This window comes from Kitasatospora sp. NBC_01266 (assembly GCF_036242395.1).
Taxonomy (GTDB): domain Bacteria; phylum Actinomycetota; class Actinomycetes; order Streptomycetales; family Streptomycetaceae; genus Kitasatospora.
Genome location: NZ_CP108458.1, coordinates 2398227 through 2511938 on the forward strand (window position 1 = coordinate 2398227; position 113712 = coordinate 2511938).

Consider the following 113712-nt stretch of genomic DNA (forward strand, 5'->3'; position numbering starts at 1 on the left):
AGGGTGCCCGTGGGCTCGTGCAGCAGGGCGATGTGGCCGGGCGAGTGGCCGGGGGTGTGGATGACCCGCAGGCCGCCGCCGCCCTCGACCAGTTCGCCGTCCTCGAGCGTCGCGTCGGCCTCGAACGGGGTCCAGTGCGCCACCGGCAGCCGGTCGAAGCAGCGGGCGGTGAAGCCGGAGCGCCCCTCGGCGGGCACCCGTCCGGCGGGCAGCCAGGCGGCGTCGGCCTGGTGGACGAGCACGCGGGCGCCCGTGCGCTCGCGCACCTGCGGCACGCCCTGCACGTGGTCCGGGTGGGCGTGGGTGAGGACGACGGCCGCGAGGTCGGCGGGCCGGTGGCCCAGTTCCGCGATCGCGCTCAGCAGCGCGGGCACGCCCTTGGCCATGCCCGCGTCGACCAGGATCAGGCCCGCATCGCCTTCGATCAGGAAGGTGTTGCTGGTCGTGGAGGTGGCCACCTGGGTCACTCCGGGGGCGATGGACTGCATGGCGGGCTCCTCGGACGGGTTTCATCACATCACAAATCATTCTCACTATAAATGATTCCCGCCGGCCAGGGGCGCCCACCCGCGGCAGGCGCCCCCGCAAACCCCCTGATCAGCCGTCAGCCGTCAGTTGTCCAACTCCCCCACGTGGTGCACCCGCACCAGGTTGGTGGACCCCGCGAGCCCGGGCGGCGAACCGGCCGTGATGATCACGGTGTCGCCGCGCTTGCACCGCCCCAGGCTCAGCAGCTGCGCGTCCACCTGCGCCACCATCTCGTCCGTGGTCGGCACGAACGGGCCCAGGAAGGTCTCCACCCCCCAGGTGAGCGCCAACTGGCTGCGCACCGCGGGCTCGTAGGTGAACGCCAGCACCGGGATCGGCGACCGGTACCGGGTCAGCCGCCGCGCCGTGTCACCGCTCTGGGTGAACGCGATCAGGTACTTGGCGCCCAGGAAGTCACCGATCTCGGCGGCGGCCCGGGCGACCGCGCCGCCCTGGGTGCGGGGCTTGTTGAGGATGGTCAGCGGGGGCAGGCCGGCCTCCAGGACCTCCCCCTCCACGGCCTCGACGATCCGGCCCATGGTCCTGACCGTCTCGATCGGGTACTTGCCGACCGAGGTCTCGCCGGAGAGCATCACCGCGTCCGTCCCGTCGAGCACGGCGTTGGCGACGTCGGAGGCTTCGGCGCGGGTCGGGCGGGAGGCGTGGATCATCGAGTCGAGCATCTGGGTGGCCACGATGACCGGCTTGGCGTTGCGCTTGGCCAGCTTGATGGCGCGCTTCTGGACCAGCGGGACCTGCTCCAGCGGCAGTTCGACGCCCAGGTCGCCGCGGGCGACCATGATGCCGTCGAAGGCGTCGACGATCGACTCCAGGTTCTCGACGGCCTGCGGCTTCTCGATCTTGGCGATGACGGGGAGGAAGCGGCCCTCCTCCCGCATCACGCCGTGGACGTCCTCGATGTCCTTGCCGCTGCGGACGAAGGAGAGGGCGATCAGGTCGGCGCCGATCCGCAGGGCCCAGCGCAGGTCGGCGACGTCCTTGTCGCTGAGCGCAGGCACGGATACGGCGACACCGGGCAGGTTGAGGCCCTTGTGGTCGGAGACCAGGCCGCCTTCGATGACGATGCAGTGCACCCGTGGGCCGTCCACGTGGGTGACTTCGAGGCAGACCCGGCCGTCGTCGATCAGGATCCGCTCCCCGCGCGCGACGTCATTGGCGAGCCCGGGGTAGGTGGTTCCGCAGATCTCGCGGTCACCGGGGACGTCGTCCACCGTGATGGTGAACTCGTCGCCGCGTTCGAGGAGTACAGGGCCTTCGGCGAACTTGCCGAGGCGGATCTTCGGACCTTGAAGGTCGACCAGGATGCCGACACTGCGGCCGGTCTCGTCGGCGGCCTTGCGGACCCGGCGATACCGTTCCTCGTGTTCGGCGTGGGAGCCGTGGCTCAGATTGAAGCGGGCGATGTCCATACCGGCGTCGACCAGGGATTTGATCTGGTCGTAGGCGTCGGCGGCGGGCCCGAGAGTACAGACGATTTTTGCTCGGCGCATGGATCCGAGGGTATGCATTACCCGCGCGTAACAACGACGTTCCGACGAACCGTCAGGTGGCCACCGGGCAAAGCTTCGTTGAACTTTCTGACGGTGCGTGACTTCGCTTGATCCACAACCAGGTTGCGCCAAGGTTGCCGCGTTCGATGCGGATCCGTGAAAGCCTGTTCACCTCCGGTTCATCCCGGCGACAGGCGCCGCTCGGCGCCCGGCGGGACGCTCTGCCCCATCGGGGAGACGTGGACGGGGAGTTGGCACGCCAATGAGGCGACTACTTGGGGTACTGCTGGCTTTGGGGCTGGTCATCGGCGTTGTGCTGGTGGCCCAGCAGCGGCACAACCCGAGACCGGGGCCGCGGCCGTCGCCCACCGCGCACGGCTCGCCCACCGCGCTGACCGCCCTCAGCGGCCTGATCGGCTCCGAGAAGCAGCACTTCTTCGCGGACGGCGCGGTCCAACAGGCGCTGCGGGCCCAGGGGTACGCGGTCACCGTCGGCTCCTCGGGCTCCTTCTCGATGGCGGGCGACGTGCAGAAGGGGCACTACGACTTCGCCATCCCGGCCAGCTCGATCGCCGCCAGCACCATCCCCAGCCCGTTCAACACCAATCCGGTGCGACCGTTCTACTCGCCCATGGTGGTGGTCGCGCACACGGACACCGCCGACTTCCTGGCGCAGAACGGTCTGGCGACGCAGCTCAGCGGCGGCGTCTGGAGCTTCGACATGAACCAGTACCTGGCCGATGTCGAGGCCCAGCGCAAGTGGAGCGACCTGACCGGCGGCACCCGGCCCGGCGACCTGGCCGGGCTGCTCTACATCGAGACCACGGACCCGGCCAGTTCCTCCTCCGGCGCGCTCTACCTGGCGATCATGTCGTACCTCGCCAACAACGAGCAGCTGGTGAAGTCCCAGGCCGACATCGCCCATGTCCAGCCGCTGATGCAGTATCTGATCTCGAATCAGGGCGCGCTGCTGGCCAGCAGCGACCAGCTCTTCTCGGACTTCCGGGCCGGCACCGGCAATCCGCTGATCTGGACCTACGAGTCCGAGGCCGCCGAACAGGCGATGGACGGCACACTGCCGGCCGACACGGTGGTGCTCTACCCGAACGTCGACCTGCAGAGTGACCACACGGTCGTGGAGTTGACGCCCCAGGCGCACGGTTTCGCCGAGGCCCTGGCGAACAACCCGACCCTGATCAAGCTGGAGGCCCGCTTCGGTTTCCGGCCGACCGCCGACCCGGGCGCCATGATCGCGGCCCTCAAGGCGGCGGGCCACGCCCAGGGGTTCGCACCCGATCTGACGGCGCTCCCGTCGACCAGTCAACCGCCGTTCCCGCACACCGATATCCTGCAGAAACTGGTGGCGGCGGCGTCATCCTCCGGGAGCAGCTGATGAGCGATTCGATCTCCCGCCGCGGCCTGGTCGGCGCCCTCGCGCTCGGCCTGGCGGCGGCGGCAACGGGCTGCGACGGCGGCCGGCGGCCGAAGCCCGCGCCCGCCCCGAGCACGCCGAGTGCCGCCGCCTCGGGCGGCTCGCCCGGCGCGCCGCCGACGGGCGGTGCGCCGTACACCCTGCGGGTGCTGGCGGGCAGCGAGGTGCAGGACATGCAACCGGTCCTGGAGGACGTCCAGAAGGCCACCGGGGTCACCGTCCGGTTCAGTTACACCGGCACCCTGGCCGGCGCCGCCACGGTCAGCTCGGGCCAGGCGGACGGGGTGTACGACGCGCTCTGGTTCGGCTCCAACCGCTACCTGCGGCTGGACCCGAACGCGGCCGGCAAGCTGCTCTCGGAGACCTCGGTGATGGTCTCGCCGGTGGCGTTCGGGGTGCGGTCCTCGGTGCTGGACGCGCTGGGCTGGGATCCGGCGAAGACGACCTGGTCGCAGCTGGGCGCGGCGGTGACGGCGGGGCGGCTCACCTTCGGCATGACGGACCCCTCGCAGTCCAACTCGGGCCTGTCCGCGCTGATCGCGCTGGCCTCGGCGTTCTCCGGCGCCCAAGCGGCGCTCACCCAGGACGACGTGACCAGGGCGGCGCCCGCGCTGCAGAGCTTCTTCACCGGGCAGAAGCTGACCTCGGGCTCCTCCGGCTGGCTGGCCGAGGCCTACCAGCGTACGGCGCAGGGCGGTTCGGGCACCTCGGTGGGCGCGCTGGTGAACTACGAGTCGGTGCTGCTCTCGCTGAACCGCACGCTGCCCGGTGACGCCCAACTGACCGTGATCCGGCCGATCGACGGCGTGGTGTCGGCCGACTACCCGCTCACCCTGCTGAGTTCGGCCGGGGCCGCGGCCCGGGACGCGTTCGACCGGCTGACGGCCGAACTGCTGCGTCCCGAGATCCAGCGCGAGATCTCGGACACCACCGAGCGGCGCCCGGTGGTGTCGGGAGTGGCGCCGGGGCCGGGCCTGGGCACCGACCGGCGACCCGAGTTGCCGTTCCCGGGCAGCCTGGCGGTGGCGGACGCGCTGCTGGCGGCGTACCAGAACCAGCTGCGCCGGCCCTCCCGGACGGTCTACGTGCTGGACACCTCGGGCTCGATGAAGGGGGCCCGGCTGGACGGTCTGAAGCAGGCCCTGGGCCAACTGACGGGCGCCACCGGCACCTTGGCCGTGAACGGGTTCCGGGAGCGCGAGGAGGTCACGCTGATCTCGTTCGCCGACGACATCAAGTGGCAGCACACCCACCAGGTTCCGGCCACCGCGCCGCAGTCGGAGCTGGCAGCGATCGAGGCGGATGTGCAGAGCCTGACGGCCGAGGGCGGCACGGCGATCTACAGCACGCTGGAGCAGGCGTACAGGCTCGTCGCGCAGCAGCAGGCGGCGGAGCAGGACGACCGCTTCACCTCGATCGTGCTGATGACCGACGGCGAGAGCAACGAGGGTGCCACGGCGGACCAGTTCGCCGCCTTCTACCGGGCGCTGCCGGCCGGCCAGCAGGCGGTGCCGGTCTTCCCGGTGCTGTTCGGCGAGGGGGAGAAGTCGCAGTTGCAGGGGATCGCGGACACCACCGGCGGCAAGCTGTTCGACGCGACCGCGGGGCCGAGTGCGCTGGGCGGGGTCTTCGAGGAGATCCGTGGCTACCAGTGACCGGCGCTGGGGCCGACTGCCCAACTGGTTCGGCAGCCGGGCGCACTACCTGGGCAGCGGCGGGGCCGCGGTGGGGCTGGGGGTCTCGCTGACCGAGGGGCTCGGGGTGACCGGTGTGGCGGTGGCCGGCGGGCTGTACGCGGCCGGTGCGGTGCTGGGGCTGGCCTTCGGTCCACCGCCGGTGCCCGAACCCGAACCCGAACCTGTGCCCAACCCGGACCCCGAGCCCACGCCCGAGCCCGACCCCGAGCCCACGCCCGAGCCGGACCCCGAGCCCACGCCCGAGCCCGTCCCCGACCCGGTACCCGAGCCCACGCCCACGCCCGACCCCGACCCGCTCCCCGCCCCCGAGCGGTCGGCAGCCCTCGCGCTGCTGGCCGAGCAGCGCGCGCGGGTGGCGCGGGCACGCTGGCCGGAGCAGGGCAGCACGCTGGCCGGCTACCTGCTCGACCAGCTCGCGCGGTGGCTGGACAACGAGAGCGCCGAGGCCGCGCAGCAGCCGAGGGAGCGGGTGGCGCAGGCGGTGACCGCGCTGGACCACTACGAGCGCGACCGGTCCTGGCAGCGCCTGGAGCCGGGCGACCACAGCCCGGAGCAGGCGCTGGCCGACCGGGTGGCGGAGCTGCTGGACCGGCTCGCGCAACCGGCGGCGCCGCAGCACCGGTGAGGGCCGGCCGCGCGCCGGCAACGGACTGCCGGTGCGCGGCCGGCCCTCGCCTGATACCGAAGCCCGTGCCGATCAGCGCTCCGCGTGCCGATCAGTGCTCCGAGTGCCGCTCGGCGCCGCGGTGCCGGTGGCCCTTGAGCTCGGCGTGCCCCGGCAGCGCGCCGGTCAGCGCCCGCTCCTCGGGCACCCGGCGTCCGCCGTGGCTGAACGGTGCCTCACCGGCCAGTGCCGCGTACGTGCCGTAGCCGACCGGGGTGCCGCCGCCGGTACCGGTGTGCAGCACGGGGCCGAAGGCGTGCGGCTTGCCGCCGCCCCCGGTGGTCATACCGCGGCGTTCCAGCAGTTCCTGGGTGCCGCGGCGGAGTTTGACGCTGCTCTTCTTGCCCGCCGGTCGTTTGGTCATCGCTGGCCTCCCATCGACATCTCTCTGTGATGGTATGTCCAGCTCTGTCCGTTTTCACCCGACCGGTCTCCCGACCGATCTCTCCCGATCGTTCTCCTGACCGGCGGCGCAAGCAGCGAGTCCCGCCCCCGTACTCAGAACGGGAAGCGGCTGCGCCCGTGCTGGATGGAGATCCACTTGACCGTGGTGAAGGCCTCCACCGTGGCCTCGCCGTTCAGCCGGCCCACCCCGGAGTTCTTCTCGCCGCCGAACGGCACGATCGCCTCGTCGTGGATGGTGCCGTCGTTGACGTGGATCATGCCCGTCTCGATCCGCTGCGCCACCCGCACACCGCGCTCGATGTCGCCGGTGTGCACGGCCCCGCTGAGCCCGAAGGGGGTGTCGTTGGCGAGCGCGACCGCCTCGTCCTCGCCGTCGAAGGGCACCAGCAGCACGACCGGGCCGAACAGCTCGCGGCGCAGGATCGGGGCCTTGGGGTCGAGGTCGGTGAGCACCACGGGCGCCATCAGGGTCCCGACGGTGGCACCGCGCAGCAGCGCGGTGGCGCCGTCGGCCACCGCCTGGTCGACCTGGGCGACGAGCGCGTCGGCCTGGGTGGTGTTGATCAGCGGGCCGATCTGGGTGCTGGGGTCCTTGGGGTCACCGACGGTGAGCGAGGCGACCTTGGCGACGAACTTCTCGGTGAACTCGGCGAGCACCGAGCGGTCCACCAGGATCCGGTTGGCGGCCATGCAGACCTGGCCCTGGTGCGCGAAGCGGCTGAACACCGCCGCGTCCACCGCGTAGTCGACGTCGGCGTCGTCCAGCACGATCAGCGCGCTGTTGCCGCCCAGCTCCAGCACCGAGCGCTTGAAGTGCGAGGCGGCGACGGTGGCCACGTGCCGGCCGACCCGGTCCGAGCCGGTGAACGAGATCGCCTTGGGCACCGGGTGTTCGAGCAGCGCGTCGCCGATCTCGGCGATGTCGGTGACCACCACGTTGAGCAGGCCCGCCGGCAGGCCGGCCTCTTCGAAGATCTTGGCGATCAGGGTGCCGCCGACGATCGGGGCGTCCTGGTGCGGCTTGAGCACCACGGCGTTGCCGAGCGCGAGCGCGGGGGCGACCGGCTTCATGGAGAGGAAGAGCGGGAAGTTGAAGGGGCTGATCACCCCGACCACGCCGACCGGCAGCCGGTAGAGGCGGTTCTCCTTGCCGTCCACCGGCGAGGGCAGGATCCGGCCCTCGGGGCGGATCGCCAGCTGCATCGCCTCGCGCAGCATGTCCTTGGTCAGCGACAGTTCGAAGGCGGCCTTGAGGTGGGTGCCGCCGAGCTCGGCGATGATGCTCTCGGTGATCTCCTGCTCGTGGTCCTCGATGATCCGCAGAGCGCGTTCGAAGACCTGGCGGCGGGTGTAGGGGTTGGTCTGGGCCCACTCGCGCTGGGCCCGCTCGGCCGCCCGGTACGCCTGGTCGACCTCGGCGACGGTGGCCACCGTGATCGCGGCCAGCTTCTCGCCGTTGTAGGGGTTGATGTCGACGATGTCCCAGGAACCGCTGCCCCTGCGCCATTCACCGTCGATGTACTGCAGGGCGAGTTCCGAAAAGTGCGACACCTGGCTCCCCTTCACAAGCTGACTGGGGATCATCCTACTGATATGTCAGGGTTCTTGGAGAAGAGTCCGAAGAAGCTCGCGACTGCGTTCGGGCGTCAGGCTGTCGGCCCGCAGCCGCTCCAGGGATTCGGCGTACTCGGCCACCTCGCGCGGGCGGTCCAGGTAGAGCGCGGTGGTGAACTGCTCCAGGTAGACCACCTCCGCCAGGTCGGGCTCGCGGAAGGCCAGCAGCGAGAACGCGCCGGTCTCGGCGGACAGTCCGTCGAAGCCCAACGGCAGCACCTGCAGCTCGATCTGCGGCTGCTCGGCCAGCTCCAGCAGCCGGGTCAGCTGACCGCGCATCACCGCGGGCCCGCCGCACGGGCGGCGCAGCGCCGCCTCGTCGATCACGACGACCAGTCGCGGGCCGCCCTCGCGGACCAGCAGCCGCTGGCGGTGCATCCGCACCTCGACCCGGCGCTCGATCTCCTGCTGCGGGGCGCTCTGCGCGCCGAGCCGGATCACCGCGCGGGCGTACTCCTCGGTCTGCAGCAGGCCGGGGACGAACTGCACCTCGTAGGAGGAGATGGTGCCGGCCGCCTCCTCGAAGCCCAGGTAGCTCTGGAACCAGCCGGGCACCACATCGGCGTACGCGTGCCACCAGGGGGTGGCGTTGGCGGCGCGCACCATGGAGAGCAGGTCGCCGCGCTGGTCGGGGTCGTTGACGCCGTAGAGCGAGAGCAGGTCGGCGACGTCACGCTCCTTGAAGCTGACCCGGCCCAGCTCCATCCGGCCGATCTTCGATTCGGAGGCGCGGATCTCGTACCCGGCGGCCTCGCGGGAGACGCCCTGGGCCTCGCGCAACCGGCGCAACTGGGAACCCAGCAGCAGCCGTCGGACCGTCACCCCGCTGCCGGTCTGACCCGTGCCGCTGCTCATCGCGCTCGCTCCTCCGCTGGGCTTACGCGCCGCAGTCTGCCACGTCCTCCTGACACAAGCACGGGATCAAAGCTGTGAGTTCACCCGGAGAACAACCGATCGACCGGCGAACCGTCAGCGCTGCGAGCGGAGTTGATTCAGCGCCGACTCAGCGTGCGCGCACCGGGCGCCGCCGGCGCCGCCAGCGGCCCCCCTCCCGGTCCCACGGCACCCTCGGCGGCCGGGATCAGCCGCTCCAGCACCAGCAGCGCCGGGACGGCGGCGACGGCGAGCGCGGCCAGGAAGACCCACGGCCAGACCGCACCGCGCGCCAGCAGCAGGGTGAGCACCCCGGGGGCCAGCGCCTGCCCGGTGTTCCAGGAGAGCTGGTAGACACCCAGGTAGCGGCCGCGCAGCCGTGGGTCGGCCAGGCTGACGCTCAGCTCCCCGGCGAACGGGGTGGCCATCGTCTCGGCCACGTTGTAGAGGAACATCGCCAGGTACAGCCCCGCCACCACGCTCCAGCCGGGCGCGGCGGCCAGCAGCGCGAAGAGGGCGAAGGCGAGCGCGTTGACCAGCGAGGCCGCCGCGATCACCCGGGTCGGGCGCCGCCGTTCCAGCCGGTGCGCGACCGGGCCCTGGGTGAGCACCACCTGGAGGCCGTTCATCATCAGCAGCGACCCGGCCAGCCAGGCCTGGCGGTGCAGACCGCCGGTGAGGTAGACGGCGAGCAGCAGGCTGCTGATCAGCGAGCCGAAGACGTTGCACAGGTTGACCCCGACCAGCAGCAGGTAGCGCCGGTCGCGCAGCACGTCGCGGTAGCTGCCCGGGTTGCCCGGGGTCCCCACCGGCTCGGTGCGGGCGCGCCCGGCCGGGCGCCAGAGCACCAGCAGCAGCGCGGCGGCCAGGTAGCTGACGGCGTTGAGCGCGACCACCGCGTGCAGTTCCCCCGCGCCGACCAGCAGCGACCCGAGCGCCGCGCCGAGGGCCAGGCCGGCGTTGCGCAGCGTCTGGACCAGCGCGAACCACCGGGGCCGCTCGCCCTCGCCGGCGGCCAGCACCACCAGGCCGGTGCTGCTGGTCCAGTAGCCGACCGCACCGACCTGGGCGAGCCAGGCGACCAGCACCAGCTGCCAGGCCTGGTGGACCGCCAGGAATCCGCCGTAGGCGAGCGCCGAGACCGCGTTTCCGGCGGCGGCGGTGGCACGGGCGCCGAACCGGTCGATCAGCCGGCCGGTGACGATCGCGGTCGGCAGTGCCAGCAGCCGGGCGGCGGTGATCGCCGCCCCGACGGTGGCGACCGAGAGCGTGGTGGTCCGCACGAAGTACACCACCACGAAGCTGAGCACCAGCCCGGTGCCGAGGCTGTCGATCAGGTGAGCTGCGACGAGAGGTCGTTGCCCGGCGGTGCGGGGCAACCCGAGAGAGCGCGTTTTCGCCATGGCACGAGCCTGTCGGGCATGATCGCCGGTGCCCACAGATTTCGTGCTGATCGAATCCTCGAAAGGCGGCGCATGCCCGGCATCCGGTTCTCCGCCCAGGACCTGGCCGCCACCCGGTTCACCTGCTCGCGCCTGCGGGAGGTGGTGGCGGGGGTCCAGGTCCTCAAGGACGCGGGGGCCCGGGCGATCCACCTGCCCTGGGTCCGGCAGGCCCGCGCGGCGCTGGCCGGCGTGCGCTACGAGCTGCTCTCCCAGCTGGTCCCGATGCCCGCCCGGTACCTGCCGGACTTCCTCTCCCCGATGCCGGCCGCCACCGCCCCGTCGCTGGCCGCGGAGCTGGCCGCCCTCACCGCCACCGCCCCCGCCGCGGTGCGCGCCCAGCTGGAACGGCTGCCGAGGCCGCTGCCGGCCCTGGTGGCCGACCTGCGGCGCGACCCGGCCGCCGGACTCGGCCGGCTGGCCGGCGAGATCCAGGCCTTCTGGACCGCCGCGGTCGAACCGCACTGGCCCCGGATCGAGCACCTGATCGACGGGGAGATCCTCTACCGCGCCCGCCGGATGGCCACCGGCGGCCCGGCCGCCCTCTTCGACGGCCTGCACCCCAAGGTGAGCTGGCAGGACGACCGGCTGACCATCGCCCAGCGCCGCCGCACCGCCGACCTCGTGCTGGAGGCCGGCCGCGGCCTGGTCCTGGTCCCCTCCGTCTTCATCTGGCCCGGCGCCGCCTTCGAGGCCGACGACTCCCGCCACCAGCCCGGCCTGGTCTACCCGCCCCGCGGCGTCGCCACCCTCTGGGAGCAGGGCGCCGCCGCTCCCCCGCAGGCCCTGGCCGCCCTGCTCGGCCGCGGCCGCGCCCAGCTGCTGGCCGAACTCGCCGCCCCGGCCTCCACCAGCGAGCTCGCCGCCCGCACCGGCCAGTCCGCCCCGAACGTGGCCCACCACCTCGCCGTCCTGCGCGCGGCGGGCCTGCTCGCCCGGCACCGCACCGGCCGCACCGTGCTGTACGTGCGGACCGCGGTGGCGCAGGCGCTGGTCGAGGGCGGCGGCTGAGCCGGGACGCGTAACGGCGCCTGCCCCCACTTGGTCGGGGAGGGGCAGGCGCCGTTCTGACGCTCCGTTGGGACCGGCGGCTCTGGCGGGCAACGGTTTTGGTGCGGCCCGCCGGAAGGCGGGCGGTGTGCGGGAGGGTTTTCCCGGGATGGTATTCGGGTGTCAGACCGCCAGCGGGCGGTCGGTCGGGCGGATCGGGGCGGGCAGCGCGGTCTTGCCGCCCAGGTAGGCGTCGACCGCGGCGGCGGCGGAGCGGCCCTCGGCGATCGCCCAGACGATCAGCGACTGGCCGCGACCGGCGTCACCACAGACGTAGACGCCGTCCACGTTGGTGGCGAACCTCGAGTCCCGGGCCACATTACCTCGTGCGTCCAGCTCGACGCCAAGCTGCTCGACCAGGCCGTTGCGGACATCGGTGCCGGTGAAGCCCATCGCCAGGGTGACCAGCTGCGCGGGGATGGCGCGCTCGGTGCCGGGCACCGGCTCGAACCGGCCGTCCTTGAACTCGACCTCGACCAGGTGGAGCTCCTGGACGTTGCCTTCCTCGTCGCCGCTGAAGTGCGTGGTGTTCACCGAGTAAACGCGGTCGCCGCCCTCCTCGTGCGCGGAGGTGACCTTGTAGGTCATCGGCATGGTCGGCCACGGCTGGTGGCCGGGGCGGTCGTCGCCGGGGCGCGGCATGATCTCCAGCTGGGTGACCGAGGCGGCTCCCTGGCGCAGCGCGGTGCCCAGGCAGTCGGCGCCGGTGTCGCCGCCGCCGATCACGATGACGTGCTTGCCCTTGGCGCTGATCGGGGCCTCGACGAAGTCGCCCTCCTGGACCTTGTTGGCCAGCGGCAGGTACTCCATCGCCTGGTGGATGCCCTTGAGCTCGCGGCCCGGCACCGGCAGGTCGCGGGCGGTGGTGGCGCCGGCGGCGACCACGACCGCGTCGAAGCGCTCGCGCAGCTGCTGTCCGGTCAGGTCGGAGCCGACCTCGACCCCGGTGCGGAACCGGGTGCCCTCCGCGCGCATCTGCTCGATGCGGCGGTTGATGTGCCGCTTCTCCATCTTGAACTCGGGGATGCCGTACCGCAGCAGGCCGCCGATCCGGTCGGCGCGCTCGTAGACCACGACGGTGTGCCCGGCCCGGGTGAGCTGCTGGGCGACGGCCAGGCCGGCCGGTCCGGAGCCGACCACGGCGACCGTCTTGCCGGACAGCCGCTCCGGGACCTGCGGGCGCACCCCGCCGTTGTCCCAGGCCTTGTCGATGATGGTGACCTCGACGTTCTTGATGGTCACCGCGTCCTGGTTGATCCCCAGCACGCAGGCCGACTCGCACGGCGCGGGGCACAGCCGCCCGGTGAACTCCGGGAAGTTGTTGGTCGCGTGCAGCCGCTCGATCGCGCCGGACCAGTCGTCCCGGAAGGCGAGGTCGTTCCACTCGGGGATCAGGTTCCCCAGCGGGCAGCCGTTGTGGCAGAACGGGATGCCGCAGTCCATGCAGCGCCCGGCCTGCTTGGTGATGATCGGCAGCAGGCTGCGCTCGACGTAGACCTCGTTCCAGTCGCGCAGCCGGACGTCCACGGGACGCCGCTCGGCGAGCTGCTTCTGGGTGGTCAGGAAGCCCTTGGGGTCAGCCACGTGCCGCCTCCATCATCTTGCGAGTGGTCTCGGACTCGGAGAGTCCATCGCGCTCGGCAGCGTCCTTGGCGGCGAGCACAGCCTTGTAGTCGGTCGGCATGATCTTGGAGAAGCGGGAGACCCCGCTGCCCCAGTCGGCCAGCAGCTCGGCGGCAACCGTCGAGCCGGTCTCCTCGTAGTGCTGCTGCACGGTCTCGCGCAGCCATTCGCGGTCCTCGGCGCTGGGGGCCTCGATGCCCACCAGGCCGGAGTTGACGTTGGCCGGACGCAGGTCCAGCACGTACGCGATACCGCCGGACATGCCCGCGGCCAGGTTGCGGCCGGTCTCGCCGAGGATGACGACCCGGCCGCCGGTCATGTACTCCAGGCCGTGGTCGCCCACGCCCTCGACCACCAGGGTGGCGCCGGAGTTGCGCACCGCGAACCGCTCACCGGCCTTGCCGCGCAGGTGGATCCGGCCGCTGGTGGCGCCGTAGCCGATGGTGTTGCCGGCGATCACGTGGGCCTGGGCGTCGGCGCCGATGGCGGCCGCGTCCCGGGCCGGGCGGACCACCAGCACGCCGCCGGACAGGCCCTTGCCGACGTAGTCGTTGGCGTCACCCTCCAGCCGCAGCGTGATGCCGCGCGGCACGAAGGCGCCGAAGGACTGGCCGGCCGAGCCGGTGAAGGTCACGTCGATGGTGCCCTCGGGCAGGCCCTCGCCGCGGTACCGCTTGGTCACCTGGTGGCCGAGCATGGTGCCCACCGTGCGGTTGACGTTGCGGATCGGCAGCTGGATCCGGACCGCCTCGCCGCGCTCCAGCGCGTCCTCGGCCAGCTCGATCAGCTGGTTGTCGAGCGCCTTGTCCAGCGCGTGGTCCTGCGTGGTGGTGCGGTGCAGCGAGGCACCCTCCGGCAGCGCGGGGACGTGGAAGAGCGGGGCCAGGTCGAGCCCGGCGGCCTTCCAGTGGTCGATCGCGGCGTCGGCGTCGATGTGCTCGGCGTGGCCGACGGCCTCCTCGATCGAGCGGAAGCCCAGCTCGGCGAGGAGCTCGCGGACCTCCTCGGCGATGAACTCGAAGAAGTTGACCACGAATTCGGGCTTGCCGGAGAACCGCTCGCGCAGCACCGGGTTCTGCGTGGCGACGCCGACCGGGCAGGTGTCCAGGTGGCAGACCCGCATCATGACGCAGCCGGAGACCACCAGCGGCGCCGTCGCGAAGCCGAACTCCTCGGCGCCGAGCAGGGCGGCGATCACCACGTCGCGGCCGGTCTTGAGCTGGCCGTCGGTCTGCACCACGATCCGGTCGCGCAGCCCGTTGAGCAGCAGGGTCTGCTGCGTCTCGGCCAGGCCCAGCTCCCAGGGGCCGCCCGCGTGCTTGAGCGAGGTGAGCGGGGAGGCGCCGGTGCCGCCGTCGTGGCCGGAGACCAGCACCACGTCCGCGTGCGCCTTGGAGACGCCCGCCGCGACCGTGCCGACGCCCACCTCGGAGACCAGCTTCACGTGGACGCGGGCGTCCGGGTTGGCGTTCTTGAGGTCGTGGATCAGCTGAGCCAGGTCCTCGATGGAGTAGATGTCGTGGTGCGGCGGCGGCGAGATCAGGCCGACGCCCGGGGTCGAGTGCCGGGTCCTGGCCACCCACGGGTAGACCTTGTGGCCCGGCAGCTGGCCGCCCTCGCCGGGCTTGGCGCCCTGGGCCATCTTGATCTGGATGTCGTCGGCGTTGACCAGGTACTCGCTGGTGACGCCGAACCGGCCGGAGGCGACCTGCTTGATCGCCGAGCGGCGGGCCGGGTCGTGGAGGCGCTCCGGGTCCTCGCCGCCCTCACCGGTGTTGGACTTGCCGCCGAGGCGGTTCATCGCGATGGCCAGCGTCTCGTGCGCCTCCATCGAGATGGAGCCGTAGGACATGGCGCCGGTCGAGAAGCGCTTGACGATCTCGGAGACCGGCTCGACCTCGTCGATCGGGATCGGCGTCCGGCCCTTGGCGTCCAGCTGGAAGAGGCCGCGCAGCGTCATCAGCCGCTCGGACTGCTCGTTCACCCGCCCGGTGTACTGCTTGAAGATGTCGTAGCGCCGGGTGCGGGTGGCGTGCTGCAGCCGGAAGACGGTGTCCGGGTCGAACAGGTGCGGCTCGCCCTCGCGGCGCCACTGGTACTCGCCGCCGATCTCCAGCGCGCGGTGCGCGGCGGAGATGCCGGAGGCCGGGTAGGCCTTGGCGTGCCGGGCGGCGGTCTCCCTGGCGATCTCGTCCAGGCCGATGCCGCCGAGCTTGCTGGTGGTGCCGGTGAAGTAGGCGTCCACCGTTTCCTGGGAGAGGCCGATGGCCTCGAAGACCTGCGCGCCGCGGTAGGAGGCGACGGTGGAGATGCCCATCTTGGACATCACCTTGAGCACGCCCTTGCCGAGCGCCTTGATCAGGTTGCGGATCGCCTTCTCGGGCTCGATGCCGGTCAGGAAGGTGCCCTGGGCGACCAGGTCCTCGACCGTCTCCATCGCCAGGTAGGGGTTGACCGCGCCCGCGCCGTAGCCGACCAGCAGGGCCACGTGGTGGACCTCGCGGACGTCGCCGGCCTCGACCAGCAGCGAGATCTGGGTGCGCTGCTTGGTGCGGATCAGGTGGTGGTGCACCGCGGAGGTGAGCAGCAGCGAGGGGATCGGCGCGTGCTCGGCGTCGGAGTGCCGGTCGGAGAGCACGATGATCCGCGCGCCGTCGGCGATCGCCGCGTCGGCCTCGGCCGCGATGGCCTGCAGCCGGGCCGCCAGCTCCGCGCCGCCGCCGGAGACCCGGTAGAGGCCGGAGAGCGTGACGGCCTTCAGGCCCGGCTGGTCGCCGTCGGCGTTGATGTGGATCAGCTTGGCCAGCTCGTCGTTGTCGATCACCGGGAAGGTGATGCCGACCGAGCGGCAGTGCGCGGCGTCGGTGGCCAGCAGGTTGCCCTCGGGGCCCAGGTTGCTCAGCAGCGAGGTGACCAGCTCTTCGCGGATCGCGTCCAGCGGCGGGTTGGTGACCTGGGCGAAGAGCTGCACGAAGTAGTCGAAGAGCAGCCGGGGCTTCTCGGAGAGCGCGGCGATCGGCGAGTCGGTGCCCATCGAGCCGAGCGCCTCGCCGCCGGTCTTGGCCATCGGCGCGAGGATGACCCGCAGCTCCTCCTCGGTGTAGCCGAAGGTCTGCTGACGGCGCGTCACCGAGGCGTGGGTGTGCGCGATGTGCTCGCGCTCGGGCAGCTTGGCCAGCTCGATCTGGCCGGCCGCGACCCACTCGCCGTACGGGTGCTCGGCGGCGAGCTGGGCCTTGAGCTCCTCGTCCTCGACGATCCGGTGCTCGGCGGTGTCGATCAGGAACATCTTGCCGGGCTGCAGCCGGCCCTTCTTGACCACCTTCTCCTGGTCCAGGTCGAGCACGCCGACCTCGGAGGAGAGCACCACCAGGCCGTCCTCGGTGACCCAGTAGCGGGCCGGGCGCAGGCCGTTGCGGTCCAGCACCGCGCCGATCTGGGTGCCGTCGGTGAAGGTGACGCAGGCCGGGCCGTCCCAGGGCTCCATCAGGTTGGAGTGGTACTGGTAGAAGGCGCGCCGGGCCGGCTCCATGGTGGCGTGGTTCTCCCAGGCCTCCGGGATCATCATCAGCACCGCGTGCGGCAGCGAGCGCCCGCCGAGGTGGAGCAGTTCCAGCACCTCGTCGAAGGAGGCCGAGTCGGAGTGGTCCGGGGTGCAGACCGGGAAGATCCGGCTGAGGCCCTGCCCGTTGCTGTTGGCCGGGATCAGGTCGGTGGCCAGCTGCGACTCGCGCGCGGTCATCCAGTTGCGGTTGCCCTTGACGGTGTTGATCTCGCCGTTGTGCGCGACGAACCGGTAGGGGTGGGCGAGCGGCCAGCTCGGGAAGGTGTTGGTGGAGAACCGGGAGTGGATCAGGCCGATCGCCGAGGCGTAGAGCCGGTCCGACAGGTCGGGGAAGAACGGCTCCAGCTGCCCGGTGGTGAGCATGCCCTTGTAGACGATGGTGCGGGCGGAGAGCGAGGGGAAGTAGACCCCGGCCTCGCGCTCGGCGCGCTTGCGCACCACGAAGCCGATCCGGTCCAGCTCGATGCCGGTGCGGACGGCGGCGCCGTCGGCCGGGCTCTGCTCACCGCTCGCCGCCGCGAGGAAGAGCTGGCGGAAGCGCGGCATCACCGAGCGGGCGGTGGCGCCCAGCAGGTCGGGGGCGGTCGGCACCTCGCGCCAGCCCAGGACGGTCAGGCTCTCCTCGGCGGCGATCTGCTCGATCCGGGCGACCGCGGCGGCGTCGGCCGCGTCGTCATCCGGCAGGAAGGCGATGCCGACGGCGTAGTGGCCGGCGGCCGGCAGCTCGAAGGCGACCTGGGCCCGCAGGAACGCGTCCGGGATCTGGGTCAGGATGCCGGCGCCGTCGCCGGAGTCCGGCTCGGCACCGGTGGCGCCCCGGTGCTCCAGGTTGCGCAGGACGCTGAGCGCCTGCTCGACGATGGTGTGGTCGGCGACGCCGGTCAGCGTGGCGACGAAGCCGACGCCGCAGGCGTCGTGCTCGTTTCGCGGGTCGTACAGGCCCTGAGCAGCAGGTCGCGCATCCGGAACGAGCGCATACGGGGAGCGGCTGCTGCCCTGGGGCTCGTTGGCGGAGTGCATGGATGCAGACAGCATCGGCTCTCCCGTCGTCGTCTTGGCAAAAGGTGCAGTTGCAACAGGGACGACGTTGGCCCTCTGCGATTTCGTGCAGGTTACATGCTGCCGTATATCCCGGGTAGTGGAATTTTTCGTCCACATGGCGGACAACACCCCGAGGTCAGGGGCGGTTACCGGCCGGTACTGGCGGGCTGGAGAGGCAGACGCTCATCCGCAAGCTGCCATCAGTGTGCCCGTGCGTTCGCTGGCCGAAACAGCGGTGAAATGTCCGGGACGCGAGGGGTCGGCCGGCCGCCTGCGATTCCATTCCGGCACAACGGCACGAGGCGCTGGACCCATGGTCGACAGCGCCTCGAGACGGTAGTTATGCATGACTATGCGGGAAGGCACGTGATCTTCCACACAGGATCGACCCAGCCGGCCGACACCCCGTCAGCCCACATGGCCACCGATCAGCCAGCCGAGCAGGTAGGTGACGCCGGCCGCGCCGGCCCCCAGCACCAGCTGGCGCAGGCCGCTGAACCACCAGCTGCGGGCCGTCACCCGGGCCACCACGGCGCCGCAGCCGAACAGGCCGAGCACCGCGAGCAGCAGGGCGGGCAGCACCGAGGAGGCGCCCAGCAGGTAGGGCAGCAGCGGCAGCAGGGCGCCGAGCGCGAAGCAGCCGAACGAGGAGACCGCGGCTACCAGCGGGCTGGGCAGGTCGTGCGGGTCCACCCCCAGCTCCTCGCGCGCGTGCACCTCCAGCGCCCGATCGGGGTCGCGGGTCAGCTGGCGGGCCACCTCGTGGGCCAGCGCCGGATCGACGCCGCGGGCCACGTAGAGCTGGGCCAGCTCGACCAGCTCGCCGTCGGGGTTGCGGCGCAGCTCGATCCGCTCGGCCTCGATCTCGGCCTGGACCAGCTCGCGCTGCGAGGCGACCGAGGTGTACTCCCCCGCCGCCATCGAGCAGGCGCCGGCCGCCAGCCCCGCCAGCCCCGTGAGGATCACCGTGCTGTGGCTCGCCGCGCCGCCGACCACGCCGGTCATCAGGGCGAAGTTGGAGACCAGCCCGTCCATCGCGCCGAAGATCGCCGGACGCAGCCAGCCGCCGCTGACATCGCGGTGGTGGCCCTCGGCCGGGACCCGCGGCTGGGTCGGCTCGCCGAGAACGGGTTCGGTGATGGTGACGGACATGGCGGGGCACCCTCCTGTTGCGTACTTCCCCCACTGCGGACCCGTCCGGGCACGGCTGATCGCCGTGAGCGCGGCTGGGCCCCCAGGGCTTTCTCACGTTTCGAACGTAGTCGTCCGGTCTGACCATTTCCAGCAAGCAAGCCCTGGCTTACCTCGCTGACCTGCGCTTTTGCCATTCTGACAGCGAAACGGACCCCGAATATCGTGCACTTCGGGGCCCGTTGTGACAGGTCGTCAAGAGGTCCCGCGCGACTCCTCGGTGGGCGCGGCGGTCCCGTCCGTCCCGGCGGTCTCCCCGGCGGCCTCCCCGTCGGCCTCCTCCTCGAACTCGGCGTACCGCGCGGCCGGGTCGATCGAGTCCGGCGCCTCGCGGCCGGGCCGCTCGCGGCCGACCACCACCAGGTAGACCACCGCGCCCAGGAAGACGACGATCGAGGTCCAGTCGTTGAGCCGCAGGCCCAGGATGTGGTGCGCCTCGTCGATCCGCAGGTACTCGATCCAGGCCCGGCCCACCGTGTAGGCGGCGACGTAGAGCGCGAAGGCCCGGCCGTGGCCGAGGCGGTACCGGCGGTCGGCCCAGAGCACCAGGAAGGCGACACCGACGCACCAGATCGACTCGTAGAGGAAGGTCGGCTGGAAGATCCCGTCGGTGACCGTGCCGTCCGGGTTGACCTTGTGGATGTGCAGGCCCCAGGGCAGCGAGGTCGGCCTGCCGTACAGCTCCTGGTTGAACCAGTTGCCCCAGCGGCCGCAGGCCTGGGCGAGTGCGATGCCCGGCGCGATGGCGTCGGCGTAGGCGGGCAGCGGCACGCCCCGGCGGCGGCAGCCGATCCAGGCACCGACCGCGCCGAGCGCGATGGCGCCCCAGATGCCGAGGCCGCCCTCCCAGATCTTGAGGGCGTTCCACGGGTCCTGCCCCGGGTCGAAGTACAGCTGGTGATCGGTGATCACGTGGTAGAGCCGACCGCCGAGCAGGCCGAACGGCACCGCCCAGACGGCGATGTCGCCGACCGTGTGCTTGGCGCCGCCGCGGGCGACCCAGCGCTTGCTGCCGAGCCAGACGGCGACGGCGACACCGATGATGATGCAGAAGGCGTACGCGCGCAGCGGGATCGGTCCGAGGTACAGGACGCCCCGCGACGGGCTGGGGATGTAGGCGAGTTCCATGGCTTTTCCGACGCTACCGCCTGGTCGTCCGGGGTCCGCACCGGCGCGGTGGCGGTTTCGGAACAGTCCTGCCCCGGCGTGGCACTCGGTGCGAGCGCCCACCGGGGCGGCGGGTGGACCTGACGCCTCCCCGATGTCCGGTCAGGCTCAGCTGGTCGGCGGCTGGTTCGGGTCGGTCTCGCCGGCCGTGCTGGTCGGCGCGGGGCTGGCCGAGGCGTTGCCGGTGGTGCCCAGTGACTTGCCCTGGTTGGCCTCGTTGACCCACTTCACCAGGTTGTCCGGGGTGATGTCCTCGTTGCCGTTCTTGGGGTAGATCGGCTTGCCGTTGAGCAGCACGGTCGGCGTCGAGGTGTAGCCGGACTTGTCGAAGTCCTGCTCGACCGCCGAGACCCAGCTGCCGTACTTGTTGGTGTTGACGCAGCTCTCGAAGGCCGGCGTGTCCAGCCCCGGGACCTGCTTGGCCAGGGCGATCAGCTGGGACTTGTCCTTCCAGGCGTCGACCGTCTCGTCGGGCTGGTTCTTGTAGAGCACGTCGTGGTAGGCGCGGAAGTAGCCCGCGTCCTGGGCGCAGGCGAGCGCGTTGGCGCCGTTCTTGGACCCCTTGCCACCGTCGTGCCGGTCGATGAACGAGACGATGTGGTAGTTGTTGTACAGCTTGCCCTGGTCCTGCAACTGGTCGATGGTGGGCGCGAATTCACGCTCGAAGGCGCCGCAGGCGGGGCACCGCGGGTCCTCGTAGACGGTGAGGGTCGAGGGGGCGTTGGCCGGGCCGTCGGGGATCACCAGGTTCTTCGGGCCGATCGCGCCGGCCGGCGCGGCCTTCGGGGTGTCCGAGCTGGAGCGGCTGCTCTGCACCGCGAACCCGATGCCGGCGGCGCCCGCCAGCACCACCAGCACGGCACCGATCACCAGCAGCTTCTTCTTGCGGGCGTCCTTGGCCTCCTGGACGGCCCGCTCCTCCTTCATCCGCTCGCGGGCCGTGCGCTTGCCGTCTCGGTTCTTCTCGCTCATGTCTCTGCTTCCAGGCTTCCGGGCGTCCATGGGGACATCGCCGCGGGGATCACGGGAGGTGGGGGCTCACAGGGAGAGCCAGGCGTCCACCGACGCCTTGGTGCGCGGCCGGAACACCAGCCAGAGCGCCATCAGCAGGAAGCCGATGTCGCGCAGGATCTCCTGCAGGTACTGGGTCTGCGAGGCGGCCACCGCACCACCGCCGCCGAAGCAGCCGCAGTCGACCGCGATGCCGCGGGCCCAGGTCGAGGCGATGCCGACGATGAAGACCAGCAGCAGGATCGCGGAGATCACCGCGACCGCCCGCACCGCCAGGCCGACCAGCAGCAGCACCGCGAGCGCCAGTTCGAGGAACGGCAGGCCGTAGCCGACCGGCTTGACCAGCGACTCGGGCAGGATCCGGTAGGCCCGCACCGCCTGGGCCGCGACCGCCGGATCGGAGATCTTGGCGAGCCCGGCCCAGCCCCAGACCACCGCGAGGCCCAGCCGGACCGCCGTACTGAGCCACTCGAAGGCCGGGCCCGTGGCCCGGCCCCGCGCTACCGACTCGCTCTCGGCCACCCGCGCCACCCCCTTCTCAGACATCCGCCGCCCGGGCACCGCGCCTGCGGGAGCTACCTGATGAACCGTAGGGGATTACGGCGCTTTACTCCAATTGCTGCATGAATGTCCGAGTCACCCGAAAGGGGGACGATAAGCTATCTGTCCCTTTTGACGATCCGTCCGACCCCGGACCGCCCGGGATCGTGCGCGGCCCGCTCCGCGTCACGCTGATGCGCCGTCAGTTCGGCGCCGCGCTTGGCCAGCGCATGGCCCACCGCGTGCTCCCCGCCGAAGACGCCGGCCAGCACCAACGCCGCGGCGGCGGCCCTGAGCAGGACTCCACGGTGCAGACCGGTCACGGCGGGGGCTCCCTCCGGTGGATCGCGGGCAGGTGTCGCACGGCTGTCGCGCAGTGCACGAACGGCAATGAGCAGAACCGTTCCCAAAGGCGCATCCGGTGCAACGTCTCGGGCATGCCGATGACACGTCAGGCGGTGCGGATTCACCCGTACGAGCCAGGAACGCCAACGGTCCGCCACCTCGGGTGAGGTGGCGGACCGTCAGAACGGCAGGGGTGCCAGGGGCTCAGCGCCGGCGCACGCCCTCGGCGAGGTCGGCGGCCAGCTCGCGCACGGCCGCGAGCGCGGCCCGCTCGTCGCCGTCCGCGTCCAGGATCCGCTGGACGAACGCCGAACCGACGATCACCCCGTCGGCGAAGCCGGCCACCTGCGCGGCCTGCGCCGCCGTGGAGACCCCCAGGCCCACGCAGACGGGCAGCCCGGTGGTGGCCCGGGTGCGGGCGACCAGGTCCTCGGCCAGCTCGCCGACCTGGGCCCGGCTGCCGGTCACGCCCATCACCGCGGCCGCGTAGACGAAGCCGCTGCCGGCCGCGGTGACCTCGGCCAGCCGCTTGTCCTGGCTGCTGGGGGCGACCACGAAGACGGTGTCCAGACCGTTCTCGGCGGCCGCCGCGCGCCAGGGCCCGGACTCCTCCACCGGCAGGTCGGGCAGGATCACGCCCGCTCCCCCGGCGGCGGCCAGGTCAGCGGCGAACCGGGCGACGCCGTAGCGGTCCACCGGGTTCCAGTAGGTCATCACCAGCACGGCGGCCTCGGGATGCGCCCCGGCCACCTCCTGCACGGTGCGCAGCACGTCCTTGATCCGCACCCCGCCGCGCAGCGCGATGTCGTCGGCGGTCTGGATGGTCGGGCCGTCCAGCACCGGGTCGGAGTGCGGCAGGCCGACCTCGACGATGTCGCAGCCGCCCTCCAGCAGCGCGTTGATCGTCCGGATCCCGCCGTCCACGCTCGGGAAGCCGGCCGGCAGGTAGCCGACCAGGGCGGCGCGGTTCGCGGCCTTGGCGGCGGCGAGGACGCCGCTCAGCTTGCTCGACTCGGCGGTCATCGGGTCTCCCCCTGGGCAGCGGCGTCGTCGTAGAGGCCGAAGTACTGGGCGGCGGTGTGCATGTCCTTGTCGCCGCGCCCGGAGAGGCTGACCAGGATGGTGGCGTCCGGGCCGAGTTCGCGGCCCAGGTCGAGCGCGCCGGCCAGCGCGTGGGCGCTCTCGATGGCCGGGATGATGCCCTCGGTGCGCGACAGCAGGCGCAGCGCCTGCATGGCGGCGTCATCGGTGACCGGGCGGTACTCGGCCCGACCGGTGTCCTTGAGCCAGGCGTGCTCGGGGCCGACCCCCGGGTAGTCCAGACCCGCCGAGATGGAGTGGCTCTCGATGGTCTGGCCGTCCTCGTCCTGCAGCACGTAGGTGCGGGCGCCGTGCAGCACGCCCGGGTCGCCCTTGGTCAGGGTGGCCGCGTGGCGCGGGGTCTCGGCGCCCTCGCCGGCCGCCTCGCAGCCGATCAGGCGCACACCCGCGTCCGGGATGAACTCGTGGAAGATGCCCATCGCGTTGGAGCCGCCGCCGACGCAGGCGACCACGGCGTCCGGCAGCCGGCCGGTGCGCTCCAGTACCTGCGCGCGGGCCTCGATGCCGATCACCCGGTGGAAGTCGCGGACCATGGCCGGGAACGGGTGCGGTCCGGCCACCGTGCCGAACAGGTAGTGGGTGCTGTCGACGTTGGCCACCCAGTCGCGGAAGGCCTCGTTGATGGCGTCCTTGAGGGTGCGGCTGCCGGACTTGACGGCCACCACCTCGGCGCCGAGCATCCGCATCCGGGCCACGTTGAGCGCCTGGCGCTCGGTGTCGACCTCGCCCATATAGATGGTGCAGTCGAAGCCGAAGAGCGCGCAGGCGGTGGCGGTGGCCACGCCGTGCTGGCCGGCGCCGGTCTCGGCGATGATCCGGGTCTTGCCCATCCGGCGGGTGAGCAGCGCCTGGCCGAGGACGTTGTTGATCTTGTGCGAGCCGGTGTGGTTGAGGTCCTCGCGCTTGAGCAGCACCCGCGCGCCGCCGGCCTCGGCGGAGAAGCGGTGCACGTCGGTGAGCGGGCTCGGGCGGCCGGTGTAGTCCTTGAGCAGCAGGTCCAGCTCGGCGATGAAGGCCGGGTCGTGCTTGGCCTTCTCGTACTCGTCGGCGACCTGCTCGACGGCGGCGATCAGCGCCTCGGGGATGAAGCGGCCGCCGTAGGCACCGAAGTAACCCCGGGCGTCGGGGACCTGAGGGCCGGTCGGATTTTCGGACATTTCGGGCACGTGGCATCCAGGTGTGATGGTGAACGGACGAGCGGGCGAACGGGGCGGAACTCAGCCCTGCGTCGTCCGTCGCCATCGGCGTCCCGGCACCTGGCCGGGCTCGCAGCCGATCACGTACCGCACCCGGCGTCCCAGCACCCGGCGCGCGGGGGCGCGGCAGCCGCGCGGGCGGCAGCCCGGGGCAAGGCGGGGGGCGAGGGCCATCAGATCGTCCTGCCTCAGCCCTTGTTGTGACGCAGGGCCGGGTGCGCGCCGGCCGCGACCAGGTCGGCGACGGCCGCCTTCGGGTCCCTGCCGGTCACCAGCGACTCGCCGACCAGCACCGCGTCGGCGCCCTGGTTGGCGTAGGCGATCAGGTCGTGCGGCCCGCGCACCCCGGACTCGGCGACCTTGACGATGCTGTCCGGGATCGCGTGCACCACGTTCTCGAAGGTGTCGCGGTGCACCTCGAGGGTCTTCAGGTTGCGGGCGTTGACGCCGATGATCCGCGCGCCGGCGTCCACCGCGCGGCGGATCTCCTCCTCGTCGTGCACCTCGACCAGCGGGGTCAGCCCGATCGACTCGGCCCGCTCGATCAGCGAGACCAGGGCCGGCTGCTCCAGCGCGGCCACGATCAGCAGCGCGAGGTCGGCGCCGTGCGCGCGGGCCTCCCAGAGCTGGTAGGCGGTGACGATGAAGTCCTTGCGCAGCAGCGGGGTGTCCACGGCCGCCCGGACCTCGTCCAGGTCGGCCAGCGAGCCGCCGAACCGGCGCCGCTCGGTGAGCACGCTGATCGCGGCGGCGCCGCCGGCCGCGTAGTCCACGGCCAGCGCGGCCGGGTCGGCGATCGCGGCCAGCGCGCCCTTGGACGGGCTGGAGCGCTTGACCTCGCAGATCACCCGGACGCCCTCGCCGCGCAGCGCGGCCACGCCGTCCTTGGCGTCCGGCGCCTTGGCCGCCAGTTCCTTCAGCTCGTCCAGGGTGACCCGGGCCTGCCGCTCCGCGAGGTCCTCGCGGACCCCGTCGATGATCTCGTCGAGCACGCTCATGAGCGGGTGGCCCCTATCGAATCTGATAGCTGGATGGTGCCGCCGACAGCGCGAACCCGGACGGACGCGCCCCCTGCGACGCTGTCGATGGTATCGGCACCGGGGCGCACGGGGCGCATCCGCCCGGCGCGCGTCTCGCGGAGCGGAACGGCTACCGGGCAGGTCACGGGCCCTGTGCCCGCCGGTCGGGCCGCTCAGACCAGCGGCGGGGCCAGGCCGGCGCCGCCCGGCAGGTTGCGCACCACCGTGAAGGCGAGCAGCACCAGCAGCACCGCGACCAGCCGCCCGCGGGTCATCACCAGCTGCGGCGGGCGCCCGCCGGTCGCCGCCGACCAGAGCCAGCGCACCCAGAGCACCCCGAGCACCGCGAAGAGCGCGACGGCGAGCAGATTGTCATGGCAGGCGGTGGTCAGCTCGCCGCGGCTCAGCGCGTGCACGCAGCGCAGCCCGCCGCACCCCGGGCACCACCAGCCGGTGGCCTGGAGGAAGGGGCAGGTCGGATAGTGGCCCGGGGCGTTCGGGTCCACCGCCGAGACGTACAGGGTGGGCAGCGCGACGGCGGCGAGCGCCGTGAGCGGACGGGCGATGCGGCGCAGGACGGGCGGGGCACCGGCCGGGGTGCTGGGGGCGGTCACGGTGCTGATTGTGCCCCCGTTCGGAGGGCTGACGCGTTACGCCGCGCGGGTGGCGGCGGGCGCCGGGGGCGCGCTGCGGCGCAAGGCCGCGCAAGCACGCGGACCGGGGCGCCCGGCCGCTGGGGTCCGGGCGCCCCGGTCCGGGGCGATCAGCAGGTGCCGCGTCAGTGGGCGGCGACGGGGGCGGCGTCCGCCGTGACGGCGACCTCGGCCTTGGCGGCGGCCTTGGCGCGCGCCTCGGCGATGACGGTGGCCGTCGTGGTGTTCGGGACCCTGCCCATGCCCGCCATCGACATCGCCTTGCCGACCACGCCGCCGGCCAGGATGACGGCGACGCCGACCCAGAAGATCGGCACCGCAGCCATGATCATCGCGGCACCGCTGACGCAGAAACCGACGAAGATGATGGCCGACCCGGTCCAGGCGGCGGGGGTGTGTCCGTGGGCTTGCGACGACATCTGGGTGCTCCTTGGTTCTACGGTCCTACCGGGGGTCGGTGCCGGCCTCGGCGGAGTGTCACCCTCCATTGTTGCGGACGCCTCTCGGCGTCCCAAAGCCGGGTCCGGGTGAGGACGGTCACGGTTGACGGCGCCCGCACCCGGGAAGCGCGGGTTCACACGACGGTCGGGTCCTCGCCGCGGTCCAGTGCCTTCCACAGCTCGGCCGGGCTGTTCGCGACGCCGGCCGGCTTGGCCTTGGCGGCCGACTTGGCCTCCGGGGCGTCGTAGCGGCTGCCCATGCTCGGCCAGGCCCGCCCGCGCAGCACGGTGAGCACCCCGGCCGCGGCCAGCAGCAGGCCGCCGACCAGCGCCACCCACGGCCAGGCGGTGTGGCTGACGTGCTCCGCGGTGGTGCCGAGCAGCCCGAGCTTCTTGGCCGCCTCGCTGTCCAGCGCGGCACTGTCCGAGGTGCCCAGTGCGGCCGCGATCGCCGCGCCCAGCCCCGCCAGCGTCACCAGCGCGCCGACCAGGTACCGCCCGACCCCGCGCACCGCGAAGATCGCCACCGCCGAGGCCAGCCCGACCAGCGCCATCGCCTGCGGCAGCCCGGAGACCTCGCTGCCGGGCGCGGTCACCGGCAGCCCCTTGATCTGCCCCTCGGACCAGGTCCGCCCCACCGCCCAGAGCACCAGCGTCGCCCCACCCACGGTGAGCAGCAGCATCAGGACGAGGCTGCGCCGATCGGCGGCGGAACGGTCGGCGGCGGGCGGCGGTGTGGCAGTCATCCGTCCACTATCCCCCGCGATGCTGCCGAGCCCCGCACCGGGTCACCCTCAGTCGCGGGGGAAGCCGTCGGTCTTGACGACGATCGTGCGGCCGTCGAGAGCCAGCACCAGGTCCTCGCCGAAGGGGACGGGCTCGCTCGCCTCGTACCGGCCGCCCTGCGGTGAGCTGTGCAGGGTGCAGATGGCGGTGGACGGATCGATGACCACGTAGACCGGGATGCCGCATTCGGCGTAGAGCGCGAGCTTCTTGACGAAGTCGTTGTCCTGGTTGGACTTCGAGACGACCTCGAGGACCGCCTCCAGGTCGTGCCACTCGTAGCGGCCCCGGCCGTTGAGCTCCGCGCCGGGGGCGACGACCGCGAGGTCGGGGGCGTAGCCGTACAGGCTGGACGGGAAGTCCACCATGACGTCGGAGATGTAGTCACCCCGCTCGGCCAGCTGGTCCTCGATCTGCCGGGCCGCCTTGAAGATGACCTTCATCTGGGTCAGACCCTGAGGCGTCATGATGATCTTCCCGTCCGTGATCTCGACGTGGTAGCCACGCGGAAAGTCGACGGCCTCGTGCACATCCCAGGCGCTCTCGGTCGACATCGCGGTCATCCCCGCCACCTCCCTGTGAGACACGACGATCCGGCGTCCCTCACGATACCGGCGCCCGCAGCGTGTTGGCCGTGGCGACGGCGCGCAGCACGGCGGCGGCCTTGTTGCGGCACTCGGTGTCCTCGCTCGCCGGGTCGGAGTCGGCGACCACGCCCGCGCCGGCCTGGACGTAGGCGGTGCCGTCCCGCAGCACGGCGGTGCGGATGGCGATGGCGGTGTCGGAGTCGCCGGCGAAGTCCAGGTAGCCCACGCAGCCGCCGTAGAGGCCGCGGCGGGTGGGCTCGAGCTCCTCGATGATCCGCATCGCGCGGGGCTTGGGCGCGCCGGAGAGGGTGCCGGCCGGGAAGCAGGCGGTGAGCACGTCGAAGGCGGTGCGGCCGTCGGCGACCTGGCCGGTGACGGTGGAGACGATGTGCATCACGTGGCTGTAGCGCTCGACCGACATGAAGTCGACCACCTCGACGCTGCCCGGGGTGCAGACCCGGCCCAGGTCGTTGCGGCCCAGGTCGACCAGCATCAGGTGCTCGGCCCGCTCCTTGGGGTCGGCGAGCAGCTCGGCGGCCAGCTCGGCGTCCTCCTGCGGGGTGGCGCCGCGGTGCCGGGTGCCGGCGATCGGGTGGACCATCGCCTGCCGCCCGGTCACCTTGACCAGCGCCTCCGGGCTGGAGCCGACCACGTCGAAGCCGCCCTCGGCCTCGCCGTCCGGGCCCGGGAAGCGGAACAGGTACATGTACGGGCTGGGGTTGGTGGTGCGCAGCACCCGGTAGACGTCGAGCGCGGAGGCGGGGCAGGGCGCCTCGAAGCGCTGCGAGGGGACCACCTGGAAGGCCTCGCCGGCCCGGATCCGCTCCTTGACCTGCTCGACGGCGGCCCGGTACGGCGCCCCGCCGAAGGGTGACACGGCGTCAGCGGCGGTGGGGGTGAAGGTGGCCAGGCCCGGCTCGACCGGCTTGGCCAGCTCCGCCTCCATCGCGTCCAGCCGGGCCACCGCGTCGGCGTAGGCCTCGTCGACGCCGCTGGCCAGGTCGTTGTGGTTGACCGCGTTGGCGATCAGCAGCACGCTGCCGTCCACGTGGTCGAGCACCGCGAGGTCGGTGGCGAGCATCATGGTGAGCTCGGGCAGCCGCAGGTCGTCCGGGGTGAGGTCGGGCAGCTTCTCCAGGCGGCGGACGATGTCGTAGCCGAGGTAGCCGACCAGGCCGCCGGTGAGCGGGGGCAGCCCGTCGTCGCTGTGCCGGGGGGTGTGCAGGGCGGCCAGGGTGGCGCGCAGCACCTCCAGCGGGTCGCCCTCGCGCGGGATGCCGACCGGCGGGGTGCCCAGCCAGCGGGCCGCGCCGTCCGGGCCGACGGTCAGGGTGGCCGCGCCGTGCACGCCGACGAAGGAGTAGCGCGACCAACTGCGGCCCTGCTCGGCCGACTCCAGCAGGAAGGTGCCCGGCCGCTCGCCCGCCAGGCTGCGGTACAGGCCGATCGGCGTGAGGCCGTCCGCCAGGAGCCGGCGGGTGACCGGGATGACCCGGGTGTCGGCGGCGAGCTTGCGGAAGGCTTCGAGATCCATCTGGCGGGCACCGATCTGTCTAGGCGGGAAGGAGCGTCGAGGAGGGATCAGCGGGACGTCGGCCGGGCGACGGGTCGTCAGCCGGGCAGCAGGACGTCCTCGTCGAAGCAGGTCCGGGCGCCGGTGTGGCAGGCGGCGCCGACCTGGTCGACCCGGACCAGCAGGGTGTCGCCGTCGCAGTCCAGCGCCACCGACTTCACGTGCTGGTAGTGGCCCGAGGTGTCGCCCTTCACCCAGTACTCGCTGCGGCTGCGGCTCCAGTAGGTGCAGCGCCCGGTGGTCAGGGTGCGGTGCAGGGCCTCGTCGTCCATCCAGCCGAGCATCAGCACCTCGCCGGTGTCGTACTGCTGGGCGATGGCGGGCAGCAGGCCGTCCTCGGTGCGCTTGAGGCGGGCCGCGACGGCCGGGTCGAGGGCGGTGCTGCCGGGGGCGGCGGGGACGGACGGCGGTACGGAAGACATGCCGACATTGTCGCAGGAACCGGGCGCCGGACGGGAACCCCCGCGATCTCTGGGACCAGTTGTGGCAACTGGGCCACGGGGCGGGCCCGCCTGCGGGATTCTGGTGCGCATGACCCAGCCCGCCCGCCGCACCGGCCCGTTGCTCGCACTCGCCGTCGTGCTGCTGCTCACCGCCGGCGCGGTGACGGCGGCACTGCTCTGGCCGGCCGCCAAGCACCCGGCCGCCGCGCCGCCGCCCAGGCCCGCCGCGCCCCCCTCGCCGAGCCCCTCGCCGTCGCCCTCCCCCAGCCCGAGCAAGCAGTTGCCCTACCCCTGGTACCCGGTGGGGAGCTGCCTGGACGACCCGCAGCTGAGCCCCGCGATCACCGCGCCGCAGGCCGCCGCGTGCGACCAGCCGCACGACGCGCAGTCGATCGGCAACCCGACGCTGCCCGACGGGCTCACCAAGGAGAGCCAGTTGGGCCTGGCCCTGGTGAAGGCCTGCCAGCCGGTGGCCGCCGCCTGGCAGGCGCAGCAGGGCGGCGGGACCTGGTACGCGCTGCAGTTGGAGCCGTCCCTGGCGTACTACCAGCAGGGCTACCGGGACGCGACCTGCCTGCTGGCCGCCTCCCGGAGCAAGGGCGGGCCGAAGCTGACCGCGCCGCTGAAGAACTGAGCCCGACCGGTCCGAGCCGGCGCCCTCAGCGCACCGGGTGCCCCGCCTCGCGCAGCGCCGTCTTCACGTCGCCGATCCGCAGGTCGCCGAAGTGGAAGACGGAGGCGGCCAGCACCGCGTCGGCGCCCGCCGCCACCGCCGGGGCGAAGTCGGCGAGCTTGCCGGCGCCGCCGGAGGCGATCACCGGGACGGCGACCCGCTCGCGCACCGCGCGGATCATCGCCAGGTCGTAGCCGTCCTTGGTGCCGTCCGCGTCCATCGAGTTGAGCAGGATCTCGCCCGCGCCCAACTCGGCGGCGCGCTCGGCCCATTCGACGGCGTCAAGGCCGGTGCCGCGGCGCCCGCCGTGGGTGGTCACCTCGAAGCCCGAAGGGGTCTCGGTGCCCGGCTGGACCCGCCGGGCGTCCACCGAGAGCACCAGTACCTGGCGGCCGAACCGCTCGGCGATCTCGCGGATCAGCTCGGGCCGGGCGATCGCGGCGGTGTTGACGCCGACCTTGTCGGCGCCGGCCCGCAGCAGCTTGTCGACGTCCTCGACGGCCCGGATGCCGCCGCCCACGGTGAGCGGGATGAAGACCTGCTCGGCGGTGCGGCGCACCACGTCGTAGGTGGTCTCCCGGTCGCCGGACGAGGCGGTGATGTCCAGGAAGGTCAACTCGTCGGCGCCCTGGGCGTCGTAGGCACGCGCCAGCTCCACCGGGTCACCGGCGTCGCGCAGGTTCTGGAAGTTGACGCCCTTGACCACCCGGCCCGCGTCCACGTCCAGGCAGGGGATCACACGTACCGCGAGCGTCACTGCTTTCCTTCCAGGGTCTGCGCCAGTCCGGCGCGGTAGGCGTCGAGTTCGACCTCGACCATCATCCGGGAGTCGATCAGCCCGTCGACCACCACCATGGTGGCCACCGGGCGGACCGCGTCGAAGAGCTGCTTGTGCGCCCGGCCGACCTCGTCGGCGTCGCGCAGATGGCTGATGTACATCCGGGTGCGGACCACGTCGTCCGCCGTCAGGCCGTATGCGGCGAGGGCTTCGAGGCCGACCCCGAAGGCGCTCAGGGCCTGGCTGAAGGGGTCGCCCTCGCCCTCGATCCGGCCGTTGACCCAGGCGGTGCAGCCGCCCACGTACACCTGGTCGCCGACCAGGACGGCCCGCGCGAAGCCGAACTCCTCCTCCCAGGGGGAGAAGCCGGAGACCCTGCCGCGTACGATCTGACGGTCCGTCACTAGGACACAGCCTCCAGGGCCTCTTCGAGGGTGAACTTCTGCTCGTAGAGGGCCTTGCCCACAATCGAGCCCTCGACACCTTCGGGCACCAGGGTGGCGATCGCGCGCAGGTCGTCCAGTGAGGAGACCCCGCCGGAGGCGACCACCGGGCGGTCGGTGCGGGCGCAGACGTCGTGCAGCAGCTGCAGGTTGGGGCCGGTCAGGGTGCCGTCCCGGTTGACGTCGGTGACCACGTAGCGGGCGCAGCCCTCGGCGTCCAGGCGGGCCATCACCTCGTAGAGGTCGCCGCCGTCCTTGGTCCAGCCGCGACCGCGCAGCGTGGTGCCGACCACGTCCAGGCCGACCGCGATCTTGTCGCCGTGCTCGGCGATCACCTTGGCCACCCACTCGGGGCTCTCCAGCGCGGCGGTGCCCAGGTTGACCCGGGTGCAGCCGGTGGCCAGCGCGGCGGCCAGCGAGGCGTCGTCGCGGATGCCGCCGGAGAGCTCGACCTTGATGTCGAGGCGCCCGGTGACCTCGCGCAGCAGCTCGCGGTTGTCGCCGGTGCCGAAGGCGGCGTCCAGGTCGACCAGGTGCAGCCACTCGGCGCCGGCGTTCTGCCAGGCCAGCGCGGCGGCCAGCGGCTCGCCGAAGGAGGTCTCGGTGCCGGAGGCGCCCTTGACCAGCCGCACGGCCTGGCCGTCGCGGACGTCGACGGCGGGGAGCAGTTCGAGGCGACTCATGAGGTACAACTTTCGTGAAACCAGCGGGACTTGACTGGCGGGATTTAGAGGGTGTCGACCCAGTTGGTCAGCAGCGCGGCGCCGGCGTCGCCGGACTTCTCGGGGTGGAACTGGGTGGCCCAGAGCGGGCCGTTCTCGACCGCCGCGACGAACGGCTCGCCATGGGTGGTCCAACTGACCAGCGGGGCGTGGATCTTGTCGTTGGTGATCTCCAGCTCCCAGCGCCGCACCCCGTAGGAGTGCACGAAGTAGAACCGGGTCTCGGGGTCGAGGCCGGCGAAGAGCCGGCTGCGCTCGGGCCAGGAGACCGTGTTCCAGCCCATGTGCGGGATGACCGGCGCGTCCAGCGGCTCGACCGTGCCGGGCCACTCGTCGCAGCCCGCCGTCTCCACCCCGTGCTCGACCCCGCGCTCGAAGAGGATCTGCATCCCCACGCAGATGCCCAGCACCGGACGGCCGCCGGCCAGCCGGCGGCCGATGATCCGATCGCCGCGCACTGCCTTCAGCCCGCGCATGCAGGCCTCGTAGGCACCGACTCCCGGCACCAGCAGGCCGTCCGCGTCCAGCGCCTGCTGGAAGTCGGAAGTCACCGTGACGCTGGCGCCGGTGCGCTCGACGGCCCGCTGCGCGGAGCGCAGGTTTCCTGATCCGTAGTCGAGGACCACGACGTTCTTGCCCATGATCGGGACAACTCCAGTGTCTAGGCGTGCTCAGAGGCGCATGACGCCGGCGGCCAGGCAGAACGCCGAGCTGAGGGCGAGCAGGACGATGACGCCCTTGGGCAGCTTCTGCTTCCAGAACGAGTACACGCCGCCGGCCAGGAAGAGGCCCACGACGATCATCACGGTGGCCGTGTTCACAGCGCGCCCTTCGTCGAGGGGAGGACGCCGGCCGCCTTCGCCCGCGGGTCGAACTCCGCGGCGTAGCGCAGCGCCCGGGCCAGCGCCTTGAACTGGCACTCCACGATGTGGTGCGCGTTGCGCCCGTAGGGGACGTGCACGTGCAGGGCTATCTGCGCCTGGGCGACGAAGGACTCCAGGATGTGCCGGGTCATCGTCACGTCGTAGCTGCCGATCATCGGCGCCATGTTCTCGGGCTCGCTGTGCACCAGGTACGGGCGGCCGGAGAGGTCGACGGTCACCTGGGCCAGCGACTCGTCCAGCGGGACGGTGCAGTTGCCGAACCGGTAGATGCCGGTCTTGTCGCCGAGCGCCTGCTTGAACGCGGCACCCAGCGCGAGGGCGGTGTCCTCGATCGTGTGGTGGGTGTCGATGTGCAGGTCACCCTCGGTCTTCACGGTGAGGTCGAAGAGACCGTGGCGGCCCAGCTGGTCGAGCATGTGGTCGTAGAACCCGACGCCCGTGGAGATGTCGGTCTGGCCGGTGCCGTCGAGATTGATCTCGACCAGGACCGTGGTCTCCTTCGTGGTGCGCTCAACGCGCCCGATGCGGGACATCAGTTCTTACAGCTCCTTGGTGACATTTCCTTGGTGACAGTGCGGACCGCGTCCAGGAAGGCGTCGTTCTCGGCGGGAGTGCCGGCCGTGACGCGCAGGTACCCGGGGACGCCGTTGTCGCGGATCAGCACGCCCTGGTCGAGGATCGCCTGCCAGACGGCACGCTGGTCCTCGAAGGTCCCGAACTGGATGAAGTTCGAGTCCGAGTCGGTGACGGTCAGGCCCATCGCCCGCAGCGCCTCGACCACCCGGTCGCGCTCGGCCTTGAGCCGCTGCACGTAGCCGAGCAGCGTGTCGGTGTGCTCCAGGCAGGCCAGCGCGGTCGCCTGGGTGACGGCCGAGAGGTGGTACGGCAGCCGGACCAGCTGCACGGCGTCCACCACGGCGCGGTCGGCGGCCAGGTAGCCCAGCCGCAGGCCGGCCGCGCCGAAGGCCTTGGACATGGTGCGGGTGACCACCAGCAGCGGGCGGCCCTCGATCAGCGGCAGCAGCGAGGCGCGGTGCGAGAACTCGACGTACGCCTCGTCCACGATCACCACGGTCGGCTTGACCGCCTGCGCGGCCTCGTAGAGCGCGAGCACGGTGTCGCGCTCCACGGCGGTGCCGGTCGGGTTGTTCGGCGAGCAGATGAAGAGCACGTCGGGGCGGTGCTCGGCGAGGGCCGCGATCGCCGCTTCGACGTCGATGGTGAAGTCGGCGTTGCGCGGCCCGGCGATCCAGCGGGTGCCGGTGCCCCGTGAGATCAGCTCGTGCATCTGGTAGGACGGCTCGAAGCCGAGCGCGCTGCGGCCCGGGCCGCCGAAGGTCTGCAGCAGCTGCTGGATGACCTCGTTGGAGCCGTTGGCCGCCCAGACCTGGCCGAGCTCCAGCGGGTGCCCGGTGGTGCCGGTCAGGTAGCGGGCCAGCTCGGTGCGGAGCTCGACGGCGTCGCGGTCCGGGTAGCGGTTGAGGCCGCGGGCGGCGTCGGCGACCCGCTCGGCGATCCGGGCCACCAGCGGCTCGGGCAGCTGGTAGGGGTTCTCGTTGGTGTTCAGCTGGACCGGGACGTCCAGCTGCGGGGCGCCGTAGGGCGACTGGCCGCGCAGCTCGTCCCGGACCGGCAGGTCGTCGATCTTCACGCGTTGGGGACCGTCCAGTCGCTGTGCTGCTCTAGTTCGCCTTCGGCAAAACGTGCGCGGATCGCATCGCCGTGACCCGGCAGGTCCTCGGCGTTGGCGAGGTTCACCACGTGCGCGGCGACGTCCGCCAGCGCCTCGCGGCTGTAGTCGATCACGTGGATGCCGCGCAGGAAGGACTGCACGGACAGGCCCGAGGAGTGGCAGGCGCAGCCGCCGGTGGGCAGCACGTGGTTGGAGCCGGCCGCATAGTCGCCCAGCGAGACCGGGGCGAACCGGCCCACGAAGATCGCGCCCGCGTTGCGCACCCGGGCGGCGACGGCGGCCGCGTCCCGGGTCTGGATCTCCAGGTGCTCGGCGGCGTAGGCGTTGGCCACGAGCAGGCCCTGCGCCAGGTCGTCCACCAGCACGGTGCCGGACTGCCGGCCGGTCAGCGCCGTGCTGACCCGCTCGCGGTGCTTGGTCTCGGCCACCTGCTTCACCAGTTCGGCGTCGACCGCGTCGGCCAGCGCGACCGAGTCGGTGACCAGCACGGAGGCGGCCATCGGGTCGTGCTCGGCCTGGCTGATCAGGTCGGCGGCCACCTCGGCGGGCACCGCGCTGTCGTCCGCCAGCACCATGATCTCGGTCGGCCCGGCCTCGGCGTCGATCCCGATCCGGCCCTTGAGCAGGCGCTTGGCGGAGGCCACGTAGATGTTGCCGGGCCCGGTGACCAGGTTGACCGGCGCGCACTCCTCGGTGCCGTAGGCGAACATCGCGACCGCCTGGGCACCGCCGACCGAGTACACCTCGGTGACGCCCAGCAGCGCGCAGGCCGCCAGGATCGCCGGGTGCACCTTGCCGCCGAAGTCCTTCTGCGGCGGCGAGGTGACCGCGATGCCCTGGACGCCGGCCTCCTGGGCGGGCACCACATTCATCACAACGGAGGACGGGTAGACGGCCAGGCCGCCCGGCACGTAGAGGCCGACCCGGTCCATCGGCACCCAGCGCTCGCTGACCGTGCCGCCCGGCACCACCTGGGTGGTGTGGTCGGTGCGGCGCTGCTCGCGGTGGACCAGCCGGGCCCGGCGGATCGACTCCTCCAGGGCGGCCCGGACCTTCGGGTCCAGGGTCTCCAGGGCGGCGGCGATCTCCGCCTCGGGCACCCGGGTGCTCGCCAGCGTGACGCCGTCGAAGCGCTCGGTGATCTCGATCAGCGCCGCGACCCCGCGATGGCGCACGTCCTCGCAGATCGGCCGCACCTTCTCCAGGGCGGCCTCCACGTCGAACTCGGCACGGGGCAGCAGATCGCGCGGGTCGCCGGTGGCGCCGCGCAGGTCGATTCGAGAGATCACACGGCCCAGTGTAAGGAGTGTCCGGAATGGGTGGCCCCGCATTTCAGTCCGTGATACGAACGCTGAGACGTCCGGCTGGTGGCGTCCAGGGGCCGGGGGACGCCGGGACGAACCGGGACGAACGGTGTTCCGGGGCGGCCGGCGCACCGGGATGAACGGGGGGACTGCCGCAATGACGGGGCTGCCGGGAATGGCGGGGGCGCAGGGGATGGCGGGGGCGCCGGAGGCGCCGGCGGACTGGAGCCCGGTCGAGCGGCGGCTGTGGGACGCCTTCCGGTGCGGCGCGGTCTGCGACCTGTCGGTCGGCGACCGGCACGCCGACGATCCGGCCGCCCCGGGCAGCTGGGGCCCGGAGCGGACCGTACGGGCCGGGGTGCTCGCACTGCTGCTGCTCGCCGGCCCCGCCGCCGTGCCGGGCACGGTGCGCGGCCTCAAGCTCACCGGCGCGCTGGTCACCGGGCGGTTCGACCTCGCGGGCGGCCGGATCACCGACTTCGTCGAGCTGCGCGCCTGCCGCTTCGACACCGGCGTGCTGCTCTCCGAGGCCCAGGCAGGTACCGTGCGCTTCGACGGCTGCTGGCTGCCCCGGCTGGACGGCTCCCGGCTGACCACCTCCGGCGACCTGGTGCTGGCCCGCTGCGTGGTGCCCTTCGGGGTGCGGCTGACCGACGCCCAGATCGGCACCGACCTGATCGTCAACTACCTGACGGCGGGCTGCGACCAGTACAAGCACGCGTTCTCGGCCGACGGCCTGACGGTCCACCAGGACTTCGAGGCCGACCGGCTGACCACCTACGGCGACCTGAGCCTGCGCACCGCCAAGGTCGGCGGCCGGCTCTCGCTGCGCGGCGCCGAGCTGCACGCCCGCCCCGGCCAGAGCAACTGCCTCAACGCGGCCCGGATCAACGTCGGCAGCACCTGCTACCTGACCGGCTGGCTGCCGCTCGGGCCGGTCCGGCCGCACCCCGGCACGCATCCGCTCGCGGTGCAGGGCGTCGTCTACAGCCTGCGCAACGGCGACCCGGGGCCGTTCTACCGCGCGCCGCAGAGCTCGGACCCGCGCGCCGAGGAGCCGCAGGCTCCGGATGCCCAGGACGCACCGCCGGTACCGGCGCCGCGCCCGGCCGCCGAGACCGGCGAGCCGATGGCGCAGGGCAGCGAGTTCGGCGACATGTACGCCCAGGGCTTCGGCGAGCCGGCCGCGCTCGGCAGCCGCACCCTGCCGTTCCGCGCCTTCGGCGGGGTCCGCCTGGAGGACGCCCGCTTCGAGTCCGCCTGCCTGATCACCAACGCCGAGTTCCACCTGGGCGAGGACCAGGAACTGTCGCTGCGCCGGATCCAGACCCCCGAACTGCGCTTCACCTGCCCGACCCCGCCCACCGGCACGGTCGCCCTCTCCCGGGCCCGGATCGGCAACCTGGTCGACTCCCCCGGCGCCTGGCCCACCAACCACCGGGTCCGGCTGACCGGCTTCGCCTACGAGAACCTGCGCCCGCCGGAGGGCACCGCCTTCACCATCGCCCAGCGGATCAGCTGGCTGGACCACGCGCTGGACGCCTACCACCCCGAGCCCTACGAGCAGTTGGCCGCCGCCCTGCGCCGCGACGGCCTCGACGAGGACGCCCGCGAGGTGCAGTACGCCAAGCAGCACCGCCGCAGTCAGAACCTGCCGCTGCTGAGCCGGTTCTGGTGCCGCTTCCAGGACATCACGGTGGGCTACGGCTACCGCCCGGGCCGGGCGGCGGCCTGGCTGGTCGCCGCCTGGCTGCTGGGCACCCTCTGGTTCGCCGGCCACCAGCCGCCACCGGTCAAGGTGGACGAACACCCGCACTGGAACGCCGCGCTGTACTCCGCCAGCCTGGTGCTGCCGATCGTCAACCTGGGCCAGGACGGCTGGGCACCGGCCGGCTTCAGCCAGTGGCTGAGCGCGGGGCTGGTGATGACCGGCTGGCTGCTGGCGACGACGGCGGTGACCGGCGCGACCCGCGTGCTGCAGCGGGGCTGAGGCGTGGCACAGCACGTGCACAACGAGTTCCACGGCCGCGCCGAGTTCGTGGTGCAGGCGGGCAGCATCACCGGGCCGATCAGCTACGTCGCCCCGCCGCTCAGCGAGGAGGAGCAGGCCGCCCGCCGGTTCGCGCGGATGGTCCACCTCCAGTGGTCCCGTGAGGCCGGACTGCGCGGACTGCTCGACCCGGTGCCGCTCTCCACCCGCTGGGTGGACGCCCAGGCCGAGTACGGCGACCACGTGCGGCTGGCCGGGCAGCTCGAGCAGGCGCGGGCGGGCGATCTGGCCGCGTTCGCGGCGGCCTTCCTGGCACTGCCGAAGCAGCGGCTGGTGCTGCTCGGCGAGGCCGGGTCGGGCAAGTCGAGCGTGGCGGTGCTGCTGACGCTGCGCCTGCTGACGGACCGGATGGCCGACGACCCGGTGCCGGTGCTGCTCTCGCTGGGCTCCTGGGATCCGCTGCGGGAACACTTCCAGGCCTGGCTGGCGGCCCGGCTGGCCGAGGACTACCCGACGGCGCCACGGCAGCTGCTGCTCGACGCCCAGCTGGTCATGCCGGTGCTGGACGGGCTCGACGAGATGTCACCGCAGCGCCGGGCCGCCGCACTCGACCGGCTGAACGAGGGCGCGGCGGGCACCACCCCGCTGATCCTGACCTGCCGGACCGCCGACTACACCGGCGGCGTGCTGCGGTCCGCCGCCGTGGTGCGGGCGCAGCCGGTGACGCCGCAGGACGCACTCGCCTACCTGGAGGCGGTGGTGCCGCCGCAGCGGCACGCGCCGTGGCAGCCGGTCTTCGCGGTCCTGGCCGGCGAGCTGCCGGGGCCGCTGCTGACCGTCTCGACCAGCCCCCTGATGCTCGGCCTGATCCGCGCGGTCCACGGCACCGACCATGCGGACCCGGCACGGCTGCTGGCCTTCACCGAGGTCCGCGAGCTGGAGAACCACCTGCTCGACGGCCTGCTGCCGAGCGTGTTCACCGATGCACCGGGAGCACCGGGAGCGCGGCGACGCTGTTGGGGAGTCGACCGCGCCGAGCGCTGGCTCGGCTTCCTGGCCGCCGATCTGACACTCCGCCAGGCGGATGACCTCCCGTGGTGGCAGCTGTACCAGCGGGTCGCCTGGTGGCGACGGGCGCTGCTGACCGGGACGGCCGCCTTGCTGCTCACAATCCTGCTGCTGGCGGCGGACCTCCTCGCGATCGGCCAGCCGTACCAGGACCTACCGTGGGGTGTTCTGCTGCTCGGCGGCAGCCTCGCCGGCTTCTCGATCGGGGGAAGCGCCGGGGCCGCCGGGGCTCGCGGAAGGGCCATCAGGCCGGCGGTGCTCCGTACCACCGAACGACCGGCCCCCGCCGTGCTCGGCGCACTGCTGCGCCGCCCCTGGGGAGCGGTTCTGCTCTGCTGCTGGCTGCTCTGGGCAGCAGCCAACGGCATCGCGTTCGTCCGCTGGTCCGCGCACCGGTCAGAGCCGATGCCGAACCTCTTCCCGCTGGCGTCCTTCGGAGCGCTCGCCGGTAGCGTCGCCATCCAGTGGCTGTTCAACCTGCTGACCGCGCCGATCAAGCGGGACGAACTGGCCGATCCGGCAAAGGCGTTGGCACGCGGCCGACGGAGCGCGCTGAGGCCCGCCCTCGGGGTCGGTCTGCTGTCGACAGTCGGCAGCGCGCTCTTCTTCTCCATCCTGGGTGCGGGCATGTCGCTGGCCTGGTCGGACGCCTGGGTCGGCATGACCGTGGTCGCCATCGAGGCCGGCATGCTGGGCGCGGCGCTCGGGCTGGTCCGCACCTCATGGTTCGCCTACCGCCACGCCCACCTCCACCACGCCCTCAGCGGCCGCCTCCCCTGGCACCTGTCGGACTTCCTGGCCGACGCCCACCGCCTCGGCGTGCTGCGCCAGGTCGGCCCGGCCTACCAGTTCCGCCATGCCCGCCTCCGCGAACGCCTCGCGGAACGCCGGACAGGCTGAGGCTGCGGCGTCAGGCGGAGAAGTCTCCGTGGCTGTCGAATTCCCCGTTCTGCGCACCGAGCAGGAATCGCGCCCACTTCTTCGGGGTGGTTCGAACGATAATTTCAGCAGAATCGGACTCGCGAACCTCGACCATTCCGTCGACCGTGCGAACCTCGATGCATTCATTAGAATTTCCGCTGAACGACGACTTCTGCCAAGGGGTCATGGATCTCAGCCTTTCAAGTCTTGCATGAGCTTATGGATAAAATCGCGGGAAGCATCCGGTGAGAGCGCCGTACCGTCAACCTCCGCAGCCATGCTGCGATAGGTCCGCAACTCCGCTTCGGCATGGATGAACTGCGGGCCCTGGGTCAAGTCGATCTGCACCGTGTCAAGCTCCGGGACCGCACCTGCGGCCAGGGCGAGGTTCTCTCCAGCTCCCGGGAAGGTATCCACATCGAACGGGATCGCGCGGACGGTGACGTTGGGGCGTTCCGAGTCCTCCAGGAGGCTCTTCAGCTGGCCACGCAGCACAGCTGGACCGCCGAACTGCATCCGCAGGGCTGCCTCGTGGATATATGCCACGTATGGCTTGCCGTCGAGCACGACCCGCTGGCGCTGCACGCGGAACGCGGTGCGGGCGTCGACCTCATGCCTGGGGAGCGGAGGCCTGATGCGCGCGAAGACGGCACCGGCATAAGACCCCGTCTGCGTCAGCCCGGGAATATAGGTCGTTGCCCAGCTGATCAGACCTCTCTCGGCATCGGAGTGGTACTCCATCTCCGCGATGTCAAGAAAACCGGCGGGGAGGCGGCCTCGATACTCATCGAACCACCGCTTTCCGCGATCCTGCGTCATGGCCACAAGCGCACCGATCAACCCGTCATCAGTGCATTTACTGGCGATAGCCCAGGACCGAAGCCGCTCAGGACTGATCCCGGCCTTGCCTGACTCCATCTGGCTGATCTTCGGGGCATCGGTACCGAGTGCCGCCGCCATGGCCTGCGGGGTCATTCCCGCGTACTCACGCATCCTGCGCAGCTCGATGCCCAGGCGCTGCTGACGGACAGTCGGTGACAGTCGGGGTGGCATGCGATCCGGCGTTCCTTCCTCGACGGGTGCTGACAGTCTGCCGCCCAACGACTGAGCAGGTCCAACCCGGGCGGCTGGCGGGGCCGCCGGCAGACTCACCCGAACGAGCGACTACCGAATCGGTAGCAATATTGGCCCCCAGTGCCCTAGCGTGTTCCATGCCGGACAGCGCGTCGACGGACCGTCAACTGTCTTACCTACGACGCTGCCCTCCGCACAAAGCCATCCGCACACTCAGCAGGCCCGGCCACCCGGGACCGCCAAGGAGACAGCACCATGGCCGCACGATCCACCACCCCCATCGACCCCTCCGAGCAGCGCGCCATCACCTCCGCCGCCGCCCTGACCGCCATCCTCACCGAGGCCGACATCACCATCCCCTCCCTCGGCGTGGACTGGCCCACCATCACCGGCCACTACCTCGTCACCCTCGGGCGAGTCCGCCCCGATGTGGCCGACGAGTTGACCGCCCTGCTCCGCGACGGCCTGAACGCCCGTGCCCAGCAGCAGCGTTGACCCCACCGGAGACCGCGACCCGCGCGAGCTGCGGGAAGCCGCCGAACGCGCCGTCGCCGCCCTGGTGGACGCCCTCGCGCTGGCCGGACTTCCGCCGCTGGTGGCCCTGGAGGGCGGTGCCCGGATCACCGTCACGCGCGCCGGGGCGCACATCGAGATCGGTGGTTGCGGCGTCCGTACGCTCACCGCGATCACCGATCACATCGCCGCTCACGCGCACTGCACGGGCCGGGTCGTCCGGGGTTCCGTCGTGCCCACTGGGCTGGCCGAACTGCCCTCTCTGCGAGCGGAATTGAACCACCCATGAAGAAGAGCACGAAAAAGAGCGTCATGACTCTGCACGTCTACCGGATCACCGCCGCCGGCCGACGCGTCAACCTCTCCTCCCGCCGGATCTGGTCCGACGAGCCTGACACCCGCCCGCTCCCCGACGTCTGGCCGCGCTGCCGCTGCCCTCGTTGCGGCCACCCGGATCCCGCGCCCCCGCGCACCTGACGGAACCCGGACGACCTCACCGGCCCGGCCCAAAGTCCCTGCCTCGGAGCCGGTTTGGGGTCGGTCCGGCCAGCCCGGCGAGATATCACCGTCCGCCGCAGCGGGGACGTGCGCCTCACCTCCGCCCCGTGTGACACCCCGTACTACCGCGCCGCCTGACGGTAGCGCGGCAGGTCCTGCCCAGGTGCCCCGGTTCCCGGGGCGCCCGGGTGTCCATCACACAGGGGAGTGACGTGAGCCAGGGCACACTTGTGGTGCACGAGTTGGGTTTTGTCCGCGAGGACGCGAAGTCGGCCGAGCCCACCGCGCCGGTCCGCTTCCAGCAGCTGGGCCGAGCGGCCTTCTCGCCCTCGACCTCGACCCCTACTACACCGACTACCTCCCGTTACCGTCGCGGTCCCGCTACGGCGTACAGCAAGGTGCCGGTCGCAAACAGGGCCCACGCGGTCGCGGTGGACGCCGTCGTGGCGGGGAGGAGGATCATCCAACCGGCCACCTCTCCCGCGATGCCGGGCAGCGCCGGGCCGAGGAGGGTGAACCCGAGCCAGGCGGTCGGCAGGGCCCAGGCGAACGGTGCCCCGCACAGCACCGCCCCGAGCGCGGCCAGGCCCACCAGGCCCGCGCTGTCCCGGACGACGAGCGCGGCAGGGGCGAGGTTCGGCCCCGCCGCCTGGACCGCCAGCAGCGCCGCCCCGGCGACCGCGCCGATCAGCAGCAGGTGCGCCGCCCGCCGGGGCATCCACCGGATCGCGGCCGTCCGGTCCAGCGCGGCGTCCTGCCCACCGAGCCCGATGGAAGCGGCCGCCACGCTCGCGGTGAGAAACAGGAGCGCGATCCACACCTGCGCCGGGCCCTTGCCGCTGTCCTGGTCGAGGGCCCACACCGCCAGCCCGACGAGCGTGACCGCGGCGGCCGAGGTGGGCACCTGCCGTGAATACGCGTACAGCAACAGCCACCTCATGCGGATGCCTCCCCCGTCAGCACCGCGAGGTCGTCCTCGCAGGAGAGCGCGGCGGCATGCACCTGGGCGATCCGCGAGCGCTGCTCGGCCGGCGGCAGGGCCATCAGCTTCTCCCAGGCGGCGTCGGCACTCGCCCAGGTGCGCTGCGAGTACTGGTCGGTGTCCGGCTTCCGCAGCGGTTCGAGCTGGTGATCGCCGAGGGCCCAGCTCGCGGCGATGCTCTGCGCGGGGAGGTCGACCTGCCCGTTGCCCTCCCAGACGGTGCTCGGTCCGCAGTTCGGTGCCAGGCCCTGGGCGACCAGTGCGCGGGTCAGATCCTCGCCTGTCGCATGGGCGATCAGCGGGTCCTCGAAGTTGATCAGCACCGCGTCACTGGAGAGTTCGCGGTTGTCGCCGAGTGCGCGCAGCGCGGTCTCCTCCCGCACCGAGGTCGGCGCCTGGTCGCCCAGGGCGTCACGCAGCACGCGCAGCGCCTCCTTGCCGCGCGGCGCGAGGTCGGGCAGGTGTGAGCGGTTCGCCCGGGTCACGCACACCGGACCGTCGCAGACCAGGCCAGCGGCGGTCTTGTCGACGACGTAGCTGTCGCGCGGAGCGGCCGGGAGGATCAGCAGAGCCAGGGCCGCACCGGCCAGCACCGGAGCGACCGCGAGCAGCCGGGCCCGGCGGGTCGCGGCCGACAGCAGTGCGAAACCGGTGGCGAGCAGGCCGAGCAGCCAGAGCGTCTGGCCGAGGTGCACGGAGCCGGACAGGGTCAGCAGCATGTCCCGCGGCTCCACGACCGCCGGGGACAGCAGGGCGAGCCGGTTCGGCGCGATGCCTGAGGGCAGTGTCCCGTCCATGTTCTGGCGCAGGAGCACGGCCGTCATGAGGAGGAACACCACCAGGGCCGGCGGGGTGAGCACGGAGGGCACGGCCCGCGCGACGCCCATGCCGAACACGGCCGCCGCCACCAGGGCCAGCGCCGCCACCAGCGAGATCGGCAGCCAGCCGAAGGGCAGGTAGGTGGTGGGGCCCAGGGCCACGCGGACCGCGCCCACGAGGACGACGAGGGCGAAGCCCGACGCCACCGCGAGCGCCATCGCACCGGCCGGCAGCGCCGCACGGCGCCAGGCCGGCCGCGGCGTGGTCGTCAGCAGTTCGGTCATCCGCGAACGGGAGTCGCGCAGCCCGTACACCGCCCCCAGGCCCGCCGCCAGTGGCCACCAGTAGGCGAGCCAGTACCGGGTCCACATGGCCATGGTGGTCCACTGGGCAGTCCACCCAGCGGTGCCCTGCCACCAGATTCCGTTGACCAGGAAGAGGATCGCCAGGCTGCCTCCGAGCACGACGAGGCCGGGCCACGGGGCGACCGATCGCTTGAGCTCGATGCCCAGGACACGCCCGTTCACCAGGTACCCCCCTGCTGCTCGGAGTTGTGGAGCAGCGCCGAGTAGCCGCGCTCCAGCGGGCTGTCGCCCGGGTGCTCGGAGCCGCCCGCCGCCGCCAGGACCTCCGGGGGGCCCTGGAAGACGAGGCGTCCGTCGGCGAAGAGCACCACGTCGGAGCAGGCGGCCGCGACGTCCTCGACCAGGTGGGTGGAGACGACCACGCAGGCCTCGCGGCCCAACTCCTGCAGCAGCTCGCGGAAGCGCAGCCGCTGCGCCGGGTCCAGGCCGGCGGTCGGCTCGTCCAACAGCAGCAGGGCGGGGTCGTTGACGATGGCCTGGGCGATGCCGGCCCGCCGCACCATGCCGCCGGACAGCGTCTTCATCCGCTGGTCGGCCCGGTCCGCCAGGCCCACTCGTTCCACCGCCCGCTGGACGGCCGCGGGGATGTCCGCCTTCGGAACCTCCTTCAACCAGGCCATGTACTCGACGAACTCTCGCACCGTGAAGCGCTTGTAGTAGCCGAACTCCTGCGGCAGGTAGCCGATCCGGCGGCGCAGCGACCGCTGGTCGCCCACCCCGCCCACCGGGCTGCCGAGCAGCTCCAGTTCGCCCTCGGCGGGGCGCAGCACGGTGGCCAGGGCCCGGATCAGGGTGGTCTTCCCCGCACCGTTGGGTCCCAGCAGGCCGTGGGTGCCGATGCCCAGGGACAGATCGAGCCCGTCGACGGCCATCTTCTTCCGCCCGGCCCGCACTTTCAGGCCGGTGGCCTGGATCTCCCAGGCGTAGGTCTTCGGCGCGGTGTCGGCCGCGCTCGTCGTGAGTGTCATCCGATGGTGCCTTTCGAGGGTCGGCGATGGTTTCACAGCGCTGAGTAGGCGTTTCTGCGGGCGATCACCGCGCCGGTGCCGAGCGCGAGAAGCAGTGCCCACAGCGGAAGTTGGTGCGGCTGCAGGGCAACGGGAACGCGGCCGGCGGGCCATGCGGGTGCCGCGATGACGGCGACCCAGGTGGCCACCAGCGCGGCGGCGGCGCGGGTCACGCCGATGATGCTGCCCAGTGCCAGGGCGGCGGAGGTGAAGGCCAAGGAGGGCAGCAGCCACTGCGCGGCCGTGGTGGCTCCGGTCAGCCATCCCTCCACCAGGAGGACGGGCACGACCACGGCCAGGACCGCTGTGGTGCGCCGAAGGAGCAGGGGCAGACCGGCGCGGGCGGTCGAGGCCGTCAGTTCGTGCGCCGGGTCCAGGGCGCGCGACCACGATGCGGCGACAGCGCAGAGCGGCAGCACGGGCGCGATCACTGCCATGGGCGAGGCCCCACCTAGGAGCATCGGCGACCCGCCGGCGTCCAGCAGCAGCGCCAGCAGGGTGACCGCGACGGTCATGGCCAGCCACGGGGCCATGACCGGTGTCAGCCAGGCCGACACCCACCGCGGGCGGTACCGCCGTGCGGGCGCCCGGACGGCCGCGTCCAGCTGCGGCTCCAGACCGGCCCGGACGGTGTCGAGGAGCGCGGCGATGTCAGGCGCCTCGGTGGCCACCGAGGCCGACAGGCGGCCCCGACACAGCGCGCACGTCTCCAGATGGGCCTCCAGCGCCCACACCGTGTCCGCGGCCAGCTCCGTGTCACCACGTGCGTAGTCGTCGATCAACCGCACCGACGCATGTTCCGCGCTCATGCCAGCGCCTCCCGCATCGCGATCCTGGCCCGGCGGGCACGGGTCTTGACCGTGCCTTCGGGCAGTCTGAGCAGGACGGCGGTCTCCCGGACGGTGAGCCCGTCGAGCACCATCGCCTGCAGTACCTGTCGGAGTTCCGGCGCCAGTTGCCGTAGCGCGTCGCCGACGTCGCCGCCGACGCTCCCGGCGAGTGCCTCGTCCTCCGCTGCCGGCGCCACCGACCGCTCGGCGGCGGCGACCGGCGGTTCGGCGTGGTGGGCACGGCGCCGGAACGCGTCGACGAGGCGGCGCGCCGCGATCGTCCACAGCCAGCCGACAGCCGTCCCACCGACCGCACTCCCGGCGAACGCGCCGGCCGCGCGCCACACCGCCAGATAGGTCTCCTGCATGACCTCGGCGACGATCTGCTCGTCCGCGCAGCGGCGGCGCAGCCGCACCGCCAGCCACGGCGACGTGCGCCGGTACAACTCGTCGAACGCCCTGCGGTCGCCTCTGGCCACCAGCCGGAGGAGGCCTTCCTCGTCCAGCTCGTCCGGTGCTTTCCTGCGTGATCTCACACCAGCCAGACGGCCGCAGCGGCGCGCAGGTTCTGCATCTGACGTGAGCTGCGTCACAACGCCACGGGAAGAGGTCTGCGATCCCGCCGACACCCGAACCCCACTCCCCCGCGCGAGTGAAGGTGACCCTTCCTGCGATGGACGTCCGAGGCCCTCCACTCCTGCGATCGTGAGGCGACACGACAACCACCCCGAGCACCAACGGAGTTGATGATGCGCAAGCTTCTGCTGACCATCGCCCTCGCAACCACCGCAGCCGCCGTCACCGCCCCGGCCGCCTCAGCCGCACCCGAGCCCGAACCCGCCATGCTGAGCCTGCGCGGCTGGAGCCTGCTCAGCCCGTCCGCCACCGTCCCCAGCGGGTTCGGGCACCTCACCCTGGCCATCGACGCCCGCACCCCTGCCACCCCCGGACGCGCCAGCGGTCAGCCCTTCGGCCACGCCACCATCCAGCACGTCTTCCTTGACCCGAAGGGCAGTTGGCAGGGCACGGTACGGATCGAGGTCAACGTCGACTGCCTCACCACCACCGGCCCCACCAGCCCCACCGCCGCCACGGCCACCGTCACCGGAACCGTGGCCTCCCTCACCTTCCTCGTCCCGCCGGGCACCGCCCAGCCGACCCCGGCGGCCAACTCCTGGCACCCCGAGACCAGCTTCAGCGTCCCTCTCGACAAGTCCAGCCCCGCCAAGGTCGGTTGGTCAGGCATTCCGGACTACCAGAACCCGGCGGCCCCGCCGGTCGCCACCACGTGCGCACCCCCGGCCACCGCCACCTTCTTCCGCATCCACGGCGGCTACTCGCTGACCTGACCCCGCTGACCTGACCCCGCCGTCCTGACTCGGCGCAGCGCGATGAGTCCCGCATCCGCGAACTACGGCAGGGCGAGGTCGTGCGGCTGGTCATTCCCGAACGCCGGTCCTCGCCCGGGGCGCGGTGTCGCCGAGAGCGATGAGCACCGCGCGCAGGGCCTCACTCGCATCGCCGGTCCCGCCACCCGGACCGGCTCCCCGGCGCAGCAGCGCGGTCTGGGCACCGACCACCTCGCGGACGACCTCCAGCGCGAGGTCTGCTCCGGCGTCCGTCAGGCAGGCCGGCGACGAGCGGGCGTCGGCGGGGTCCACGGCACGGCTCACCAGGCCGCGCGCGGCGAGGCGGCGGAGTGCGTTGCTCGTGCCGCCCGAGGTCATCAGGATGCGGTCGGCGAGTTCGGACGGCCGCAGCCGATAGGGGGTGCCGACCGACCGCAGCGTGCTGAGGATGTCGTACTCGGCCTTGCTGAGACTGTAGGGGCGCAGCCGCTCCAGCAGCACCTCCTCGAGCAGGACGTGCAGCCGGGCGACCCGCTTGACCAGCTTGAACTCGTCCCAGCAGTCTGCTGCTGCCGCCGCTCCCGACTGCACGACATCGGGACCCTGCGCCTGCCAGGACGCGGTCAGCGCGTCCACCCGGTCCCGCTCGCTCATCAGGCCTCCTTCGCCGGCGCCGCCTCCTTGCACTGGCATCCTAATTGCTTTCGAGTTACCTTTCACGAAAGGTAATCAGCGCGCGTGAGCGCGGACCTGAGGGGGCGTCATGAGCGACACCGAACGGATCACCCAGCTCATCCTGCACGAGCGTCAAGGCCGTGACCGGGGCTGGTGGGAGCAGTTGGAGGCGGCCTACTGGCCGGACTCCCGGGTGCACCTCAGCTGGTACAACGGCAGCGGCCCGGGCTTCATCGCCGGCTCGCGGAACATGATCGGGCGAGGCGACACGAGCGTGCACCGGATGTCCCCGCCGGTCGTCCACGTCGTCGGCGACCGGGGGTACGTCGAGGCCCCGACAGGCGTCGAGTTCCGGGTCACCATCGACGGCGTCCTCGTCGACCTCGTCTCCCGGACCCGGCTCAACTACCGCGTGGAGCGCCGTGACGGCGTCTGGAAGATCCTCTCGCTCGACGCGATCTACGAGCGCGACACCATCACCCCGGCGGTGCCCGGTACGGCGATCACGATCCCGCAGGAGCGACTGGCCGGGTTCCGTCCCGCCTTGGCGCTCATCTCGTACTACCTCCAGTCACGCGGCTACCCGGTCGGCGACAACCTGCTCGGGGACGACCAGCCCCGGGCCCGCGACGCCTTCTACGCCGAGGTGCTGGCCTGGCTGCACGCCGGGCCTCAGCGCTGACCCTCCGCCAGCAGCTCGGCGAACGCGGCCGCGAAGGCGTGCACGTCGCCGGGCCAGCGGGCGGATACGTAACGGCCGTCGCGCACCACGAAGGCCGGGCGGTCGTCCGCCACGCTGTCCCGGTGGCGCCCGTCGCTCTTCCGAGCGGCGTGCGGGGCCCCGGCCGGGACATCGAGGAAGTCGGCCGGGCCGGCCAGCGCCCTGGTCACCTCCTGCTGGACGGACAGGTAGCCGGCCGGCTGGCCGGGTGCCTCGCGGTAGGTGCGGTAGTAGTCCGGGTCCCAGAACCGGGTGCGGCGCGCCACCGACCAGGCGCGGCCCTCCAGGCTCCAGGTCAGCGCGGTGGTCCGCCGGCCGTGGAGCACCGAGCGCCCGGTGGCGGGGTCGACGCTGCGGGCGGCGAGCAGCACACCGTGGCAGATCGCGCCGACCGGCAGGTCGCGCTGGAAGGCACCGACCACCAGCCGCTGGAGGAGCTCGCTCTCCAGGTAGGCGCGCATCCCGCGAGCCCGGTGGCCGCCCGGCAGCAGCAGCCCGTCCACCCCGTCCGCCCCGTCGAACCCGTCCTGCCCGGCCTGCTCCCAGCTCAGCGGCGCGCGGAAAGCCGCGTCCCGCTCCATGGCCCGATACGCCGTCAGCGCGTCGCGGTTGGCCCGCAGCACCCGCCCCACCAGAACGATCCGCGACAGCCCCGGCACCCGCCCCCAGGGGTCGAGCCCGCGCCCGGTCAGCATCAACTCGTCCGCGCTCGCCGGGCCACCGTCCGGGGTGGCGAACAGCACCCGGTGCCCGAGACCGGTCAGGGTCTGCCAGGGGACGGCCACCTCGGAGGGGTCGAAGTCCTGGCGCGGGAGCGGGATGAGCACGGTGGCCATGGCGGGAACGCCTCTCAGGGGGACGACAGGGCGACAGGACGGCGGGGCGGCAGCTGTCTCGCTACCGCACGAACTGCACGTCAGGGTAGGCGGCGGAGGGGTGGTCGAGCAGGTGGTCGTCCTGGCCGCGCAGCCAGCGGTCGAAGAACGAGGTGAGGTAGGCCCGCTCGGCGGCCACGGCGCGCTCGGGCGGGATCGTGCCGAGGGCGTCGGTGACGGTGGCCGGCGGGAGGTTCAACTGCCGGGCGATCTGCGGCAGCATCGACTCCTTGTCGGTGTACGTCGTCTCGGTGGAGCCGCTCAGCGTCAGGTCGCGGTGCCAGCCGGTGCTGTGCTGCCACAGGGCGCCCCAGGAGGGGTTGGTGTGATGGTCGTCGCCCTGACTGCCCATCAGCAGCATCGGGCGGTCCAGCCCGTCGGTGGCGGCCGTGCCCGGGTTGGCGGGGTCGGAGTCGTCCCCGACGTAGCCGAGGAGGCCGTCCAGGTCGGCGGCGGCCTTGATCCGCGGGTCGTCGTGCATCGCCTGGGCCGCGGTGAAGCCGCCGCCGGACTGCCCGAACATGCCGATCCGGTTCGGGTCGAGGGCGCCAAGGAGCCCGCGCGGCAGCTGCCGCTGCTCGGCGTCCGGATTGTGCCCGGCGGCCAGCGCGTCCAGCTGGTCGAGCACGAAGCGGGTGTCGGCCACCCGGACCGCGACCAGCTTGCGCAGCAGCGCGGTCAGCTTGACCGGGTCGCTTCCGACGGCGGCGGCCTGCTGGCGCATCACGCTGGTGACGACCCGACCACCGGGGAACTCCACCGCCGGGGCCTCGTAGGTGTGGTCGATGCTCACCACCAGGTAGCCCTGCGAGGCGAGGTCGTCGGCCATCGTGCTGTTCAGCGCGGCGGGATCGCCGGCCCCCGGCGAATAGAGCACCACCGGGAGCGGGCCGCCGCTGCGATCCACCGGCGCGCCCTGGTGGTCATGGGTGAGGGTGGCCGCCCAGTCGACCTTGTCCAGTGGCACACCGTCCGCGTTCAGGTACTGCGCGGGGAAGGCGGCGGCCACCCCGGCCGGCAGCTGCGGGGCGAGCGGGTAGCGCGCCGCGTCCCGGGCCGGGTAGCGGATGGTGACCATCAGCTCGCGGAAGGGCTGCGAGGCGACCCAGGGGTCCGCCCGGGAGGTGTCGACCAGATGGAGCGAGACGGTGCCGACCTGGTGCGGCCCGGTGGGCGCGGGCAGCACCACCCGGGCCCCCTGGCCCGCGCCGGCCACCGAAACGCCGGCGAGCGGCCCGGCACCGACCGGCCGCGCCGAGGCGACCCCGGCCGACGCGACCATGGTCACCCCGGCCAGCAACGCCGAGGCGAGCAGCAGCCCCCGCCGCCGCGCCACGCGGCCGGAGCGGCCGGAGCGGGCGGAGCGGGCGGTGCGGGCGGTCAGACCAGCGGGAACGGACTCGTTGCTGCTGTGCATGGCACAACTCCCCTTGCTGGTAAGCGGTGGTGGGCACCCGAGCGGTCCCGCCGGTGGCACCAGACTCTCGCGGCGAGCGCACCGGGAAACAGCGTGGCACCACCCGAACCCCAGGTGGTGCCAGCACGAATCACAACCATCGCCGACGTCCCGCGCCGCCTCCCGGTGTCCGGTCCCGGCGTCAGGCTGACGGTGCGGGCGGCTACGCTGTGCGCCGTGACAGAACGGCTGCCGATCTTCCCGCTCAACGGCGTGCTCTACCCCGGGCTGGTGCTCCCCCTGCACGTGTTCGAGGAGCGCTACTGCCGCCTGGTGGCCGATCTGCTGGCCGGTCCGGAGGACCAGCCGCGGCGGTTCGGAGTGCTGGCGATCAAGGACGGGCGCGATGTGGCGCCGGTGACCGAGAGCGACAAACCGGCCGGTCCGCTGAGCGGGCTCGGCACCGAGAGCGGCGACCCGCTGGAGGCGCTGCACCACATCGGCTGCGTGGCCGACGTCGCCTCGGTGACCCCGCAGGCGGACGGGCAGTACGAACTGCTGGTCACCGGGACCACCCGGTTCCGGCTGCGCGCGGTGGACACCGGCGGGCCGTACCTGGTCGGGCAGTGCGAGCTGATCGAGGAGCAGCTGGGCACCGGGGCCGGCGCCATGGCCAGCGGGGTGGAACGGGCCTTCCGGGCGTACCAGAAGCGGCTGGCCGGGGCCCGGCAGGCGACCCTGACGGGCGAGCAGGAGCTGCCGGACGACCCCCAGGTGCTCTCCTACCTGGTGGCGGCGGCCTCCGTGCTGGAGGTCCCGGTCAAGCAGCGGCTGCTGGCCTGCCCGGACACCGCGACCCGGCTGAGCACCGAACTGGAGCTGCTGCGCCGCGAGAGCGCGCTGCTGACCTGGCTGCCCTCGGTACCGGCGGTGGAGCTGACCCGGCAGGCGTTCAGCCCGAACTGACGCCCCAGCTGAGGCGAGTCCCGGAGGGATGACACGGATGGCGAAGAAGAACAGCGGCACCGGCGGCAAGGGCACCCCCGCCACCGTCGCACTGGAGTCCGCGGGGGTGCCGTTCACCGTGCACGCCTACCAGCACGACCCGGCCGCCGCCTCCTACGGCGGCGAGGCGGCCCAGGCGCTCGGCGTCGACCCGACGCGGGTGTTCAAGACGCTGGTCGCCGAGGTGGACGGCGCGCTCACGGTGGGCGTGGTGCCGGTGGCCGGGCAGCTGGACCTCAAGGCGCTGGCGGCGGCGGTGGGCGGCAAGCGGGCCGCGATGGCCGACCCGGCGGCGGCCGAGCGCAGCAGCGGCTACGTGCGTGGCGGGATCTCGCCGCTGGGGCAGCGCAAGGCGCTGCCCACGGTGCTGGACGAGGGTGCGCTGGCCCACCCGACGATCTACGTCTCGGCGGGCCGGCGCGGCCTGGAGGTGGAGCTGGCGCCCGCTGACCTACTGCGTCTGACGGGCGCTGTCAGCGCCCTGATCAGCCGAGGCTGAGCTGCCCCCGGAGGACGGCGGCGGCACCACCGGGTTCGCCGGCACCACCGGCTTCACCGGGGCCGCCTGGTTCGCCGGGGCCGCCGGAGCGTCCGGCCCGGCGGCAGCGGCCGACTCCGCCTGGTCCGACGGCGCAGCCGCGGCACCCGACCCCGCACCGGCGCCCGCCCCCGCGTCGGCGCCGGCAACCGGCGGCGCCAGCTCGTCCACCGGCCCGCCGGCCGACGGCACCACCGGCCCCGCCCAGTACGGCGGCGGGTCCTGCTCGCGCTTGCCGAAGGCGGCCGTCAGCGCGAGCAGCGCCACCAGGGCGGCCATCGGCCAGGCCAGCAGCGCGCCCTTCGCACCGAGCTGCAGCGCCTCACTGAAGTTGTGCCCGTCGCCGACCTGCTTGGCGTGGGCGATGATGTCGCTGGTCGGGCCGAGCGCGATGCCGAGGAACATGGCGATCAGCGACCCGACCAGGCCGCCGGCGGTGAGCCCGCCCGCCACCACGATGCCGCCGCCGCGCCGCTGGGTGTACAGGAACGCGGCCAGCGCGGTGACCAGCCCGAAGCCGAGGCCGAGCAGCACGAAGGTGCCGTCCGCACCGGCCCGCTGCTCGCCCTCCGGGTCCACGTACAGCACGCTCTGACCGTGCACCACCAGCGGCACCTCGGGCGCCAGCCAGTACCACATCGCCCCCATCAGCACGCCGAGCACCAGGCAGGCGCCGAAGATCGGGGCACCGACCCGGAGTTCGGGCAGCAGCCGGGCGCGGAGGGCGGACGGCGACGGGGAGGGGTCCGGGAGCGCCTCGTCATCCGCCGCAGGGGTCCACGGCGACGGAGTGTCCGGAGAACTGTTCGGTACGGTCACGGCACCCATCGTTTCACGCCAACCCCGCGAATCCCGCTAGCGGGTCGTGGCGCGGCGGTAGGACCAGGTGGCGAGTGTCAGCGAGAGCACCCCGACACCCGCGCAGACGGCCAGGTCGACCAGGACCAGCGGCCAGTCGGGGTGGCGCGCGAAGGTGGCGGCGAAGGCGTCCACCCCGTAGGTGGAGGGCAGCAGGTCGCGCAGCGCCCGCACGGCGGCCGGCAGGTGCGAGGCGGGCAGCACGCCGAGCAGCAGCGCGGCCGACATGCCCAGCTGGCCCGCCATGGTGGCCAGTTCCTGCTTGGGCGCCAGCAGGCCGAGCGCGGCGCCGAGGCCGGAGAGCGCGGCGCCGGCCAGCGGGACCACGGCGAGCAGCACCCAGACGTGCGCCAGCGAGAGCCCGAAGAGCACCGAGCCGAAGGCCGCGGTGACCAGCGCGCCGGGCAGCGTGAAGGAGGCGTAGGCACCGGCCGCGCCGAGCACCACCGAGGCGGCCGGGACCGGCAGCGTCGCGTAGTGGTCCAGGCCGCCGGTGGCGCGCAGCTTGCCGAAGTACTGGGCGAGCAGGTTCAGCGCCACGAAGGCGACCACCAGCACGCTGGAGCCCGCCACCACGGCACGCGCCGACGGGTTGTCGCCGCCGTCCACCACGCCGCGCATCATCACCAGGATGCCGACCGACTGGAAGGTGGCGACGAACATCAGCGGGATCCGGGCCACCTTGGCGCGGGCCAGCTGGGCCCGGTAGACGGCCGCCAGGGCCGGCAGCAGCCGGGCGGCGGGGGCCAGCGGGGCGGCGAGCGGGGCGGCCTTGACGGGTGTGGGGGTGAGTACGGTCACTTCGCCAGTCCTTGGTGGCGGCCGCCGAGCCGGAGGTAGACGTCCTCCAGGCTCGGGGTGGCCAGGGTGAAGTCGTCCAGTGCCGCGAAGGCCGGTCCGGTGGTGACGGCGGCGACCAGCTCCCTGGCCTCCTCCGGGGTCGTGCGCAGGGTCCAGCGCCGTCCGGTGCGCTCCGCGCGCTCGGCCAGCCGGGCGACGGCGGGCACCTCCAGCGGCGGCTCGCCGCGCCAGACCAGGTCGAGCCGGACGTCGCCGTCGACCAGCGCCTTCAGGCCGCCGGGCGTGTCGCAGGCGATCACCCGGCCCTCGTCCAGCACGGCGACCCGGTCGAGCACCGTCTCGGCCTCGATCACGTTGTGGGTGACCAGCAGCACGGTGGTGCCGCGCTCGGCCCGGCGGCGGTCCACGGCCGACCAGACGGCGCGCCGGGCCACCGGGTCCATGCCGGTGGTCGGCTCGTCCAGCACCAGCAGCGGGCGTTCGCCGACCAGGGTGGCGGCGAAGCAGGCCAGCCGGCGCTGGCCGCCGGAGAGCTTGGCCAGCGGGCGGGCGGCCAGTTGCTCCAGCCCCAGCTCGGCGAGCACCTCGGCGCTCTGGGCGCGGGCGGCGGCCCGGCTCAGGCCACGCAGCCGACCGGTCGTCTCGGCGGCCAGCGCCACCGTCAGTTCGTCGAGCGCGGTGGACTCCTGGCCCAGGTAGCCGAGCAGCCGGGCGGCCCGGTCCGGGTGGCGGACCACGTCGTGGCCGAGGATCTCGACGCTGCCCGCGTCCGGGCGCAGCAGACCGGTGAGCTGGCGGACCAGCGTGGACTTGCCGGCGCCGTTGGGGCCGAGCAGCCCGAAGATCTCGCCCTGGCGGATCTCCAGGTCGACCCCGTCGTTGGCCCGGATCTCGCCGTGGCTCTTGGTGAGGCCCCGGACGGAGCAGCAGGGCAGGGGGGCTTCACTCACGAGCGAAGACTCTACGCGTCGACCATGAGGAATCCTGACCAGGGGGCGAGCCAGGGGCGAGCAGCCGCTGGTCAGTCGTCCACCACGACCAGCTCGCCGCCCGGCACCCGGGCCGCCAGCTCCTTCCAGAAGCCGGCCCGGATCGCGTAGCGGTCGTGCTCGTCGATCTGGTCGTCCTTGTGGGCGAGCAGGCCGAACCGGGCCGCGTAGCGCAGCAGCTCGCCGTCGACCCGGTGCGGGATGCGCGGATAGTCGGACCACATCATGGTCAGCCGCTCGCGGTCGCCCAGACGCTCGGTCCAGCGGCGGGCGAAGACCTGGCCGACCTCGTGCGGGTCGCCGCCGATCGCGGTGATGTCCTCCTCGCGGTCGGCCCAGCGCTGTTCGGCGGTGGTGAGCTGGGCCAGCGTGGGCAGCGCGTCGCCGGCCGTGGGGGCCTCGGCGGGGCGGTCCACCCAGCCCCGGTCGGAGGACCAGCGCAGCACCGGGCCGTTGCCGGCGGCGGCGCCCGGCTGGTGCTGGTGCTGCGGCTGGGCGGCGGTGCGGCCGGCCAGGTCCTTGGGGGTGGGGACGACCTTCAGCGCGGTGGGCGGCAGGGCGGCGGGCTCGGCCGGCTGGTCCGGCGCCTCGGCGGCGGCCGGCGGCGCGGCGGAGGGCGCGGCCGGCGGCGCGGCGAGGATCTTGGCGATCTCCGGACGCGGCCCGGCCGGCGGGAAGGCGAGGGCCGGGTCGCGCAGCCGCACCGATCGGGTGATCCACTCCCGGTCCAGCACCCGGCGCTCGTCGGCCTCGCCGACCAGGTCCTCGGACTGGTTGAAGTCGCCGTCAGCGGCCTGCAGCGCCCACAGGTGGACGGCCACGCCGTGCTCCTTGGCGGACATCATGCCGGGCAGCAGATCGCCGTCGCCGGTGACCAGCACCACGTCCGCGCAGGCCCGGTTGCGGGCCAGTTCGGAGAGCTCGGCGTGCATCGCGGCGTCCACGCCCTTCTGCACCCAGCGGCCCTCGGCCCGGGTGAGCGCGCCGAGCCGCACGGTGACCCGGGGCAGCACCCGCAGCCTGCGGTGCTCGGGCATCGGACGGCGCTCGGGGGCCGCGTCGAACCAGTAGATCCGCAGCAGCGGCAGGCCGGTCTCCTCCTCGGCCCGCTCGCGCAGCGAGGCGATCAGCGCGGTGTGGTCCACCGTCACCCGGGACCGGGCGGGCTCGCCGGCGAGCAGGCTGGCAGCGGCGCCCAGCAGGTATCCCGCGTCCACCAGGACGACGCAGCGGTCCATGAGGTACCCCTCTTCCTGTGCTCTGCCGCTGAGCACGGGCAGTCCGTGCAGTCTGCCCGAGCGAGCCTCACCTGGGCACCCTGCCGGACCGTTGCGGTCTCCTTTACCCCCCGAAGGCGTGGTGAATCACCCGGCTGCGTCGCCCGTCACCCGGCTGCGCGGGCCTGGTCGTAGGCCACCTGGGCGGCGCGGATGGTGCCGCGGCGCCGCTCGGCCCAGGCGGTCAGGTTCGTCAGGTACTCGTTCAACTCCGCCCCCACCGCGGTCAGCGAGTACTCCACCTTGGGCGGGGCGGTCGGATAGACGGTGCGCAGCAGCAGCCCGTCGCGCTCCAGATTGCGCAGCGTCAGGGTGAGCATCCGGCGGCTGATGCCCTCGATCCGGCGCTCCAGCTCGGTGAAGCGGATCGGGCCGCCGAGGCCGCCGAAGCCCCGGCCCTGGTCCACTGAGCCGCCGCAGAAAGACCGCGGAGACACCGCAGGGCCACCACGGGGACACCGGTAGAGACACCGCAGGGCGCCTGACCAGCCGTCAGGCGCCCTGCGGTCCTTGACCGGCCTCAGCCGCGCCGGGCCGCCACCAGCTCGGCGATCTGCACCGCGTTCAGCGCCGCGCCCTTGCGCAGGTTGTCGTTGGAGAGGAAGAGCGAGATGCCGTGCTCCGCCGTCTCGTCCCGGCGGATCCGGCCCACATAGGTCGGGTCCTGGCCGGCCGCCTGCAGCGGGGTCGGGATCTCGGTCAGCTGCACGCCGGGCGCGTCCGCCAGCAGCTCGGCCACCCGCTCGGGGCTGATCGGCCGCGCGAAGCGGGCGTTGACCTGCAGCGAGTGGCCGGTGAAGACCGGCACCCGGACGCAGGTGCCGGAGACCTTGAGCTCCGGGATGCCGAGGATCTTGCGGCTCTCGTGGCGCAGCTTCTGCTCCTCGTCGGTCTCGTTCAGACCGTCGTCGACGATCGAACCGGCCAGCGGGAGCACGTTGAAGGCGATCGGGCGGCGGTAGACCTGCGGCTCGGGGAACTCGACGTTGGAGCCGCCGTGGGTCAGCGCGGCGGCGCCGTCCACCACCTTGCTGGCCTGCTGCTGCAGTTCGGCGACGCCGGCCAGGCCGCTGCCGGAGACCGCCTGGTAGGTGGCCACGACGAGCCCGGTCAGCTCGGCCTCCTGGTGCAGCGGGCGGAGCACCGGCATCGCGGCCATCGTGGTGCAGTTCGGGTTGGCGATGATGCCCTTGGGCAGGTGGGCGATCGCCTCCGGGTTGACCTCGCTGACCACCAGCGGGACCTCGGGGTCACGGCGCCAGGCGGAGGAGTTGTCGATCACCACGGCACCGGCCGCGGCCACCTTGGGGGCCAGCTCCTTGGAGGTCGAACCGCCGGCCGAGAAGATCACGATGTCCAGGCCGGTGTAGTCGGCGGTGGCCGCGTCCTCCACCGTGACCTCGGTGCCCTGCCACGGCAGCGTCTTGCCGGCCGACCGGGCCGAGGCGAACAGCCGCAGCTCGGTCACCGGGAACGACCGCTCCGCCAGGATCTCCCGGACCACGCCGCCGACCTGGCCGGTGGCACCCACGATGCCGATCTTCATCCGTACTTCCTCCTCCGGTCTACTGCTCTGCTTCATCTTGCCCGCTGCCTGGCCTTTTGCCGCACCGTATTCACCTGGTGGACAGCTGCGGCGCGAGCAGCGGTTCCAGTGCCGCCAGCGCCCGGTCCACGCCCGCCGGGCTCGCGGGCAGCAGCGGCAGCCGCACCGCCGGGCTCGGGATCCGACCCAGGGCGTGCAGCGCGCCCTTGATCACCGCAGGGTTCGGCTCGGCGAACAGGGCCGCCGAGAGCGCGGCCAGCCGGTGCCCCAACTCCCGGGCCCGTGCCACGTCTCCGGACCGCCAGGCGTCGGCCAGCGCGACGAACCGCCCGGTGGCCAGGTGCGCGGAGGCCAGGATCGCGCCCGGCGCGCCGAGCGCGAGCAGCGGCGAGACCACCGCGTCGTCGCCGCCCAGCACCGCGAAGTCGGGCGGCGCGGCGGCCAGCAGGGCGACCGCCTGCGGGTCGAGGGCGCCAGTGGCGTACTTCACACCCGCGATGCCCGGCAGTCGGGCGAGCGCGCACAGGGTCTCGGCGGTCAGCCACTGCCCGGTGCGCTGCGGGACGTGATAGACGATCACCGGCACCGGGCTGCGCGCCGCCAGCTGCTCGAACCAGGCCAGCACCCCGGCGTCCCCGGGGCGGACGAAGGCCGGCACCGGGGCGAGCGCGGCGACCACCTCGGGGTGCTCCGCCAGCCCGGCCAGCGTCCGCAGGCTCTCCCGCATCCCGCCGCCCGCGCCGACCACCAGCGGCGCCCCGCGCTCGCGGCAGACCCGGGCGCAGACCTCGACCACCGCGGCCCGCTCGGCCGGGTCCAGCGCGCTGGGCTCGCCGGTGGTGCCGAGCGCGACCAGCCCGGCCGCCCCCTCGTCCAGCACGTCGCGGGCGAGCTGCTCCAGCGCGTCCAGGGCCAGGGTGTCGGCGGCGGTGAACGGAGTGATCAGCGGGACGAGGATCCCGCGCGGCGATTGGCTCATGCCCCGATCCTCACCGGGCGCCGCTGTGCGGGTCCAGTTCGCGTTTCCACCGCAAACCGTAAGCTGTGCCGATGCTCGATGTCCGCCGCCTGCGGCTCCTGCGGGAGCTGGCCCACCGGGGCACCATCGCCGCCGTCGCCGAGGCGCTGGCGTTCAGCCCCTCCGCCGTCTCCCAGCAGCTCTCCGCGCTGGAACGCGAGGCGGGGGTCGCACTGCTGGAGCGCACCGGGCGGCGGGTGGCGCTCACCCCGGCCGCGCACAACCTGGTGCGGCACGCCGAGGCCGTGCTGGCCCACCTGGAGCAGGCCGCGGCCGAGCTGGCCGAGTCCCGGCGCGGCCCGGCCGGACCGCTGCGGATCGGCACCTTCCCGTCCGCCGCCCGGGTGGTGATCCCGCCGGCCCTGGTGCTGCTGGCCGAGCGCTGCCCCGAGCTGGAGCCGATGGTCGCCGAGGTGGACCCGGCGGGCGTGGCCGACCTGCTGCGCGCGGGCGAGCTGGACGTCGCCCTGGTGCACGACTACGACTTCGTCCCCGCCCCCGCCGAATCCGGCATCGACAGCGAGCCGCTGTTCGCCGAGGCGATGTACCTCGCCACCACCGCGCCCGGCCCCGGCACCCTCGCGGCCCACAGCGACGCCCCGTGGATCCTGGCCACCCACGGCACCCTCTGCCACGCGATGGCCGTGCGCGCCTGCCAGGCGGCCGGCTTCACCCCGCGGATCCGGCACCGGGTCGACGACTTCGCCACCGTGCTCGCCCTGGTCGCGGCGGGCCAGGGCGCCGCCCTGGTCCCCGAACTCGGCCTGCTGGACCCGCCGCCCACCGTCCGGCTGCACCGCCTGCCGATGTCCCGGCGCACCGCCGTCACCTTCCGCCACGGTGCGGGCGGCCACCCCGCGATCACCGCCTTCGGCTCGGCGGTCCGCGACGCGCTGCCGACCGCACTGCGGAGTTGACGCGTGTTCAGGTCAAGGAGCGTTCAAAGGGCTGGTCTACGACCGGTCAAGCTGCCGTTCGCGTAACAGTTATGATCAAACTCTTTTCGCCGCCCGTCTCGCGCGTATAGAACAACTGAGGGTAAGTCCCCACGAGACAAGCGAGCGGCTTCATGAGCAACGACCAGCCCCCGGGCTACGGCTACCCGTCCGACCCGCAGAACCCCTACGGCCAGCAGCCGCCGCAGAACCCCTACGGCCAGCAGCCTCCCGGCTTCGGCCAGCAGCCTCCCGGTTACGCTCAGCAGCCGCCTGGCTACGGCCAGCAGCCCCCCGGTTGGATGGCGCCCCCGAACCCCTACGGCCCGCCCGCCCCCGGCACCCGACAGCTCGCCTCCATACTCGACCGCTTCCTGGCCCGGCTGATCGACCTCGCCGTGCTGCTCATCCCGATCTTCCTGATCGAGGTCGTCGCCGCCGCCGCAGTGGGCCAGATCGTGGCGAGCATCCTCGGCGCGGCCCTGGTCTTCCTCTACGAGATCGCGATGCTGCTCACCCAGAACCAGCAGACGGTCGGCAAGAAGGCGATGAAGCTCCGCGTGGTCTCGCTGGCCACCGGCGGGCGCCCCACCGACAACGAGCTGTGGACCCGCGCGGCGGTCTACGGGCTGCCCCAGGCGGTCTACTGCCTGGGCTCGCTGTTCAGCCTGCTCGACTCGCTCTGGCTGCTCTGGGACAAGCCGAACCAGCAGTGCCTGCACGACAAGGCAGCCAAGACTGTAGTGGTCAAGGAAGCCTGAATCAAGGCGAGTTGAATGCGACGGCCGGGCCCGGTAGGGTCCGGCCGTCGCCGTCTGCGGCAGCTGTGAGCGCGGTCACCCCGGGGTGGCCGAGCGCCCCCGGTGGCCCGAGTGGCGGCAGACGACCAGAGTGGCCGGCGCGCTAGGGTGGATAGCCTCCCAGCCGCTGACCTACTCCGAGGAGCCGTCCCCCGTGGCCGACAGCTTCGTGCACCTCCATGTCCACACCGAGTACTCGATGCTGGACGGAGCGGCCAAGAACGGCAAGCTGATGGCCGAGGCGCAGCGGCAGGGCATGCCGGCCATCGCGATGAGTGACCACGGCAACATGTTCGGCGCCTACGAGTTCTTCCAGCAGGCGAAGAAGCTCGACGGCGCGGTGAAGCCGATCATCGGCATCGAGGCGTACGTCGCCCCGGGCTCCCGCTTCGAGAAGAAGCCGGTCTTCTGGTCGCCCGGCGGCCAGCGCCCGACCAACTCCGACGGCGAGGGCGGCAAGGACGTCTCCGGTGGCGGCCGGTACACCCACATGACCATGTGGGCGGAGAACGCCACCGGCCTGCGCAACCTCTTCAAGCTCTCCTCGCTCGCGTCGATGGAGGGCTACTACATGAAGCCCCGGATGGACCGCGAGCTGATCGCCGCGAACGCCACCGGGATCATCGCCACCACCGGCTGCCCCTCCGGCGAGGTGCAGACCCGGCTGCGGCTCGGGCAGTACGACGAGGCCCTCAAGGCCGCCTCCGCCTACCAGGACATCTTCGGCAAGGAGAACTACTTCCTGGAGCTGATGGACCACGACCTGTCCATCGAGCGGGACGTCCGGGCCGACCTGCTGCGGCTGGCCAAGGAGCTGCACATCCCGCTGCTGGCCACCAACGACTCGCACTACGTCACCGCCGACCAGGCGGACGCGCACGACAGCCTGCTCTGCGTCGGCGTGGGCAAGAACAAGGACGACCCGAACCGCTTCAAGTTCAACGGCAGCGGCTACTACATCAAGACGCCGGAGGAGATGCGGGCGCTCTTCAGCGAGCTGCCCGAGGCCTGCAGCAACACGCTGGCGATCGGCGAGCGGATCCAGCCGTACGACGAGGTCTTCGACTACGTCGACCGGATGCCGCAGTTCGACGTGCCCGAGGGCGAGACCCAGGCCTCCTTCCTGCGCCAGAAGATCAAGGCCGGCCTGCAGCACCGCTACGGCGACAGCCCGAGCCAGGAGGTGCTGGACCGGATCGAGCTGGAGATGGGCGTCATCACCCCGATGGGGTTCGACGCCTACTTCCTCGTGGTCGCCGACATCTGCCAGTACGGCCGGGACAACGGCATCCCGGTCGGCCCCGGCCGTGGTTCGGCGGCAGGCTCGATGGTCGCCTACCTGACCGGCATCACCCAGCTGGACCCGCTGGAGCACGACCTCCTCTTCGAGCGCTTCCTGAACCCCGAGCGCATCAACCCCCCGGACGTCGACATCGACTTCGACGACCGCCAGCGCGACCAGATGGTGCGCTACGTCACCGAGAAGTACGGCGAGGCGTACACCGCCCAGGTGAACACCTTCGGCACCATCAAGGCCAAGGCCGCCGTCAAGGACGCCAACCGGATCCTCGGCTACCCCTTCGCGATGGGCGACCGGATCACCAAGGCGATGCCGCCGGACGTGATGGGCAAGGGCGTCCCGCTCACCGATCTCTTCAACGAGAAGCACCCTCGCTACAACGAGGGCACCGAGATCCGCACGATGTACGCCAACGAGCCGGACGTCAAGAAGATCATTGACACCGGTATCGGCATCGAGGGCCTGATCCGCGGCACCGGCGTGCACGCCGCGGCCGTCATCCTCTCCTCGACCCCGCTGCTCGAACTGATCCCGCTGCACAAGCGGGACAAGGACGGCGTGATCATCACCGGCTTCGACTACCCGTCGTGCGAAGCCATGGGCCTGATCAAGATGGACTTCCTGGGTCTGCGGAACCTGGGCATCATCGACCACTGCATCAAGATCGTGAAGGCCAACCGCGGTGTCGACGTCGACATCGAGAAGATCCCGATCGACGACCCGACCACCTACGAACTGCTCGCCCGCGGTGACACCCTGGGCGTCTTCCAGCTCGATGGCGGCCCCATGCGCGCGCTGCTGAAGCTGATGAAGCCCACCGAGTTCGCCGACATCTCCGCCGTCTCGGCGCTGTACCGGCCCGGCCCGATGGGCATGAACTCGCACACCAACTACGCGCTGCGCAAGAACGCCCAGCAGGAGATCATCCCGATCCACCCGGAGCTGGAGGAGCCGCTCAAGGAGGTCCTCGGCCCCACCTACGGCCTGATCGTCTACCAGGAGCAGGTGCAGCGAGCCGCGCAGGTGCTGGCCGGCTACAGCCTCGGACAGGCAGACCTGCTCCGCCGCGCGATGGGCAAGAAGAAGAAGGAGGTCCTGGAGAAGGAGTTCGTCCCGTTCCACGCGGGCTGCAAGGAGCGCGGCTACTCGGACGAGGCCATCCAGGCGGTGTGGGACGTGCTGGTCCCGTTCGCCGGCTACGCGTTCAACAAATCGCACTCCGCCGCGTACGGGCTGGTCTCCTACCAGACCGCCTACCTCAAGGCGAACTACCCCGCCGAGTACATGGCCGCGCTGCTCACCTCGGTCGCCGACGACAAGGACAAGATGGCCGTCTACCTGGCCGAGTGCCGGTCGATGGGCATCAAGATCCTCTCCCCCGACGTCAACGAGTCGGTGGTCGACTTCACCGCCGTCGGCAGCGACGTCCGGTTCGGCCTCAAGGCGGTGCGCAACGTCGGCGTCCCGGTGATCGAGTCGCTGATCAAGACCCGCAAGGAGAAGGGCAAGTACTCCTCCTTCGCGGACTTCCTGGACAAGGTCGAGCTGGTCGCCTGCAACAAGCGCACCGTCGACTCGCTGATCAAGGCCGGCGCCTTCGACTCGCTGGACCACACCCGCCAGTCGCTCTGCGCGGTGCACGAGCAGGCCATCGACGCGGTGACCGGGGTGAAGAAGCAGCAGGCGATCGGGCAGGACGACCTGTTCGGCGCGCTGGACACCGGCTCCGACACCCCCACCATCGGCCTGGACTTCGAGCTGACCGACCGCGAGTGGCCGCGCCGCCAACTGCTCAGCCTGGAGCGCGAGATGCTCGGCCTCTACGTCTCCAGCCACCCGCTGGACGGCGCCGAGCACATCCTGGCCCGCAACCGGGACGTCTCGATCGCCGAACTGATGGGCTCCGGCCGAACCGAGGGCGAGGTGCGGCTCTCCGGCCTGATCACCGGCGTGGACCGGCGGATCAACAAGGCGGGCAACGCCTGGGCGATCATCACGCTGGCCGACCGCGACGGCTCGGTCGAGGTGCTCTTCTTCCCGGCCACCTACAACCTGATGGCCGATCAGATGGTCGAGGACAACGTGATCTCGGTCCGCGGCCGGCTCAACGAGCGGGACGGCGCGCTGAGCATCTTCGGCCAGGAGATCACCAGCCTGGACATCTCCTCGGCCGAGCACGGCGGCAAGCCCCCGGTGCAGCTCACCGTGCCCTACCCCAAGGTGACCGCGACCATGGTGCGCGAGCTCAAGCTCACGCTCCAGGCCCACCCCGGGGACGTGCCGGTGCGGCTGATGACGACCAGCCGGCAGAAGGACGTGCTCTACGAGCTGGGCTTCCTGGTCAACCCGGACACCGCGTTCGCCAGCGAGGTGAAGACCCTGCTCGGCCCCTCGGCCTGGAGCGCCTGACCCAGCGGTACCTGACGGGCAGCCAGGGCAGCCAGGGCAGTGGGCACCGTGCCCTGCCCCGGCTGCCCGTCGGCACGCTAGTCTCAGCGCGCGCGAAACTCCGCGGTACGGCTGCGGCGCGCACACCTTGAGGGGGACACGATGAGCTACGCGCCACCCGTCGGAGGCCTTCCGATCCCGCAGCGGGCGCCGGTAGGACCGCGCGCCGCGGCGCTGCCCGGGCTGGCGGTGCTGCTGATCCTGGTGCTGGTACTGGACCTGGCGATCCTCGGCTTCGACCTCGAGCGGCTGGGCGCGAGCTACCTGCCGACTGCCATCGGGTTCAACTACGACCACTACGTCTCGGGCGTGCCGGTCGCCTACACCGGCGGCAACGCCGCCTTCGACCTCGGGCTGATCGCCATGATCATCGGTGCCTTCAGCCGCGGCGGCTGGATCCGCCCGGCCGGCACCGCCCTGCTGCTGGTCTCCGCCTACGGCAACGTGATGACCGTGATCCAGCAGCTGACCGGGACCGGCGAGGCCCGGCACCAGTTCGGCTCGCCCGCGGTGCCGAACCTGCTGCTCAACCTGGACGTGATCGCGCAGACCGTGCTCGGGCTGGTCTTCGCGGTGATCGTGGCCGCCACCGTCAAGGGCGCGAGCGCGGGCGCCCGGCCGGCCCCCGTCGGCTTCCAGCCGCAGTTCGCCCCGCAGTCGCAGCATCAGCCACAGCCGTATGCGGGCGGGGCCGCCGCACCCGGCGGCTTCGGCGCCCCGATCCCGCCGCAGCCCGCACCGGGCTACCCGGCGGCCGCGCCCGCGATGCAGCCCCCGGCGCAGGCGCAGCCGCCAGCGATGCCGCCCGTCCCGCCGGCCACGCCCCCGGCCTACGGCTACCCGCCGCGCCCGCAGGACGCCCCGCCCGCACCCTGACGTACGGCCCCGACGAACGCCCCTGAGAGCCGCTCAGTCGTCCAGCGAGGCGTCCAGCTCGCTCAGGAAGGCCAGCGACGCCGCCCACGCCGCGTCGCTCGCCTCGGCGTCGTAGTCCGCCAGCCCGGGGTCGGTGAACAGGTGTCCGGCGCCCCGGTAGCGGTGCACCTCGACCTCGGCGCCCGCCTTGCGCATCCGCAGGTACCAGGCGTTCAGCCAGTCCTCGGTCTCGAACGGGTCGGGCTCGGCCACGTGCAGCTGCACCGGGATCTCCACCACCGCGTCGTCCCGCACGTCCGAGGTGCCGTGCAGGAGCAGCAGCCCCAGCGCGTGCTCGTCGGCCAGCGCCAGGTTCTGGGCGAGCGCGCCACCGAGCGAGAGGCCCGCGTAGACCAGCCGGGTGCCGGGGGTGAGCAGCGGGGCCGCCGCGCCGACCGCCCGGCGCAGCAGTTCGTCGGTGCCGATCCGCTCGCGGTACTCCAGGCCCGCCTCGACGTCCTCGAAGACCTTGCCGTCGTAGAGGTCGGGCAGGTGGACGGTGTGCCCGGCCGCGCGCAGCCGCTCGGCGGCTTCGGTCACGGCGGGGCGCAGTCCGTAGGCGGAGTGCAGGAGCAGGATCTGGGCCACGGGGACTCCAAGGTCAAGAATTCACAGGACCGTCCCATGATCCCTCAGCTGATCCCTCAGCGGCGGCCCGTCCCCGGTAGCCGCCTCGGGCGGCGGCTCAGGAGACGATGTCCTTGCGGGCGAAGCCCCGGAACGCCAGCGCCAGCAGGATCACCGCGTAGGAGAGCGAGAGCGACACTCCCTGCACCATCCCGCCCCACTCCAGCTGCGGTTGCAGCGCGTCCGCCCAGGCGTACTGCCAGTGCGCCGGCATCCACTCGCGCAGGCCGCCGAGCGCGGTGATGGCGTCCAGCACCCCGGTGACGATGGCCAGGAAGACGGCGCCGCCGACCGCCCCCAGCGGGGCGTCGGTGGCGGTGGAGAGGTAGAAGGCCAGCGCGCCGATCACCACCTCACTGAGGATCACGAAGCCGACCGCGATGGCCAGCCGCGGCAGCACCTCGGCGGCGGGCAGGCTGCCGCCGGTGGGCAGCCTCAGGTCGCCCCAGCCGTAGGCGGCGGTGCCCACCCCGAGGCCGACCAGCGGCAGCAGCACGATCGCGGCGGCCGAGAAGAGCAGCCCGATGGTGAGCTTGCGGGCCAGCAGCCGGCCCCGGGGCACCGGAGCCGCCAGCAGGTAGCGCAGCGAGGACCAGCCGGCCTCGGCGGCCACCGTGTCGCCGCAGAACAGCGCGACCGGGATCACCAGGATGAAGCCGGTTCCCATGAAGAGCAGGGTGGCCGCGAAGTTGGGCCCGGAGGCGGTGGCCAGCGTCACGAAGGTGGTCTGGTCGGGCCGGGTCGGCGTGCCGCCGATCTGGAAGGCGGCCAGCACGATGAACGGCAGCGCGAAGAGCACCGCCGCGATCACCATGGTGCGGCGGCGCCGCAGCTGGCGCAGCGCCTCCACCCGCAGCGGCAGGGTGTGCTGCGGGCGGTAGCCGACCGCCCGGTCGCTGGGGGCCGTCTGCGAGTTGCTCACGCTGAGCCTCCGATCATCGAGAGGAACGCGTCCTCCAGGCGGCGGTGCGGGCCGGCCCGCTCCACCGGGACGTCGAGCCGGACCAGCTCGGCGACCAGCTGGTGGGCCGTCAGGCCGTCCAGCCGGACCAGCAGCCCGTGCCCGGTGACCTCCGCCGAGCCGACGCCGGGCAGGGCCGCCGCCTTCTCGGCGGCCGCCACCAGCTCCTCGGGCGGGTACGAGGCGGGGATGCCGACCAGCAGCAGCTCGCCGCCGCCGACGATCTCGCCGACCTCGCCCGCGCTGATCAGCCGGCCGCGGTCCATCACCACCAGGTGGGTGCAGCTCTGCTCGACCTCGGAGAGCAGGTGGCTGGAGACGATCACGGTCCGCCCGGTGGCCGCGTAGCGGATCATCACCTCGCGCATCTCCCGGATCTGCGGCGGGTCGAGCCCGTTGGTCGGCTCGTCCAGGATCAGCAGGTCCGGCAGGCCGAGCATGGCCTGGGCGATCGCCAGGCGCTGGCGCATGCCCTGCGAGTAGGTGCGCACCGCGCGTTCCAGCGCCTCGCCGAGGTCGGCGATCTCCAGCGCCTCGGCCAGGTGCGCGTCCTCGGCGGGGCGCCCGGTGGCCTGCCAGTAGAGCTCCAGGTTGGCGCGGCCGCTCAGGTGCGGCAGGAAGCCGGCACCCTCCACGAAGGCGCCGACCCGGGACAGCACCGGGGCGCCGGGGCGCACCGCGTGGCCGAAGATCCGGATCTCGCCCTCGTCGGGGCGGATCAGCCCCATCAGCATCCGCAGCGTGGTGGTCTTGCCCGCGCCGTTGGGGCCGAGCAGGCCGAGCACCTGGCCCGGCCGGACGGTGAAGCCCAGCTCACGCACGGCGTAGCGGTCGGTGGCGCCCTTGTAGCGCTTGCTCAGGCCGGTGATCCGCAGCGGCACCTCGGCCAGCGCCGGGTCCGGCGGCGGCAGCGCCCGGCGCCGGCGGGCCGTCAGCAGCAGCACGGCGGCCGCGGCCAGCGCCAGCAGCGGCAGGACCCAGGTGCGGGCGGGCAGCGTGGTGGCCTCGGTGGTCAGCGCGCTGTCGGTCGGGACGGTCAGCGGGCTCGCCAGGCCCACCGTGTAGGTGGCGGGCGGGTTCGGCGAGGCGTAGGCCAGGTCGGTGCTGGCGAACACCAGGCGCAGCCGGTGCCCGGCCGGGAAGTCGTAGTCGACGGCGGGCAGCCGGACGGTGACGGTCCGGCCGTCCGGTGCGTCGGCGCCGGTGATCCGCAGCGGGGCGGCGAGTTGCTCGGGCAGCGTCTGCTTGCCGTCCGGGCCGACGTCGTAGAGCTTGCCGAAGAGCACGGCGTCGGGTGCGTCGGAGTGCACGGTCAGGCTCACCGTCGGGCTACCGGTCAGCTGGAGCGCGGAGCTCAGCGGTGCCGAGTCGAAGGCGGCGTTCTGGCCGGGGAAGTCGATGGAGATGCCGACGCCCAGTTGGCTGGCCTGGGCGAGCGCGCCGAGCCCCGGCACGGTGGAGATCGCCGGCGGCGCGCCGCCGGGCGGGTTGGCGATGGTCTGCGGTCGGCTGTTCAGCTGGACGGTGGTGTCGGCGGTGCCGTTCAGGCCCGGGTAGCTGGTGCCGTCGGCGCCGCGCAGCACGGCCTGGAAGCCGGTGGTGTCCAGTCCGCCGGTCCGGGTGATCCGGAAGGCCGGGCCGGTGGAGTTGGACTGGTGCTTCAGGTAGTGGTCGAACCAGGCGATCACCCGGTCGGTCACCCGGTCGCTGGTCTCGGTGCCGCCGTCGTGGCCGCCGTCGAACCAGTCCACCGAGACGGGCGCGCCGTTCGCGGCGATCGCCTTGGCCATCTCGTCGCCCTGGTCGAGCGGGAAGAGCGAGTCCTGCTGGCCCTGGACCACCAGGGTGGGGACCTTGATCTGCGAGGCGTAGGTCGACGGGCTCGACTTGGCCAGCAGCGCGACCGCCGCGGCGTCGGGCCGGCCGGCGGTGGCCACCCGGTTGTACATCGCGCACAGCTCGGGGGTGAAGCGCCCGCAGCCCACCGGCCCGGTGGTGTTCTCCGAGGGGGCCGGCTTGCCGGTGGTGGAGGCGGTCAGGTCGCCGGCCGAGCCGTCGGTGAAGAAGATCCCGGCCCAGAGCTTCTTGAACACCCCGTCCGCCGGGGTGCTGCCCTCGACGTTCTGCGGGAAGAGCGCCTGGGGCAGGTCCCACCAGGTGATCATCGGCACGATGGCCTTGATCCGCGGGTCCGCTGCGGCGGCCAGCAGCGAGATCGCGCCGCCGTAGGAGGCGCCGGTGATGCCGACCACCGGGTCACCGGGCTTGTCCTTGAGCACCTCGGGCCGGGCGGTCAGCCAGTCGACCAGGTGCTTGACGTCCTGCACCTCGCCGTCCGGCGAGTCCAGGCCGATCTGCCCGGTGGAGTGGCCGAAGCCGCGCGAGGACCAGGTGAGCACGGCGAAGCCGGCTCGGGCCAGCGTGCGGGCCTCGTCCGCCTCGTCGGCCTTGCTGCCGCCGAAGCCGTGGGCGAGCAGCACCGCCGGACGCGGGCTGCTGCCGGTGGTGAAGAAGGAGGTGTCGATCGAGACCTGCTGGGCGCTGCCCGGCGCCTCGGGCATCGACAGGAACTGGTCCTGCTGGCGAACCGTCACCGGAGTGCTCGCCACCGCACCCACCGCGCCGAGGCCGACCAGGAGCAGCAGGGCCAGCGCCCCGGCCAGCAGCCGCCGAGCGGTCAGCGTGCTCCGTATGCGCGAACGCCGCCAGCGGCCGGAGAGGTTCATGGATAGTGATCGTATCCGCGGCTCCTGAGAACCGGCCACGAGGGCGGCCACTGCCCTGCCACTGCCCGGACGGCGCCCGGACGGCGCCCGGACGGTCAGAGGTTGGTCAGCTTCTCGCCCTTGAAGTCCTGCAGGATGTGGTCCACACAGACCGCCAGGATGATCATCAGATAGGCATCCTGCTGGCTCATCACGTCCACCGCATAGGCGTCCCTGATGGTGAACCAGCGCCGCGAGACATGGGCCAGCGTGGTGCCCTCGGAGCGGATGTCGAACTCGCGGTCCCAGAGGTTGCCGACGATCTTCAGCCGCCGGCCGTCCCGCAGCTTGACCGTGAAGCGGTCGCCGAAGAGCTTGAAGAGCTTCTTGCTGATCTTGGCGATCACCTCGCCGTCGTGCTTGATCAGGATGGTGTGGTGGACGGTGAGGAACTTCTTGACGATCGAGCCCACCACCGTGCCCTCGGTGTCCACGAAGGCGAAGGTGCTGCGGAACCGGAGCAGCTTCTTGTTGACCCGCCAGACCTTCTCGCGGTGCTCGGTCTCGATCCAGGCCTCCTCACGGAAGGCGAACATCCGGTCGCGCACCAGGTAACGCATCAAGATCCCCCGTTCGGGTCAGTGCTGAGCCGCCCCAGAGTAATGGGGCGGCCCGCGAGCCCGGCAGGGGGATGCGCTCGGAGGACTTTCAGAAGACCTTGACCATGGTGCGGTGCGGGATCCCGGCGTCGTCGTAGACCGGCCCCTCGGCGGTGTAGCCGAGGCGCTCGTAGAAGCCCATCGCCTGGACCTGGGCGTGCAGCTCGCACTCGGTGGCCCCGAGCTCGCGCCCGGCCCGCTCGACCGCGCCGACCAGCGCCGCGCCCAGCCCGGTGCCCCGGGCGGGCCGCAGCACGGCGAGCCGGCCGAGCAGCACCCGGCCCTTGACGCCGGTCAGCGCCAGCGCTTCCTCGCCGCTGATCAGCCGGGCGGCGCCGACCGGGCGGCCGTCCCGGTCGAGCGCGACCAGGTGGGTCGAGGTGGCGTCCAGCTCGTCGTACTCCAGCGCGGCCGGGATCTGCTGCTCGACCACGAAGACCTCGTGCCGAACCTGCTTGGCCAGCGCGACCTCGTCCTCGGTGCGGGCGATCCGGATCTCCATCGGCGGCCGATCCTCAGCTCTCGGCGGCGATGACGTCGAGGGACTTGCGCAGGTCCTCGGGGTACTCGCTGTCGAACTGCACCCACTGGCCGTCGCCCGGGTGCTCGAAGCCCAGCGAGACCGCGTGCAGCCACTGCCGGGTCAGCCCGAGCCGCTTGGCGAGGGTCGGGTCGGCGCCGTAGGTGAGGTCGCCGACGCACGGGTGGCGCAGCGCCGACATGTGCACCCGGATCTGGTGGGTGCGACCGGTCTCCAGCTTGACCGTCAGCAGCGAGGCGGCCCGGTAGGCCTCGATCAGGTCGTAGTGGGTGATCGAGGGCTTGCCCTCCCGGGTCACCGCCCACTTCCAGTCCGAGCTGGGGTGCCGCCCGATCGGGGCGTCCACCGTGCCGCTCATCGGGTCGGGGTGGCCCTGGACCAGGGTGTGGTAGGTCTTCGAGGTGATCCGGTCGTGGAACTGGCGCTTGAGGTCGGTGTAGGCCCGCTCGGACTTGGCGACCACCATCAGCCCCGAGGTGCCGACGTCGAGACGGTGCACGATGCCCTGGCGCTCGGCGGCACCCGAGGTGGAGATCCGGTAGCCGGCGGCGGCCAGGTGGCCGATCACGGTCGGTCCGGTCCAGCCGGGGCTGGGGTGCGCGGCGACGCCCACCGGCTTGTCGACCAGCACGATGTCCTGGTCGTCATGGACGATCCGCATGCCCTCGACGAACTCGGCGACGATCTGCACGGGTGCGGCGGGGGCCGGGATCTCGACCTCCAGCCAGGATCCGGCGATCACCCGGTCCGACTTGCCGGCCGTCGCACCGTCGATCCGGACCTTGCCCTCGGCGGCCAGCTCGGCGGCCTTGGTACGCGAGAGCCCGAACATGCGGGCGAGGGCGGCGTCGAGACGCTCGCCCTCCAGGCCGTCGGGGACGGGAAGCGTACGGATCTGCGCTGCGGTACTCACCCGTACGAGTATGCCGCACCGGGCGGGGGCGCCTACTCGCCCGCCGCCTCGGCCACCCGCTGCCTCAGTCGCCCTTCGGGGCCGGCTTGTGGGTGGAGCCGTCCGGGTTGCTGCCCCGGAACGAGAGCAGCACCACCAGGATCCCGCCGCAGACGATGGCCGAGTCGGCCAGGTTGAAGACCGCGAAGTGCTGCACCGAGATGAAGTCGACCACGTGCCCGCGCAGCACCCCGGGCGCCCGGAAGAGCCGGTCGGTCAGGTTGCCGATCGCCCCGCCGAGCAGCAGCCCGAGCGCGATCGCCCAGGGCAGGCTGTAGAGCCGGCGCGAGATCCGCCAGATCACCACGATCACGGCGGCGGCGATCAGGCTGAAGACCACGGTCATGGTCTGGCCCATGCCGAACGCCGCGCCCGGGTTGCGGATCACCTGGAAGGTCATGAAGTCGCCGATCACCCGGATCGGCGCCCGGCCTTCCAGCTTGGCCACCACCAGGAGCTTGCTGCTCAGGTCGATCAGGTAGGCGAGCAGTGCCACCGAGAAGAGCACCCCGAGCCGGCGGCGGCGCACCGCGGCCGCCTCGCCGACCGCACTCGCACCGGCCGGCTCGGCCGGCGACGGCGCCGCGGTCCCGGCGGGCCCGGTGGGCTCGTCCTGAGTCTGGGGAGAACCTGGCGTAGTGATGATCCGCTCCGCTGCCGAGAAGAAGGGCCGACGTTACGGGGTCGAGCGTACGGCACGCGGTGCGCGCGGCCGCTCGACCCCGGTGCACGGCTGCCCCTCGTCAACTGCCGTGCGCGAGCGCGGTCAGCGGCGCTCCTGCTTCGACTTGCAGGAGACGCAGAGGGTGGCCCGCGGGAAGGCCTGCAGCCGGGCCTTGCCGACCGCCTGCCCGCAGGACTCGCAGAGGCCGAAGCCCACGCCCTCCAGCCGGGCCAGCGCGCGCTCGGTCTGGTCGAGCATGTCGCGGGCGTTGTTGGCCAGCGCCAGCTCGCTCTCCCGGTTGATGTTCTTGGTCCCGGCGTCGACCTGGTCGTCACCGGCCCCGTCGTTGGAGTCGCGCATCAGGCCGGTGATCGCCGCCTCGGCGGCGTCGATCTCGTCGCGCAGCCGGACCAGCTCGGCGTTGAGTTCGGCGTGCACCTCGGCGACCTCGACGGCCGTCCAGGGCTCCTCCCCCGGGCGGACCGGCAGCTCGGCCGGGTCGGCGGCCTCGGCGCCGGCCGGGACCACCGCCCGGGCGCCGGTGGCAGCGGGGGTGTGGTTACGGCTGGTCACCGCGCCGCGTCCGGTGGTGGTGCTGGTCTTCCGCCGTGTCGTGGTCACGGAACCCTCCCCTTGGTCGCCTGCCACGGCCTTCCGGGTCCGCCTGGTGGCGGTGCCCGCGCCCGTTGCCTTCTCAGCCATGGCTCGACCCCATCTACGAATGACTCCGGCCGACGGTTCCCGTCGGCCTCCGGTGCCGGAACGATAATCCTGAACGAATCCGGTCACAACGGGACATACCGATACCCATCGGCGATCCCACCCGGGCAGCCGGGGCGTCACGGTCGAGGAAGCTCCGCGCCAGGGCATTGACAAAGTTGTGCCCAGATCGTCACTTCCTAACCGCCCTGGCGCGCGGCGGCGTGCGGCGGCAATGGCGTAAATGGCCTTGCCCCGCGCTATAGACTGGGCCGGCAAGGCGCAGATGGGACGAGTACCGACGTACGCAGCCATGAGCGACCCGGGGACGGTGCGAGCCCGGGGGTGTGCGCGGCGGGAAGATCACCCCGGAGCCGCCGGAAGAACGGCCGGAAGAACGGCCTACTAGACCCGGCAGCAAGCCCAAGGAGTGGGCCGTCGGCAGGTCGCGGCGGTCAAGGAGGGTGGTACCGCGGGACGGCTGGCCGTCTCGTCCCTCCGTCGGAATGCCCGTCCACGCATCCGCCGGAGGCGCAGTGAGCACGTACAACCCCGTCCCCGCCCAGGTCGACCTGCCCGTCCTCGAGCACGGCATCCTGAGCTTCTGGCGTGACCAGAAGATCTTCCAGCGCAGCCTGCAGCAGTCCGAGGGCCGGCCCGAGTGGGTCTTCTACGAGGGCCCGCCGACCGCCAACGGCATGCCGGGCGCCCACCACATCGAGGCCCGGGTCTTCAAGGACGTCTTCCCGCGCTACCGGACCATGAAGGGCTACCACGTGGCCCGCAAGGCCGGCTGGGACTGCCACGGGCTGCCGGTCGAGCTGGCCGTGGAGAAGGAGCTGGGCTTCTCCGGCAAGCCGGAGATCGAGGCGTTCGGGATCGCCGAGTTCAACGCCAAGTGCCGTGAGTCGGTCACCCGGCACACCGACGAGTTCACCAAGCTCACCGAGCGGATGGGCTACTGGGTCGACCTCGACGAGGCGTACCGGACCATGGACCCGTCCTACATCCAGTCGGTCTGGTGGTCGCTCAAGCAGATCTTCGACAAGGGCCTGCTGGTCCAGGACCACCGGGTGGCCCCCTGGTGCCCGCGCTGCGGCACCGGCCTGTCCGACCACGAGCTGGCCCAGGGCTACGAGACCGTGGTCGACCCCTCGGTCTTCGTCCGCTTCCCGCTGACCAGCGGCCCGCTGGCCGGCCAGGCCGCGCTGCTGGTCTGGACGACCACCCCGTGGACCCTGGTCTCCAACACCGCCGCCGCCGTGCACCCCGAGGTGACCTACGTGGTCGCCACCGACGGCAACGAGCGCCTGGTGGTCGCCGAGCCGCTGGTCGCCAAGGCGCTCGGCGAGAGCTGGGAGGTCACCGGGCAGTCGTTCACCGGTGCCGAGATGGAGCGCTGGGCCTACCGCCGCCCCTTCGACCTGGTGGAGATCGAGGACGCGCACTACGTCCTGAACGCCGACTACGTCACCACCGAGGACGGCACCGGCATCGTCCACCAGGCCCCCGCGTTCGGCGCGGACGACCTGGCGACCTGCCGCAAGTACGGCCTGCCGGTGGTCAACCCGGTCGAGGCGGACGGCACCTTCGCCACCGACGTGCCGCTGGTCGGCGGCGTCTTCTTCAAGAAGGCGGACGAGGCGCTGGTCGCCGACCTCAAGGAGCGCGGCCTGCTCTTCCGCCACCTGCCGTACGAGCACAGCTACCCGCACTGCTGGCGCTGCCACACCGCGCTGCTCTACTACGCGCAGCCGTCCTGGTACATCCGGACCACCGCCGTCAAGGACGCGATGATCCGCGAGAACGAGGCGACCAACTGGTTCCCGGAGACGGTCAAGCACGGCCGGTTCGGCGACTGGCTGAACAACAACATCGACTGGGCGCTCTCCCGCAACCGCTACTGGGGCACCCCGCTGCCGATCTGGCGCTGCGAGGAGGGCCACCTGACCTGCGTGGGCTCGCTGGCCGAGCTGAGCGAGCTGACCGGCAGCGACCAGAGCGAGCTGGACCCGCACCGGCCGTTCATCGACGACGTCACCTTCGGCTGCCGCGAGTGCTCCGGCACGGCGGTCCGGGTGCCCGAGGTGATCGACGCCTGGTACGACTCGGGCTCGATGCCGTTCGCGCAGTACGGCTACCCGTACCAGAACAAGGAGCTGTTCGAGAGCCGCTACCCGGCCCAGTTCATCTCCGAGGCGATCGACCAGACCCGCGGCTGGTTCTACACGCTGATGGCGGTCGGCACCCTGGTGTTCGACAAGTCGGCCTACGAGAACGTCGTCTGCCTGGGCCACATCCTGGCCGAGGACGGCCGCAAGATGTCCAAGCACCTGGGCAACATCCTGCAGCCGATCCCGCTGATGGACCAGCACGGCGCCGACGCGGTGCGCTGGTTCATGGCGGCCGGCGGCTCGCCGTGGTCGGCCCGCCGGGTCGGGCACGGCACGATCCAGGAGGTGGTGCGCAAGACGCTGCTCACCTACTGGAACACCGTCGCCTTCCAGGCGCTGTACGCGCGGACGGCCGGCTGGGCGCCGAGCCCGAGCGACCCGGCCCCGGCCGACCGGCCCCAGCTGGACCGCTGGGTGCTCTCCGAGCTGAACACCCTGGTCCGTGAGACCGACGCCGCGCTGGAGTCCTACGACACCCAGCGGGCCGGCAAGCTGCTCTCCGGTTTCGTGGACGACCTGTCCAACTGGTACGTGCGGCGCGGCCGCCGCCGGTTCTGGCAGGGCGACGCCGCCGCGCTCGCCACCCTGCACGAGGCGCTGGAGACGGTGACCCGGCTGATGGCGCCGCTGACCCCGTTCATCACCGAGCGGGTCTGGCAGGACCTGGTGGTGCCGGTCGACCCCGAGGCCCCGGCCTCGGTGCACCTTGCCTCCTGGCCAGTGGCCGACGAGTCGCTGATCGACAGCGAGCTGTCCCGGCACATGGCGCTGGTCCGCCGACTGGTCGAACTGGGCCGCGCCACCCGCGCCGAGTCCGGGGTGAAGACCCGTCAGCCGCTCTCCCGCGCGCTGATCGCGGCCCAGGGCTGGGAGGAGCTGCCCGCCGACCTGCGCGCGCAGATCGCCGAGGAGCTGAACGTGGCCGCCTTGGAGTCGCTCGCCACCGTGGGCGGCTCGCTGGTCGACACGACGGCCAAGGCGAACTTCCGCGCACTGGGCAAGCGCTTCGGCAAGGGCGTGCAGGACGCCGCCAAGGCGGTCGCCGCCGCGGACGCCGCCGTGCTCGCCGCCGAGCTGCGGGCCACCGGCACCACCTCGGTGGTGATGGGCGAGGAGACGATCAGCCTCTCGCCGGACGAGGTGATCATCACCGAAACCCCGCGCGAGGGCTGGGCGGTGGCCAACGAGTCCGGCGCCACGGTCGCCCTCGACCTGGCGATCACCCCGGAGCTCAAGCGCCTGGGCGTCGCACGTGACGCGATCCGGCAGATCCAGGAGGCCCGGAAGAACTCCGGCCTGGACGTCTCGGACCGGATCGTGCTGCGCTGGCAGTCCGCGGAGCAGGAGACGGTGGACGCGCTCATCGAGCACGCCGCCCTGGTCGCCGACGAGGTGCTGGCCGTGGACTTCGCGAACGGCGCTGCCGACTGGGCCTCGGAGGACTTCACCGACGAGGGCGCGGGCCTGACCTTCCAGTTGCGCAAGGCGTAGCGAATCGGACAGAGGTGCGGTTGCCACTCGACGGAGTGGCAACCGCACCTCTGTCTTGGCACGGCTTCACCCGCGGTGTCAGGTGAACCGCGAGGCAGCTGAGCACACACGTGAGGGCGCCCCCACCGCATCGCGGTAGGGGCGCCCTCACAGGGTCCTGCTTAGTTGTCGCCGTCCTCGTCGATCAGGAAGCCGCGCATCGGAGCCGGGGCCTGCTGCATCGGCTGCATGGGCTGCGGCGGCTGCGGACGGACCGCGGCCATCGGCTGGGTCATCCCGGCCGGGGCCATCTGCGGCGCGCCGTTGCCCGAGGGCTGCCCGCCGAAGGACGGGGCACCGCTGCCACCGCCGAACGACTGGTTGCCACCGAAGGACTGGTTCCCGCCGAAGGACGGCTGACCGCCGCCGAAGGACGGGGCGCCGGTGGAGGCCATCGACGACGCGGCCGGCGGCAGCGAGGCGGTGGCCGGGATCCGCGGCGGGGCGAGCGAGTCATCGGCCTGCGACTCCAGCTGGCGCAGCTGGGTCTCCAGGTAGGACTTCAGGCGGGTGCGGTACTCGCGCTCGAAGGCACGCAGGTCCTCGACCTTGCGCTCCAGCGTGGCGCGGGCCGACTCCAGCGAGCCCATCGCGACGCGGTGCTTCTCCTGCGCGTCCCGCTCCAGCGCGTCGGCCTTGGCACGGGCGTCGCGCTCCAGGCCCTCGGCGCGGCTGCGAGCCTCGCCGACGATCTTGTTGGCCTCGGAACGGGCCTCGGAGATCGCCTGGTCAGCGGTCTGCTGGGCGAGCGCGAGCACGCGGGCCGCGCTGTCGCCGCCGGGGCCCTGCTGCTGCTGCATCGGGGCGCCGAGCGGGCCACCGAGCTGCTGGCCGAGCGGGCCGCCCATCGGGGCGAGCTGCTGCTGGCCGCCCATGGTGCCCATCTGCTGCTGCGGCATGCCCTGCTGGCCGAGCTGCGGCTGACCCATCTGCTGCTGCATCTGGCCACCCATCGGCTGCAGCATCTGACCACCCATCGGCTGCACCAGCTGCTGCTGGCCGCCCATGGTGCCCATCTGCTGCTGCATGCCCTGCTGCTGCATCTGCTGCATGGGCTGCATCTGCTGCTGGCCCGGGACCTGGCCCTGCATCGGCGCGCCCTGGCCGGGCGGCAGCTGCGGAGCACCGGACGGCAGGCCCAGCGGCTGGCCGCCCATCTGCTGCTGCTGCGGAGGCTGCTGCTGGCCCGGACCCTGCTGGCCGGGGACCGGCGGGCCGGATATGGCAGCGGGCACGGGGCCACCGGGACGCGGCGCGTCCTGCGGCTGCTCCTTGCGCATGTTCGCCTGGTTCTGCGCGGCAGCCCGGGTCGCCGCGGCCAGCTTGGCCCGCAGGTCCTCGTTCTCGCGGAGCAGCCGGGTGAGTTCGGCTTCGACCTCGTCGAGGAAGGCGTCGACCTCGTCCTCGTCATAGCCTTCGCGCAGGCGGACGGTCGTGAACTGCTTGTTCCGAACGTCCTCGGGGGTCAACGGCATCTCTTCACCTCAACGTGATCGTCGGCACACTGGCATCCCGCCGCATCGCTCATCACGGCAGCTGCTGCACGAGCCAGATCAGGAAATACACAATGATCAGCAGTACGAAGAAGGACAGGTCGAGCGCCACGCCCCCGAGACGCAACGGCGGAATGAACCGCCGAAGAAGCTTGAGTGGCGGATCCGTGACAGTGTACGTGGCCTCCAGGACCACCACCATGGCCTTGCCGGGACGCCACGAGCGGGCGAACTGGAAGACCCAGTCCATGACCAGACGGAACAGCAGAATCACCAGGAAGACGGTCAGTGCGTAGTAGAGCACTGCCCCCACGATCCCCATCGGGTATCCCTCTCCCAGTTTCTTCCGGTTCTGCCTGCTCTAACTGCTTGCTCTTACTGCTCTGCGACTGCTAGGTCACTCACTGTCCATCGGGTCCACACATGACGTCGTGGCCGGGTCAGCTCTGGTTGAAGAACCCACCCTCGGCGATTCGAGCCTTGTCCTCCGCCGTGACATCGACGTTAGCAGGAGACAGCAGGAACACCTTCTGCGTCACGCGCTCGATACTGCCGTGCAGACCGAAGACGAGTCCAGCCGCGAAGTCTACGAGCCGCTTCGCGTCGGTGTCGTCCATCTCGGTCAGATTCATGATCACCGGGGTCCCGCCACGGAACTGTTCCCCGATGGTACGGGCCTCGTTGTAGGTCCGCGGGTGCAGCGTGGTGATGCGGTACGGCTCCCGCTCGTTCACGACCTTGGGCATGATCACCGGGGCACTCTTCTCCAGGTTCTGACGGCGTTCGGGTGTGATGGACGACACGGGGGCCATCCGCGGCGGGTCCTGTCGGATCGGCACCGCGGCCGGCACCGGCTGGGGTGCGATCGAGGCGACCTGTGCGGTCGGTGCGGCTGCGGCGGGCCGGGGAATGTCCTCGGTCCGCCCGGTCCGGATCGGCTCGGGGTCCGTGTCGTAGTCGTCGTCCGGGTCGTAACCCTGGCCGTCGTACGTCTCGTCCTCCACGAGGCCGAGGTAGACCGCCATCTTGCGCATTGCGCCGGCCATGCTCCTGTCCTCCGCTCTGTGGTGGATCGGCTTCGTCACCGGCCGGGCCCACGAAACCCGCGGCCGTCGAGTACGGTGGGTTTCCGGACCCGCGGTCCGCTCACCACCCGTCAGATCTCGGCTACTCTGTGCCGACGATCCATCAGGTAGTGTGCGTGGCCGCGGACATACGATCCACGATTTGGGTTGCCAAGCATTTCAGTTTGGCGGCCGCAGGACGAATCGGTGCATTGTCCTGATTTGTCCTGCAGTCTGATCTACTACCCGGTGACGTTACCCGAGCCGCGACCGCGCACCGAGCACCGCCGTACCGACGCGTACATGTGTCGCTCCGGCCGCGATCGCCTGCTCCAGGTCGCCGCTCATTCCTGCCGAGACCATCGTGGCAGCAGGATGGGCCGCGCGTACGCCGGTTGCGATTTCCGCCAGTCGCTCGAAGGCCGCCGCCGGGTCGCCGGCCAGCGGGCCGGAGAGCGGAGCGACCGTCATCACCCCGTCCAGGCGCAGGCCCGGCGTCTCGGCGATCTTGTCGGCCAGCGCGAGCACGTCCGCCGGCGCGACCCCGGCCCGGCCCGGCGCGCCGTCGCCCCGCAGCTCGGCGTCGAGCGCCACCTGCACCAGGCAGCCGAGCGGCGGCCGTTCGGCCTTCGACACCGCGTCAGCCAGCGCCGTGACCAGCCGGCCCCGGTCGACCGAGTGAACGTGGTGTGCGTAGCGCACCACCGAGCGCACCTTGTTGGTCTGCAACTGTCCGACGAAGTGCCAGGTCAGCGGCAGGTCAGCGGTTTCGGCAGCCTTGGCTGCGGCGTCCTGGTCACGGTTCTCGGCGACCTCGCGGACCCCGAGCGAGGCCAGCAGCCGGGTGTCCGAAGCCGGGTAGGTCTTGGTCACCACGATCAGGGTCACCGCCGAGCGCGGCCGACCGGCGGCCGTGCAGGCGGCCTCGATCCGGCGCTCCACCGCCGCCAGGCCGGCCCGGAGTTCGGCGAGTCGGTCGGCCGCCGGGAACTCGGTGAGCTGCTCGTTCGTCATATTCACTGCCTATCACACACGACGATGCCCACCCCAGCCTCGGCGGCCGGGGTGGGCATCGAGCCCCGCAGAATTTTCTGGAAATTCCTACAAATTACTTAAGGAAGTCCGGGACGTCCAACTCCTCGGCCGCACTCTCCACATACGGCAGCCGGGTCGGCTGCACCTGCGGCGGCACCGGCGAAGCCAGCGCGGTGTCGGGCTTGGAGCCGGCCGACGAACCGCTGCCGCCGTCCTCCGAACGACCCGTCACCGAGCCCATCTGACCGTAGGGCCGGGTGGCCGGACGCTCGGCGGGGGTCGACGGGGTCGCCTTCACCACCGGGTCGCGCACGATGGCGGGCGGCTGGCCCCCGTCGAAGCCGGCCGCGATCACGGTGACCCGGACCTCGTCGCCGAGCGCGTCGTCGATCACGGCACCGAAGATGATGTTCGCCTCGGGGTGCGCCGCCTCGCTGACCAGCTGGGCCGACTCGTTGATCTCGAAGAGACCGAGGTCGGAGCCGCCGGAGATGGAGAGCAGCACGCCGCGCGCGCCGTCGATCGAGGCCTCCAGCAGCGGGGAGGAGATGGCCATCACGGCCGCCGCCTTGGCCCGGTCCTCGCCGCGGGCCGAGCCGATCCCCATCAGCGCCGAACCGGCGTCCGACATGACCGACTTCACGTCGGCGAAGTCGAGGTTGATCAGGCCCGGCGTGGTGATCAGGTCGGTGATGCCCTGGACACCGGAGAGCAGCACCTGGTCGGCCGAGCGGAACGCGTCCAGCACGCTGACCTGGCGGTCGGAGATGGAGAGCAGCCGGTCGTTCGGGATCACGATGAGGGTGTCGACCTCCTCGCGCAGCCCGGCGATGCCGTCCTCGGCCTGGTTGGCCCGGCGGCGGCCCTCGAAGGTGAACGGGCGGGTGACCACACCGATGGTCAGCGCACCCAGCGAGCGGGCGATGTTGGCCACCACCGGCGCGCCGCCGGTGCCGGTGCCGCCGCCCTCGCCGGCGGTGACGAAGACCATGTCGGCCCCCTTGAGGACCTCCTCGATCTCCTCGCGGTGGTCCTCGGCGGCCTTGCGGCCGACCTCGGGGTTGGCGCCGGCGCCGAGGCCCCGGGTCAGTTCGCGGCCCACGTCGAGCTTGACGTCGGCGTCGCTCATCAGGAGTGCCTGGGCATCGGTGTTGATCGCGATGAACTCGACGCCCTTGAGACCGACCTCGATCATCCGGTTGATGGCGTTGACACCGCCGCCGCCGATACCGACGACCTTGATGACTGCGAGGTAGTTCTGCGGTGCTGCCACGTCGAAGGCCTCTCGCCTCGGATGTCCGGGTCGGATTCTGGGTCATGAGCGGTCCATGAACCACCATGCCGACAGATGTCGATGGGTTGGGAGCCCGGTTCCTGACTGATTGTCCGAAATTGAGACCGCCGACCCGAACCCTAAACTTGACGTTGAGGGTTCATGCTGTGCCTGTGTCGGATCGTGAAGATGCCTCAGATCACTGTGGAGCACAGCCTGGTGACACAGGACACTAAGTGCCGAGCGGGTCCGTGTTCAACGAACACGCCGAGCTTCCCTTTTTTCTTTTGAGCCTATGTGATCACCGTCTGGCGGTGGGCACTGGGGGCGCACCTCCCGGCCGAAGGCTGGAGGAGGGTGGAGCACCCAGGGTCGGGGAATCACCGACGGATCGTCAACAGTGGCGAATCACGCGGTAAAGCCCCCGGGAGTACAGAACCTACCGGATCCGGACTCAGCCGGAGATCGCCGGGGCGTCCGGTGCGCTGACGTCGTAGTTCGCCGCCTTCTGCTTCAGCAGCGCGAGTAGCACCCTCGCCTTGCGGTCGGTCTGCTCCGGGCTCCCCCACCGCACGGTGGCTCCGCCGGCCAGTCGCAACTCGATGTCATCATACGAACGAACCAGCAACGAAGGGGCCTGCTTGGCCACTTCGGTCGGCAGCCCGGCCGCCACCGTGACGGCGCCCTGGACCAGCGCGCTCTGCGGGATGACCGAAATCGCATCCTGAGCGGGCCGACTCAGCTGGAGTTGGACCACCGGAACGCCCGGTGGCGGCGTCGGTTCGGTGGCGAAACTCACCCCAGTTACATCCATCTGGGTGAACTTTCCGTCAGTCCCCTTGACAGCTGCCACTGGCTGACGCTCGATCACCTTCACCCGGAGCGTGTGCGGCCAACCGCGCCAGACCTCGGCCTTCGCCACCCGGGGAACGGCCTGGACGCGGTGCTGCACCGCGTCCAGATCGACCCGGGCCAGTGGTCCGTGCTGCACCGGGCCTATCGCGGCACGCACCTGATCCACCGTCTGCTGGTCGTCCTGCAGACCCTGGATGGCGACCGTCTGGACGTCCAGGGCCGAGGAGAAGAAGACCACCCAGCCCAGCAGGCCCAGCACGGCCGCGCCGAGCCCGCCGAGCACCAGGATCCCGCGCCGCGACAGGCGCAGCGCGGGCCGCTCCTCCTCGTCGTCCTCCGCCGCCTCCTCGACCCGCGCGGCGTCGAGCCGTTCAGCCACGACGGCGGCCGCCCCGGGCTGCCTCGATCGCCTCGTAGACCATGCCGACCAGCAGGTCGTCGGCGTCCCGGCGGCCGAACTCGCCGGCTGCCCGGCTCATGTCCCACAGGCGCTGCGGGTCGGTGAGCACCGGCAGCACGTTGCCCAGCACCCAGTCCGGGGTCAGCTCGGCGTCGTCCACCAGCAGGCCGCCGCCCGCCTTGACCATCGGCTGGGCGTTCAGTCGCTGCTCGCCGTTGCCGATCGGCAGCGGCACGAAGCAGCCCGGCAGCCCGACCGCGGCCAGCTCGGCCACCGTCATCGCGCCGGCCCGGCAGAGCATCAGGTCGGCGGCGGCGTAGGCCAGGTCCATCCGGTCCAGGTAGGGCACCGCGCGGTAGGGCGGCATCCCGGGGATGTCGTCGATCCGCGGCAGCTCGTTCTTCGGGCCGACCGCGTGCAGCACCTGCACGCCGTACTGCTGCAGGCGCGGGGCGATCGCCTGGATGGTCTCGTTCAGCCGGCGCGCGCCCTGCGAGCCGCCGGAGACCAGCAGGGTGGGCAGCCGCTGGTCCAGACCGAAGTAGTGCCGGGCCTCGGGGCGCACCGCGTTGCGGTCCAGGGTCGCGATGGTGCGGCGCAGCGGGATGCCGATGTAGCGCGAGTCGCGCAGCTTGCTGTCCGGGGTGGAGACGGCGACGAAGTCGCTGTACCGGGCGCCGATCTTGTTGGCCAGACCCGGGCGGGCGTTGGCCTCGTGCACCACGATCGGCACCCCGGCCCGCTTGGCGGCCAGGTAGGCGGGCATCGCGACGTAGCCGCCGAAGCCGACCACGGCGTCCGCCTTGACCCGCTCGATGATCTCCTGGGCGGCCCGGACGGTGCCGCGCAGCCGGCCCGGCACGGTGATCAGCTCGGGGGTCGGCTTGCGCGGCAGCGGCACGGCCGGGATCAGCTCCAGCTGGTAGCCGCGCTCGGGCACCAGCCGGGTCTCCAGGCCGCGCTCGGTGCCGAGCGCCGTGATGCCGATGCTCGGGTCGTGCCGACGCAGTGCGTCCGCGAGCGCCATGGCCGGCTCGATGTGTCCTGCGGTACCCCCGCCGGCGAGTACGACATGCACCGAAAATCACCGCTCCCTGCGCGGCGGCCGGGCGGCCGGGCGCGCTGTGGTTCGTCGTCGTGGCAGCACCCGGCGCAGACCTGTCCTGAACCGGGACTTCGAGCTCCGGGCGGCGAGTGCCGCCTTCGCGCCCGGGACGCTGCGTGCGAAGCAGAGCAGCATCCCAAGGGCGCACATGGCCGACAGCATGGCGGACCCGCCGTAGGAGAACAGCGGGAGGGGTACGCCCGCGATGGGCAGCAGTCCCAGCGCCGACCCCAGGTTGATCATGGCCTGGGCCATGATCCACGTGGTGGCGGCTCCCGCGGCATACCTGACGAAGGGGTCCTTCGTGCCGATGGCCACTCGGATACCCGCATACCCTAGTGCCGCGAAGAGACCGATCACCGACAGCGTCCCCACCAGACCGAGTTCCTCGCCGGTCGCGGCGAAGATGAAGTCGGTGTGCGCCTCGGGCAGCTGGCCCCATTTCTCGTAGCCGGCGCCCAGTCCGGTGCCGAACGGCCCGCCCAGGCCGAAGGCGTAGAGGCCGTGCAGGGCCTGGAAGCAGTCGTGGTTCGGGACCGGCTTGGTGGTGCCGATGCAGGCCAGCCGGTCCAGCCGGTGCGGCACGGTGATGATCAGCGCGGTGCAGGCGACGACCGCGATGCCCAGGGTGGCGACGAACAGCCGCAGCGGGGCGCCGACCATCCAGAGCAGCGCGAAGACCATGGCGACCAGGATCATCGAGGTCCCCATGTCGCCGCCGAGCATGATCAGCAGCAGCAGCACCAGGGCACCGGGGACCAGCGGCACCAGCAGGTGCTTCCACTGGGTGAGGGTGCCGGCCTTCTGCTTGCGGGCCAGCAGGTCGGCCGCCCAGAGCAGCAGCGCGAGCTTGGCGAACTCCGAGGGCTGGACCTGGAAGAAGCCGAAGTTCAGCCAGTTCCGGTTGCCGTTGACGGTCATCCCGACGCCGGGGATGGCGACCAGCACCATGGCCCCGATCGAGCCGAGCAGCACCGGGTAGGCCAGCACCCGGTGCACGGGCACCGGCACCCGGGCGGCCGCCACCAGCAGCACCGAGCCGAGCAGCACCGCGACCAGTTGCTTGCGGAAGTAGAAGAGGCCGGGCAGGCCCTGGTGGATCGCGGTGATGTTGGAGGAGGAGAAGACCATGATCAGGCCGAGCACCAACAGCAGGGAGCTCGAACCGAGGATCAGGTAATAGGGCGTCAGCGGGCGGTTCAGGAACCAGCGCAGCCGCTCCCGCAGCGCGCGCAGCCGCCCGGTCAGGCCCTCGGTCTTGAAGACCGTGCTGGTCGCCGAGATCAGGGCCGGGGAGGGGCCGCGCTCCGGCGGGGCGGCCGCGTCCGTCTTGCCCTGACCCGCCACGCGCGCCTGCCCCTCTCCCGATTGCCCCTGGTCTACTGCGTCAGCCCGCGCACCGCCTCGGCGAAGAGATCGCCCCGCTCGCCGTAGCTGGTGAACATGTCCATCGAGGCACAGGCCGGGGCCAGCAGCACGGTATCGCCCGCTCGGGCGAGCCCGGCGGCGACCCGGACCACCTCCGCCATCGCCATCGCGCCAGTCTCACCCTCGGCCGGCTCGATCACTGGTACATCCGGGGCGTGTCGCGCCAGCGCCTCACGGATCAGCGCGCGGTCCTCGCCGATCAGCACCGCGGCCCGCAGCCGGCCCGCGGCGCCCCGCACCAGCTCGTCGAAGGTGGCTCCCTTGGCCAGCCCGCCGGCGATCCACACGATCGGCTGATAGGCCGCCAACGAGGCCGCCGCCGCATGGGTGTTGGTCGCCTTGGAGTCGTTGATCCAGCTGACCGAGTCGACCTCGGCGACGAAGGCGATCCGGTGCGCGTCGGGGCGGAAGGCCCGCAGGCCGTCGCGCACCGCCTTGGCGTCCACCCCGTAGGCGCGGGCCAGCGCGGCGGCGGCCAGGGCGTTGGCGACGTTGTGCGGGGCCGGCGGGTGGACGTCGGCCACCGAGCCCAGCTCGGCCGCGTTCTTGGCCCGGTCGGGAAGGAAGGCGCGGTCCACCAGCAGGCCGTCCACCACACCGAGCTGGGAGAGCCCGGGGGTGCCGAGACCGAAGCCGATCGCCCGGCAACCCTCCTCGACATCGGCCTCGCGGACCAGCTCCTCGGTGGCGGGGTCGGCCAGGTTGTAGACGCAGGCCACCTGGTTGCCGTTGTAGATCCGGCCCTTGTCGGCGGCGTAGGCCGCCATCGAGCCGTGCCAGTCCAGGTGGTCGGGGGCCAGGTTGAGCACGGCCGCCGAGTGCGGGCGCGGTGAGGGCGCCCAGTGCAGCTGGTAGCTGGAGAGCTCGACCGCGAGCACGTCGTACGGCTGCTGGTCGTCCTCGAAGCCGGTCAGCACCGCGTCCAGCACCGAGACGCCGATGTTGCCCACGGCGGCGGTGTGCTTGCCGGCCGCGGTGAGGATCGAGGCCAGCATCTGGACCGTGGTGGTCTTGCCGTTGGTGCCGGTGACGGCCAGCCAGGGGGCCGGCTCACCGGTGCCGGGCAGCGGCTTGCGCAGCTGCCAGGCGAGTTCGACGTCGCCCCAGATCGGCACTCCGGCCGCTTCGGCGGCGGCGAACAGCGGGCTGCTCGGCCGCCAGCCAGGCGAGGTGACGACCAGTCGGGTGCCCTCGGGGAGCGTGTCGCCGTCGCCGAGGCGGACCTGGAAGCCTGCTCCGTAATAGGCCGTCAGCTCGGCCGCGCGGTCGCGCAGCACCGGGCTGTCGCCGCCGTCCACCACGGTGACCTCGGCGCCCAGTTTGCGCAGCACCCGGGCCGCGCTGATGCCGGAGACGCCCAGGCCGGCCACCACGACCGGCAGGCCGGGCCAGGAGAGGGGTGCACTGCTCAACTGTTCACCCAGCCCGCGTAGAAGATGCCCAGGCCGACGGCCACGCAGAGGCCCTGGACGATCCAGAACCGCACCACGATCAGCACTTCGCTCCAGCCCTTGAGCTCGAAGTGGTGCTGCAGGGGTGCCATCTTGAAGACCCGCTTGCCGGTCAGCCGGAACGACCCGACCTGGATGATCACCGACAGAGTGATGATCACGAAGAGACCGCCGAGCAGCGGCAGCAGCAGCTCGGTGCGCGAGCAGATCGCCAGACCCGCGAGCGCGCCGCCGAGGGCCAGCGAACCGGTGTCGCCCATGAAGATCTTGGCCGGCGAGGTGTTCCACCACAGGAAGCCGAAGCAGGAGCCCATCAGCGCCGAGGCCACCACCGCCAGGTCCAGCGGGTCGCGCACCTCGAAGCAGTTGGCGGTCGCCGTGACCATGCGCGAGCAGGTCTGCCCGTACTGCCAGACGCCGATGAAGACGTAGGCGCCGAAGACCATCACCGAGGCACCGGTGGCCAGCCCGTCCAGACCGTCCGTCAGGTTCACGCCGTTGGACATGCCGGCGATCATGAAGTACGCCCACATGACGAACAGCACCGGGCCGATCGACCAGCTGAAGTCCTGGATGAAGGAGAGGCTGGTGGAGGCCGGGGTGAGCCCGCGCGGGTCGTGGAACTGCAGCGACAGGATCGCGAAGGCCAGACCGACGAACGACTGCCCGAGCAGCTTCGCCTTGGCCCGCAGACCCAGCGAGCGCTGCTTGACCACCTTGATGTAGTCGTCCAGGAAGCCGACCAGGCCCAGACCCGCCATCAGGAAGAGCACCAGCAGGCCCGAGGCGCGCGGCTGGTCACCGGTGATCACCTTGGTCAGCGCATAGGCGATCAGGGTGGCCAGGATGAACGCGATACCGCCCATCGTCGGCGTACCGCGCTTGCTGTGGTGCGCCTTGGGGCCGTCGTCGCGGATCATCTGGCCGTAGCCGTGCCGCGCCAGCACTCGGATCAGCGCCGGGGTGCCGAACAGCGACAGCACCAGGCCGATCAGTCCGGAGTAGAGAATCTGCTTCACCGCGCGGCACCGTCCGCCAACAGGGCCTCGGCCACCTTCTCCAGGCCCACCGAACGACTGGCCTTCACCAGCACCACGTCCCCTGGCCGCAGCTGACCGCGCAGCAGTTCGACCGCCGCGTCCGCGTCGGACACCAGCACCGACTCCTCACCCCACGAACCTTCGTTCCTCGCGCCCAGTTCCATGCAGGCCGCCTCGCGTCCACCCACCGCCACCAGCTTGGTGACGTCGAGTCGGACCGCGAGCCGCCCGATGGCGTCATGCTCGTCGAAGCTCTCCTCGCCGAGCTCCCGCATCTCGCCGAGCACCGCCCAGGTACGGCGGCGCTCCGGGCCTCGGCCGCCCATCGTGGCGAGCGCGCGCAGCGCGGCCCGCATCGACTCCGGGTTCGCGTTGTACGCGTCGTTCACGACGGTGACCCCGTCGGCCCGGTCGACGACCTCCATGCGCCAGCGGGACAGCGCGCCCGCCTCGCCCAGGGCGGCGGCGGTGTCGTCAACGGACAGTCCGAGCTCCATCGCCACCGCTGCGGCGGCGAGGGCGTTCGAGACGTGGTGCTCACCGTACAGGCGCAGTTGTACGGGTGCGGAACCGGCCAGGGTGGTCAACGTGAACGATGGACGGCCCGTGGAGTCGAGGCGAACATCCTGTGCCCGGACATCGGCACCCGAACCCTCACCGAAGGTCACCACCCTGGCCCGGGTGCGCCCGGCCATCGCCCGCACCAGCGGGTCGTCGGCGTTCAGGATCGCGGTGCCGTCCTCGGTCAGCGACTCGACCAGTTCGCCCTTGGCCTCGGCGATGCCCTCCTTGGAGCCGAACTCGCCGAGGTGCGCGCTGCCGACGTTGAGCACCAGGCCGATCGAGGGCCGGGCCAGCGAGCAGAGGTAGGCGATGTCGCCCTTGTGCCGGGCGCCCATCTCCAGCACCAGGTGGCGGGTGTCCGGCTCGACCCTGGTCGCGGTCATCGGGAAGCCCAGCTCGTTGTTGAGCGAGCCCTCGGTGTAGACGGTGGGCCCCAGCCGGGTCAGCAACTGCGCGATCAGGTCCTTGGTGCTGGTCTTGCCGGCCGAGCCGGTCAGCGCCACCACCCTGGCCTCGGTGGCCCGGTCGGCCACCGCCTGGGCGAGCCGGCCCATCGCCACCTGGACGTCGGCGACCAGCACCGCGGGCACGCCCACCGGGCGCTCGGCGAGCACCGCGACCGCGCCGGCCAGCACGGCCCGCTCGGCGTAGTCGTGCCCGTCCACGTGCTCGCCGCGGAAGGCGGCGAACAGACCGCCGGGCGCCGCCTTGCGGGAGTCGATCGCCAGCGGGCCGGTCACCAGCACCTGCGGGTCCGCGCCGTCCGCGAGCTCACCACCGGTCGCGGCGGCCACCTCGGCCAGGGTCAGTGCGATCACGGTTGCTCCACTCCTCGGGCGGGCAGGACACGCGCGATGGCCTCGCGCAGCACCTCCCGGTCGTCGAACGGGCGGACCTCGCCCTTCACGTACTGGCCCAGCTCGTGGCCCTTGCCGGCCACCAGCACGGCGTCCCCGGCGTGCGCCCGGGCCACCGCCGCGGCGATCGCCTCGGCCCGGTCCGGCACCACCAGCACATCGCCGCGCTCGGCCTCGGGGACCTCGACCGCGCCGCCCAGCATGCTGGCCAGGATCGCCAGGCCGTCCTCGGAGCGCGGGTTGTCACTGGTCAGCACGGCAGTGTCGGCCAGCCGGGCGGCACTGGCGCCCATCGGGCCGCGCTTGAACGGGTCGCGGTCCCCGCCGCAGCCGACCACCACGTGCAGTCGGCCCTTGGTGACCTCGCGCAGCGACTCCAGGACGGCCTTCAGCGCGTCCGGCTTGTGGGCGTAGTCGACCACCGCGACGAAGTCCTGTCCGGCGTCCACCCGCTCCAGCCGCCCGGGCACGCCCGGCACCACGGCCACCCCCGCCACCGCCTCGGCCAGCGGCAGCCCGGCGGTCACCAGGGCGACGATCGCGGCCAGCGCGTTGGCGACGTTGAACGGACCCGGCAGCGGCACCGAGGCGTCCGCCTGCCGGCCCTCGGGGCCCAGCACCCGGAAGGTGGAGCCGATCGGACCCAACTGCACGTCCACCGCCCGCCAGTCGGCCTCGGCGGCGCCCTTGGCGGAGAAGGTGGTCACCGGGATCGCGGCCTCGGCGGCCAGCCGGCGCCCGTAGGCGTCGTCCAGGTTGACCACCCCGGCCCGGCTGCGGCCCGCCTCGAAGAGCCGCGCCTTGGCCTGGAAGTACTCCTCCATGTCCGGGTGGAAGTCGAGGTGCTCCGGGGTCAGGTTGTTGAAGACGGCGACGTCGTACTCGACGCCGTCGGCCCGGCCGAAGACCAGCGCGTGGCTGGAGACCTCCATCACCACCGCGTCGGCGCCGCGCTCGCGCATCACCGCGAGGATCGCGTGCAGCTCGGTGGCCTCGGGGGTGGTGCGCTCGCTCTTGATCCGCTCGGCGCCGACCCGCATCTCGACCGTACCGATCACCCCGGGCGTCCGGGACGCGCCCAGCAGACCGCCCTCGACCAGGTAGGAGGTGGTGGTCTTGCCGTTGGTGCCGGTGATCCCGATGGTCAGCAGCGCCCGCGACGGGTCGCCGTAGATCCGGGCCGCCAGCACGCCCATGAAGGCGCGCGGGCTCGGCACCACCAGCACCGGCACCGCGAGGGCGCCCGCCTGCTCCGCGCCCGCCGGGTCGGTGAGCACGGCGGCGGCCCCCGCCGCCGCAGCCTGGCCGGCGAACGCGGCGCCGTGGTGGTTGGCCCCGGCGAAGGCCACGTAGAGGTCGCCCGGACGGACCGCACGCGAGTCGTGGGTGATCCCCGTGGCCGCGCCGTCCGCGGCGCGCTCGGGGGCCGGGATGCCCAGGATCCGGGCGATCTCGGCGAGCGGGACGGGCGGCACCGCGCAGGGGCGCGGCGGGCTCACACGGGTTTGGTCTGATTTCGGCACGGCGGGCAGGCTATCGGCCTCGGGGCGGTCGAGGCCAAGCGAGCCCTCCGCCGCCGCCTGGGGCGAGCGGGCCCCGGCACTCGTGGGTGTGACGCGGTTCACAGCTGTGGCCATGGTTCAGGGCTTCCAGTCGACGGGCAGGTTGGGTGCCGCGCTGCCGCTCGGCGGCACCTGGAGGGTCTTCAGGGCGAACTCCATCACCTGCTTGAAGACCGGTCCGCACAGTGGGCCGCCGAAGTGGCCGTTGATCGGGTTCTGGATCGTGCAGGAGACCGTGATCCGGGGCGCGTCGGCCGGCGCGAAGCCGATGAAGGAGGCGGTGTAGCCGTTGTACTTGCCGGTCTTCGGGTCCACCCGGTTGGCCGTGCCGGTCTTTCCGGCCACCCGGTAGCCGGGGATCTGGGCCGTGTTGCCGGTGCCCTGGTCGTCGGTGACCACCGACTCCAGCATCTGCTCCAGGGTCTTGGCGGTCGCCGGCTTGACCACCTGGGTCTGCGCGCCGGGCGCGGCGGGCACGAAGCGGCCGTCCGGCCCGGTGATGCCCGCCACCAGGCTGGGCGCCACCCGGACCCCGCCGTTGGCGATGGTCGAGTAGACCGAGGTGGCCTGCAGCGCGTTGACCGACAGGCCCTGGCCGAACGGGATGGTGTACTGCTGGGTGCCCTGCCAGGTCGCCGGATTGGCCAGGATCCCGCGGGACTCGCCGGGGAAGTCCAGACCGCTGGGCTGGCCGATGCCGAACTTCTGCAGGTAGCCGCCGAGGATCTGGTTCGACTGCTGCTGGTCCTTGCCCAGGTGCTCGGCCGCCTCGATGGTGCCGATGTTGGAGGACTTGGCGAGCACGCCGTTCAGGGTCAGGTACCAGGTGTCGTGGTCGACGTCGTCGTGGAAGACCTGGCCGGCCCGGGTCAGCGTGCCGGGCACCGTCACGTGGGTGTCCCACTGAGCGCTGCCGGTGTCCAGCACGGCGGCCATGGTCATCAGCTTGGCGGTGCTGCCCGGCTCGTAGACGTCCTGCACCGCCGGGTTGCCGAGCTCGTCGGCGGTGGCGGTGCTCAGGTCGTTGGGGTTGAAGCCGGGCGAGGTGGCCATCGCCAGGATCTGACCGGTCCTCACGTCCTGGACGATCACGTACCCCTGCTCCGCGCCGGCCGCGGTCACCTGGTCGGTGATGGCCCGTTGGGCGGCCCACTGGATGTCCGGATTGATCGTCAGCCGCACGTCGCTACCGGGCACCGGGTCCTTCTCGGTGGTGCCGCCGCCGGTGGGGATCGGCTGGCCGCCGGAGACCGCGGAGGTGCGGTGGCCGTCCTGGCCCGCCAGCAGCTTCTGGTACTGCTGCTCCAGGCCGCCGGACCCCACGCCCTCGGCGTTCACGAAGCCGACCAGGTTGGCCGCGAGGCCGCCCGCCGGGTAGACCCGGTTGGTGGTCTCCTGCGAGAAGATGCCCTCCAGCGGGTTGGCGCAGCTCTCGTCGATGGTGGCCCGGCCGCCCTGGTCGAGGGGCTTGGCGGTGAGCGCCTTCTGGGCCCGGCAGGTCTTGGTGTCGACCTTCTTGGCCAGCGCGGTGCGCAGGTCCATGATCTGGTTGCGGGCCTGCGGGGTCTGCCGGGGGGCCAGGGTGATGCCCCTGGTCTTCGGGGTGCGCAGCTTGGCGGCCACCTTGTCCTTGGGCAGGTTCAGGATCGGGGCCAGCAGGTCGGCGGCCTGCTCGGGGCCGTCGGCGATGTGCAGCGCGTCCTGGGTGAACATGGTCGGGTCGGCGGTGATGTCGTAGGCGTCCACCGTGGTGGCCAGGGCCACGCCGTTGGCGGACGTTATCGAGCCGCGGGTGGCGGGCAGCACCACGTCGACGTAGCGGTAGGTGCTGGCGTCGGCGGAGAGCGTGCCGGCGTCCAGCAGCTGGATCTGCACCAGCCGGGCGGCGAAGAGCGAGAAGACCACGGCCAGCGAGATCAGCACCACGCGCAGCCGGCGCTTGGGATCGGCCAGCTTCAGGCGGCGCGGCTGCGGGCGGCGGGCGGGTCCCGGGCGCTTGGCGGCGGGGCGCGGGCCCTTCGGCCGGTCGGCGGCCGGGCGCCCGGTGGCGCCCGCCGGGCGGCGGGGCTGCGGCCGGGGGGCCGGCTTGCGGGTGCCCTCACCGGACCCGCGCGGCTGCGGAGCGGCGGGTCGCGCGCGGCGCTCGCCAGGGTTCTGGGGGCGGCGTGGGGTGCTCATCGTGCGCTCCCGCTCGGGCTGCTGCTCTGGTTGGGACTCGGGCTGGTGCGCTGGCCGGCGCTCGGCGACGGACCGACCGGGTCGACCCGCAGCGCCCCCTCGGCGGTGGCCGGGTCGGCGGGCGGCTGGGTGGCGTTCGGGCTCGGGGCGGCCGAGGGCGACGGGGCGGCGGTGGCGCTCGGCGGGCCGGCGTTCGGCCACAGGTCGGCGCCCGAGCGCTTGACCGGCGGGCTGTCCTTGGCGGCGGCCGGGCTGCCCAGCACCTTGCCGTCGGGCAGCAGGAAGGCCGGGTCACCGCCCGCCACCATGCCGAGCTGGCGGGCCTGCTGCTCCAGCACGTCGGGCGCCGCGTCGTGGTCGATCTGCTGCTGCAGGCTCTGCTGCTGGTCGGTCAGCGTGGTGGTCTGCTTCTGCAGCTTCGTCAGCTCGAAGGAGCCCTCGTTCAGCGCGGTGTTCAGCATCAGCAGCCCGAGCAGGCCGAGTGCCAGCAGCAGCACCATCAGCACCACGAACGGCGTCCGGCCGCGCCCGCCGCGTGGCGGGCGCCCGGGGCGCACGGTGATCCGGGCCCGCCCCAGTTGCCCCGGCAGCAGCCTGCCCTGCTGGATGCCCTTGCCGGCCGCCTGCACCATGCCTCCCGGTCCACCCTCGCGCTCTCGCCGTCAGATCCCCCCGTACGGCCGCTAGCCCCGGGTTCCCGTACTGCGGATCCTCTCCGCCACCCGCAGCCGGACGGGAGCGGCGCGCCGGTTCTCCTCGATCTCCGCCTCGGTGGCGAGTTCGGCACCGCGGGTGATCAGCTTGAGCCAGGGCTGGTGCTCCTCGGGGATGATCGGCAGTCCGGGCGGCGCGGTGTTGCTGGCGCCGGCCGCGAAGTACTGCTTCACCAGGCGGTCCTCGAGCGACTGGTAGGACATCACCGCGATCCGTCCACCCATCGCGAGCACCTCCAGCGCGTTCGGGATGGCCCGGTCGAGCACCTCGAGCTCGCCGTTGACCTCGATCCGCAGCGCCTGGAAGGTCCGCTTGGCCGGGTTGCCGCCGGTGCGCCGGGTCGCGGCCGGGATCGCGTTGCGTACCAACTCCACCAGACGCGCGCTGGTGCTGAACGGTTCCTTCTCGCGCTCCCGGACGATGACCGAGGCGATCTTGCCGGCGAACCGCTCCTCGCCGTAGACCTTGAGGATCCGGGCCAGCTGGCCGTGGGTGTAGGTGTTGAGCACCTCGGCTGCGCTCAGCCCGCGGGTCTGGTCCATCCGCATGTCCAGCGGGGCGTCCTGGGCGTAGGCGAAGCCGCGCTCGGCCTCGTCCAGCTGCATCGAGGAGACCCCGAGGTCGAAGAGCAGCCCCTGCACCTGCTCGATGCCGAGGTCGGCCAGCACCTCGGGGATCTCGTCGTACACCGCGTGCACCAGGGTGGCCCGCTCGCCGAAGGGCGCCAGCCGCTCGCCGGAGAGCCGCAGCGCTTCCGGATCCCGGTCCACCGCGACCAGCCTGACCTCGGGGAACTGGGTGAGCAGTGCCTCGCTGTGACCGCCGAGACCGAGCGTGGCATCCACCACCACGGCGCCGGGAGCGCTGATCGCCGGGGCCAGGGCGTCCATACAGCGTTGCAGCATGACCGGGACGTGCTTGGGTTCCGGGGTGCCAGTGGCCATGCGCGCGGGCGCCTTTCGATAGCGGGGAAGCCGCCCGCCGGGCCTTCTCAGGGCGCCGGGGAGCTGCGGTTTCGACCCATTCTGGCCCACGGCACCGGCGGGCCCGGACGCCGCCCGGGGTCCCCACCCGCTCACGGGGGGAAGGGGTGCCGCCCGGCGCCGGGGAAGGTGCGTCAGGTGGCACGGGAGCGGGGGGAGGCCGCAGGCTGCGTACGGAGCGTCAGACTACCGGCCCGCGCCGCGCCGTCGGCGCGCGCCACGCGCGCCCTATGCACTCCATCACACCGGCCTGGGTTATTCGTCACATGCGAGCCAGACTCGACTGATTCCTACTAACGTCGTACCTATGACAGTGACCCCCGACAGGTCGTCCCCCAGCGACCCCACCGCCTCGGCCACTGAGACGATCATCGATCGCTTCGTCGGCTCCAACCGTGTCTATGCCGAGACCTTCAAGGACGGCGGCATGGACGCCCGCCCGGTCCAGAAGGTCACCGTGGTGGCCTGTATGGACGCGCGGCTGGACCTCTTCGCCGCGCTCGGCCTCGAGTTGGGTGACGCGCACGTGATCCGCAACGCCGGCGGCGTGGTCACCGACGACACCATCCGCTCGCTGACCATCAGCCAGCGCGCGCTCGGCACTCGGTCGATCGCGCTGATCCACCACACCGGCTGCGGCCTGCTCGGCCTCACCGAGGACTTCCGCCACGAGCTGGAACTGGAGGTCGGCCAGCGCCCGCAGTGGGCGGTGGAGTCCTTCCACGACCTGGACGGCGACGTGCGCCAGTCGATGCAGCGGGTGCGCACCTCACCGTTCCTGCTGCACACGGATGACGTGCGCGGCTTCGTCTTCGACGTGCACACCGGCCTGCTCCGCGAGATTCACTGACTCCGCCACTCGCCCCGCAACCGGACACCCGACCCGCGCGTCGCTCCTTCGGGTGACTTCTGGTCATCCCACAAGGAAGAATGCGGCTGCGGCCGGTCCCGGACAGGTGGACCGGCACAAGCGGGGCGAGGAGCGAACGGGTGACGACCTACAACGAGCGGACCGGCCTGGACCGGCACGGGGCCGACCCGCACCCGGCACGGCCCGTCGCGGTGCCCCCGGTGGGTCTGCCCGAGCTGAGCGCGGTCATCGAGCGGGTCCGCGCCTCGGTGGAGAGCGTGATCGAGGGCAAGCCGGAAGCGGTCCGGCTGGCACTGACCGTGATGCTGGCCGAGGGCCACCTGCTGCTGGAGGACGTCCCCGGGGTCGGCAAGACCATGCTCGCCAAGGCGCTGGCCCGGTCGGTGGACTGCACGGTGCGCCGCATCCAGTTCACCCCTGACCTGCTGCCCTCCGACGTGACCGGCACCAACGTCTTCGACCAGCAGCGGATGGACTTCGAGTTCCGGCCCGGCGCGATCTTCGCGCAGATCGTGGTCGGCGACGAGATCAACCGCGCCTCGCCCAAGACCCAGTCGGCCCTGCTGGAGTCGATGGCGGAGCGTCAGGTCACCATCGACGGCACCACCTACGAGCTGCCCTCCCCGTTCATGGTGATCGCCACCCAGAACCCGGTGGAGATGGAGGGCACCTACCCGCTGCCCGAGGCCCAGCGCGACCGCTTCATGGCCCGCGTCTCGATCGGCTACCCGAGCCCGGAGGCCGAGTTCGCGATGCTGGACGTGCACGGCGGCGCCTCGCCGCTGGACGACCTGCGGCCGGTCGCGCACGCGCACGACATCCTCAAGCTGATCGACGTGGTCCGCCGCGTGCACGTGGCCGACAGCGTCCGCCGCTACGCGGTCGACCTGGTCGGCGCCACCCGCGCCTCCACCGAGCTGCGCCTGGGCGCCTCCCCCCGGGCCACCCTGCACCTGGTCCGCGCCGCGCGCGCCGCCGCCGCGCTGGCCGGACGCGAGTACGTGCTGCCCGACGACCTCCAGGCGCTGGCCGTGCCGGTGCTGGCGCACCGGCTGCTGCCCACCGCGGAGGCCCAGCTGAGCCGCCGCAGCGCCGAGCAGATCGTCGCCGAGCTGGTCCGCCGGGTGCCGATCCCCAGCCCGCAGGGCCCGCACCACGCGGGCTCCGTGCGGAGGGGCTGAGGTGGCGGCACCGGACGACCCGTCCGGCTTCCGGGCCGGGATGCGCGGTCTGACCACCCGCGGACGGGCCTTCCTCGCCGGTGGCCTCACCGCGCTGGTCTGCTCGTACCTGCTGGGCCAGAGCGCCCTGCTGCGGGTCGGTGTGCTGCTGGTCGCGCTGCCGCTGGCGGCCGCGCTGCTGCTGGTGCGCACCCGCTACCGGGTGGCCAGCGGACGCCGGCTCAGCCCGCACCGGGCCTCGGCCGGCCAGGAGGCCCGGGTCCACCTGCGGGTGGACAACGTCTCCCGGGTGCCCACCGGCCTGCTGATGCTCGAGGACAAGGTGCCCTACGTGCTCGGCCCGCGCCCGCGGTTCGTGCTGGACCGGGTCGAGCCGCGCGGTTTCCGCGAGGTCTCCTACCGGGTCCGCTCTGACCTGCGCGGCCGCTACCCGCTGGGCCCGCTGCAGCTGCGGCTGACCGACCCGTTCGGGATGTGCGAGCTGAGCCGCTCGTTCAACGCCTCGGACACCCTCACCGTGGTCCCGCAGGTGCAGGCGCTGCCGGCCGTGCGGATCTCCGGCGAGTGGGCCGGTTACGGCGAGAGCCTGTCCCGCGCGGTGGCACTGGCCGGTGACGACGACACCGTGCCGCGCGAGTACCGGCACGGCGACGACCTGCGCCGGGTGCACTGGAAGTCCACCGCCAAGTACGGCGAGCTGATGGTCCGTCGCGAGGAGCAGCCGCTGCGCGCCCGGGCCACCGTGCTGCTCGACACCCGCGAGATCGGGCACCGGGGCAGCGGGCCGGCCTCCTCCTTCGAGTGGGCGGTGGGCTGCGCGGCCTCGGTCACCAGCCACCTGCTGGAGCGCGGCTACCAGACCCGGCTGCTGACCGACGACGGCCTGCAGGTCCCGGAGACCAGCGTGTCCGGGACCGGCTCGGTCAGCGAGTCGATCGGCCTGCTGCTGGACTCCCTCGCGGTGGTCGACCACTCCACCGGCAGCGGGCTGGCCCGCGCCGAGGAGGTGCTGCGGATGAGCGGCGAGGGTCTGCTGGTGGCGATCCTCGGCGAGCTGGACGACGAGCAGGTGGCGGGCCTGAGCCGGTTGCGCCGCCGGGCCGCGGTGGCCATCGCCTTCGTGCTGGACACCGGGACCTGGGCCGGGCTGCGCCAGGTCTTCCCCGACTCCGGGGCCGAGGAGCTGGATCGGCCGATCCGACTGCTGCGTGAGGCCGGCTGGACGGTGCTGTCGGCCCGGGCCGGTGACACGGTGCCCGAGCTGTGGCGGCTGGTGGACCGGCCGACCGACGCCGCCGCCCGGGCCCGGAAGGGGGCGAGCGCATGACCACCCGCGCGAGACTGACCGTGTACAGCGCGCTGGCCACCGCGCTGGCCATGCTGGGCCTGACCCCGCTGCTGCGGCCGGCCGGCTGGATCATCCCGGCCGGCGGGCTGATCCTGGTGGCCGCACTGGTCGGCGCCGGGCTGCGCCGGCTGACGGTGGCCCGGCCGCTGATCGTGCTGGCCCAGCTGTTCGCCGTGCTCTACCTGGCCCTGTTCGGCGCGATCCACCAGAGCTTCGTGGTCGGGGTACTGCCCGGCTCGGGCAGCGTGCAGGCGTTCACCAGCCTGCTCCAGTCGGCCGGCAATGACATCGGCCAGTACGCGATCCCGGCCCCGGCCACCCCGGGCCTGCGGTTCCTGCTGATCCTGGCGGTGGCCGTGGTGGCGGTCGCGGTGGACGCGCTGGCGGTGAGCTACCGCCAGGCGGCGCCGGCCGGGCTGCCGCTGCTGGCGCTGTACTCGGTGGGCACCGGCCTGGCCGGCTCCGACGACGGCGCGACCTGGCTCTGGTTCCTGGCGACCGGCGCCGGCTACCTGATGCTGCTCTTCGCCGAGGGGCGCGACCGGCTCTCCCGCTGGGGCCGGGTCTTCCGCGGCGCCGGCGCCGCGGAGAGCAGCGGCGGGCTGCCCACCGGGGGCCATCAGATCGGCGTGGTGGCACTGGTCTGCGCGCTGCTGCTGCCGGTGCTGGCGCCGAACTGGGACCTCAGTTTGGTCAACGGCGGCTTCGGTGACAGCGGCTCGGGCTCGGGCGGCAATATCAGCGCGCTCAGCCCGGTGGTCTCGCTGGCCGACGCGCTGCGCCGCCCGAGCAACCAGCAGCTGATCCGCTACCACGGCACCGACCCCGCGCTGGCCACCGCCTACCTGCGGATCACCGCGCTGGACGAGTTCAACGGCCAGGAGTGGAAGCCGGGCACCCAGAAGGACGAGGCGGTGCCCAACCCGCTGCCGCGCCCCGAGGGGCTGGCCGGGGACGTGGCCAGCCGGACCTTCGACACCCAGATCTCCGTCTCGCCGGACCTGAGCACCAGCTGGCTGCCCGCCCCGTACCCGATCAACCAGGTTCGGCCGCCGGGTGACTGGCGCTACGAGCCGGCGGTCGGCTCGCTGATCGGCGACCACGGCCAGCAGGCCACCGGGCTGAACTACACGGTGAGCTCGCTGAGCATCGACCCGACCGCCGACCAGCTGCGAGCGGCCCCGCCCGCGCCCAAGTCGATCACCGACAGCTACCTGGGACTGCCGGCCAACCTGCCCAGCCAGGTGAAGGACATCGCGCTGCAGGTGACCAGCGGCAAGGACACCGCCTACGACAAGGCGGTGGCGCTGCAGGACTGGTTCAGCACCACCGGCGGCTTCACCTACAGCACCTCGGTGCCCTCGGACACCGGACCGGCCGCGATCCTCAAGTTCCTGCAGGACAAGAAGGGGTTCTGCGTGCACTTCGCCTCCAGCATGGCGGCGATGGCCCGCACGCTGGGGATCCCGGCCCGGGTGGCGGTCGGCTTCGCCCCCGGCCAGGACCTGGGCAACGGTGACTACGTGGTGACCAGCAACGACTACCACGCCTGGCCCGAGCTGTACTTCTCGGGCGCCGGCTGGCTGCGCTTCGAGCCGACGCCCAGCCGGGGCGTGGCGCCCGACTACACCGGGGCGCAGGCCGCACCGAGCTCGAGTGCCGGCCCCGACCAGCCCTCGGCCACCGCCGGCGACCCCGGCGCCACGCCCTCCGCGGACGCCTGCCCGGCGGCGGCGCGCAAGCAGGGTGCCTGCGAGCAGCCCGACCAGGGCCAGCACTCGGCGGCACCCGCACCGCTGGCGGCGACGCCGACCGGCAGTGGGCTCCCGCCGCAGTTGCTCGGGCTGATCGCGGCGGGCGCGGTGGTGCTGCTCCTGCTGCTGTGGCCGATGGTCTGGCGGGCCCGGCTGCGTCGGGCCCGGCTGGGCGGCGGTCGCCGGCGGCCGGGTGGGCCCGGTGGCGGCCTGACCGAGGCGCAGGTGCTGGCGGCCTGGCAGGAGCTGGTCGACTCCGCCTGGGACCTCGGCATCCCGCCGGACGAGGCGTACAGCCCCCGGCACACCGGGGAGCGGATCAGCGAGGCGGGCGGCCTGGACGACTCCGCCCGGGCCGCGGTGGGCCGGGTGGCGCTGGCCACCGAGCGGGTGCTGTACGCCCGCGAGGCCGAGCCGCCGGCTCCGCTCGGGCCGGACGTGCGGGAGGTGCGGGCGGGCCTGCTGGCCTCGGCCGCCCGCCGGCGGCGGCTGCGGGCGCTGCTGCTGCCGCCCTCGACGGCGCGGGTCGGCTGGCAGCTGGCGGACCGGCTGCTGGCGCTGCGCCTGCGCGGCCGGGCAGCCGCGACCCGGGCCGCTGCGCGACTGGGGCGGCGGGGCTAGCCGGGAGTCGGGGGTCGGGGGTCGGGGGTCGGGGCGGCCGGATTCGCCGCCCCGGCCCCGGCACCGGGCCGGTACCGACGAAGTGGGCGGGTGATCCTCTCGGATCACCCGCCCACTTCGTCGGTACCGCGTCTTTCGGGTCACTGCGTTCGTGCGGTTGACTCACCTTTGACAGCGCTGCGGATCGGCCCGTTACAAGCCGTCGTGCTCGTCCCGACGGCGCTGCCAGCGCTGTTCCATCCGATCCATCACGCTCGCCTTGCGACGGGCCGGCGGAGCCGTCCGCAGGCCCGTCCCCGGGCCGGCCACCGGGTGCTTGCGCCAGCCGGCGACGGCCACCAGCGCGCACCCGAGCATCACCAGGAACCCGATCACGCTCAGCCAGATCAGCTGCGGCGAGACGATCAGGCCTCCCATCAGCAGAGCCACGCCCACCACGAATCCCGCCGCAGCCAGGTACACCCGCCGACGGGTGTGGGTGCGCAGCCCGGTTCCCTCAAGCGCCGTCGCGAACTTGGGATCTTCGGCGTACAGCGCTCGCTCCATCTGATCGAGCAGTCGCTGCTCGTGCTCCGAGAGCGGCACGGAGTCCTCCTACTCGTCGGTCGCAGGGCGACCGGTCCGCCACCTGGCTTTGTTGTGGTCCATATGCCCCATGCGTCTGGCCGTCATGCGTTCTGGCTTTACCCAGATCATACGGTCCATCGACGGGTTCCGGGGCGGGCGATGACCGGTCGTGTCCGCCACATTCGCCGCACCCCGCACGGGTGCAACGAGTGCGGCGACCGCCGAGTGCCCGACCTGGTCAGCCGAGTGTGGCGAGCAGGTGCAGCTGGGTGGCGACGGCGTGGAAGGCGGGCTGCTGGGCGGCGGCCTCCTCCAGCTTGAGCAGCGCCTCCATGGCACCGGGCTCGGTGTCCACCAGGACCCCGGGCACCAGGTCGGCGAAGACCCGCACGCCGTGCACCGACTCGACCAGCAGCCCGGCGTCGGCGGCCAGCCGGTGCAGCTCGTCGGCGGTGAAGCGGCGCGGCATCGGGTCGCCGGTGCCCCAGCGACCGTCCGGGGCGTCCAGCACGGTGCGGGCCTCGTCGAAGTGGCCGGCCAGCGCGCGGGCCAGCACGGCGCCGTTGCGGTTGGCGGCCAGCAGGCTGACCAGGCCGCCCTTGTGCAGGGTGGCGGTCAGGTGGCCGAACGCCTCGGTGGGGTCGTCCACCACCTCCAGGACGCCGTGGCAGAGCACCGCGTCCACCGAGGCGGGGGCGATCAGCTCGGGCAGCGTCTGGGTGTCGCCCTGCACCGCGCGGACCAGGTCGGTCACCCCGGCCTCGGCCGCCCGCCGCTCCAGGGCGAAGAGCGCGTCGGGGCTGGGGTCGACCACGGTGACCCGGTGCCCGAGCCGGGCCACCGGCACGGCGAAGTTGCCCGTGCCGCCACCGGTGTCCAGCACGTCCAGCACGGGCTGGTCCAGCTCGGTGGCCCGGCGCTCCAGCGCCGTGCGGACCACCTCCCAGACCACAGCGGTACGCAGGGCGCTGCGAGGGCGGGTCGGGTACAAGGGTCGTCTCCTCAGGAGGCAGGCGGGCCGGACTTCTCCACCCTATTGCCTCCCAACTGCAGCACCCGCTCGACCAGGCGAACGAAGAGCGCGGTGTTGCGAACCAGGTCGTCGGCGTCCCGGGCCGAGGCGGAGCCGGGCACGCCGGCCTCGGCCGCCGCGCGCTTGGCCGCGCCGGCCGCGAAGTAGACCGCCCACTCGGCGAGTTCCGGGGCCACCTCGGGCAGCACCTCCCAGGCGCTGCGGATCGCCTTGCGGCGGCGCGGGTTCTTCTCCGGGCGGCCGCGCACCGCGAGCACGGCGGCGGTGGTGCGCAGCGCGGCCAGGTGCGCGGTGGCGTACCGCTCCAGCGGGTCGTCGGTGGCGGCGGCGGCGAGCAGCGTGCGGTGCGCCTGGGCCAGCAGATCCCGGGCGGCGGGCGGGGCGCCGGCCTTGAGCAGCACCGGGTGGACGTCGACGGAGCGCAGCGGGATCTCTGCCTCGGCCGGCGGCCGGGAGCTGTCCCCATGGCGGTTCGGGAGGTCGGTGACGGTCATGGTCTTTACTCCCCCGGTCCGGAGCGGGTGCGCGGACCGGTCGGCCCGTGCACCGCCATGCTCGCGCCCGGCACTGACAATCCCGGCCGCGCTCAGCCCGCCAGGCCCGCCAGGGTGCTCTCCAGCCAGGCGAGTTCGGCCCGGGAGTTCCTGGCCGGCGGCTGGCGCGAGGTGCGCGAGCTGGTGGGCCCGCACTGGTGGTCCACCATGCGGCTGGCGGGCCGCACCGCGCTGTACCGCAGCGCCGTCGAGCTGGCGCGGGGCACCACGCCGACCATGCGCGAGCTGCTGCTGGGCCTGGAGATCCCGCGCGCCTACCTCTGCCCGGCCGCCGACGGCACCGACGGCCTGCCGGGCCCCGGCGTGGAGCTGGTGGCGATCCCGGACGCCGGGCACAACCTGATGCTGGACAACCCGCAGGCTTCGCCCAGGCACCGGCACGCACACTCGACCCGGGGGCGCTGACCACGGCGGATTAGGATCACGGCCTATGGCACGGATCGTCATCATCGGAGCGGGCATCAGCGGACTGGCGGCCGCCGCGCGGCTGGCCACCATCGGACACCGGGTGACGGTCTGCGAGGCCGCCCCGACCTACGGCGGGATGCTCGGGCAGCGCCGACGCGACGGGTTCGCCTTCGACACCGGGCCGACCCTGCTGACGCTGCCCGCGGTCTACCGCGACCTCGCGCTGAAGACCGGCCGGGAGCCGCTGGAGCAGTTGGTGCCGCTGGCCCCGGTGGACCCGGAGAGCCGGCACCTGTTCGCCGACGGCACCACGCTGGCCCTGCCCAACGCCTCCCGCGGCGGTGTCGCCCAGGCGCTGGACGCCGCGCTCGGGGCCGGGGCGGGCGAGCGCTGGGGCACCGTACTGAACCGCGGCCGGGCCGTCTGGGAGGCCACCCGGCGCCCGCTGCTCGAGGAGCCGCTGCCCGCCGACCCCGCCGCGCTGGCCGTCGACCCCTACCCCGCGCCGCCGCGCCGCGGCCTGGCCCGGCTGCTGCCGGGCGGCGGCGCGCCGAGCCTGGACCAGGTCGCCGCCCGCGAGCTGGGCGGCCATCCGGCGCTCACCGCGCTGCTCACCGAGTACGCGCTGCGCTTCGGCTTCGACCCGCGCACCGCGCCCGCCGGGGCCACGGTGATCCCGTACATGGAGCAGACCTTCGGCGTCTGGTACGTCCAGGGCGGCCTGCGGGCGCTCGCCGACGCCTGCTACCGCCGGTGCGAGCAGCGCGGGGTGGAGTTCAGGTTCGGCGAGCGGGTCGAGCAGGACCCGCCGGTCGAGGCCGACCTGGTGCTCCGCCCGGCACCGGGCGAGGCGAGCGCCCCGGGCCGGTTCACCGTGCTGCTCGCGCTGCGCGGCGCCCGCCCGCCCGGCACCCCGCACCGCACCGTGCTGCACGCCGCCGACCGGGGGGACGAACTGGAGGCCCTGTTCGGTGCCACGCCTCGACTCTGTGACCGACCGACCGTGCAGGTACTGCGCCCTGACGACCCCGCACTGCGCCCCGACGAGCAGCACGAGGCGGTCAGCCTGACCGTCACGGTGCCCTCCCAGGCCCGGCTGGACTGGACCGAGCCCGGCCGCGCCGAGCGCTTCGCCGACCAGCTGCTCGCAGGGCTCGGGGCGGCCGGGTTCGACCTGGCCGACCGGGTGCTCTGGCGGGAGCTGCGCACCCCGGCGGACACCGAGCGGGAGACCTCGGCCCCGGGCGGCGCCGTGCCGCGCCCGTCCCTCGCGGGGGCCGGCGGCGCCTTCCTGCAGCCGGCCAACACCGTTGCCGGGCAAGGCGGTCAGTACCTGGTCGGCGGCGCCGCGCACCCCGGCGGCGGGCTCGCCAGGGCCGGGATGTCGGCCTGCGTGGTGGCGGGGCTGATCGGGCCCGCGTGAGGGCCGCGGCAGCCGGCTACTGCCAGCCCTCGTGCTGCGGCTGCTGCTGGTAGTACTCGTACGTCGGCGGCTGTTGCTGCTGCGGAATGCCGTACTCGGGCTGGTACTGGGCCGGGTCGTAGGCCGGCTGCTGCCACTGCTGCTGCTCGTAGCCGGCGTACTCCTGCTGCTGCGGCTGCTGCGGCTGGTAGTACCCGTAGTCCACCGGCACCTGCTGCTGGTAGCCGTAGTTCGGGTCGAACTGCTGCTGCTCGACGTACTGGTACGCCATCGCCTGCTGCTGCTGTGGCTGCTGCTGCTGCTCGTAGACCGAGTCGTAGACCCCGTACTCCCCCGCCGCCAGCACCTGCGCGGCATCCTCCTCGACCGGCTCGGGCAGCACCTGCTGCTCCGGCTCCTCGATCGGGCCGACCTCGCCGACCTTCTCCTCGGCGGCCGTGACCGCCACCGCCGCCACACCACCGGTGACCGCGCCGAGCAGCGGGACCTTGGCGAGCGGCCCCGGCAGCGAGCCGTCGGCGCCGCGCAGCGACCAGCCGGCCGAGTAGCCGCGCTTGACCGAGAGGGTGACCATGGCCTGCCCGAGCGCGAAGGCCAGCGCCCCGGCGGCGATCACCGGTACCGAGTGGACCGCCATCCCGGCCGCCACCAGCAGGAATCCGCCGAGCGCGACCCCGCGCCAGTGCAGCGGGGCCCGGTTCTGCAGCAGCAGCTCGGCCAGCAGCCAGAGCGCGACCACGGCGAGCGCCGCGTACAAGGCCAGCATCCCGATGCCCATCTGCGTCCTCCACCACAGCCCGGCGCGCGGCGCGCGTGTCCGGCGACTGTACCTGTTCGACCGTCGGTGCCCCACATCTCGTACGGGTCCGTTACCGACGCGGGTTCAGCCCCGGTGCAGGCCGAGGTTCTGGTAGATCTGCAGCGTGGCGGTGGAACCGTTGAGCGTGATGAAGTGCAGACCCGGCGCGCCCTCCGCGAGCAGCCGCTCGGACATCGTGGTGGCGTGCTCCATGCCCACCTCGCGCAGCGCCTTCGGGTCGTCCACCACCGCGCGCAGCCGGGCCTCCAGCTCGGGCGGGAACGGCGCGCCGCTCAGCTGCGGGAAGCGCTCCAGCTGCTTGGCGTTGGTCACCGGCATGATCTCCGGGATGATCGGCACCACGCAGCCGGCCGCCTCCACCCGGTCGCGCAGCCGCAGGTAGTCCTCCACCTCGAAGAACATCTGGGTGATCGCGTAGTCGGCGCCGGACCGGATCTTGTGGACGAAGTGCCGGATGTCGTCGTCCCAGTTGGTCGACCTCGGGTGCATGTTCGGGGAGGCCGCGACGCCCACGCAGAAGTCGCCGATCGACTTGATCAGCTCGACCAGCTGATGGGCGTAGGTGACGCCCTGCGGGTGGCGCACCCACTCGCCGCTCGGGTCGCCGGGCGGGTCGCCGCGCACCGCCAGCACGTTGCGCACCCCCTGGTCGGCGTACTGCCCGATGATGTTGCGCAGCTCCGCCACCGAGTGGTCGACCGCGGTCAGGTGGGCGACCGGGGTCAGGGTGGTCTCGGCGGCGATCCGGCCGACCAGGTTGACGGTGCGGCCACGGGTGGAGCCGCCGGCGCCGTAGGTCATGCAGACGAAGTTGGGGTTGAGCGGCTCCAGCCGGCGGATCGCGGCCCAGAGCTTGTGCTCGGCCGCCTCGCTGCGCGGGGGCATGAACTCGAAGGAGTACGAACGCTTCCCGGCCGCCAGGAGTTCGCGGACCGTGAGCGCGCGGTCGGTTCTGGTGGAGGGAACGCCGAGTGCCATGGTCGCAGCGTATCGGGCAAGCCTGTGGCACGGACAAACTTCGCCCAACCACTGAGACGATCCGTCCGCCTGCTGGGGCGGAGGTGACGCAGCGCCGTCCGGCAGGCGACCCAGCGCCTCTCGAGGCGGGTCCACCGTCGCACTGCCGTGCGGCCACCCGGTTACTCTGACCCTGATCCCGATCACCCCGGAGTGCGCCGTGACCCCGTCCAGCCCCACCCCCGTGCAAGCGCTCGACCAGGCGGCCGCCCGCACCCGGGTCGACGCCGCGCTCGCCGCCTTCATGACCGAGCAGCACGCGCTGCTGAGCTCGATCTCCCCGGACCTGGTGGCGGCGGCCGACGCGCTGCGCGACTTCCTGCTCGACGGCGGCAAGCGGCTGCGCCCGGCCTTCTGCTACTGGGGCTGGCGCGGCGCGGGCGGCGCGGACGACAGCCCCGGGATCTTCCGGGCGGCAGCCGCCCTCGAGCTGCTGCAGGCCAGCGCCCTGGTGCACGACGACCTGATGGACCGCAGCGACACCCGGCGCGGTCTGCCCTCGATGCACCGCCGCTTCGAGGCGCTGCACCGCGAGAGCGGCTGGCGCGGAGACCGCGAGCAGTACGGAGCGGCGGCCGCGCTGCTGCTCGGCGACCTGCTGCTGATCTGGTGCGACGAGCTGTTCGTGCGCTGCGGCCTGGACGCGGCGGCGGTGCTGGCCGCCAAGTCGGCCTTCGACCTGATGCGTACCGAGGTGATGGCCGGGCAGTACCTGGACGTGCTGGAGCCGGTGGCCGGCGACTCGACCGACGAGCTGGCGCTGACCCGGGCGCAGACGGTGCTGCACTACAAGTCGGCGAAGTACACCATCGAGCGCCCGCTGCAGGTCGGCGCGCGGCTGGCCGGCGCGAGCGAGGAACTGGTTGCGGCCTACGGCGAGTTCGGGCTGCCGCTCGGCGAGGCCTTCCAGCTGCGCGACGACCTGCTCGGGGTCTTCGGCGACCCGGCCGTCACCGGCAAGCCGGCCGGCGACGACCTGCGCGAGGGCAAGCGGACCCTGCTGGTCGCCCTCGCGCTGCGCGCGCTGCCGCGGGAGCGGGCGGCGCGGCTGGACGCGCGGCTCGGCGCCGCGGACCTGGCGCCCGCGGAGATCGCCGAGCTGAGCGCCCTGGTGGCCGAGAGCGGTGCGCCCGAGCAGGTGGAGCAGCGGATCGAGCAGCTGATGGCCCGCTCGCTGGCCGCCCTGGCGGCGGCACCGCTGAAGGACGAAGCGGCCCGGGAGACGCTGCTCGCGCTCGCCCGGGCCGCCACCGTGCGTCGCTACTGACGCCTCGTCACCGGCGGACGGTCAGCCCGCGGCCCGCACCCGGCGGGCCAGCTCGGCCGCCGCGGCGCCCGGGTCCTCGGCGGCCGTGATCGCCCGGACCACCACCACCCGGCGCGCACCGGCCGCCAGCACCTGGTCCAGGTTGCCGAGGTCGATCCCGCCGATCGCGAACCACGGCCGGTCGGTGGCCTGCTTCGCCGCGTACTCCACCAGGCCCAGGCCCGGTGCCGGCCGGCCCGGCTTGGTCGGGGTCGGCCAGACCGGCCCGGTGCAGAAGTAGTCCACCCCCGGCTCGGCGATCGCGCCCGCCACCTCGGACTCGGCGTGGCAGGAGCGCCCGATCAGCACGTCGGCACCGAGGATCGCCCGAGCGGCCGGCACCGGCAGGTCGTCCTGGCCCAGGTGCAGCACCTGCGGGCGGGCGGCGTGCGCCACGTCCGCCCGGTCGTTCACCGCGAAGAGCTTGCCGTGCCGCTCGGCCGCCGCGGCGAACAGCTCCAGGTACTCCAGCTCCTGCTTGGCCTCCAGGCCCTTGTCGCGCAGCTGGACGATGTCCACGCCGCCGGCCAGCACCGCGTCCAGGAACTGCTCCAGGTCGCCCTGCTCGCGCCGGGCGTCGGTGCACAGGTAGAGCCGGGCGTCGGCGAGCTTCGCCCGCGCCCCGGTGCCCGCCGTCACAGCGACATCGCCTGGGCGCGCCGCTTCACCTCGGTGCCCCGGTTCTCGCACAGCGCCTGGATCGGGCTGCCCGGCAGCGAGGGGTCCTCGGTGAAGAGCCACTCCAGGATCTCCGCGTCCGTGAACCTCCCGTCCCGCAGCACGGTCAGCGTCCCGGCCAGGTGCTTGACCAGGCCGTGGTCGTCGATGAAGGCCGCCGGGACCTGCAACGAGCGGTTGGGGCCGCGGCGCACCGCGATCAGCTTGTGGTCCTTGACCATCTGGCGGACCTCGGTGACCAGCACCCCCCAGCGCTCCGAGATGTCGGGCAGGTACACCCAGTCCTGGACCAGGGATTCGATCTTGGCTTCGGTCTCACTCACGTCACTCACGGCACCAGCCTGCCACCTCGCGCGGCCACCGCGCACCAACCGCCCGTCCGGCGGGCGTCAGCGCAGGGCCGACTTGAGCGGCACGGCCGGGTCGGCGGCCAGCGCGGGATCCAGTGCCCGGCCCTGGTCGATCAGCCGCCGGGCCTGTGCCAGGTCGCGCGGCCGGTCCACGGCCAGCACCGCCACCGGGAGGTCCTCGCGCAGCCAGAGCACGCTCCACTGCGGGTCGCCGGGCGAGCCCCGCCGGAGCAGCCGGTCGCCCGCGCCGTGCCGGCCCGCGTACTGCACCATCCGCCCGAACTGCTCGGACCAGAAGTACGGCACCGGGTCGTACGGGGCCTCGGCCCCCAGCAGCGCGGCGGCCACCGCCCGGCCCGAGTTCAGCGCGTGGTCCCAGTGCTGCACGGTGACCTGCCCGCCGTAGCGGGCGGACGGGTAGCCGGCGCAGTCGCCGGCCGCCCAGACCCCGGGCAGCGAGGTCCGCAACCGCGCGTCGGTGCGGATCGCCCCGGTGGCGTCCAGCTCGATGCCGCTGCCGGCCAGCCAGCCGGTGTCCGGGCGGGCGCCGATCCCGACCACCACCTCGTCGGCCGGCACCGACTCGCCGCCGACCAGGTGCACCGCGCCCGGCTCGATCCGGTCCACCCGGGCGCCGAGCCGCAGCTCGACCCCGGCCTCGGCGTACCAGGCGCGCATCGGCTCGGTCAGCTCGGCGGGCAGCGCGCCCGGCAGCGGCGCGTCGGCCGCCTCCAGCACGGTGACCCGGCAGCCGAGCAGCCGGGCGGCGGTGGCGGTCTCGGCGCCGATCCAGCCGGCGCCGACCAGGACCAGGTGGGCGTCCGGGCGCAGGACCGCACGCAGTGCGAGGGAGTCGTCGATGGTCCGCAGCACCCGGGCCGCGTCGTCCCCGGGCAGCCGGACCGGGGCGGCGCCGGTGGCGATCACCAGGCGGTCGTACGGCAGCTCGCCGGCCTCGGTGTGCAGGGTGCCCGGGGTCAGCCCGGTGGCCCGGCGACCGGTCAGCAGCCGAACGTCGAGCTCGTCCCAGTCCAGCTCGAAGGCGGTCCGGTCGGCCTTGCCGAGCAGCACGTTCTTGGAGAGCGGCGGCCGGTCGTAGGGCCGGTGCGGCTCCTCGCCGACCAGGCTCAGCGGCCCCCGCCAGCCCCCCTCCCGCAGGGCCACCGCACACTGCGCGCCGGCCAGGCCCGCGCCGACCACGACCACCCGATCCGTGCTCTTCAGCTCTGCCACCCGGACACCATAGACCGACCGGGTCAGTGCCCACCGGGCGGTCGGCGCCTTCAGTCCCCCCGTCACCCGGCGTTATGGTGGGGGCATCCTCACGGGAGCCCGGTGCACCGGGCTGAGAGGCGGGCTGCGGCGGCCCGCGACCGTCCGAACCTGATCCGGGTCATTCCGGCGAAGGGAGAACCGGTCCTCTTGTCACGCGTCAATGACGTGCCACGCGGCACGGACGGCACCTCGTTCGAGGTGCTGGTGATCGGCGGCGGCATCATCGGTCTGGCGGTCGCCTGGCGCACCGCGCAGCGCGGGCTGCGGGTGGCGCTGGTCGACCCGGTGCCCGGCGGCGGCGCGGTGCAGGTGGCGGCGGGCATGCTGGCCCCGGTCACCGAGCTGCAGTACGGCGAGGAGCCGCTGCTGCGACTGGGCATGGCTTCCAACGAGCGGTACGCGGCGTTCGCCGCCGAGCTGTCGGAGCTGACCGGGCTGGCCACCGGCTACCGCGCCACCGGCACCCTCGCGGTCGCGCTGGACGCCGACGACAAGGCCGAACTGAGCGAGCTGCACACCTTCCACCAGCGCCTCGGCCTGGAGTCCAGCTGGCTGACCGGCCGCGAGGCGCGCCGCCTGGAGCCGATGCTGGCCCCGGGGGTGCGCGGCGGCCTGCTGGTCAGCGGTGACCACCAGGTGGACGGGCGGCGGCTGGCCGCCGCCCTGGTGCGCGCCGGCGAGCTGGGCGGGGTGCTGACCCACCGGGCCGAGGCCGTGGAGCTGCTGGTCGAGGGCGACCGCGCCCGCGGCGTGCGGCTGAGCACCGGCGAGCGGCTGTTCGCCGACCAGGTCGTGCTGGCCGCCGGTCCGCACAGCCACCGGCTGCCCGGCCTGCCGCCCGGCGTGCTGCCCGCGATCCGCCCGGTCAAGGGCCAGATCCTGCGGCTGCGGATCCCGTCGGCCTACGCCCCGTTCCTCTCCCGCAACGTGCGGGCGGTGGTCCGCGGCGGGCACCTCTACCTGGTGCCCCGCGCGGACGGCGAACTGGTGGTCGGCGCGACCACCGAGGAGCAGGGCTACGACACCACGGTCACCGCCGGCGGCGTCTACGAACTGCTGCGCGACGCCCACGAGCTGATCCCCGGGATCACCGAACTGCCGCTGGTGGAGACCAGTGCCGGCCTGCGCCCCGGCTCCCCCGACAACGCCCCGCTGCTGGGCCCCACCGCGCTGCCCGGCCTGGTGGCCGCCACCGGCCACTACCGCAACGGCGTGCTGCTCACGCCGGTCACCGGCGACCTGCTCGCCGAGTACCTCGGCACCGGCGAGCTTCCCGCACTCGCCACCCCGTTCTCCCCCGACCGCTTCGCCGCCAGGAGCCAGCCATGAGCCCGATCCTCCCGACCGTTCCCACCGTCCCGCTGACCGTCAACGGCCAACCGCGCGAGGTCGCGGGCGACACCACCCTCGCCGACCTGGTCGCCGAGCTCTCCAAGGCGCCCTCGGGCGTGGCGGCGGCGGTCAACGAGACGGTGGTGCCGCGCGGCGCGTGGACCGGTACCCGGCTCGCGCCCGGTGACCGGGTGGAGATCCTCACCGCTGTGCAGGGAGGCTGACGCCGCGATGGCTGACGACCTGCTGACGATCGCCGACACCACCTTCACCTCCCGGCTGATCATGGGCACCGGCGGCGCCCCGAGCCTGGAGATCCTGGAGCAGGCGCTGCGGATCTCGGGCACCGAGCTGACCACGGTGGCGATGCGCCGGGTCAAGGCGGACACCCAGGGCTCGGTGCTCGACGTGCTGGTCCGCAACGGCATCCGGATCCTGCCCAACACGGCCGGCTGCTTCACCGCCGGCGAGGCCGTGCTGACCGCCCGGCTGGCCCGCGAGGCGCTCGGCACCAGCTGGGTGAAGCTGGAGGTGATCGCCGACGAGCGGACCCTGCTGCCGGACCCGATCGAGCTGCTGGACGCCGCCGAGACCCTGGTGGACGACGGCTTCACGGTGCTCCCCTACACCAACGACGACCCGGTGCTGGCCCGCAAGCTGGAGGACGTGGGCTGCGCGGCGATCATGCCGCTGGGCTCACCGATCGGCTCCGGGCTCGGCATCCGCAATCCGCACAACTTCCAGCTGATCGTGGAGGCCGCAGGCGTCCCGGTGATCCTGGACGCCGGCGCGGGCACCGCCTCGGACGTGGCGCTGGCCATGGAACTGGGCTGCTCCGCGGTGATGTTGGCCTCCGCGGTGACCCGGGCCCAGGACCCGGTGCTGATGGCGGACGCGATGCGCCGGGCCGCCGAGGCCGGGCGGCTGGCCTACCGGGCGGGCCGGATCCCGCGCCGCTTCCACGCCGAGGCCTCCTCGACGATGGCCGGGCGGGCCGAGCTGGACCCGCACCTCGACCACCGTGAGCGGCCCGCCTTCTGACGGGTCGTCGCCCGTACTGATGGCGAACCATGACAACCAGGTCACCCAACCGTGTTCTACCCGCCCCTAGACTCCTCTGGTGGACACGACCTTGAACGATCCTCCCCCGGGCTCCGCCTGGGGGGACCCCCACCTCGGGACGCTGCTCGACGGGCGCTACCGGGTTGAGGAGCGCATCGCGGTGGGCGGCATGGCCACCGTCTACCGCGGCACCGACACCCGGCTGGACCGGGTGCTGGCGCTCAAGGTCATGCACCCGTCGCTGGCCGGCGACAGCGGCTTCTCCGACCGGTTCATCCGGGAGGCCAAGGCCGTCGCCCGGCTCTCGCACCCCAACGTGGTCAACGTCTTCGACCAGGGCGCGGACGGCAGCGCGGTCTTCCTGGCGATGGAGTACGTGCCCGGCTGGACCCTGCGCGACCTGCTGCGCGACCGCGGCGCGCTCTCTGCGCGGGCCGCCCTGGACGTGCTGGAGCCGGTGCTGGCCGCCCTGGGCGCCGCGCACCGGGCCGGCCTGGTGCACCGGGACGTCAAGCCGGAGAACGTGCTGATCACCGACGGCGGCCTGGTCAAGGTGGCCGACTTCGGCCTGGTCCGGCTGCTCTCCGGCGCGGACACCGCCATCACCGACGCCACCACGCCCGGTGTGATCATGGGCACGGTCTCCTACCTGGCCCCCGAGCAGATCCAGCCCTCCGCCGCCACCGACCAGCGGGTCGACGTCTACGCGGCCGGCATCATGCTCTACGAGCTGCTGACCGGCAGCAAGCCCTACTCCGGGGACAACCCGATGCAGGTGATCTACCGTCACCTGCACGAGGACGTCCCGCCGCCCTCGCTCGCCGTGCCGGGGCTGGCACCCGAGTTGGACGCGATCGTCGCCGCCGCCACCGCCCGTGATCCGCAGCACCGTCCGTGGGACGCGGTCGAGCTGCTGGCCGCACTGCAGCGGGTACGGCGCGTGCTGACGCCGGCTCAGCTGGACGCCGAACCGCCCGCCTCCAGCCGGCAGGCCCCGCAGTTCTCACCGGCCGAAGCGACCTCGGTGCTCGCCGCCCCGGCGGTGGAGCGGACCAGCGTCTTCACCGGCCCGCCACCCGAGCTGATCACCCGGC

Annotated in this window: 109 protein-coding genes and 1 riboswitch (2 of these 110 running past the window's edge); of the genes, 30 read left to right on the forward strand and 79 right to left on the reverse strand. The window is 72.6% G+C overall.

Translation table 11 applies throughout. The annotated features are described in order from the left end of the window. On the reverse strand, positions 1–488 hold the 5' portion of the coding sequence (locus tag OG403_RS09980) for an MBL fold metallo-hydrolase (protein ID WP_329563280.1). Its footprint begins 199 nt before the window's first position; the window shows 488 of its 687 coding nt (coding positions 1–488); the start codon lies at positions 486–488; its stop codon lies off the left edge, out of view. A gap of 123 nt (positions 489–611) precedes the next feature. Beyond that, complete coding sequence (gene pyk, locus OG403_RS09985) at positions 612–2057, reverse strand: pyruvate kinase (RefSeq protein ID WP_329563282.1); 1446 nt, start codon at positions 2055–2057, stop codon at positions 612–614. Between the two features lie 244 nt (positions 2058–2301). On the opposite strand from pyk, the gene OG403_RS09990 reads away from it, so the two are divergent. From OG403_RS09990 to OG403_RS10000, 3 genes are read left to right on the forward strand one after another with little or no spacing between them, the layout of a single operon-like run. Beyond that, a complete protein-coding gene (locus tag OG403_RS09990; RefSeq protein ID WP_329563284.1) occupies positions 2302–3432 on the forward strand; it encodes a hypothetical protein in 1131 nt (376 codons plus the stop codon). Further along, complete coding sequence (locus OG403_RS09995) at positions 3432–5126, forward strand: VWA domain-containing protein (RefSeq protein ID WP_329563286.1); 1695 nt, start codon at positions 3432–3434, stop codon at positions 5124–5126. Before OG403_RS09990 ends, OG403_RS09995 begins: the two co-directional genes overlap by 1 nt. Continuing rightward, positions 5113–5793, forward strand: a complete 681-nt coding sequence (locus OG403_RS10000; RefSeq protein ID WP_329563288.1) for a hypothetical protein — start codon at positions 5113–5115, stop codon at positions 5791–5793. The genes OG403_RS09995 and OG403_RS10000 overlap by 14 nt, the downstream gene beginning before the upstream one ends. Positions 5794–5884: 91 nt before the next feature. Here OG403_RS10000 and OG403_RS10005 read toward each other — a convergent pair whose 3' ends face one another. The 4 genes from OG403_RS10005 to OG403_RS10020 form a co-directional block, all read right to left on the reverse strand. Continuing rightward, complete coding sequence (locus OG403_RS10005) at positions 5885–6196, reverse strand: hypothetical protein (protein WP_329563290.1); 312 nt, start codon at positions 6194–6196, stop codon at positions 5885–5887. Positions 6197–6330: 134 nt separating this feature from the next. Next, positions 6331–7788, reverse strand: a complete 1458-nt coding sequence (locus OG403_RS10010; RefSeq protein ID WP_329563292.1) for an aldehyde dehydrogenase family protein — start codon at positions 7786–7788, stop codon at positions 6331–6333. 45 nt (positions 7789–7833) lie between these two features. Continuing rightward, positions 7834–8706, reverse strand: a complete 873-nt coding sequence (locus tag OG403_RS10015) for a helix-turn-helix domain-containing protein (RefSeq protein WP_329563294.1) — start codon at positions 8704–8706, stop codon at positions 7834–7836. A 137-nt stretch (positions 8707–8843) separates the two neighbouring features. Continuing rightward, complete coding sequence (locus OG403_RS10020) at positions 8844–10127, reverse strand: MFS transporter (protein WP_329563295.1); 1284 nt, start codon at positions 10125–10127, stop codon at positions 8844–8846. A 72-nt stretch (positions 10128–10199) separates the two neighbouring features. Between OG403_RS10020 and OG403_RS10025 the strand changes: the two genes are divergently transcribed. Then, the gene (locus OG403_RS10025) at positions 10200–11177 is read left to right on the forward strand and encodes a winged helix-turn-helix domain-containing protein (RefSeq protein WP_329563296.1); all 978 of its coding nucleotides are present in this window, start codon (positions 10200–10202) and stop codon (positions 11175–11177) included. A 162-nt stretch (positions 11178–11339) separates the two neighbouring features. Here the strand turns inward: OG403_RS10025 and OG403_RS10030 are convergent, their stop codons facing one another. From OG403_RS10030 to hisI, 17 genes are all read right to left on the reverse strand, one after another. Next, a complete protein-coding gene (locus OG403_RS10030; RefSeq protein ID WP_329563298.1) occupies positions 11340–12800 on the reverse strand; it encodes a glutamate synthase subunit beta in 1461 nt (486 codons plus the stop codon). Beyond that, positions 12793–17439 (reverse strand): glutamate synthase large subunit, encoded by a 4647-nt coding sequence (gene gltB, locus OG403_RS10035; protein ID WP_442910890.1) that lies wholly within the window; start codon positions 17437–17439, stop codon positions 12793–12795. The genes OG403_RS10030 and gltB overlap by 8 nt, the downstream gene beginning before the upstream one ends. Before the next feature lie 414 nt (positions 17440–17853). Then, positions 17854–18597 (reverse strand): VIT1/CCC1 transporter family protein, encoded by a 744-nt coding sequence (locus OG403_RS10040; RefSeq protein WP_329563299.1) that lies wholly within the window; start codon positions 18595–18597, stop codon positions 17854–17856. 234 nt (positions 18598–18831) lie between these two features. Beyond that, positions 18832–19764: a prolipoprotein diacylglyceryl transferase gene (gene lgt, locus OG403_RS10045; RefSeq protein ID WP_329563301.1), complete on the reverse strand. Its 933-nt coding sequence runs from the start codon at positions 19762–19764 to the stop codon at positions 18832–18834. Between the two features lie 147 nt (positions 19765–19911). Beyond that, a complete protein-coding gene (locus OG403_RS10050; RefSeq protein ID WP_329563303.1) occupies positions 19912–20775 on the reverse strand; it encodes a thioredoxin domain-containing protein in 864 nt (287 codons plus the stop codon). A gap of 66 nt (positions 20776–20841) precedes the next feature. Beyond that, entirely contained in the window at positions 20842–21360 is a 519-nt protein-coding gene (locus OG403_RS10055) for a MauE/DoxX family redox-associated membrane protein (RefSeq protein WP_329563305.1), read from the reverse strand. Between the two features lie 113 nt (positions 21361–21473). Then, entirely contained in the window at positions 21474–21677 is a 204-nt protein-coding gene (locus tag OG403_RS10060) for a hypothetical protein (protein ID WP_329563306.1), read from the reverse strand. 226 nt (positions 21678–21903) lie between these two features. After that, complete coding sequence (gene trpA, locus OG403_RS10065) at positions 21904–22722, reverse strand: tryptophan synthase subunit alpha (protein ID WP_329563307.1); 819 nt, start codon at positions 22720–22722, stop codon at positions 21904–21906. Further along, positions 22719–23957 (reverse strand): tryptophan synthase subunit beta, encoded by a 1239-nt coding sequence (gene trpB / locus OG403_RS10070; protein ID WP_329563308.1) that lies wholly within the window; start codon positions 23955–23957, stop codon positions 22719–22721. The genes trpA and trpB overlap by 4 nt, the downstream gene beginning before the upstream one ends. 60 nt (positions 23958–24017) lie before the next feature. Continuing rightward, positions 24018–24170 (reverse strand): tryptophan biosynthesis modulator TrpM, encoded by a 153-nt coding sequence (gene trpM, locus OG403_RS36690; RefSeq protein WP_442910891.1) that lies wholly within the window; start codon positions 24168–24170, stop codon positions 24018–24020. A 14-nt stretch (positions 24171–24184) separates the two neighbouring features. Further along, entirely contained in the window at positions 24185–24994 is an 810-nt protein-coding gene (gene trpC, locus OG403_RS10075; protein ID WP_329563309.1) for an indole-3-glycerol phosphate synthase TrpC, read from the reverse strand. Positions 24995–25188: 194 nt separating this feature from the next. Further along, positions 25189–25629, reverse strand: coding sequence for a DUF2752 domain-containing protein (locus tag OG403_RS10080; RefSeq protein WP_329563311.1), 441 nt, complete (start codon positions 25627–25629; stop codon positions 25189–25191). Positions 25630–25793: 164 nt separating this feature from the next. Continuing rightward, positions 25794–26087, reverse strand: coding sequence for an HGxxPAAW family protein (locus OG403_RS10085; protein ID WP_329563313.1), 294 nt, complete (start codon positions 26085–26087; stop codon positions 25794–25796). Positions 26088–26242: 155 nt separating this feature from the next. Then, a complete protein-coding gene (locus tag OG403_RS10090) occupies positions 26243–26854 on the reverse strand; it encodes a TIGR02234 family membrane protein (protein ID WP_329563314.1) in 612 nt (203 codons plus the stop codon). A 48-nt stretch (positions 26855–26902) separates the two neighbouring features. Further along, positions 26903–27454 (reverse strand): Uma2 family endonuclease, encoded by a 552-nt coding sequence (locus tag OG403_RS10095; RefSeq protein WP_329563315.1) that lies wholly within the window; start codon positions 27452–27454, stop codon positions 26903–26905. Positions 27455–27494: 40 nt separating this feature from the next. Further along, the gene (locus tag OG403_RS10100; protein ID WP_329563316.1) at positions 27495–29012 is read right to left on the reverse strand and encodes an anthranilate synthase component I; all 1518 of its coding nucleotides are present in this window, start codon (positions 29010–29012) and stop codon (positions 27495–27497) included. 77 nt (positions 29013–29089) lie between these two features. Continuing rightward, the gene (gene hisI / locus OG403_RS10105; RefSeq protein WP_329563317.1) at positions 29090–29473 is read right to left on the reverse strand and encodes a phosphoribosyl-AMP cyclohydrolase; all 384 of its coding nucleotides are present in this window, start codon (positions 29471–29473) and stop codon (positions 29090–29092) included. Between the two features lie 109 nt (positions 29474–29582). Here hisI and OG403_RS10110 point away from each other — a divergent pair, with 109 nt between their 5' ends. Continuing rightward, on the forward strand, positions 29583–30128 hold the full coding sequence (locus OG403_RS10110) for a hypothetical protein (RefSeq protein ID WP_329563318.1): 546 nt from the start codon (positions 29583–29585) through the stop codon (positions 30126–30128). Positions 30129–30153: 25 nt separating this feature from the next. On the opposite strand, the gene hisF is transcribed toward OG403_RS10110, so the two are convergent. Genes hisF through hisD form a run of 8 tightly spaced genes read right to left on the reverse strand, consistent with a single transcriptional unit; the run spans position 30154 to position 35976 of the window. Next, positions 30154–30924: an imidazole glycerol phosphate synthase subunit HisF gene (gene hisF, locus OG403_RS10115; protein WP_329563319.1), complete on the reverse strand. Its 771-nt coding sequence runs from the start codon at positions 30922–30924 to the stop codon at positions 30154–30156. Next, positions 30921–31349 carry a Rid family hydrolase gene (locus OG403_RS10120; protein ID WP_329563321.1) on the reverse strand — a complete coding sequence of 143 codons (429 nt, stop codon included), beginning with the start codon at positions 31347–31349 and terminating at the stop codon, positions 30921–30923. Before OG403_RS10120 ends, hisF begins: the two co-directional genes overlap by 4 nt. Continuing rightward, positions 31349–32071 carry a bifunctional 1-(5-phosphoribosyl)-5-((5-phosphoribosylamino)methylideneamino)imidazole-4-carboxamide isomerase/phosphoribosylanthranilate isomerase PriA gene (priA, locus tag OG403_RS10125; protein WP_329563323.1) on the reverse strand — a complete coding sequence of 241 codons (723 nt, stop codon included), beginning with the start codon at positions 32069–32071 and terminating at the stop codon, positions 31349–31351. Before priA ends, OG403_RS10120 begins: the two co-directional genes overlap by 1 nt. Before the next feature lie 44 nt (positions 32072–32115). Next, entirely contained in the window at positions 32116–32751 is a 636-nt protein-coding gene (gene hisH, locus OG403_RS10130; protein ID WP_329563325.1) for an imidazole glycerol phosphate synthase subunit HisH, read from the reverse strand. Between the two features lie 30 nt (positions 32752–32781). Beyond that, complete coding sequence (locus OG403_RS10135; RefSeq protein WP_329572724.1) at positions 32782–32931, reverse strand: hypothetical protein; 150 nt, start codon at positions 32929–32931, stop codon at positions 32782–32784. Then, positions 32928–33527 carry an imidazoleglycerol-phosphate dehydratase HisB gene (hisB, locus tag OG403_RS10140; RefSeq protein ID WP_329563327.1) on the reverse strand — a complete coding sequence of 200 codons (600 nt, stop codon included), beginning with the start codon at positions 33525–33527 and terminating at the stop codon, positions 32928–32930. The genes OG403_RS10135 and hisB overlap by 4 nt, the downstream gene beginning before the upstream one ends. Continuing rightward, positions 33527–34645, reverse strand: a complete 1119-nt coding sequence (locus OG403_RS10145; RefSeq protein WP_329563329.1) for a histidinol-phosphate transaminase — start codon at positions 34643–34645, stop codon at positions 33527–33529. The genes hisB and OG403_RS10145 overlap by 1 nt, the downstream gene beginning before the upstream one ends. Next, the gene (gene hisD, locus OG403_RS10150) at positions 34642–35976 is read right to left on the reverse strand and encodes a histidinol dehydrogenase (RefSeq protein ID WP_329563331.1); all 1335 of its coding nucleotides are present in this window, start codon (positions 35974–35976) and stop codon (positions 34642–34644) included. Before hisD ends, OG403_RS10145 begins: the two co-directional genes overlap by 4 nt. Positions 35977–36148: 172 nt before the next feature. On the opposite strand from hisD, the gene OG403_RS10155 reads away from it, so the two are divergent. Both OG403_RS10155 and OG403_RS10160 read left to right on the forward strand, forming a co-directional pair. Beyond that, complete coding sequence (locus tag OG403_RS10155; protein ID WP_329563333.1) at positions 36149–37981, forward strand: oxidoreductase; 1833 nt, start codon at positions 36149–36151, stop codon at positions 37979–37981. A gap of 3 nt (positions 37982–37984) precedes the next feature. Next, positions 37985–39949 carry a hypothetical protein gene (locus tag OG403_RS10160; protein WP_329563335.1) on the forward strand — a complete coding sequence of 655 codons (1965 nt, stop codon included), beginning with the start codon at positions 37985–37987 and terminating at the stop codon, positions 39947–39949. A 10-nt stretch (positions 39950–39959) separates the two neighbouring features. On the opposite strand, the gene OG403_RS10165 is transcribed toward OG403_RS10160, so the two are convergent. After that, complete coding sequence (locus OG403_RS10165; RefSeq protein WP_329563337.1) at positions 39960–40157, reverse strand: DUF397 domain-containing protein; 198 nt, start codon at positions 40155–40157, stop codon at positions 39960–39962. Between the two features lie 5 nt (positions 40158–40162). Then, the gene (locus OG403_RS10170) at positions 40163–41023 is read right to left on the reverse strand and encodes a helix-turn-helix domain-containing protein (RefSeq protein WP_329563338.1); all 861 of its coding nucleotides are present in this window, start codon (positions 41021–41023) and stop codon (positions 40163–40165) included. Positions 41024–41299: 276 nt separating this feature from the next. Between OG403_RS10170 and OG403_RS10175 the strand changes: the two genes are divergently transcribed. The 3 genes from OG403_RS10175 to OG403_RS10185 are packed head-to-tail and all read left to right on the forward strand — an operon-like array spanning position 41300 to position 42034. Beyond that, on the forward strand, positions 41300–41539 hold the full coding sequence (locus OG403_RS10175) for a hypothetical protein (RefSeq protein WP_329563339.1): 240 nt from the start codon (positions 41300–41302) through the stop codon (positions 41537–41539). Continuing rightward, complete coding sequence (locus tag OG403_RS10180; protein WP_329563340.1) at positions 41520–41846, forward strand: hypothetical protein; 327 nt, start codon at positions 41520–41522, stop codon at positions 41844–41846. The genes OG403_RS10175 and OG403_RS10180 overlap by 20 nt, the downstream gene beginning before the upstream one ends. 23 nt (positions 41847–41869) lie before the next feature. Beyond that, on the forward strand, positions 41870–42034 hold the full coding sequence (locus OG403_RS10185; protein WP_329563341.1) for a hypothetical protein: 165 nt from the start codon (positions 41870–41872) through the stop codon (positions 42032–42034). Positions 42035–42419: 385 nt separating this feature from the next. On the opposite strand, the gene OG403_RS10190 is transcribed toward OG403_RS10185, so the two are convergent. Genes OG403_RS10190 through OG403_RS10210 form a run of 5 tightly spaced genes read right to left on the reverse strand, consistent with a single transcriptional unit; the run spans position 42420 to position 46594 of the window. Continuing rightward, positions 42420–42995 (reverse strand): hypothetical protein, encoded by a 576-nt coding sequence (locus OG403_RS10190; RefSeq protein WP_329563342.1) that lies wholly within the window; start codon positions 42993–42995, stop codon positions 42420–42422. Continuing rightward, a complete protein-coding gene (locus OG403_RS10195; protein ID WP_329563343.1) occupies positions 42992–44383 on the reverse strand; it encodes a hypothetical protein in 1392 nt (463 codons plus the stop codon). The genes OG403_RS10190 and OG403_RS10195 overlap by 4 nt, the downstream gene beginning before the upstream one ends. Next, complete coding sequence (locus OG403_RS10200) at positions 44380–45189, reverse strand: ABC transporter ATP-binding protein (RefSeq protein WP_329563345.1); 810 nt, start codon at positions 45187–45189, stop codon at positions 44380–44382. The genes OG403_RS10195 and OG403_RS10200 overlap by 4 nt, the downstream gene beginning before the upstream one ends. Positions 45190–45221: 32 nt before the next feature. After that, complete coding sequence (locus OG403_RS10205; RefSeq protein WP_329563347.1) at positions 45222–46037, reverse strand: zf-HC2 domain-containing protein; 816 nt, start codon at positions 46035–46037, stop codon at positions 45222–45224. Further along, positions 46034–46594, reverse strand: coding sequence for an RNA polymerase sigma factor (locus OG403_RS10210; protein WP_329563349.1), 561 nt, complete (start codon positions 46592–46594; stop codon positions 46034–46036). The genes OG403_RS10205 and OG403_RS10210 overlap by 4 nt, the downstream gene beginning before the upstream one ends. 213 nt (positions 46595–46807) lie before the next feature. Between OG403_RS10210 and OG403_RS10215 the strand changes: the two genes are divergently transcribed. Continuing rightward, positions 46808–47407, forward strand: coding sequence for a hypothetical protein (locus OG403_RS10215; RefSeq protein WP_329563351.1), 600 nt, complete (start codon positions 46808–46810; stop codon positions 47405–47407). Positions 47408–47497: 90 nt separating this feature from the next. Here the strand turns inward: OG403_RS10215 and OG403_RS10220 are convergent, their stop codons facing one another. Then, a complete protein-coding gene (locus OG403_RS10220; protein WP_329563353.1) occupies positions 47498–48061 on the reverse strand; it encodes a MarR family winged helix-turn-helix transcriptional regulator in 564 nt (187 codons plus the stop codon). 109 nt (positions 48062–48170) lie between these two features. On the opposite strand from OG403_RS10220, the gene OG403_RS10225 reads away from it, so the two are divergent. Continuing rightward, positions 48171–48764: a nuclear transport factor 2 family protein gene (locus OG403_RS10225; RefSeq protein WP_329563354.1), complete on the forward strand. Its 594-nt coding sequence runs from the start codon at positions 48171–48173 to the stop codon at positions 48762–48764. Here the strand turns inward: OG403_RS10225 and OG403_RS10230 are convergent. Together OG403_RS10230 and OG403_RS10235 are read right to left on the reverse strand one after the other, a co-directional pair. Further along, positions 48755–49639 (reverse strand): type 1 glutamine amidotransferase domain-containing protein, encoded by an 885-nt coding sequence (locus tag OG403_RS10230; protein ID WP_329563355.1) that lies wholly within the window; start codon positions 49637–49639, stop codon positions 48755–48757. The genes OG403_RS10225 and OG403_RS10230 overlap by 10 nt on opposite strands. A 61-nt stretch (positions 49640–49700) precedes the next feature. Further along, entirely contained in the window at positions 49701–51095 is a 1395-nt protein-coding gene (locus tag OG403_RS10235) for an alpha/beta hydrolase family protein (RefSeq protein WP_329563357.1), read from the reverse strand. Between the two features lie 216 nt (positions 51096–51311). On the opposite strand from OG403_RS10235, the gene OG403_RS10240 reads away from it, so the two are divergent. After that, positions 51312–52040 (forward strand): LON peptidase substrate-binding domain-containing protein, encoded by a 729-nt coding sequence (locus OG403_RS10240; protein ID WP_329563359.1) that lies wholly within the window; start codon positions 51312–51314, stop codon positions 52038–52040. A gap of 37 nt (positions 52041–52077) precedes the next feature. Beyond that, entirely contained in the window at positions 52078–52578 is a 501-nt protein-coding gene (gene ybaK, locus OG403_RS10245; protein ID WP_329563361.1) for a Cys-tRNA(Pro) deacylase, read from the forward strand. Here ybaK and OG403_RS10250 read toward each other — a convergent pair. The 7 genes from OG403_RS10250 to OG403_RS10280 form a co-directional block, all read right to left on the reverse strand. Next, entirely contained in the window at positions 52531–53436 is a 906-nt protein-coding gene (locus OG403_RS10250) for an ABC transporter permease (protein WP_329563363.1), read from the reverse strand. The genes ybaK and OG403_RS10250 overlap by 48 nt on opposite strands. 36 nt (positions 53437–53472) lie before the next feature. Further along, positions 53473–54276: an ABC transporter permease gene (locus OG403_RS10255; protein WP_329563365.1), complete on the reverse strand. Its 804-nt coding sequence runs from the start codon at positions 54274–54276 to the stop codon at positions 53473–53475. Next, complete coding sequence (locus OG403_RS10260) at positions 54273–55226, reverse strand: ABC transporter ATP-binding protein (protein ID WP_329563366.1); 954 nt, start codon at positions 55224–55226, stop codon at positions 54273–54275. The genes OG403_RS10255 and OG403_RS10260 overlap by 4 nt, the downstream gene beginning before the upstream one ends. A gap of 71 nt (positions 55227–55297) precedes the next feature. Then, entirely contained in the window at positions 55298–56503 is a 1206-nt protein-coding gene (locus tag OG403_RS10265; RefSeq protein WP_329563367.1) for an NYN domain-containing protein, read from the reverse strand. 146 nt (positions 56504–56649) lie between these two features. Beyond that, entirely contained in the window at positions 56650–56949 is a 300-nt protein-coding gene (locus tag OG403_RS10270) for a winged helix-turn-helix transcriptional regulator (protein ID WP_329572228.1), read from the reverse strand. A 113-nt stretch (positions 56950–57062) separates the two neighbouring features. Then, complete coding sequence (locus OG403_RS10275; RefSeq protein WP_329563368.1) at positions 57063–58088, reverse strand: aspartate-semialdehyde dehydrogenase; 1026 nt, start codon at positions 58086–58088, stop codon at positions 57063–57065. A 70-nt stretch (positions 58089–58158) separates the two neighbouring features. After that, a complete protein-coding gene (locus OG403_RS10280) occupies positions 58159–59067 on the reverse strand; it encodes a dihydrodipicolinate synthase family protein (RefSeq protein ID WP_329563370.1) in 909 nt (302 codons plus the stop codon). A 71-nt stretch (positions 59068–59138) separates the two neighbouring features. On the opposite strand from OG403_RS10280, the gene OG403_RS10285 reads away from it, so the two are divergent. From OG403_RS10285 to OG403_RS10300, 4 genes are all read left to right on the forward strand, one after another. Beyond that, entirely contained in the window at positions 59139–60023 is an 885-nt protein-coding gene (locus OG403_RS10285) for a LysR family transcriptional regulator (protein WP_329563372.1), read from the forward strand. 152 nt (positions 60024–60175) lie between these two features. Beyond that, positions 60176–60802, forward strand: coding sequence for an RDD family protein (locus OG403_RS10290; protein ID WP_329563374.1), 627 nt, complete (start codon positions 60176–60178; stop codon positions 60800–60802). A 193-nt stretch (positions 60803–60995) separates the two neighbouring features. Further along, entirely contained in the window at positions 60996–64550 is a 3555-nt protein-coding gene (gene dnaE, locus OG403_RS10295; protein WP_329563376.1) for a DNA polymerase III subunit alpha, read from the forward strand. 141 nt (positions 64551–64691) lie between these two features. Beyond that, on the forward strand, positions 64692–65465 hold the full coding sequence (locus OG403_RS10300; protein ID WP_329563378.1) for a hypothetical protein: 774 nt from the start codon (positions 64692–64694) through the stop codon (positions 65463–65465). A gap of 33 nt (positions 65466–65498) precedes the next feature. Here OG403_RS10300 and OG403_RS10305 read toward each other — a convergent pair whose 3' ends face one another. From OG403_RS10305 to OG403_RS10340, 8 genes are all read right to left on the reverse strand, one after another. Next, positions 65499–66092, reverse strand: coding sequence for a dienelactone hydrolase family protein (locus tag OG403_RS10305; RefSeq protein ID WP_329563380.1), 594 nt, complete (start codon positions 66090–66092; stop codon positions 65499–65501). Between the two features lie 97 nt (positions 66093–66189). Continuing rightward, a complete protein-coding gene (locus OG403_RS10310) occupies positions 66190–67053 on the reverse strand; it encodes an ABC transporter permease (protein ID WP_329563382.1) in 864 nt (287 codons plus the stop codon). Then, positions 67050–69818 (reverse strand): alpha/beta fold hydrolase, encoded by a 2769-nt coding sequence (locus OG403_RS10315; protein WP_329563384.1) that lies wholly within the window; start codon positions 69816–69818, stop codon positions 67050–67052. The genes OG403_RS10310 and OG403_RS10315 overlap by 4 nt, the downstream gene beginning before the upstream one ends. A 95-nt stretch (positions 69819–69913) precedes the next feature. Next, positions 69914–70417: an LURP-one-related/scramblase family protein gene (locus OG403_RS10320; protein ID WP_329563386.1), complete on the reverse strand. Its 504-nt coding sequence runs from the start codon at positions 70415–70417 to the stop codon at positions 69914–69916. 88 nt (positions 70418–70505) lie between these two features. After that, a complete protein-coding gene (locus tag OG403_RS10325; RefSeq protein WP_329563388.1) occupies positions 70506–70958 on the reverse strand; it encodes a GNAT family N-acetyltransferase in 453 nt (150 codons plus the stop codon). Between the two features lie 13 nt (positions 70959–70971). Beyond that, positions 70972–71910, reverse strand: a complete 939-nt coding sequence (locus OG403_RS10330) for an RluA family pseudouridine synthase (RefSeq protein ID WP_329563390.1) — start codon at positions 71908–71910, stop codon at positions 70972–70974. Positions 71911–71974: 64 nt separating this feature from the next. After that, positions 71975–72595 carry a signal peptidase II gene (gene lspA, locus OG403_RS10335; RefSeq protein ID WP_329572229.1) on the reverse strand — a complete coding sequence of 207 codons (621 nt, stop codon included), beginning with the start codon at positions 72593–72595 and terminating at the stop codon, positions 71975–71977. Positions 72596–72715: 120 nt separating this feature from the next. Then, positions 72716–73234 carry a TraR/DksA family transcriptional regulator gene (locus OG403_RS10340; protein WP_329563392.1) on the reverse strand — a complete coding sequence of 173 codons (519 nt, stop codon included), beginning with the start codon at positions 73232–73234 and terminating at the stop codon, positions 72716–72718. 614 nt (positions 73235–73848) lie between these two features. On the opposite strand from OG403_RS10340, the gene ileS reads away from it, so the two are divergent. Further along, the gene (gene ileS, locus OG403_RS10345; RefSeq protein ID WP_442910892.1) at positions 73849–76977 is read left to right on the forward strand and encodes an isoleucine--tRNA ligase; all 3129 of its coding nucleotides are present in this window, start codon (positions 73849–73851) and stop codon (positions 76975–76977) included. Between the two features lie 161 nt (positions 76978–77138). On the opposite strand, the gene OG403_RS10350 is transcribed toward ileS, so the two are convergent. The 15 genes from OG403_RS10350 to rsmH form a co-directional block, all read right to left on the reverse strand. Further along, positions 77139–78491, reverse strand: a complete 1353-nt coding sequence (locus OG403_RS10350; protein WP_329563397.1) for a DivIVA domain-containing protein — start codon at positions 78489–78491, stop codon at positions 77139–77141. 52 nt (positions 78492–78543) lie between these two features. Then, positions 78544–78831 carry a YggT family protein gene (locus OG403_RS10355; RefSeq protein WP_266301002.1) on the reverse strand — a complete coding sequence of 96 codons (288 nt, stop codon included), beginning with the start codon at positions 78829–78831 and terminating at the stop codon, positions 78544–78546. A 118-nt stretch (positions 78832–78949) separates the two neighbouring features. Then, positions 78950–79555, reverse strand: coding sequence for a cell division protein SepF (locus tag OG403_RS10360; protein ID WP_329563402.1), 606 nt, complete (start codon positions 79553–79555; stop codon positions 78950–78952). 273 nt (positions 79556–79828) lie between these two features. Beyond that, positions 79829–80587 carry a YggS family pyridoxal phosphate-dependent enzyme gene (locus tag OG403_RS10365; protein WP_329563404.1) on the reverse strand — a complete coding sequence of 253 codons (759 nt, stop codon included), beginning with the start codon at positions 80585–80587 and terminating at the stop codon, positions 79829–79831. A gap of 94 nt (positions 80588–80681) precedes the next feature. After that, complete coding sequence (gene ftsZ / locus OG403_RS10370; RefSeq protein WP_329563406.1) at positions 80682–81881, reverse strand: cell division protein FtsZ; 1200 nt, start codon at positions 81879–81881, stop codon at positions 80682–80684. A 454-nt stretch (positions 81882–82335) separates the two neighbouring features. After that, positions 82336–83115, reverse strand: coding sequence for a cell division protein FtsQ/DivIB (locus OG403_RS10375; RefSeq protein WP_329563408.1), 780 nt, complete (start codon positions 83113–83115; stop codon positions 82336–82338). Continuing rightward, positions 83108–84214, reverse strand: a complete 1107-nt coding sequence (gene murG / locus OG403_RS10380; protein WP_329563410.1) for an undecaprenyldiphospho-muramoylpentapeptide beta-N-acetylglucosaminyltransferase — start codon at positions 84212–84214, stop codon at positions 83108–83110. The genes OG403_RS10375 and murG overlap by 8 nt, the downstream gene beginning before the upstream one ends. A 6-nt stretch (positions 84215–84220) precedes the next feature. Continuing rightward, complete coding sequence (gene ftsW / locus OG403_RS10385) at positions 84221–85588, reverse strand: putative lipid II flippase FtsW (protein ID WP_442910893.1); 1368 nt, start codon at positions 85586–85588, stop codon at positions 84221–84223. Positions 85589–85620: 32 nt separating this feature from the next. Beyond that, positions 85621–87081: a UDP-N-acetylmuramoyl-L-alanine--D-glutamate ligase gene (gene murD / locus OG403_RS10390; protein WP_329563412.1), complete on the reverse strand. Its 1461-nt coding sequence runs from the start codon at positions 87079–87081 to the stop codon at positions 85621–85623. Further along, on the reverse strand, positions 87078–88139 hold the full coding sequence (gene mraY / locus OG403_RS10395) for a phospho-N-acetylmuramoyl-pentapeptide-transferase (RefSeq protein ID WP_329563414.1): 1062 nt from the start codon (positions 88137–88139) through the stop codon (positions 87078–87080). Before mraY ends, murD begins: the two co-directional genes overlap by 4 nt. Further along, entirely contained in the window at positions 88136–89542 is a 1407-nt protein-coding gene (locus tag OG403_RS10400; protein ID WP_329563416.1) for a UDP-N-acetylmuramoyl-tripeptide--D-alanyl-D-alanine ligase, read from the reverse strand. The genes mraY and OG403_RS10400 overlap by 4 nt, the downstream gene beginning before the upstream one ends. Next, on the reverse strand, positions 89539–91218 hold the full coding sequence (locus OG403_RS10405) for a UDP-N-acetylmuramoyl-L-alanyl-D-glutamate--2,6-diaminopimelate ligase (RefSeq protein ID WP_442910894.1): 1680 nt from the start codon (positions 91216–91218) through the stop codon (positions 89539–89541). Before OG403_RS10405 ends, OG403_RS10400 begins: the two co-directional genes overlap by 4 nt. Before the next feature lie 3 nt (positions 91219–91221). Next, entirely contained in the window at positions 91222–93321 is a 2100-nt protein-coding gene (locus tag OG403_RS10410; protein WP_329563421.1) for a peptidoglycan D,D-transpeptidase FtsI family protein, read from the reverse strand. Continuing rightward, entirely contained in the window at positions 93318–93953 is a 636-nt protein-coding gene (locus tag OG403_RS10415) for a cell division protein FtsL (RefSeq protein WP_329563423.1), read from the reverse strand. The genes OG403_RS10410 and OG403_RS10415 overlap by 4 nt, the downstream gene beginning before the upstream one ends. Positions 93954–94004: 51 nt before the next feature. Then, positions 94005–94979 carry a 16S rRNA (cytosine(1402)-N(4))-methyltransferase RsmH gene (rsmH, locus tag OG403_RS10420; RefSeq protein WP_329563425.1) on the reverse strand — a complete coding sequence of 325 codons (975 nt, stop codon included), beginning with the start codon at positions 94977–94979 and terminating at the stop codon, positions 94005–94007. Between the two features lie 346 nt (positions 94980–95325). Between rsmH and OG403_RS10425 the strand changes: the two genes are divergently transcribed. The 4 genes from OG403_RS10425 to OG403_RS10440 all read left to right on the forward strand — a co-directional run bounded on the left by OG403_RS10425 (position 95326) and on the right by OG403_RS10440 (position 100793). Further along, positions 95326–95868 carry a beta-class carbonic anhydrase gene (locus OG403_RS10425; RefSeq protein ID WP_329563426.1) on the forward strand — a complete coding sequence of 181 codons (543 nt, stop codon included), beginning with the start codon at positions 95326–95328 and terminating at the stop codon, positions 95866–95868. A gap of 80 nt (positions 95869–95948) precedes the next feature. Continuing rightward, a complete protein-coding gene (locus OG403_RS10430) occupies positions 95949–97070 on the forward strand; it encodes an AAA family ATPase (RefSeq protein WP_442910895.1) in 1122 nt (373 codons plus the stop codon). A gap of 40 nt (positions 97071–97110) precedes the next feature. Further along, positions 97111–98397: a DUF58 domain-containing protein gene (locus OG403_RS10435; protein WP_329572235.1), complete on the forward strand. Its 1287-nt coding sequence runs from the start codon at positions 97111–97113 to the stop codon at positions 98395–98397. Next, positions 98394–100793 (forward strand): DUF3488 and transglutaminase-like domain-containing protein, encoded by a 2400-nt coding sequence (locus OG403_RS10440; protein WP_329563428.1) that lies wholly within the window; start codon positions 98394–98396, stop codon positions 100791–100793. Before OG403_RS10435 ends, OG403_RS10440 begins: the two co-directional genes overlap by 4 nt. 192 nt (positions 100794–100985) lie before the next feature. On the opposite strand, the gene OG403_RS10445 is transcribed toward OG403_RS10440, so the two are convergent. From OG403_RS10445 to OG403_RS10455, 3 genes are all read right to left on the reverse strand, one after another. Beyond that, on the reverse strand, positions 100986–101378 hold the full coding sequence (locus OG403_RS10445) for a DUF3040 domain-containing protein (RefSeq protein ID WP_329563430.1): 393 nt from the start codon (positions 101376–101378) through the stop codon (positions 100986–100988). 220 nt (positions 101379–101598) lie between these two features. Beyond that, positions 101599–102351 carry a methyltransferase domain-containing protein gene (locus tag OG403_RS10450; protein WP_329563431.1) on the reverse strand — a complete coding sequence of 251 codons (753 nt, stop codon included), beginning with the start codon at positions 102349–102351 and terminating at the stop codon, positions 101599–101601. Positions 102352–102362: 11 nt separating this feature from the next. Next, positions 102363–102887 carry an SAV_6107 family HEPN domain-containing protein gene (locus OG403_RS10455; protein WP_329563434.1) on the reverse strand — a complete coding sequence of 175 codons (525 nt, stop codon included), beginning with the start codon at positions 102885–102887 and terminating at the stop codon, positions 102363–102365. A 114-nt stretch (positions 102888–103001) separates the two neighbouring features. Between OG403_RS10455 and OG403_RS10460 the strand changes: the two genes are divergently transcribed. Both OG403_RS10460 and OG403_RS10465 read left to right on the forward strand, forming a co-directional pair. Further along, positions 103002–103352, forward strand: coding sequence for a hypothetical protein (locus OG403_RS10460; RefSeq protein ID WP_442910896.1), 351 nt, complete (start codon positions 103002–103004; stop codon positions 103350–103352). A 25-nt stretch (positions 103353–103377) separates the two neighbouring features. Beyond that, positions 103378–104778, forward strand: coding sequence for a phytoene desaturase family protein (locus OG403_RS10465; protein ID WP_329563435.1), 1401 nt, complete (start codon positions 103378–103380; stop codon positions 104776–104778). Between the two features lie 16 nt (positions 104779–104794). On the opposite strand, the gene OG403_RS10470 is transcribed toward OG403_RS10465, so the two are convergent. Together OG403_RS10470 and metF are read right to left on the reverse strand one after the other, a co-directional pair. After that, on the reverse strand, positions 104795–105556 hold the full coding sequence (locus OG403_RS10470) for a hypothetical protein (RefSeq protein ID WP_329563438.1): 762 nt from the start codon (positions 105554–105556) through the stop codon (positions 104795–104797). Between the two features lie 105 nt (positions 105557–105661). Beyond that, positions 105662–106576, reverse strand: coding sequence for a methylenetetrahydrofolate reductase [NAD(P)H] (gene metF, locus OG403_RS10475; RefSeq protein WP_329563440.1), 915 nt, complete (start codon positions 106574–106576; stop codon positions 105662–105664). A gap of 199 nt (positions 106577–106775) precedes the next feature. Between metF and OG403_RS10480 the strand changes: the two genes are divergently transcribed. Continuing rightward, entirely contained in the window at positions 106776–107882 is a 1107-nt protein-coding gene (locus tag OG403_RS10480) for a polyprenyl synthetase family protein (RefSeq protein ID WP_329563442.1), read from the forward strand. Positions 107883–107903: 21 nt separating this feature from the next. On the opposite strand, the gene thiE is transcribed toward OG403_RS10480, so the two are convergent. From thiE to OG403_RS10495, 3 genes are all read right to left on the reverse strand, one after another. After that, positions 107904–108560, reverse strand: a complete 657-nt coding sequence (gene thiE, locus OG403_RS10485; RefSeq protein ID WP_329563444.1) for a thiamine phosphate synthase — start codon at positions 108558–108560, stop codon at positions 107904–107906. Further along, entirely contained in the window at positions 108557–108922 is a 366-nt protein-coding gene (locus tag OG403_RS10490; protein WP_329563446.1) for an Rv2175c family DNA-binding protein, read from the reverse strand. The genes thiE and OG403_RS10490 overlap by 4 nt, the downstream gene beginning before the upstream one ends. A gap of 66 nt (positions 108923–108988) precedes the next feature. Then, positions 108989–110182 carry an NAD(P)/FAD-dependent oxidoreductase gene (locus tag OG403_RS10495; protein ID WP_329563448.1) on the reverse strand — a complete coding sequence of 398 codons (1194 nt, stop codon included), beginning with the start codon at positions 110180–110182 and terminating at the stop codon, positions 108989–108991. A gap of 81 nt (positions 110183–110263) precedes the next feature. Further along, positions 110264–110376: riboswitch (TPP riboswitch) on the forward strand. Between OG403_RS10495 and thiO the strand changes: the two genes are divergently transcribed. The 4 genes from thiO to pknB form a co-directional block, all read left to right on the forward strand. Continuing rightward, positions 110372–111553, forward strand: coding sequence for a glycine oxidase ThiO (gene thiO / locus OG403_RS10500; protein WP_329563450.1), 1182 nt, complete (start codon positions 110372–110374; stop codon positions 111551–111553). It overlaps the preceding riboswitch by 5 nt. Next, positions 111550–111780: a sulfur carrier protein ThiS gene (gene thiS, locus OG403_RS10505; RefSeq protein WP_329563453.1), complete on the forward strand. Its 231-nt coding sequence runs from the start codon at positions 111550–111552 to the stop codon at positions 111778–111780. Before thiO ends, thiS begins: the two co-directional genes overlap by 4 nt. 7 nt (positions 111781–111787) lie before the next feature. Beyond that, the gene (locus OG403_RS10510; RefSeq protein ID WP_329563455.1) at positions 111788–112597 is read left to right on the forward strand and encodes a thiazole synthase; all 810 of its coding nucleotides are present in this window, start codon (positions 111788–111790) and stop codon (positions 112595–112597) included. Between the two features lie 79 nt (positions 112598–112676). After that, positions 112677–113712: the 5' portion of a Stk1 family PASTA domain-containing Ser/Thr kinase gene (gene pknB / locus OG403_RS10515; protein WP_329563457.1), read on the forward strand. It continues 938 nt past the right edge of the window; 1036 of the gene's 1974 nt are visible here — the first part of the coding sequence; its start codon is at positions 112677–112679; its stop codon lies off the right edge, out of view.

Excerpts from the sequence above, each read along its gene's own strand:
- OG403_RS10005 (WP_329563290.1), bottom strand. The coding sequence starts at position 6,196 with ATGACCAAACGACCGGCGGGCAAGAAGAGCAGCGTCAAACTCCGCCGC.
- OG403_RS10085 (WP_329563313.1), bottom strand. The coding sequence starts at position 26,087 with ATGTCGTCGCAAGCCCACGGACACACCCCCGCCGCCTGGACCGGGTCG.
- OG403_RS10095 (WP_329563315.1), bottom strand. The coding sequence starts at position 27,454 with ATGACCGCGATGTCGACCGAGAGCGCCTGGGATGTGCACGAGGCCGTC.
- OG403_RS10465 (WP_329563435.1), top strand. The coding sequence starts at position 103,378 with ATGGCACGGATCGTCATCATCGGAGCGGGCATCAGCGGACTGGCGGCC.
- OG403_RS09990 (WP_329563284.1), top strand. The coding sequence starts at position 2,302 with ATGAGGCGACTACTTGGGGTACTGCTGGCTTTGGGGCTGGTCATCGGC.
- OG403_RS10280 (WP_329563370.1), bottom strand. The coding sequence starts at position 59,067 with ATGAGCCAATCGCCGCGCGGGATCCTCGTCCCGCTGATCACTCCGTTC.
- OG403_RS10300 (WP_329563378.1), top strand. The coding sequence starts at position 64,692 with ATGAGCTACGCGCCACCCGTCGGAGGCCTTCCGATCCCGCAGCGGGCG.
- hisB (WP_329563327.1), bottom strand. The coding sequence starts at position 33,527 with ATGTCCCGCATCGGGCGCGTTGAGCGCACCACGAAGGAGACCACGGTC.
- OG403_RS10155 (WP_329563333.1), top strand. The coding sequence starts at position 36,149 with ATGACGGGGCTGCCGGGAATGGCGGGGGCGCAGGGGATGGCGGGGGCG.
- OG403_RS10235 (WP_329563357.1), bottom strand. The coding sequence starts at position 51,095 with ATGCACAGCAGCAACGAGTCCGTTCCCGCTGGTCTGACCGCCCGCACC.
- OG403_RS10365 (WP_329563404.1), bottom strand. The coding sequence starts at position 80,587 with ATGACGAACGAGCAGCTCACCGAGTTCCCGGCGGCCGACCGACTCGCC.
- OG403_RS10510 (WP_329563455.1), top strand. The coding sequence starts at position 111,788 with ATGGCTGACGACCTGCTGACGATCGCCGACACCACCTTCACCTCCCGG.
- OG403_RS10410 (WP_329563421.1), bottom strand. The coding sequence starts at position 93,321 with ATGAGCACCCCACGCCGCCCCCAGAACCCTGGCGAGCGCCGCGCGCGA.
- OG403_RS10285 (WP_329563372.1), top strand. The coding sequence starts at position 59,139 with ATGCTCGATGTCCGCCGCCTGCGGCTCCTGCGGGAGCTGGCCCACCGG.
- OG403_RS10100 (WP_329563316.1), bottom strand. The coding sequence starts at position 29,012 with ATGGATCTCGAAGCCTTCCGCAAGCTCGCCGCCGACACCCGGGTCATC.
- hisI (WP_329563317.1), bottom strand. The coding sequence starts at position 29,473 with ATGTCTTCCGTACCGCCGTCCGTCCCCGCCGCCCCCGGCAGCACCGCC.
- trpC (WP_329563309.1), bottom strand. The coding sequence starts at position 24,994 with ATGAGCGTGCTCGACGAGATCATCGACGGGGTCCGCGAGGACCTCGCG.
- OG403_RS10110 (WP_329563318.1), top strand. The coding sequence starts at position 29,583 with ATGACCCAGCCCGCCCGCCGCACCGGCCCGTTGCTCGCACTCGCCGTC.
- OG403_RS10025 (WP_329563296.1), top strand. The coding sequence starts at position 10,200 with ATGCCCGGCATCCGGTTCTCCGCCCAGGACCTGGCCGCCACCCGGTTC.
- hisH (WP_329563325.1), bottom strand. The coding sequence starts at position 32,751 with ATGGGCAAGAACGTCGTGGTCCTCGACTACGGATCAGGAAACCTGCGC.
- OG403_RS10290 (WP_329563374.1), top strand. The coding sequence starts at position 60,176 with ATGAGCAACGACCAGCCCCCGGGCTACGGCTACCCGTCCGACCCGCAG.
- OG403_RS10055 (WP_329563305.1), bottom strand. The coding sequence starts at position 21,360 with ATGTCTGAGAAGGGGGTGGCGCGGGTGGCCGAGAGCGAGTCGGTAGCG.
- OG403_RS10425 (WP_329563426.1), top strand. The coding sequence starts at position 95,326 with ATGACAGTGACCCCCGACAGGTCGTCCCCCAGCGACCCCACCGCCTCG.
- OG403_RS10220 (WP_329563353.1), bottom strand. The coding sequence starts at position 48,061 with ATGAGCGAGCGGGACCGGGTGGACGCGCTGACCGCGTCCTGGCAGGCG.
- OG403_RS10405 (WP_442910894.1), bottom strand. The coding sequence starts at position 91,218 with ATGGCCACAGCTGTGAACCGCGTCACACCCACGAGTGCCGGGGCCCGC.
- OG403_RS10215 (WP_329563351.1), top strand. The coding sequence starts at position 46,808 with ATGCGCAAGCTTCTGCTGACCATCGCCCTCGCAACCACCGCAGCCGCC.
- rsmH (WP_329563425.1), bottom strand. The coding sequence starts at position 94,979 with ATGGCCACTGGCACCCCGGAACCCAAGCACGTCCCGGTCATGCTGCAA.
- OG403_RS10170 (WP_329563338.1), bottom strand. The coding sequence starts at position 41,023 with ATGCCACCCCGACTGTCACCGACTGTCCGTCAGCAGCGCCTGGGCATC.
- OG403_RS10175 (WP_329563339.1), top strand. The coding sequence starts at position 41,300 with ATGGCCGCACGATCCACCACCCCCATCGACCCCTCCGAGCAGCGCGCC.
- OG403_RS10040 (WP_329563299.1), bottom strand. The coding sequence starts at position 18,597 with ATGTCCGTCACCATCACCGAACCCGTTCTCGGCGAGCCGACCCAGCCG.
- OG403_RS09995 (WP_329563286.1), top strand. The coding sequence starts at position 3,432 with ATGAGCGATTCGATCTCCCGCCGCGGCCTGGTCGGCGCCCTCGCGCTC.
- OG403_RS10225 (WP_329563354.1), top strand. The coding sequence starts at position 48,171 with ATGAGCGACACCGAACGGATCACCCAGCTCATCCTGCACGAGCGTCAA.
- OG403_RS10320 (WP_329563386.1), bottom strand. The coding sequence starts at position 70,417 with ATGCGTTACCTGGTGCGCGACCGGATGTTCGCCTTCCGTGAGGAGGCC.
- OG403_RS10360 (WP_329563402.1), bottom strand. The coding sequence starts at position 79,555 with ATGGCCGGCGCAATGCGCAAGATGGCGGTCTACCTCGGCCTCGTGGAG.
- OG403_RS10090 (WP_329563314.1), bottom strand. The coding sequence starts at position 26,854 with ATGACTGCCACACCGCCGCCCGCCGCCGACCGTTCCGCCGCCGATCGG.
- priA (WP_329563323.1), bottom strand. The coding sequence starts at position 32,071 with ATGAGTCGCCTCGAACTGCTCCCCGCCGTCGACGTCCGCGACGGCCAG.
- OG403_RS10440 (WP_329563428.1), top strand. The coding sequence starts at position 98,394 with ATGACCACCCGCGCGAGACTGACCGTGTACAGCGCGCTGGCCACCGCG.
- metF (WP_329563440.1), bottom strand. The coding sequence starts at position 106,576 with ATGGCACTCGGCGTTCCCTCCACCAGAACCGACCGCGCGCTCACGGTC.
- OG403_RS10430 (WP_442910895.1), top strand. The coding sequence starts at position 95,949 with ATGCGGCTGCGGCCGGTCCCGGACAGGTGGACCGGCACAAGCGGGGCG.
- OG403_RS10205 (WP_329563347.1), bottom strand. The coding sequence starts at position 46,037 with ATGAGCGCGGAACATGCGTCGGTGCGGTTGATCGACGACTACGCACGT.
- OG403_RS10325 (WP_329563388.1), bottom strand. The coding sequence starts at position 70,958 with ATGGAGATCCGGATCGCCCGCACCGAGGACGAGGTCGCGCTGGCCAAG.
- OG403_RS10015 (WP_329563294.1), bottom strand. The coding sequence starts at position 8,706 with ATGAGCAGCGGCACGGGTCAGACCGGCAGCGGGGTGACGGTCCGACGG.
- OG403_RS10435 (WP_329572235.1), top strand. The coding sequence starts at position 97,111 with ATGCGCGGTCTGACCACCCGCGGACGGGCCTTCCTCGCCGGTGGCCTC.
- OG403_RS10200 (WP_329563345.1), bottom strand. The coding sequence starts at position 45,189 with ATGACACTCACGACGAGCGCGGCCGACACCGCGCCGAAGACCTACGCC.
- OG403_RS10470 (WP_329563438.1), bottom strand. The coding sequence starts at position 105,556 with ATGGGCATCGGGATGCTGGCCTTGTACGCGGCGCTCGCCGTGGTCGCG.
- OG403_RS10165 (WP_329563337.1), bottom strand. The coding sequence starts at position 40,157 with ATGACCCCTTGGCAGAAGTCGTCGTTCAGCGGAAATTCTAATGAATGC.
- ybaK (WP_329563361.1), top strand. The coding sequence starts at position 52,078 with ATGGCGAAGAAGAACAGCGGCACCGGCGGCAAGGGCACCCCCGCCACC.
- OG403_RS10275 (WP_329563368.1), bottom strand. The coding sequence starts at position 58,088 with ATGAAGATCGGCATCGTGGGTGCCACCGGCCAGGTCGGCGGCGTGGTC.
- OG403_RS10190 (WP_329563342.1), bottom strand. The coding sequence starts at position 42,995 with ATGAGGTGGCTGTTGCTGTACGCGTATTCACGGCAGGTGCCCACCTCG.
- OG403_RS10230 (WP_329563355.1), bottom strand. The coding sequence starts at position 49,639 with ATGGCCACCGTGCTCATCCCGCTCCCGCGCCAGGACTTCGACCCCTCC.
- trpA (WP_329563307.1), bottom strand. The coding sequence starts at position 22,722 with ATGACCGCCGAGTCGAGCAAGCTGAGCGGCGTCCTCGCCGCCGCCAAG.
- gltB (WP_442910890.1), bottom strand. The coding sequence starts at position 17,439 with ATGCTGTCTGCATCCATGCACTCCGCCAACGAGCCCCAGGGCAGCAGC.
- trpB (WP_329563308.1), bottom strand. The coding sequence starts at position 23,957 with ATGTCCGAAAATCCGACCGGCCCTCAGGTCCCCGACGCCCGGGGTTAC.
- OG403_RS10020 (WP_329563295.1), bottom strand. The coding sequence starts at position 10,127 with ATGGCGAAAACGCGCTCTCTCGGGTTGCCCCGCACCGCCGGGCAACGA.
- OG403_RS10050 (WP_329563303.1), bottom strand. The coding sequence starts at position 20,775 with ATGAGCGAGAAGAACCGAGACGGCAAGCGCACGGCCCGCGAGCGGATG.
- lgt (WP_329563301.1), bottom strand. The coding sequence starts at position 19,764 with ATGGAACTCGCCTACATCCCCAGCCCGTCGCGGGGCGTCCTGTACCTC.
- OG403_RS10265 (WP_329563367.1), bottom strand. The coding sequence starts at position 56,503 with ATGGACCGCTGCGTCGTCCTGGTGGACGCGGGATACCTGCTGGGCGCC.
- OG403_RS10350 (WP_329563397.1), bottom strand. The coding sequence starts at position 78,491 with ATGCCGTTGACCCCCGAGGACGTTCGGAACAAGCAGTTCACGACCGTC.
- thiS (WP_329563453.1), top strand. The coding sequence starts at position 111,550 with ATGAGCCCGATCCTCCCGACCGTTCCCACCGTCCCGCTGACCGTCAAC.
- OG403_RS10315 (WP_329563384.1), bottom strand. The coding sequence starts at position 69,818 with ATGAACCTCTCCGGCCGCTGGCGGCGTTCGCGCATACGGAGCACGCTG.
- OG403_RS10415 (WP_329563423.1), bottom strand. The coding sequence starts at position 93,953 with ATGGTGCAGGCGGCCGGCAAGGGCATCCAGCAGGGCAGGCTGCTGCCG.
- pyk (WP_329563282.1), bottom strand. The coding sequence starts at position 2,057 with ATGCATACCCTCGGATCCATGCGCCGAGCAAAAATCGTCTGTACTCTC.
- OG403_RS10185 (WP_329563341.1), top strand. The coding sequence starts at position 41,870 with ATGACTCTGCACGTCTACCGGATCACCGCCGCCGGCCGACGCGTCAAC.
- trpM (WP_442910891.1), bottom strand. The coding sequence starts at position 24,170 with ATGGCCCTCGCCCCCCGCCTTGCCCCGGGCTGCCGCCCGCGCGGCTGC.
- OG403_RS10355 (WP_266301002.1), bottom strand. The coding sequence starts at position 78,831 with ATGGGGATCGTGGGGGCAGTGCTCTACTACGCACTGACCGTCTTCCTG.
- OG403_RS10455 (WP_329563434.1), bottom strand. The coding sequence starts at position 102,887 with ATGACCGTCACCGACCTCCCGAACCGCCATGGGGACAGCTCCCGGCCG.